We start from the raw sequence: 114,043 nt of genomic DNA on the forward strand, positions 1-114,043 counted from the left end.
TCGGTCCCAACCAGCATGCGCCAATCAATCAGTGATTTCTTCAGAACGAAAGTCGTCGTCGCCAGCAGCGCCGCCGCCCTCGTCAGTGAGCGGGGTTATAAATCCATGCCCACAAACAAGTCAACAGGCTTGATTTGGAATTTTCCAGAAAAATCATAACCTACTGATTTCTCTGGAAAGTTTCGGGAAAACGCCAAAAAACCCTGTCCCTTTGGAACTGCGACGCCGTTGCAAAGCCCGCGAGACGGCCGCCAGCGGGCGGGCGCCCCAAATTTGCCCCGACATGATCACAATCTCATGGTTACCAGAGAGTAGATGGGGATTCGCAGGCCGATTTCAAGCAATGCACGCCTTTGCAACCTGGCCGATTTGACTCTCCTGTTTGAAACGGGCACATGTTTGGCCCAAGGTTCCAAAGGCAGAATGTCTATTCTGCATGCGGTATTAACGAGTATCAGGGAACTGGCTTAAGACTGGCATGATCACGGCCCGCAGCATGCTCCGCTCACTCGGCAACGAACCGCCGATCCTCGCCGACGGCCGTCGTGCTCCGGATCGCCGGGAGATTTCGCTCCGTTGGCTGTCGGGCACCTTTCTGACCGGCATAACCTCTTCGATCCTGATGGGTGTCGCTTTGTTTGCCGCCCTCGACGGGCGCCGGCAGCTTGCCATCCCCGCGGAGGCTTCCGCCTCGATCCCGACCAATGACTCCGACAGCGCTTCCCGCGGCAAACGCCTTCTTGCCGGCAATATCGTCGCCATGCCGACCGACCGGAAGATCCTGGAGGTCTCCACCGTCGCCCATGAGGGAAGCAAGGAGGTTGTTCGCCGGCGGCCCTTCGCCCATGTGAAGATGACGCTTGCCGCCAATCACGTAGCGCAGGAGGATTATCCGGCTTTCGACCCGCTGACGATCTTCTCTTCCAGCGAGACTCCTCCGCCGGCGGCGGCTCGCGCCGGCACCATTTACGGCTCCAACGTCGAATCCGAAGTCAGCCTACAGACCGTCGCCTTTCCGGTAAAGGGCAGCGCCTATGCCTATGCCCCGACGATGACGCTGGAGGAGGTGGAGGAAAACGTCCGTTCCAACGGTTCCGTCCTCACCGACGGCAATACCCAGCTCTCTGCCCTCTATTACGTCGACCCCCAGCGTTTCTCCTCCAAGGACGACGATGGCGGCCTCGACATAACCGCGGGGCTTTCGGCGCGTATCGTCGAGGAGAACATATCGGTTTCGGCCCCCGAGCCGATCACCTCGCGTACACGCGAATATGCCGATGACATCATTCCCGTCCGCAAGCCCGAAACCGTGACGCAGGCCATGACGGAAGTCGGTTACCCGGAGGGCAAGGCCCGCGAAATATCCGGCTATCTGCAATCCCGGCTCGGTGAAGCCGATCTTGGCCCGGGCGACGTGCTGCGCATCGGCGTGATCCAGCAAGGCGACATGGTTCTGGTCGTCCGCGCCAGCCTTTATCGGAAGGGCAGGCATCAGGTGACCGTGGCGCTTGATGACCATGGTCGGTTTGTGGATGGCGAGGAGCCGCCGATGCTGGATGCGGTCGCCTCTGCCTTCAGCGAGCAGCCGCCGCAGATCGTCACCGGCCGGGAATTGCCGCGCGTCTATGACGGCATCTATCGCGCCGCCCTCTCCTATGGCATGAGCAAGGAGATGACCGGCCTGCTGGTGAAGCTGCTGGCGAGCAATGTCGACCTTCAGGCGCAGTTGAAGCCCACCGACCGGATCGAAGCCTTCTTCTCCGTTACCGACGAGAAAGGCCAGGCTGGCAAGAATTCCGAACTCCTCTTCGTGGACGCCCATTTCGGCGAAACGTCGACACGCTTTTATCGTTTCCAGAATGTCGATGACAATTCGATCGACTATTTCGACGAGAACGGAAAAAGCATACGGCAGTTCCTGCTGCGCAATCCACTCCCCAACGGCCGCATGACCTCCGGCTTCGGCATGCGCGGCCATCCGCTTCTTGGCGGTTATGCCCGTCTCCACACCGGCGTCGACTGGGCGGCCCCCCGAGGAACCCCGATCATCGCTGCCGGCAACGGCGTGGTGGAAAAAGCCGGCTGGGATTCCGGCGGTTACGGCAACCAGACGATTATCCGGCATGCCAACGGCTATGAATCCTCCTACAACCACCAGAGCGCGATCGCGTCCGGCATTCGCGAAGGTGCGAAGGTAACCCAGGGCCAGGTGATCGGTTATGTCGGCTCGACCGGCCAATCCACCGGTTCGCATCTGCACTACGAGCTGATCGTCAACGGCACCAAGGTCGATCCGATGAAGGTCCGTCTTCCCGGCGGCAGCTCGCTGAGCGGCAAGGCGCTCGTCCGTTTCGAAGAGGAACGCAAGCGTATCGACGCCCTCCTCAACACCCAGCCGCCGGACGAAGTCGCCAGCCGGTAATCCTCCCGATCTCGGACATGAAAATGGCGGCCGAAGCCGCCATTTGCTTTTTGTCTGTTCGCTTGGCCTTACGCCGCCTCGCTGACGTCCCGTTTGACGCGGAACAGAAGCCGGTCGGAACCCGAACTGACCGCTACGATCGAAGCATCCGGGATCTGGCCGCCGAGGATCTGCTCGGCAAGCGGGTCCTGCAGATATTTCTGGATCACCCGCTTCAGCGGCCGCGCGCCATAGACCGGATCGTAGCCTTTTTCCGCCAGCCATTCGCGGGCATCCTGGCCGAGATCGATGCCGATCTTGCGCTCGGCAAGCAGGTTCAGGAGCCGCTTCATCTGTATGTCGACAATCGCCCCCATCTCGCTGCGGCGCAGGCGATGGAAGAGGATGATTTCGTCGACGCGGTTGAGGAATTCCGGACGGAACGAAGCCTTGACCACGTCCATCACCTGATCGCGAACACTGTCGACGTCTTCACCCTCACGCAGGCTGGTAAGATATTCCGCGCCGAGGTTGGAGGTCATGATGATGATCGTGTTCTTGAAGTCGACCGTCCGGCCCTGCCCGTCCGTCAGGCGCCCGTCATCGAGCACCTGCAGGAGAACGTTGAAGACGTCGGGATGCGCTTTCTCGATCTCGTCGAACAGCACCACCTGGTAAGGCTTGCGGCGGACCGCTTCCGTCAGCGCGCCGCCTTCTTCGTAGCCGACATAACCGGGAGGCGCACCGATCAGGCGTGCCACGGAGTGCTTTTCCATGTACTCCGACATGTCGATGCGCACCATCGCGGCCTCGTCGTCGAACAGGAAGCGGGCGAGCGACTTCGTCAGCTCCGTCTTACCGACACCGGTCGGACCGAGGAAGATGAACGAGCCGATAGGCCGGTTCGGATCCTGCAGACCGGCACGCGAACGGCGGACTGCGCGCGAAACCGCCTGCACGGCATCCCCTTGGCCGACCACGGATTTCGCCAGTTCGTCTTCCATCCGAAGCAGCTTTTCGCGCTCGCCTTCCAGCATCTTGTCGACCGGAATCCCCGTCCACCGGGAAACGACATGGGCGATCGCATCAGGCGTCACGACTTCCTGCACCATGGCATTGGTCGAATTGTCCTTGGCTTCGGCATCCTCGAGGCGCTTTTCCAGATCGGGGATGACGCCATAGGTCAGTTCGCCGGCGCGCTGGTATTCACCCTTGCGCTGGGCGGTCGCCAGCTCGTTGCGGGCTTCGTCAAGCTGCCGCTTGAGGTCGGCGGCAAGGCCGAGCTTCTGCTTTTCCGCCTGCCAGCGGGCCGTCAGCGCATCCGCCTGTTCCTCAAGCGAAGTTACCTCGCCTTCCAGACGCTGCAGCCGGTCGGCCGAGGCGCAGTCGGTTTCCTTCTTTAGCGCTTCCCGCTCGATCTTGAGCTGCATGATGCGGCGGTCGAGCTCGTCAAGCTCTTCAGGCTTCGAATCCACCTGCATGCGCAGCCGCGAGGCGGCCTCGTCCATCAGGTCGATCGCCTTGTCCGGCAGGAATCGGTCGGTGATATAGCGGTTGGAAAGCGTCGCAGCCGCGACAAGCGCCGAATCCGAAATGCGGACCTTGTGGTGCTGTTCGTACTTTTCCTTCAAGCCGCGCAGGATCGAGATCGTGTCCTCGACGGTCGGCTCATCGACCATGACCGGCTGGAAACGCCGGGCAAGGGCTGCATCCTTTTCCACATGCTTGCGGTATTCGTCGAGCGTGGTCGCCCCGACGCAATGCAGCTCGCCACGGGCAAGCGCCGGCTTCAGGAGGTTGGACGCATCCATCGCGCCTTCGGACTTGCCGGCGCCGACCAGCGTGTGCATCTCGTCGATGAAGAGGATGATCTCGCCGTTTTCCGACTGCACCTCGTTCAGAACGCTCTTCAGCCGTTCCTCGAATTCGCCGCGATATTTCGCTCCGGCAATCAGCGCGCCCATATCGAGCGCCATCAGCTTCTTGTCTTTCAGGCTTTCCGGCACGTCGCCGTTGACGATGCGCAATGCCAGACCCTCGGCGATCGCCGTCTTGCCGACGCCGGGCTCGCCGATAAGGACCGGATTATTCTTGGTGCGGCGGGAAAGGACCTGGATCGTGCGGCGGATTTCGTCGTCGCGGCCGATGACCGGATCGAGCTTGCCGTCGCGGGCTTCCGCCGTCAGGTCGCGCGCATATTTCTTCAGCGCCTCGAAGCCCTGTTCGGCATTGGCGCTGTCAGCCGTGCGGCCCTTGCGGATATCGTTGATGACCTGATTGAGGCCCTGCGCGGTCACCCCGGCCTTTTTCAGCGTCGCGGCGGTGGAAGCCGAACTCTCGATGATAAGCGCGAGAAGCAGGCGTTCGACGGTGACGAAACTGTCGCCGGCCTTCTTGGCGGCGTCCTCGGCCGTCGAAAACACCTTGGCGAGCGGCTGGGAAAGGTAGATTTCACCGCTGCCGCCGGATACCTTCGGCAGTTTGGCAAGGGCTGCGTCGTTGGCGATGCGCGCTTCCTTGGCGCTGCCGCCGGCGCGCTCGATAAGCGAGGATGCCATGCCCTGATCGTCGTCGAGCAGGACTTTCAGCACGTGCTCGGGGGCAAACTGCTGGTGTCCCGAAGCCAGAGCCTGGGTCTGGGCCGACTGCAGGAAACCGCGGACGCGCTCGGAATATTTTTCGATGTTCATTCTCTGACCTCCAGTGATCGACCTGCCCTTTATAAGGCACAAGCCGATGATTGAGATTGAGCTCCCTCAAAGGCGAGCCCTGCCGATCGCTCGGCGTTGCTGGAGATATGGTAAGGGCTTTTGAGGATTTAAAGAACCGGCGGAGGAGGTTTTGATCCTCTTTTCGCGAAAGGCGATGGACAACTGAACTGGTTGAAAGACCGGCTTCGCGCCAAGCGGCCATAAGGCCAAGCGCGCGGATACTTCGATCCTGACCGAAGCTTTGCTTTATCCAAACTGGCAATAAGGGCCAATCACAATTGGAACCCGCGCCATGACATCTTCACCAGCATCTAAAAAGCCGCCCTTTTTCGGCTGGCGCGTCGTCACTGCTACTTTTATCCTCGCAATATTTGGCTGGGGTGTCGGTTTTTATGGCCCCCCGATCTACTTGCAGATGGTGGTTCAGCGGACAGGATGGTCGGTCACGCTCGTATCGACTGCCGTCACGCTGCACTTTCTCGTCGGCGCAGCAGTCGTTGCGAACCTTCCTCGACTTTATCGGCTTTTAAGCGTTCCCGTTGTAACCGTTACTGGAGCCGCTTTTCTCGCCGTCGGTGTTGGCGGCTGGTCTGTGGCCGATCAGCCCTGGCACCTGTTTGCAGCCGCTCTGTTAACCGGAACGGGTTGGGTGGCAATGGGCGCTGCCGCCGTCAACGCCATCATATCTCCCTGGTTTATCCGCAGCCGTCCGGCAGCATTGTCCATGGCTTACAATGGAGCGAGTGTGGGTGGTGTGATTTTCTCGCCCTTGTGGGTCATGCTCATCGCATCGAGCGGATTTTCTCAGGCAGCCTTCATCGTGGGAATTTCTATGGTCGCTACCGTGGCCGCGCTAGCTGTTCTGGTATTTTCCAAATCTCCCGAGACATTGGGTCAATCGCCGGACGGCCTCCAGCCAGGCCAGCTGGTTTCGCGGACGGCTCCTTCGCTCGCAGCGACCTTGCCACGCGGCTTGCTGTGGCGCGACCGCCGCTTCATAACGCTTGCAGTAGGTATGGCTGCCGGGTTGTTCGCGCAGATAGGACTGCTGGCTCATCTTTTTTCCATCATGGTTCCGGTCTTCGGCTCGCAAACAGCAGGCCTCCTGATGGGTGGTGCAACCCTGTCGGCAATCGCCGGGCGCACCAGTATCGGCTGGTTGATGCCGATTTCGGCAGACCGTCGTTTGATCGCTTCCGCAAGTTATGGCGTCCAGATCATCGGCTCCCTGACGCTTTTGGCGGCGGGTGGAGAGACCACCGCGGCTATGATTGTCGGGGTCCTGCTTTTCGGCCTCGGCATTGGGAACGCCACGTCGCTTCCGCCTCTCATCGCACAGGTGGAATTCAACAAAGCCGATGTCTCGCGCGTGGTGCCGCTGATCGTGGCTTTGAGTCAAGCAGCATATGCTCTTGCACCTGCGCTGTTTGGCATCGCCAGGACAATCGCTGACCCCGCCGTTTTTCTATTGGCAATAGCGATCCAGTGCTTTGCGGTAACGGCCTTCCTATATGGGCGGCCCAAACGACCCTTTGGCGGGCCGAAGCGGACAATAAACCAGGTTTCAGACGTGCCATGACGTTCAAGCCGGCACGAAAAATACGGCCGGCCCGACATATCCTGCGATCAGAACGACAGTGTCGCCGCTCCCTCCTTGATCTCGGCATGCATCGCGCTTGCGCCGACCACAACGACGCCGTCGAGAAGGTCGTCCTGCTCGTAGCCGCGAGACTTTACGCAGGGCGGGCAGGCCCAGATGGTGCCACCGCGGCTCTGGAAATCGGCGATCGATTGCGCAAGCGGATCGAGCGGCGGGACATGGGTCATCTTCTGCCCGCCCTTGCGAACCAGGTCGATTGCGGCGCTGGTCAGGAAGACCGAGACCTTGAGCCCCGCGGTGATGCCGCCGTTGGCGATCGTGAAGGCGACGGACGAAAGTTCGGAATCGATGCCCTTGGTGACCAGCACCACCAGTTTGTCAGTTGCTGTTTGCATAGTATCCTCCCACAGTTGAATTGAACCTCTTCACTGTAGGAAGGCGGGCCGCACCCGTCTTTGGCCGAAATGCGTGAAGCTTTGTCCGAAAATCCTGATCACACTCTGGGTGTTGCGCGGGACGACGTGCTCTCGGCACTGCTCTCGACGATCCGCCTTACCGGGTCGCTTCAATTCTGCTTCATGCCCTCCGGAAACTGGCAGACGGACGCAACGCCCTCCATGGCAGGCCTCTCCGGAAGGCCGAGCGCTACGATACCGTTTCACATCGTCGTCGCCGGAAATTGCTGGCTGAAGATGGAAGAGGAAGAGGCCCTGCTGGAAACGGGCGACGTGGTCGTTTTTCCTTTTGGCACCGGGCATCAGCTGGGCGCGGGGGCCGACGGCTCGTTGGTCAATCCAACCCGCGAATTGCCGCCGAAGCCATGGCGGCAAATTCCCGTCATCCGGCATGGCGGCGACGGCCAGGGCGTCAGGCTGCTCTGCGGTTACCTTCAATGCGATGCACTGGGTTTTGTACCGTTCAAGCGGGCGCTGCCGAAGCTGATCCATGTAAGGACGCGCGGCGCCAACGACGGCGACTGGCTGCGGGCCACAATCCGCCAGATGGTGGACGAAGTCGACAGCCCGCGCGCAGGTGGGATTTCCATGCTGCCAAGGCTGACTGAAATCATCTTCATCGAGATCCTCCGCCACCGGATCATGATGGCGGAACCGCGGGCCACCGGCTGGCTGGCGGCGCTTGCCGACCCGGCGCTCTGCCGCTGCCTGTCGCTCATCCACGACGATCCGAAACGCGACTGGTCCTTGGAGGATTTGTGGGCAGCATCGGGCATGTCGCGCAGCGTGCTGGCGGAACGCTTCCAGACGGTGCTCGGCACCTCGCCCATCCGGTATGTGCGCGACTGGCGGCTCTATCTGGCGAGCGTTACGCTGGCGACGACGGGACAGGCGATCACCGCCATCGCCTATGAAGCCGGATATGCGACGGAGGCGGCTTTCAATCGCGCCTTCTCGCGGGCTTTCGGCAGCCCGCCGGCAACCTGGCGTACCGTTGCGCAGGCATGAGCCGGAAGCCCAGGTGAAGGCGCCGCGTCATGACACCCCGGAAACAAAAACTCCGGCCCATCGGACCGGAGTTCTTGGATGTTCCGCCTGTTGACGGACGGCTTATTCGCCGGCTGCTTCCACCAGCGCCGGCGGCGCCTCTTCACTCGAAGCCTCGCCTTCCTCGGCGCCCTCACCGCGGCGCGGTCGGCGCGGACGGCTGCCGGCGTTGCGGCGGCGGCGCTCGCGCGGCGCGCCCTCAGCCTGGGCCTCTTCCTCGACAGCCACTTCCGCCGGAGTACCTTCGATCACCGGCTGTGGGCCGGATCCGTCGTCGACGACGGGAGCAGCTTCGGCAACCTGCGGAGCAGGACGCTCCTGGCGGCGGTCGCGGCGCTGTTCGCGGTCGCGGCGGTTTTCACGCGGCTGCTGTTCCCCGCCCTGCGCATTCTGGCTCTGAGCATTCTGCTCGCGGGGTTCGCGGCGTGGCTGTTGTTGCTGCGGCTGCGCGGTTTCGCCGGCCATCGCAGGCTGCTGCCCGAAACCGGCTTCTTCTGCGTCCATGGCTTCGAAATCATCCTGGTCGGCGGCATTGCCGTCGCGTTCCTGGAAGTCGCCGCGATCGTCACGCTGGAAGCGGTCCTGCATCTGCGCCTGGGCGGCTGCGATGATGCGGTTATAGTGCTCTGCGTGTTGCAGATAGTTCTCGGCCATCACGCGGTCGCCGGAGCTCTGCGCATCCCGGGCAAGGGCTGCGTATTTTTCGGCGATATGCTGGGCTGTGCCGCGGATCTTCACGTCGGGGCCGGAACTGTCATACGTCCGGCTGAGAGGATTACCGCCCTTGCGGTTGAAGTTGTTGCCGCCGCCGCCGTTGTTATTGTTGCTGCCGCGCCCTCGACCGCGTTTGTTCTGCTGTCCTGGCCTCATCTATCGTTCACCAACTCTCTGTCTTCGCTGATAAGGGGCCACGCGGTCCGCCGGTCAAAGGCCGGAGCAAGACTTCGCGTGCCGCGCACAGGACGAACAAAGCGTCCCGCCGCTTGTCTCATTTAATTAACTGAATCACGCACCGGGAATTGCTCAACCTTCGCAACTCTCCGAAAAGAGCAGGATCAAGGGTTGACCTTAAACCCGAACGAATCGCTGTTCATTCCCAGCCGCCCCAGTGCGTTCCTTGCAAGCTATCCCGCTTCCTGCGTGAATCCAAGCCTTTTCTTTTGCGTTCAAAATCAAAGGTCGCTCCGGGTAAATACAAGGACGCGATCGTTGTCACCGTAATCACGCCTGGCTTGCGCCAGGGTAAACCCGGTCGAGCGGAAAATCCCGGTTACCGCTTGCCTCTGATCGAAACCGATCTCGACGCCGATTACGCCATCCTTTTCCAGAAAATCTCCCGCACCTGCGGCAATCGCTCGATAAGCTTCAAGGCCGTCAGGCCCTCCGTCCAATGCCGCTGGGGGATCGAAATCCCGAACTTCCGGTTCCAGTGCGGGGATAACGTCGCTACGTATATAAGGTGGATTTGACACGATTATGTCGAAACGCACCTGAATTTTGTCGAACCAGTGGCTGGTAAGCGTGGCAAACCTCTCCGTCAGCCCCAAACGAGCTGCATTCTCTGCCGCCGTTTTTAATGCATCCTCGGAGATGTCGCTACCCGTTCCGTGGGCCTCCGGCACCTCCTTCAGCAGCGCCAGAGCGATTGCGCCGGTGCCCGTGCCAAGGTCTAGGATGCGTGCCGCGCCCTTTACTGCGACAATCTGCCTCACATAGGGAAGCAGGCAATCCACCAGGATTTCCGTGTCCGGACGAGGCTCCAGCGTCTCTTTCGAGATCTTGAGGTCCATCCCGTGAAATTCACGTGACCCTAATATGCGATGCACCGGTTCGCGTTTCAACCGCCGCTCGACCGCTTTTGCGATCCTCACCAGTTCTGCATCCGTCAGGACGCGTTCTCCACCGGTGAAAACTTCGGTGCTTGTTAGGGCGAGCAATCCGCCGACCAAAAGCCTCGATTCGATGGCCGCATCCGGCAGGCCGGCCTCGGAAAACCGGCTCTTCGCCTCCGCGACGGCTGCGGCGAGCGTCGTCATCCCTGTTGCTCGCCGAGCTGGGCGAGCTGACCGGCCTGGTAATCGGCGATCAGAGCATCGACCACCTCGTCGATTTCGCCCTCCATCATCCTGTCGAGCTTGTAGAGCGTCAGGTTGATGCGGTGGTCGGTGATGCGCCCCTGCGGAAAGTTGTAGGTGCGGATACGCTCGGAACGGTCGCCGGAACCGACCTGGCTTTTGCGGTCGGCCGAGCGCTCGCTGTCGGCCCTTTGCCGCTCCATGTCGAAGAGCCGCGACCGCAGCACCTGCATCGCCTTGGCGCGGTTCTGGTGCTGCGACTTTTCCGAGCTGGTGACGACGATGCCCGTCGGCAGATGCGTAATGCGCACGGCGGAATCTGTGGTGTTGACGTGCTGACCGCCGGCACCTGACGACCGCATGGTATCGATGCGGATATCTTCCGCGCGGATTTCGATGTCGATCTCTTCAGCTTCCGGCAGCACTGCGACGGTCGCCGCCGAGGTATGGATGCGCCCCTGCGTTTCCGTGTCCGGCACACGCTGGACGCGATGAACGCCGGATTCGAATTTCAATTTGGAGAAGACCCCTCGCCCGGTAACCGTCGCGATGATTTCACGATAGCCCCCCGCCTCGCCTTCGCTGGCCGAAAGCACCTCCACCTTCCAGCCATGCGCGCTGGCATAACGCTCGTACATGCGAAACAGGTCGCCGGCAAAAAGCGCTGCCTCGTTGCCGCCGGTGCCGGCCCGGATTTCCAGTATTGCGCTCTTCTCGTCCGCCGCATCCTTCGGCAGCAGCAGGATCTGCATGTCCTTTTCGAGCGCCTCGATCCGGGTCTCCGCCTCCGGCAGCTCCATTTCGGCGAGCTCCCGCATTTCCCGGTCGGTCGCCTTGTCGGCAAGCATGGCACGCAGATCGGCCGCTTCCGCGACGGTCTTTTCATACTCGCGGATCTTTTTCACCACCGGCTGCAGCTCGGAATATTCCGAGGCCAGCTTCACATAGACATCCGCGGCCGGGCCTTCCGACATGCGCGCCTCGATCTCGCCGAAACGGCGCTCCAGCTCGCGCATCTTTTCAACAGGAAGCTTCGCCAACCTGATCTACTCCGTATCTTTGTCTGTTCCGCTAGAGAGGGATGTCGTTCTTTTCGGCATGCCGGACAAGGAGGTCGCGGATCTTTTCCGACGATCGCGTATCGTCGAGCGCGGCGTTCAATTCCTCGGCCAGCTTGTCGGCATCGAGGCTGAGCAGCATCGCCTTGACCGGCCCGATCGAAGTTGCCGCCATCGAAACCGAACGGAAACCGACACCGATCAGCGCCATGGCCGAAAGCGGCTTGCTCGCCATTTCGCCACACAAGGTCACCGTGGTCTTGTTGCGTTCGCCTGCCCGCGCGATGTCCCTGAGAATGCGCAGGAAGGGTTTCCCGAGATTGTCGAACCGGTCGGAGACGCGCGCATTGCCGCGGTCGGCGGCCATGGTGAACTGGAAGAGGTCGTTCGACCCGACCGAGACGAAATCCACTTCCGCCATCAGCTCGTCGAGCTGCCACATCAGCGCCGGCACTTCCAGCATGGCTCCGAACTGCAGCTTGCGCGGCAGGCTATGGCCGAATTTCGAAAGATGTTGCACTTCCTTTTGCAGCAGGTCGCGCACCGCATGGATTTCCGAAACTTCGGTCACCATCGGCAGCATCATCTTGAGCTCGGCACCCGCCGAAGCCCTGAGCAGGGCCCGCAACTGCGTGCGCAACAGCCCGGGGCGATCGAGCGACAATCGGATCGCTCGCCAGCCGAGCGCCGGGTTTTCCTCTTCATGGGCGCGGAAATAGGACACCACCTTGTCGCCGCCGATGTCGAGCGTCCGGAAAGTGACGGGCCGACCCGCCGCCTGTTTCAACACATTGCGGTAGAAATTCTCCTGCTCCTCCAGTTTCGGCATGGTGGAAGCGATCATGAACTGCAGTTCGGTACGGAAGAGGCCGATCCCGTCCGCGCCCGACTCGGCGAGTTGCGGAAGATCCACCATCAGGCCGGCATTCATCTGCAGGCTGATGCGCTTGCCGTCCTTCGTAACCGGCTCGACTGAACGCAACGCCCGGAACTGCTCCTGCCGGCGGGCCCTCAGGCGCACCTTCTCCTCATAGGCCTTCTGCAGATCGAGCATCGGTCGCAGGTGGATCTGGCCGTCGTCGCCGTCGATGATGATCGGATCGCCGTTTTCGGCAAGCGCCACCACGCCGGCCGCCTGTCCCACCACCGGAATGCCCATGGCGCGCGCAACGATGACCACATGGCTCGTCACGGCTCCGTCTTCGAGCACCAGGCCGCGCAGGCGTTCGCGCGGATAATCCAGAAGCTCCGCCGCGCCCATGGCACGCGCCAGAATGATCGCATCGACCGGGAAACCTTCGTCGAAGGCACGGCCGGAAAAGCCGGTCAGCTGCCGCAGCAGCCGGTTTGCCAGGTCGTCGAAGTCGTGCATCCGCTCCCGCAGATACGGGTCGGTGAGGCGCATCATGCGCGCCTTCGTATCGCTCTGCACCTTTTCGACGGCAGCCTCTGCCGTCAGGCCGTTATGGATCGCCTCTTCCATGCGGCGCACCCAGCCCTGGTCGTGAGCGAACATGCGATAGGTTTCCAGAACCTCGCGGTGTTCGCCCTCCTGGGAAACCTCGCGGCGCGACAGCATGTCGTCGATCGAGATCCGCAGAGAACCCAGCGCCTCGGCGAGCCGTTCGATCTCCTTGTCGGCATCTTCGTTGAGCAGATTGGTAACGACGATGCGCGGTTCGTGCAGCACTACATGGCCGAGCCCGATGCCTTCGTTATAGCCGTCGGCATTGATCGTCACGGCGCGGGTCAGGTCGAGCTCGAGCCCCGGCCGGGTGATCTTCTTCAGCTCGCCGGTAGCGATCATCTCGGCGATCACCATCGCGGTGGTTTCGAGCGCCTCGACTTCGTCCTCGCGGTAGTTCCGGCTCGCCTTGTTCTGGACGACGAGAACGCCGAGCGTCCGGCCGGCACGCAGGATCGGAACGCCGAGGAAGGAGTGGTAGATTTCCTCGCCCGTCTCGGGGAGATAGCGGAAAGCCGGATGCGCCTGGGCATCGGACAGATTGAGCGGCTGGGCGGAAGCGGCGATCGTGCCGACCAGGCCCTGCCCCATCTTCAATTGTGAAAGGTGGACGGCTTCCTTCTTGAGGCCCTCGGTGGCGTAAAGCTCGAGCACACCGTCGGAGCGCAGCACATAAGCCGAGCAGACTTCTGCCACCATGTTGCTGGCAATCTGCCGGACGATCCGGTCCAGGCGCTCTTGTGGCTCGAGCGGCTCCGCCATCAATTCGCGCAGCCGCTTCAAAAGAACGCGCGGTCCTGCCGACAGGTCTCTCATCGGCATCAATGCTCCCGAACCCAGATCACCCTATCCGGGACGCCGCGCCGGACAACCGACGCGCCAAACCGGCTCATCCTCAACTCTTATCGAGACCGTAGGCGGAATGCAAAGTCCTAACCGCAAGTTCGGAATAAGCGCCATCGATAAGGATGGAAATCTTGATTTCCGAAGTGGTGATCGCCTTGATGTTGATGCCTTTTTCGGCAAGTGCCTTGAAAGCAAGCGCGGCAACGCCGGCATGGCTGCGCATGCCGATGCCGATGACCGACACCTTGGCGAGACCTGATTCGGTCTGGACCACGTCGAAACCGATCTTCGCCTTGTTGTCTTCCAGCACCTTCATGGCCTTCTGCACGTCGCCGGACGGCACGGTGAAGGTCATGTCGGTCTTCGAGCCATCTTCCGAGATGTTCTGGACGATCATGTCGACGTTTATATGAGCTTCGGCGAGCGGGCCGAAGATCGCTGCCGAAACGCCCGGCCGGTCGGAAAGCCGGCGGAGCGAAATCTGCGCTTCATCCTTGGCATAGGCGATGCCGGTGACGACTTCCTGTTCCACGATTTCTTCCTCGTCGCAAATCAAAGTGCCGGGCGGGTTCAGGAGGTCGCCCATGCCCGGCGCATCGGGATCCTCGAAACTGGAGCGCACGAATGTGCGGACCTTGTGGACCATGGCAAGCTCGACCGAGCGCACCTGCAGCACCTTCGAGCCGAGCGATGCCATTTCCAGCATTTCTTCGAAGGACACCTTTTTCATGCGGCGCGCCTTCGGCTCGATGCGCGGATCGGTCGTGTAGACCCCGTCCACATCGGTATAGATGTCGCAGCGGTCGGCCTTGACCGCAGCCGCGATCGCGACGGCGGACGTGTCGGAACCGCCGCGGCCAAGCGTTGCAATCCGGTTGTCGGGGCCAAGCCCCTGGAAACCGGCGACCACCGCGACCTGGCCTTCGCCCATGCGCTTGATGATGTCGGAGCCGTCGATCTCGAGAATGCGTGCAGCGCCATGGGCGTTGTCGGTGCGGATCGGGATCTGCCAGCCCTGCCAGGAGCGGGCATTGATGCCCATCGATTGCAGGGCGATGGCGAGAAGTCCCGACGTCACCTGTTCACCCGAGGCGACCACCGCGTCGTATTCGCGTGCGTCGTAAAACGGGGAATTGGCCCCCGTTACCTTCGGTGCGTCCTGCACCCAGCCGACAAGCTCGTTGGTCTTGCCGGACATGGCCGACACGACGACCGCCACCTCATGGCCGGCTTCGACTTCCCGTTTCACATGGCGCGCAACGTTGTGAATGCGTTCGAGATTGGCGACGGAAGTGCCGCCGAACTTCATGACGATGCGAGCCATACGACAAAAACCACTGTTCCGACCCAAGGCTTGGGAAAGCCCGGGCATCCGCTTTCGAACCACCTCAAAACCCGGCCGTCCGCGGCTGGATTGTCAAGTTGCGCGGTCTCTTATCGAAAAGGGGGAAAAGGCGCAATGGCAAGAATGGAGGCTGCAGTACGCTCGCAAGGAGACCGCGCCCCTCGAACACGGAAGCCGCCCGAAGGCGGCTTCCGTCTGTCTGGCTCAGCCCGGATTGGGAAGCGCCGGGCATCCCGGCCCAACGGGCTGGTTCGGGCCGCAGCGTCCTTCCGGCACGATTGCAGGCGCAAAACGTCGGTCATCGTCTCGCCTTTCGACCCGCGGAGGCGGAGGGCGCCGCGGTTCGTCCCTGTCGACGCGTGGCGGCGGGGGACGGACGTCGCGGTCCCGATCCCATCGCGGCGGATCGCGATCACGGTCGCGCTCCCAGCGCGGCGGATCCCGATCCCAGGTGTCACGGTCACGGTCGCGGTCCCAGCGCGGCGGCGGGGGTGGGGCCGGACGCTCGTACCGGTCCCAGGTGTAGCGCCGCCACCGGTCGCGCTCGCGGTAGAAGTCGCGATCACGGTAATAGCGGCCCCAATAGGTGTCGACGTCGAACGTGATCATCGGAATGCCGAGCGGCCGGTAATATTGCGGCCCGACGTAAACGCGGTTGGAGCGGTAGCTGGCCTGAACGTAATTGCCCGAAACCCAGCCGCGCCCGCCGTAGAAGGATACGTCGCACCAATTCACGCTGCTCAGGCAGCCGTTGATGACGACGGATTCCCCGGCGGGGATGACCGTTACGGCGGGATAACCGGTGCTCGGTCCGGATCGCATATTGACATTTGCGGTGGCAAATCCGCGCACTGCCGCTTCCGCCAGCGACGGCGCGGCAAACATGGCGCAGAGTGCTGCAACGGATATCAGAATTTTCTTCACGGGCTTCCTCCTGAGAAACCTATTGTCGCCGGACCGACCATCTGCCGGGCGGACTGTCTCACTACGTTAATGTGCAAGACATGGCTATTGTTCCCGCGCGCCGCTGAACGGCGCATGAATGATTTAGTTTGGTTTTGTTAAGCTTTTATCTTCGCCGGCGCCGTCGATTGCCGCTCGACGATATGGCAGGCGAGCTCCACCCGCCGCACCGGGCTTGCGAAGCCGGACAGCGCGTCGCGCAACAGGTCCAGCGCCACGCCGCCGAGCTCGCGCATGGGAATGTGCATGGTCGTCAGCGGGGGGTTCAGGAAAGCCGCCTGCGGCAGGTCGTCCATCCCCATGACGGAAACATCCTGCGGCACCGAATAGCCCATCTGCTGCACTCCCATCATCGCGCCGACCGCAAGACTGTCGCCGGCGGCAAGCACAGCCGTGAAGTCGAGGCCTCGGCTGCGTAAGCGCTCGCTGACAGCCTGCGCCGCCAGATCCGGCAGCCAGTCGTCGACCGGCATCACCAGGTCGTCGGACCACGGCAGGCCGTGCTGCAGGAATGCGTCATGCCAGCCTTCCCGGCGCCGTTCGATGGTGCGCCGTCCGGGGCGCATCAGGAAGAGGATGCGCCTGTGTCCCAGGCGGATCAGATAATCCGTCGCCACATGCGCCGCCGATCGGTTGCATGGGGTGACGCTCGAGAGCCACATGTAAGGGTCGTCGCCGTTGATCAGCACCACAGGTTTGCCGAAGCCGCGGGTGGCCGCCAGCATCCCCTCGTCGTCGACCGTCAGAAACAGCAGTCCGGCGACATCCGGATCGACGCGTGCCTCCTCCAGCACCACTTTCTCTTCCGCCTGATCGGCCACTGCGCGTGTGACGATCTCCAGGCCGAGCGCCTGGGCACGGTCCCTGAGGCCTTCCAGCACGTAGAGCGTGAACTGGTTGCGCACATAGTCGATCATCGCCGCGCTCGAGGCGGCAAGGATCACCTTTTTCCCCGCCACGGGCGTCGGCACCGTGTAGTTCGCGTCCTTGGCAGCCTCCAGGATGCGCTCTCGCACATCCGCCCGCACACCCTTTTCCCCGGCAAGCGCTCGCGAAACCGTGCTCAGCGAGACGCCGACTTTCTCGGCTATGTCCTCCAGCCGCACCCTGCGGCTCTTCTTGCCGCGCTTTCCCGCCGTAGGCTTCACCACCATGATTATTCTCCTCCACGAAATGCAAACTGCAAAAAATTTTCAGATTGCGCAATCAATTTTCAGATGTTTTCATGAGATTGCCGCTCGGGAGAAGCGGATTGAGACTGTGTGCGCCGTCGCAAGGTGCAGCAATGGGAGGAAGTGACTGATGGGCCTGTCAGCCCGCGACATCCGTGAAAAGCTTGATCGCCTGGTGGCCGGTTTTACCGGACTTCGTCATGAAGGCCGCTTTCACGAACCCAATCTCGACGGCACCGCCGGCGACTACATCTCCTTCGACAGCTGGGAATGGCCTCAAGGTGTCGGCCTCTACGGCCTCATCCGGCTCTGGCTGTTCACCGGCCGCGACGATTTGAAGGCGCTGATCGAAAACTGGTATTCCAAACAGATCGAGGCGGGCCTGCCGTCCCTCAACGTCAACACGACGGCGCCCATGCTCGGCCTGTCGGTTCTCTGGCGCGAAACGAAAGATCCCCGCTGGCAGCCTGTGCTGGACGCCTGGGCAAGCCGCGTCATGACGGAGATGGGCCGCACCGAGGAAGGCGCCTTCGAACATCACGTCTCCGACAAGGTCAATGACGACGAACTCTGGGACGACACCCTTTATATGGTCGCCCTCTTCCTCGCCTCCTATGGGCAAGCGAGCGGCCGGACCGAACTTGTCGATGAGGCTGCAAGGCAGTTCCTCGTCCACACCCGTTATCTTGCCGATCGCAAGACCGGCCTCTGGTTCCACGGCTGGACCTTCAAGGGCCATCACAATTTCGCTGAAGCGCGCTGGGCCCGCGGCAATGCCTGGATCACCGCCGGCATGCTGGATCTCTTCGATCTGGCGGAAATGCCGAAGCCGGTGAAAGATTACCTGCTCGGCGTGTTGGTGGCGCAGGTCAACGCGCTCCTGCCGCTGCAGACTGCCTCGGGCGCTTGGCGCACCCTCCTGGACGATCCCTCGTCCTACGAGGAGATCTCCGCGACCGCGGGCTTCGGCTACGGCCTCCTGAAAGGTTACCGACTCGGCCTCGGAACGCCCGAGTGGCGGGCCGCCGGCTTGAAAGCCGTCGACGCGGTCCTCGCAAATATCGACGCTACAGGTACCGTGCTCAACGTCTCCTACGGCACGCGCATGGGCCATGATCTGCAATTCTACCGGGACATCCCGATCCAGCCGACCGGCTACGGCCAGGCGCTGGCGATCCTCTGCCTCTCCGAGGCTCTTCGCCATGTGGAAGCGGGAGAACAGGCGGCATGACGATGAAAATTCTCTACGGCGCCGGCCCGAACGACATCAAGACCTACGATACGGCCCGGCTGCGCGCCGAATTCCTGATGGAAGACCTGTTCCAGGAAGGCAAGGTCTCCTTTACTTACACCCATGTCGACCGCCTGATCCTCGGCGGCGCTGTCCCCACGTCGAGCACCCTGGCATTCGGTTCAGGTGAGGATATCGGCACACCCTTCCTTCTCTCGGCCCGCGAGATGGGTATGGCCAATCTCGGCGGCACGGGCGTCGTCTCTGTCGACGGCAAGAGCTTTACGCTTGAAAACCGCGACGTTCTTTATATCGGCCGCGGTGCGCAGCAGATTTCGGTCGCTAGCGCCTCCGCAGACAAGCCCGCTCGCCTCTACATGAACTCGGTGCCGGCAGGCGCCGATATCCCGCACCGCCTGATCAAGCGGGCGGAATCGAAGATGCTGACTTTCGGCGATCCCAAGCGCGCCAATCTGCGGAATCTCCGGATGTACATCCATCCGGAAGTCGCACCCTCCTGCCTGCTTCTGCTGGGCATTACCGACCTTGCCGAGGGCAGCGTCTGGAACACCATGCCGCCCCACCTCCATGAACGGCGCATGGAAGCGTATTGCTATTTCGACCTCGCGCCTGAGGAGCGGGTCGTCCATCTGATGGGCCGCCCGGAAGAAACCCGCCACCTCCTCGTCAAGAACCTGGATGCGGTGCTTTCTCCGGCATGGTCGATCCATATGGGCGCCGGCACCGGCCCTTACGCCTTCGTCTGGGGCATGACCGGCGAAAACCAGGAATATAACGACGTGGCCCCCGTGGCCCTCAGCGAATTGAGATAAGACTGCCATGAATCCTGAAGCGAACTGGATGCGGAAAAACTTGAAGCCGGGCGAAGCGGTTCGCTACTGGCAGCTTGGCCGCACGGCGCAAGAGCGTTTCGACGTACCCGACGCTCCGATGAAGGGCGAGATGGACCCGTTCTTCTTCCTCACCAAGGTGAAGAACTTCATCCCTCACGAATATCCCTGCCGCACCATCTTTGCGGAAACCTATCGCGGCAAACGGCCCGAGGTTCGCGGAGAATTCGAAGCCGCCCGCTGGTGGCTGCCCTTCGGGTCGCCGCGGCTCGATCTTTCCGGTTTCTGGTTCCGTCCCACCCGCCTTGCCACCTGGACCCGCACCTATGTCGAAGCGGAAGCCGCCGGCACGGCGAAGATCCGGCTCGGTACCTGCGGCGGCGCGGTCCTTTGGCTGAACGACCAGGAAATCGGCTGGATGGCGCCCTACAGCCGCAATCTGGAAGCCAAGCAGGAATTCGAGCTGCCGCTGAAAGCTGGTCTCAACGAAATCACCCTCTTCTTTGACGATCTCGCCGAGCGCGACGCCCGCTATTTCTACCAGTTCGATTATCTGTCCGGTCCGGCCGCCAGCGTCGCGCTGCCCGTTCCCGTCGCAGGCCATGTTGCCGAAAGCCTCGAAGCGGCGCTCGATGGAATGCACCTCGACCGTCCGCACTATTTCGGCGGCGACATTACCCTCCTGTTCGCGGAAGCGCTGCCGGTCGAGGTCGAAGTCAATGTCGCGATCGAAGGCGATTTCATGTCGCGCGAGCGATTTGATTTCGACTTCGTGCTGCCGGCCGGCGCCAAGAGCCTCAATGTCGGCCCCTCCGAAAAGGCGCCCGCCGATTTCCGCCACCTGCGCGTCACGCTTGACGCCGGCGGCTTCGTTGCCTCTCGTTCGCTCGGTGTCGAGATCTGCCATGCCGAGCGGCAGGGTAGTGCTCCCGCTTCCCTTGCCGACCGCATTGCTGAAACGCTCAGCGAAGTATCGGAATATTCCGAGCGCGACACCGTCCGCGCCTTTGCGCGCCTGGCAAGCGGCCGCGCCGGCGAAGATACGGACGCAATGATCGAGGAAATCCTGCCCTCGATCGAGGACTGCCACGATTGCGCGGATTTCTCTCTTGTGCCGCTCATCTGGTCGCGGACCGCCTGGGGCGGCGACATCAATGAAAAGACCCGTGCCCGCATCGATGCGGCGATCCTGAACTATCGCTTCTGGATGGACGAGCCCGGCAATGACGTTCAGTGGTATTTCTCCGAAAACCACGCCCTGCTTTTCCATACCTCCGCCTATCTTGCCGGCCATCTTCTCCCAGAGGCCACCTTCGTCCGTTCCGGCCGTAAAGGCTCGGAGCAGGCGAAGGTCGGCGCGGAGCGTGTCCGCGCCTGGCTCGACCACTTCGAAAAATGGGAGATGGCGGAATTCAACTCCGCCCCTTATTTTCCGATCGATCTCAAGGGCCTGACGGCGCTTGCGGCGCTCTCGCCGGACAAGGATATCGCCGACCGCGCCAAGGCGGGTATCGTCCGGCTCTGCGAAGTCATCGCCCGTTCGGCCCACCATGGCATGGTCACTGCAGCTCAGGGACGTTCCTACGAACACACGCTCTGCGCCGGCCGCTCGCTTGAGCTCTCCGCCGTCGCCCGCCTGCTCTGGGGCAAGGGCTGGTATGGCCGCCGCGTGCACTGCCTGCCGCAGATGGCCGTCTGCCTCCGCGACCATGGCCTTGAAATTCCGGCATCCTTTGCTGCAATTGCCGACCATCGCGATGAAAAGCATCAGGAATGGCGTTTTGCCCAGGGCGAGAACTCCTTCGCCGCGCTTTATCACTATAAGGGCGAACACTTCGCCATGGGCTCGACCGTCCACTACCGGTGGGACGAATGGGGTTACCAGGAAACCGTCCTGCACCTGCGCATCGGCGAAAAGCCCGAAGCGGCAATCTGGATCAACCATCCCGGCGAAACCATCCAGTTCGGCTACGGCCGGCCCTCCTATTGGGGCGGCTGCGGCACCATCCCGCGCGTGCAGCAGTATCGCGGTCTCGCGGTTCTTGAATTCACTACCTATGAGGAACAGCCGGATTTCACCCACGCCTGGTTCCCGAAGGCGGAATTCGACGAAGTCGGCGTTTCCGGCACTCTGGCGCTCGCCCGCTCCGGCAATGGCGCTGTTTTGTTGCGCGCCGGCTCCGATCTGGTGCCGACGACCGAAGGCCCGTCGGCTGGAGCCGAACTGCGCCAATACGGCCAGAAGACCCGCTGGATCGTCCGCGTCTGCGAGGCCGGCGATCTGGCCTATGTCGAAAGCCGCTTCAGCGCGCTTGCCGCCAGCCGGGATTCCGAAGGCTCATTCATTGTCGAAGATCCGGAATATGGTAGCGTCCGCTTCAGGGCCGACGGCAGCGTGGAAGCCGAAGGCCGCGTCATCGCGCGGGCAGATTTTACGGTCAAGGGCGAGGCAAGTCTGCTGAACCCGAGTTGAGAAGAAACCGGACGGGAGGAGGCCCTGTCCATAAGGAGGAGGAAATGAATATGAAAATGAAATCGCTTCTGGCAGGCACAACGCTCGCCCTTCTGATGTCGACTGCGGCACACGCCGGCGACGTGCGCATCATGTGGTATTCGGACGGCGTCGAAGGCGAAGTCATGAAAGACCTCGTCGGTCGCTTCATGAAGGAAAATCCCGGCATCAACGTCATCCTCGACAACGTGTCCTACGGGGTGGTCAGGGAGCAGCTGCCGGTCCAGCTCGAAGCCGGCAACGGCCCTGATATCGCGCGCGTCGCCCAGATCAAGGACAATGCCAGACACTGGCTCGACCTGCGTCCGCTGGTGAAGGACCCAAAATACTGGGACGACAATTTCGGCGCACAGGCAGACTGGATGCGCCCGGACGGTTCCAACCAGATCTCCGGCTTCATGACGCAGATCACGCTGACCGGCGGCTTTGCCAACAAGACCCTGTTCGATCAGGCCGGCGTCGAAATTCCAGGCCCGAAGGCGACCTGGGAAGAATGGGCCGCCGCTGCCAAGAAGGTCAAGGAAAGCCAGCAGGTTTCGTTCGCCATGGCGATCGACCGTTCCGGCCACCGCATTACGGCCCCGCTGCTCTCCTACGGAGCGAATTATATCGGCAAGGACGGCAAGCCAGCCCCGCTCGACAAAGGCGCGAAGGATTTCCTGACCAAGTTCGTCGACTGGAACCAGGACGGCTCCTTCTCCAAGGACGTCTGGGTCTCGGCCGCCGGCAACACCTACCGAGCCGCTGCCGAGGACTTCATCAACGGCCAGCTGCCCTTCTACTATTCCGGCTCCTGGCAGGTCGCCAACCTCGCGACCAAGATCGGCACGAATTTCGACTGGGTCGCAACCGGCAGCCCCTGCGGCCCTGCCACCTGCACCGGCATGCCGGGCGGTGCAGCTCTGGTGGCGATCAAGTACACCAAGAACCCGAAGGAAGTCGCCCAGTTCATGGACTGGTTCGCACGGGAAGAGATCGTCAAGGAATTCTCCGAGCGTACTCTCTTCCTTCCCGGCCATAAGGCCGTCGTCGCCAAGGGTGGGCTTGACTTCAAGACCGACAATGCTCTCGCCAAGGCCGCTCTGACGAAGTTCGTGGACGCGTCCAAGACCACCTCCGAAACGGCGCTCAAACTGCCGGCCTGGCGCTGGTCCGACACGTTCTACGCCGCGATAGTCACCCGCGTCGGCCAGACGATTGCTGGCGAACTGAAGGTCGACGACGCCTTCGCCCGCATCGACGCCGATATCGCCCAGAAGGTCAAGGACGCCGGTCAGTGAGGAACTGGCGGCGCATTGGCAGGAAACCGGTGCGAAGGAAAGCAGCGGTGCGCCCAGCCGATCTCCCCCCTTGTGGGGGAGATGCCCGGCAGGGCAGAGGGGGGTATAGCTTGGGCATATCGTCAGCCTCCTGTTTTGTCGCACCGCCGCCGCCCCCCTCTGTCACCTTCGGCGACATCTCCCCCACAAGGGGGGAGATCATCGGGAATTTGCCGCGCCGCCTCTCATACTCGGATCCCATAGTCCCGACTGCATGCGCCGCTGGAAGCGCAACCGCGGGGAGGAGTTCAATACGATGAGCACAACGACAAACACCTCCCGCCTGGGCAGCCTCCTCATGGCGCCCGTACATCTTCTGATGCGCATCATCGACGTGCCTCTGCGCGCCGTCCAGAAGGCGACCGGCATCAGCGGCATGGCGGCCTTCTTCCTGGCGCCGAACATGCTCATCTTCGGCATCTTCGTGCTGCTGCCGCTCGTCATCAACTTCGTCTATTCGATGACCGGAGGCACGGCCTTCTTCCTCGCCGAGCGCAATTTCGTCGGCGCAGAGCAATATTCCCGTCTCTTTACCTGCGGCAGCTATCTCGATCCGATGTCCTGCCAGGAGGATGCCTTCTGGACGGCCGTCGGCAACACCTTCTGGTTCGTGATCCTGCAGGTGGCACTGATGATCGGTGTTTCGCTGATTACGGCATTGATCCTCAACCGCGATCTCGCCGCCCGCTCCTTCTGGCGCGCCGTCTTCTTCTTCCCGGTCCTCCTGTCGCCGGTCGTCGTCGGCCTGATCTGGAAATGGATCCTGCAGCGCCAGGGCCTCCTGAATTTCGGCCTCTACCAGTTCGGCATCGAGCCCTATACCTGGCTCACCGATCGCAACTGGACCTTCGCCGCCACGATCGGCGTCTCGATCTGGGCGCATATGGGCCTCTACACGCTGATCCTGCTCGCCGGCCTGCAGGCGATCCCGAAGGACCTCTATGAAGCCGCCGAAATGGACGGCACCAAGCCGGAGCGCGTCTTCCGGCGCATCACACTGCCGCTTCTCGCCCCGAACCTTCTGGTCGTCGTGGTCCTCGCCCTGATCAAGGCAGTGCAGATCTTCGACGAAGTCTACGTGCTGACCGGCGGCGGTCCGGGTACCAGCACGCTCTACCTGACCCAGTATATCTATGAGACCGGCTTTGCCTCGGCGCTCCGCAATCCGGGGCTGGCCGCCGCCGCCTCGATCCTGATGGGCCTCGTGCTCGTGGTGCTTACTCTGGTCCAGCTCGGAATCGGCCAGCGTGGCGAAAAGAAGGGGAAACGCTGATGGGTGTCGCCTCTCGCTTCATTCTGCGCCGCCGTGGCGGCAAGGGCTGGCATTGGACGGATATCGTAACCTGGCTCTGGCTCGTCGGCGGCCTGATCATCATGTTCGGTCCGGCCGTCTGGCTCGCCTTCTCGTCCTTCAAGACGCCGGCAGCGCTTGCCGAATTCCCGCCGTCCATCCTGCCCTACGTCACCCAGCAGGCGACGGTCCAAGGTTATGACAAGCCGCTGCAACTCTTCGAAGCGAAGCTTCCGGACGGCTCGACGCGGGTTCTCGCCGAAGTCCGCCGTATCGGCGTCATGAGCCAGATGGTCGATCCGAAAACGCCCGGGGAAATCATCAAGGTCAATATGAACGACCGCACGCCGGTGCGAACCCTCTCTTTCGCGACAGAGAATTATACCGAGCCCTTCGTGCATTTCGATTTCCTGCGCTACCTCTGGAATTCCGTCTTCGTCACGGTCACCGCGACGCTGATCACGCTGATCGTCAATTCCATGGCCGCCTTCGCGCTGTCGAAATACGAGTTCAGGGGCCGTTCCGTGGCCATGCTGATCATCCTCGCCACCCTGATGGTGCCGCTCTCGGTCATCATGGTGCCGCTCTATTCGATCATCTCGTCGCTCGGCCTGTTCAACAGCCTCTGGGGCGTCATCTTGCCCACGGTCGCCACCCCGACCGGCGTCTTCATCCTGCGCCAGTACATGCTGACCATCCCCGATGAACTGATCGACGCGGCGCGCATGGACAAGGCGTCGGAATGGCAGATCTACTGGCGCATCGTCCTGCCGCTGACGGCGCCGGCACTCGCCGTGCTCGCTATCTTCTCGGTCGTCTGGCGCTGGAACGACTTCCTCTGGCCTCTGATCGTGCTGTCGCGCCGCGAGCTCTATACCCTGCAGGTAGGGCTCAGCATCTATTCGGGCGAGCTGAACGTCCAGTGGCATTTCATCCTGGCGATGACCGTCGTGACCATGATCCCGGTCGTGCTGGTCTTCATCTTCCTGCAGCGTTTCATCACCACCGGCATTGCCGGCACCGGTCTGAAGTAAGGAATACCGATCGATGGGCGAAATCAAACTCACCGATGTCAACAAGTCCTTCGGCTCCGTCCATGTCCTGAAGGACATCGACCTCCACATCAAGGACGGCGAGTTCGTCGTCTTCGTCGGACCGTCGGGCTGCGGCAAGTCGACCCTTCTGCGCACCATCGCAGGCCTTGAAAAGGTCACCGGCGGCGAGATCCAGATCGACGGCAAGCGGGTGAACGAGGTCACCGCGGCCGACCGCGGGCTCGCCATGGTCTTCCAGTCCTATGCGCTTTATCCGCATATGAGCGTGCGCCAGAACCTCGCTTTCGGCCTTGAAAACTCCAACATGCCGAAGGCGGAGGTCGCCGAACGCATCGGGGAAGCTGCCCGCATGCTGGAGATCGAACCCTATCTCGAGCGCCGCCCCGGCCAGCTTTCCGGCGGTCAACGCCAGCGCGTCGCGATCGGCCGCGCCATCGTCCGCCGCCCGACCGCTTTCCTGCTCGATGAGCCGCTGTCCAACCTCGACGCGGAACTGCGCGTCTCGACCCGTGCCGAACTCGCCGCTCTCCACGCCCGCATCGGCTCGACGATGATCTATGTCACCCATGACCAGGTGGAGGCGATGACGCTCGCCCATCGCATCGTGGTCATGCGCGCCGGCAAGATCGAGCAGATCGGCACGCCGCTCGAACTCTACAACACACCTGCCAACCGTTTCGTCGCCGGCTTCATCGGCGCACCGCACATGAACTTCCTATCCGGCGAAGTCGTGGAAAAGGAAGTGGGCAACGCGACTCTCCTGATCGGCGGCAGCCATCGCCTGCTGGTGCCGATGTCCGATCGAAAACTCTCCGTCGGCGACAAGTTGACCATCGGCATCCGTCCGCAGCACATCACGCTCGCAAACGACCCCGGCAGCCTGAGGGTCAAGGTTCGGCTCGTCGAGGCACTGGGGTCCGAAACCGTCATTCATGCGGATCTTAACGGTGAAAAGCTGCTCGCCGTCGTCCCCGGCCAGCGACAGATTTCCCCCGGCGACGACGCGCATTTCTCCGTCGCCGGCGCTCCGCTGCACCTGTTTGACGGAAACGGGTCGAGGGTAAAGGGGTAGATCAGCTCCTTCCGAGCTAATTCCTCTATCGGACGGGCTAATGGCCGCTCCGATAGGGATAGGATAATTTGACGGCGTCCATATAAAAGGAGGCCTCAATGACCCGCTTGTTCATGATGCTGCTTTCGACGGCAATTCTTCTCGCGCCGCTTTCGCTGTCGCCTGCCTATGCCCAAAACAAGACCGTGACCACCAAGCCGACGGTAGACAGCATCCCGGCAGGTCGTTCGGTTCTCTACAATGACGGGAAATGCCCGACCGGCCAGATCGCGCGCTATACCAAGTCCCGGTACAAGGAGCAGATGGGGAGAAAGTGCGTCCATATCACCGGTTTCGGCAAATAGCAGCTCACACGTTTAAAGATACCCTTGGAAAAAACTCTGTACCGCCCGGCGCATCGCCGGTGTCTCCTGATGCCCGACACCCGCCTCCGGCAGAAAGACGAGCGCGCTGAGCGCTCCGGCCTTCAGATAGGCTGCCTCGGTCTCCGCGAAGGCGATGTCGACCGCCTCCGGCGGCGTCAGCGGATCGTCTACGCCCACGCAGATCAGCTGCGGTCGCGGCGCCACGAGGCCCGCAATCTCTCCGGTCGACGTCTCTTTTAATAGTCCGGGTACCGTCAGGTAATGCCCGTGGCGGTTATGCGCGCCGGTTCTGACAAGTGCTGCGAAATCCGCGTAACAGCAGAGATGCGCCGCCGCCTTAACCCGGGGGTCGACCGCGGCGAGGAAATAGGCAAGCGTCGCGCCCATGGAAATCCCCGTCGCGCCGATGCGGGCCGGATCGACCTCCGGCCGTGTCGCAAGCCAGGAAAGCGCCGCCGCCTGCTCCGAAACCATCCGGCCGAACAACGTCTTGCCGTGCCAGAGCGCCACCTTGGCTGCAGCGTCCTCCGTTACATCCGCCCGTTCGCCGAACGTCGGCATGTCGATGCAGAGCGTCACATAGCCTTCCCGCGCCAACATTGGCCCGGGGGCGTCAAGCAGCGCCTGCCTGCCGTCGATCAATTCGGACGCGCCGATATCGTAGCGGCCGCCATGCGCATGAGCGTAGACGATAGCAGGCCCGGGCCTGACGGAAGCTTTGCTCGGCCGCGTCAGGAAGCCACGCACAGGCGTCCCGTCCGACAGCTGGAACTGGAGGCGTTCGATAACATAACCGTCGAGAAATTCGGTCCGGTTCTCGACAACATTCAACGTCAGGTCTTCGAAAACCAGCAGCTTCTTTAAGCGCGCAACGGTTATTGTCCCCTTGCCCATTCCCTTCCCCCGGCATCGGCTGTCCGGGGATGATTTTCTCCCATCCCCGCCCGTTTTTCAAAGACATAGACGAAATTCCATCCCCTCGCATCCCCGTCCGCGCCGGCTCCGCCTAGAATTTGCCTGTCCCGCTTCGGCTACACCGGCCCGCATAACCGGCGAGGCGGGACCGGTGATCTGGCGAACCGCCCTTATGCAAGCGGATCGTCAGAGGCTGCGCAGAAAATGGTTCCCCTCTCGCCGGAAACGGCGGGGCGTGCGTGTGTCGCACACAAACCGGCCCTGATAAACATCAATCGACAAACGGGCCGCCGCAGAGGAACCGGAGTTGCGCGGAAAAACACACCGAACGGGACACGTCGCGTGTCACCTATAAATTTACTTACGAGGCACCCGACGTGTCCCGGCCGATAGCCCGTCCTCGGGCCTGACCCGAGGAAAACCGCGACAGCACCAAGGGACGAGTCTGCCCGCACAAAGGAGCCGCAAGGTGAATAAGCAGGATTTCAGTGAATACGAAAAACGCCGCGCCGAGCAACACGAGAAACTGTGCCGCGCTACCGCATTGCTCATGTGCCTGGACCATCGGATCTGCCACCTGCGCGCCTGTTATCGCAAACGCATGTGTAGTGGCCCAATGCGTCCGTCGCCTCATCAGGCGGGAGCGGTCCGTGCCCAGCGGGAAATCGGCCTCAGCGGCAAGGCCTGCGCCGAGCTTCCATTCTGCGTGGCGAACATGGCGGCACAGTTGTTCGGCCGCTACAGCAAGCTCAGAAGCGACCTTCAGCAGGTGGCAATCGACGTTCCAGAGCTGGATCTACTTCAGGCTTGCAGAGAGGTTGCAGCCAAGCCGCCCTTGAAGCGAAGGCCTCTTGACTTCTTCCCCCGCTCATCCGACTTCAAACGATGAAACCAAGGGGATGAAACCATGACCGAAGCCGTCCGCAGCACCATCGATCAGAGCGAAGTCGACCGGTTCTCCGCCATGGCCGCTGAATGGTGGGATCCGACGGGCAAGTTCAAGCCCCTCCACAAGTTCAACCCCGTGCGTCTCACCTATATCCGCGACCGCGTCTGCGAGAATTTCGGCCGCGATCCGAGAAGCCATTTGCCTCTCTCCGGCCTGCGCTTCCTCGATATCGGCTGCGGCGGCGGTCTCCTGTCGGAACCGGTCGCCCGCATGGGTGCGACTGTCGTCGGCGCCGATCCCTCGGAAAAGAACATCGGCATCGCCTCGACCCATGCCGCCGAGACCGGCACCACGGTCGACTACCGCGCCGTCACCGCCGAACAGCTGGCGGAAGCCGGCGAGACCTTCGACGTCGTTCTCAACATGGAGGTCGTGGAGCATGTCGCCGACGTGGATTTCTTCATCACCACCTGCGCGAAAATGGTCCGGCCCGGCGGGCTGATGTTCGTCGCCACCATCAACCGCACTTTCAAGGCCGGCGCGCTGGCGATTTTCGCAGCCGAAAACATCCTCCGCTGGCTGCCGCGCGGAACCCATCAATACGAAAAGCTTGTCCGTCCGGAAGAGTTGGAAAAGCCGCTATCCGCAAGCGGCATGCAAATCATCCACCGCACCGGCGTTTTCTTCAACCCGCTCCAGGACCGCTGGAACCTCTCCCCCGACATGGACGTCAACTATATGCTGCTGGCGAAGCGCGCGGAGTGAGGGCTTCTATGGCCTGGGTTTCATCATACGTTGAAGACATCCATTGACAGCGTTGGCAATCCCGCCCCGGACCGTGCCCATTCCCTGAACCTCTGCTACACCTCAAAAAAGCGAAGGGGCCGAAGCGGTGTTGAACCTCTCCAGCCCTATCGGGTTCTTTGAAATATTGCTTTGCTAAGTGCGATCAGTTCGCATCCTCCGGCAGCACCGGCAGCGGGGCCACCTCGATGCCTTCGTCGAGAAGATCCTTCACCTCGCCGAGGCTCGCCTGGCCGATGATGCCGCGGGCATCCGCCTCCCCGTAATGGATCTTGCGGGCTTCTTCCGGAAATTTCTCGCCCACGTCCTCGGCACTGGCCTTGATCGCAGCGACGGCTTCCTTGACCTTGGCAATCATCTCCTGGCGGGCCATGTCCATGACGATCTCGCGCTTCTCTTCCCTCTTGCGCGCGGTCGAAACCGACGGCGTCATCAGCGTCTTGGAAATCGACGCGGAGTTGCAGGCCGGACAGGTGAGAAATCCGCTTTGTCTCTGCCGCTCGAAATCGGCGCTTGTTGAAAACCAGCCTTCGAACGTGTGGGCATTTTCACAACTGAGAGAATACTTGATCAAGCGGCAACACCTCCCGCCGCATCGGACACGGTGTCCAGCGTGAATTCGCGGGCATTCTTGAGGTTCGGGATTTTTCCACGTGCGGCCTTCACCGCGGCGATGTCGATGTCGGCAAACACGACCGCCTCGCCTGTACCGCCGGCGGAGGCGAGTATCTTCCCCCAGGGGTCGACGATCATGGAATGGCCGAAGGTTTCCCGGCCGTCTTCATGCACCCCGCCTTGAGCGGCAGCTATCACGAACGCGCCGTTCTCGATGGCGCGCGCCCTGAGCAGCACTTCCCAATGTGCTTCGCCCGTTTGGCGGGTAAAGGCTGCTGGCACCGTCAGGATTTCCGCACCCGCCAGCGCTTCCGTTCTGAAGAGTTGGGGGAAGCGCACATCGTAGCAGATCGCAAAACCCAACCTGGCAAACGGCAGATCGGCAACGCGTGCCTCCGCGCCTGGCTCATAGGCGGAGCTTTCGCGCCAGCTTTCGCCGTTGTCGAGATCGACGTCGAACATGTGGATCTTGTCATAGCTCGCGATCTGCCGGCCGCCGGGAGCGAAGAGGAAGGAGCGATTGGCGATCTTGCCATCATTTCTCGCAATAGCGGTCGAACCGATATGCAGGTGGATGCCGAGTTCCTGAGCGAGGCTGCGGGCCGTCGAAACGATGATATCGCCGGTCTCGTCGCGCAGCGCGGCACGCATCGCCTGCCGGTCGCGCTGCAGCGCCCCGGTCATCTCCGGCGTCTGGATATAGATTGCCCCCTCCGCGGCGGCTTCACGTACCAGCCGCACCATGTCGAGAGCGTTCTTTTCCGGATCGACCCCCGAACACATCTGGATCGCTGCTGCCTTGAATGTCATCCCTTGCTCTCCTCAAGCCGCCAGCATCGGATCCAGCTTGCCCGCACGATCGAGCGCGTGAAGATCGTCGCATCCGCCGACATGCTCGCCGTTGATGAAGATCTGCGGAAACGTCGAGCGGCCGTTCGCCTTGCCGATCATCTCCTCGCGCAATTCCTTGGAATAGGTCGCATCGTGTTCCACGTATCGGACGCCCTTGGACTCCAGCAGAGCCTTTGCACGAGCGCAGTAGCCGCAATATTCACGGGTATAGATAGTCACGTCTGCCATCGTTTTCTCCGGCGCAGCCCCATTGGGCGAAAAGCCGGAGGACGGCCGCGCATGAACTGTCATCTATTGTCATATAGGGGTGGAAATGGCCATTGCAAAGGTCAAAACCGTGACCTCCGCGGCCCCGGCCTTCTTGAGGATGCGGGTAGCGGAGGAGACCGTCGCTCCGGTGGTGTAGACATCGTCGACGAGCACCAGCCGCTTGCCGAAGACATCCGCCTCACGGCCGGGCGCGATAGCGAAAGCCGCCCGAACATTATCCTGCCGGGCACGGGCCGAAAGCCCCACCTGTCGGCTCGTGCGTTTGATGCGCACCAGCGTCGACGGCAGAAACGGCTTGCCGCCTTTCTCGGCCAGATGCCGCCCCAGTTCTGCCGCCTGGTTGAACTTCCTGAAAACAAGGCGCGAGCGGTGGAGGGGAACCGGAAGAATGCCGTCACAGCGATCGACATGGCCTTCGGCCGCGCGCAGCATCCAGCCGGACATCATCGGGGCGAGATCGGTGCGGTCCCGATACTTCAGCGCGTGTACGAGGTCGCGTGCCGCTCCGTCGAAGATCGCAGCCGACCGGAGCCGGTCAAAAACCGGCGGATCGGCGATTGCCTGGGCCGAAAGCATGCCTGCCCCGGGATCGTGGGAAAACGGCAGGCCAAGGGCTTCGCAAAACGGCCGCTCGATGAAACGGATTTCGCGCCAGCAGGACGGGCAGAGGCCTCCATGCCGGCCGGTGAGAATGCCGCAGCCGGGACAGGCGGGGGATAGACGAGATCGCCGAGCCGCCGCGTCCACGTCAGGGCAAACGGTGGTACAAAACGAAGAATGCTGGTGCTTGGCTCTCCGGACATGTCTTGACAATAACGCAGGGAGCGCGCCTTTGCGAAGCAGGAATGTGAGTGTGCAAGACATGGAAATTCTCTTCGACGAACAGCTGGTGAAGGCCAGACGCGAGCGTGCCCTTGCAAAGGCGGACCGCAAGGCGGCTTTCCTCTTGGAGATCGCCGGGCGCGAGATGGCTGACCGCCTTGCCGTCGTCGAACGCCGGTTCGAAAGCGCCGTCGAATTGCACGGCGGCATCGGCGCAGCAGCCCATGAAGCCATGGCTACCGGGAAGATCGGCAATATGCGCCGTGTCGAGACGAGCCTGGCTTTCGCTGAGCCCGGAGAGACGATTGAGGCCGCGCCTTGGGAAGACGTGCCTCTCGAACCGGAATCCGTCAACCTGGTGCTTTCGCCGCTCACTTTGCATCTCGTCAACGACACGCCGGGCGCGCTGATCCGCATTCGCCGCGCCCTGAAGCCGGATGGCCTGTTCCTCGCCGCCATTCCCGGTGCCGGCACGCTCAGCGAACTGCGCGACGTTCTCTTGTCTGCCGAGGCGGAGTTGACGGGCGGCGCAAGCCCCCGTGTCGCACCCTTTGCGGATGTCCGCGATGTCGGGGCACTGCTGCAGCGCGCGGGTTTCGCACTGCCGGTCGTCGATATCGAAACCTATACAGTCCGCTACGATTCGCTTTTCGGGCTGATGCGTGACCTTCGCGCCATGGGCATGACGAACCCGCTTTCGGGCCGCAGCCGGGTGCCGGTGACGAAGGCGTTCTTCATGCGGGCTGCAGAACTTTACGCGGAACGTTATTCCGATCCGGACGGCCGCATCCGTGCGACCTTCTCGATCATCTATGCATCAGGCTGGGCACCGCATGAAAGCCAGCAGAAACCGCTGAAACCGGGCTCGGCGAAGATGCGGCTGGCCGATGCCCTGCGTAAGGAAACAGAGTAGACCCGTTAGTCCATGGCGCTGCTATAGGTGTCTGCGACCCCGCCGAAAAGGGCGTCCATCGCCTCGTAGTACTGACCCAAACCGGCAAAAAGCGCGACAGCTATGAGCGAGATCAGCAGGCCGTATTCCACCGCCGTCGCCCCGCCTTCGTCGCGCATGAAGAACCAGAGGAGACGCATGGGCAGCCCTTTTTGACGAGAAGTCTCTGATCTGCCCAACCCTAGGGTAGAATCGTTAATTAGCAGTCATCACCGGAACCGTAGCCTTCCACGATGCATATGGAGCCCGGCGTTTCCTGCAGCACGCTGCGGCGAATTGTATAGACCTTCGTGCCCTTTTCGGCAGGCCTGATCGAACCCGTCGTGATCCGGTCGAAATCTTCCTGGACATGCGCCATCCGCTCGTCGCTGCGGTCTGCTAGCATCGGCGTCACGATCAAAGCGAGTGCGATGGCAGCCGTACCGAACAGGAGCGCGATATTGAGCGCTCCGGTGCTGCCGGATCCGCGCGCCGCCCGCTGTCGAATCCGCGCAGTTTTCCAGAATTCCTCGTCCATGCCTTCGAAGTCTCGTAAAACGCGGTTACTTGGTGAGCCCAAAAGGTGCCACAATCGGCTAAACGAACCCTTAACGCAGAATGAATTCGATTCTGCTAATTTTAACGATCAAAGCAGGTCTTGAAGGATCGGGATCAACGGCTCGTCGGCCGGCGGCATGGGATAATCCCGCAATGCGTTCGGCCGCACCCATTTGATCGCCTGGCCTTCCCTGCCGACCGGAATGCCCTCGTAACGCCGGCAGATATAAAGCGGCATCAGAAGGTGGAAGGTCTCGTAGGTATGGCTGGCGAAGGTAAGCGGTGCCAGGCACGGGATCTTGGTAACGATGCCAAGCTCTTCTTCGAGCTCGCGCACCAATGTTTCTTCCGGCGTTTCGCCAGGCTCGACCTTGCCTCCCGGAAATTCCCAGAGGCCTGCCAGTGTTTTGCCTTCGGGACGCTGTGCGAGCAGGACCCGCCCATCGGTATCGACGAGGGCGCAGGCGGCAACCAGCAGGAGCTTGCGAGGGGTCTCGTTCATGCCGGCATGTCCTGCCGCCAGTAGCGGTATTCATAGGCCTTGCGGAAACCGAACTTGCGGTAGAGCGCCAGCGCCGGCGCATTGTCGGCAACGACCTGAAGCCAAGCCGAACGCGCGCCGCTGATACGTGCCCAGCGCAGGGCCGAGGAGAGAATTTCCGTGCCTATACCCTCTCGCCGATATGCTTCGACGACGGCAAACGAAATAATCCCGGCCAGATCGTTGTCCTGCACACAGAGCGCCATCGCGATCGGCCCGTCGACGGCACTCTCCTTGATGAAGAAGCCCGACGGCGGCTTGATCGCCGAGAGAATTTCCGCCATCGCCGGCTTCAGCGCGGCATCCTCGCCATTGACCGCAAGCGTCGCATCGGTGAACCGGCCGACATCGTGGCTCGGCAGGTGGTCGAGCGTGTCGGGCAATTCGAGTGCGGTAAGATCGACAGTCAGCACGTCGACCGTTTCGAAGACCCGCCATCCCTCCGCCTTAAGATGGTCGAGCAGAAGGGGCGGAGCAAGCGGCGTCTCGCGGACGAGCAGCGGCCGGCCGTAGCTTTCGAACCGCTTGCGCGCCTTCTGAAGCCGCGTCGCCATGTCCCGATGATCGGAAGGGTCAAGCGGCACGATGCAGTTCAGGCGCTTCGAGGGATGGCCACCGGTCAGCCGCACCTGCCAGCTTCCGTCATAGACGACGGACGCCGCCGGCCAGGCCCGGAAGCCGACGGCTTCGAGGCGTCGCACCAGCGGCAGGTCGCCTTGCGGAGATGATGACTGTATCAATCCCGTCAGCTCCGATAGTCGCCGTTGATGGCGACATATTCCTTGGTCAGGTCGCAGGTCCAGACGGTGGCGGTACCGCTGCCGAGACCGATTTCCACCTTCACCGGAATGTCTTCCTTTTTCATCACCGCCGTGGTGGCGGCTTCCGAATAGGCCGGATCACGCTCGCCGTCGACGGCTACCCGCACATCGCCGAACCAGATCGCCAGACGATCGCGGTCGGCCATCTCGCCGGACTTGCCGACGGCCATGACGATACGGCCCCAATTGGCATCCTCGCCGGCGATGGCCGTCTTGACCAGAGGGGAATTGGCGATGGAAAGCGCAATCTTCTTGGCAGCCGCATCGCTCTCGGCCCCGGTCACGGTGATTTCGACCATCTTGCGGGCGCCTTCGCCGTCGCGCACCACCTGCAGGGCAAGGTCCCTGAGCAGATCGTTGAGCGCGGCACGAAAACCTTCCAGGCGGACATCGTCGGCGCTCTCGACACGGGCCTGCCCGTCCTCAGCCGCGGCACCAGTCGCAAACAGCATCAGCGTGTCGGAGGTCGACGTGTCGCTGTCAACGGTAACCGAGTTGAACGTTGGGCCGACGCCGGCAGCCAAAAGCGCCTGAAGCACCGGCGAGGCGATATCCGCGTCGGTCGCCACGAAAGACAGCATGGTTGCCATGTCGGGCGCGATCATGCCCGCACCCTTGGCGATGCCGTTGATCGTCACCTTCACGCCGCCGATCTCGGCGGTACGGGTCGCAACCTTCGGATAGGTGTCGGTGGTCATGATCGCCTTGGCTGCCTCGATCCAGAAGTCGCCCGAAGCCTGGCCGTACATTTCGCCGAGCACGCCTGCAAATTTCGTCGCATCCAGCGGTTCGCCGATCACGCCGGTCGACGCGAGGTAGACTTGCGTTTCATCGCAACCCACGGCTTGCGCGGCCGACCTAGCAGTGAGCGCGGTCGCAGCCTTGCCTTTCACGCCGGTAAACGCATTGGCGTTGCCGGAATTGACCACCACGGCGCGGGCGGCGCCGTGCGGCAGATTGGCGCGGCAGAAATCGACTGGAGCCGAGGGGCATTTGGACCGGGTGAAGACCCCCGCAACTGAAGCCGGCTTATCGAAAACCATCAGAAGCACGTCGGTGCGGTTCTTGTACTTGATGCCGGCGGCGGCAGTCGCCATGCGGAGACCGCGCAGAGCTGGCATGTCTGGATAGGATTTCGGAGCGAGCGGAGAAACGGAAGCGGACATCGGAAACAACCTGGCTCAATAAGGAAAGGCCCGGAAAATCCGGGCCTCAGGGTGGCTCTTCGGACGATTACTGCTGTGCCGGAACGGCCGGCGCGTCGCCGCCATCGCGCATCTTGCTGACGTCGTCGTAGCCCTTCTTCAGGGCTTCATCCATGATCTCGACCTTCTGATCGGCCTTGGCCTTCTCGATCAGCGCCACATACTTGTCGCGCATTACGAGCTGACGGACCTGATCCTCAACCTGATCGAGAGCCGGGGGCGGAGCGTCGCGCTTGTCTTCCAGCTTGATGACATGGAAGCCGAACTGGGACTTGACCGGGGTCTTGGTATAGGCGCCCTTTTCGAGAGTGAAAGCCGCTTCCTCGAATTCCGGAACCATGCGGCCACGGCCGAACCAGCCAAGATCACCGCCTTCGTCCTTGTTGGAATCCTGCGACTTTTCCTTGGCGATCTCGGCGAAGTCCTTGCCCTTGTCGAGATCGGCGATGACAGCCTTTGCCTCTTCTTCGGTCTTCACGAGAATGTGGCGGGCATGTACCTCTTCCTGCTTCGGAATGCCCGCGATTTCCTTGTCGTAGCGGGCTTTCACTTCTTCCGCGGTGACCGCGTCGATGACGTGCTTGCGGAAATAGGCATTGTGGAGTTCGCGGTCGCCGATATAGGCCATGCGCTTCTTGAAATCTTCGGTATCCTTGATGCCTTCGGCAAGCGCGCCGGAGGCCAGAAGCTTGACGTCAATGGCGCCCGAAAGAGCCGCGACCTTCTTCTGCTCATCCGGAAGCTGAGCAAGCTGCGGGTCAAGATTCTGGATTGCGAGGTCGAGCTCCGACTGGCGGATTTCCAGGCTCCCCACCTTTGCGACAACGGCATCTTCCGCCGAAAATGCCGGAGCCTGGGAGAAGATCGCAGCGGCAAGCGCAGCCGTTACGAGGAATTTGTGGCGCAACATCGATTTACCTTTCAATAGGGCGCCGGCTTCAGAACGTCTGAATCCGGCCGGAAAACCTTCACAAACACCGGATTGTGGCCATTCTGTATCGGCCGCCACCGTTGACATAATTCGACCCCCCTCTTATCTGTCACGCAACTTCGCGTCCAGAAGAGTTTCCGGGCGTGGCGGGTCATTTTGCCGTCATCAAGCCGACACCGGCAGCCCGGCCCGCCGTCCCAAGAACTGAGATCAGAAAGGACCATTCGTATGGTCAGCCTTGGCGGCATCGCCCGCAAATTGTTCGGTTCGGCAAACGACCGTCGCCTCCGCGGCTACCAGCCGAAAATAGACGCCATCAATGCAATTGAGGAAAAGACCAAGGCTCTTTCCGACGAGCAGCTCGCAGCCCAGACTGCGGAATTCAAGAAACTGCTTGCCGAAGGCAAGACGCTCGACGACATCCTCATCCCGGCCTTTGCCGTCGTGCGGGAAGCGTCCCGCCGGGTCCTCGGCATGCGCCCCTTCGACGTGCAGCTGATGGGCGGCATGATCCTTCACGACGGTGCAATCGCGGAGATGAAGACCGGCGAAGGCAAGACGCTGGTGGCAACTCTGCCCGTTTACCTCAACGCGCTCTCCGGCAAGGGCGTTCACGTGGTCACGGTCAACGATTACCTCGCCCGCCGCGATGCGACGACAATGGGCAAGCTCTACGGCTTCCTCGGCCTGACCACGGGCGTCATCGTCCACGGCTTGAGCGACGAGGAGCGTCACGAGGCCTATGCCTGCGACATCACCTACGCCACCAACAACGAACTGGGCTTCGACTATCTGCGCGACAACATGAAATATGAGCGCAGCCAGATGGTCCAGCGCGGCCACAACTATGCGATCGTCGACGAAGTCGACTCGATCCTGGTCGACGAGGCCCGCACGCCGCTCATCATTTCCGGCCCGCTCGACGACCGTTCCGAACTTTACAACACGATCGACGCCTTCATTCCGCTGCTCTCGCCGGAAGACTACGAGATCGATGAGAAGCAGCGTTCGGCCAATTTCTCCGAAGCCGGCACCGAAAAGCTCGAAAACCTGCTGCGCCAGGCGGGTCTGCTGAAGGGCGAAAGCCTCTACGATGTCGAGAACGTGGCGATCGTCCACCACATCAACAACGCGCTGAAGGCTCACAAGCTTTTCACCCGCGACAAGGACTATATCGTCCGCAACGGCGAGATCGTCATCATCGACGAATTCACGGGCCGCATGATGCCCGGCCGCCGTTATTCGGAAGGCCAGCACCAGGCGCTCGAAGCCAAGGAGAAGGTGCAGATCCAGCCGGAGAACCAGACGCTCTCCTCGATCACCTTCCAGAACTATTTCCGCATGTACGCAAAGCTCGCCGGCATGACCGGTACGGCTTCGACGGAAGCGGAGGAATTCGGCAACATTTACAAGCTGGAAGTAGTCGAAGTGCCGACCAACATGCCGATCCAGCGTATCGACGAAGACGATGAGGTCTACCGGAGCTTCGACGAGAAGTTCAAGGCGATCATCGCCGAGATCAAGGATGCCCATGAGCGCGGTCAGCCGGTCCTCGTCGGCACCACCTCGATCGAGAAGTCGGAATTGCTGGCGACCATGCTACGCCAGTCCGGCTTCGACAACTTCCAGGTTCTGAACGCCCGCTACCACGAGCAGGAAGCCTATATCGTCAGCCAGGCCGGCGTTCCCGGCGCGGTGACCATCGCCACCAACATGGCCGGCCGCGGTACCGACATCCAGCTCGGCGGCAATATCGAGATGCGCCTTGAGCGCGAACTGGAGGGGATCGAGGATCCGGCAGAACGCTCTGCCAAGGAAACCGCCATCCGCGAAGAGGTCAGGCAGCTCAAGGAAAAGGCGCTTGCCGCCGGCGGCCTCTACGTCATCGCCACCGAGCGCCACGAAAGCCGCCGCATCGACAACCAGCTGCGCGGCCGTTCCGGCCGTCAGGGCGATCCGGGCCGCTCGAAATTCTACCTGTCGCTCCAGGACGACCTGATGCGCATCTTCGGCTCCGACCGCATGGACGGCATGCTGCAGAAGCTCGGCCTGAAGGAAGGCGAAGCGATCGTCCATCCCTGGATCAACAAGGCGCTGGAACGTGCCCAGAAGAAGGTGGAAGCCCGCAACTTCGACATCCGCAAGAACCTTCTGAAATACGATGACGTCACCAACGACCAGCGCAAGGTGATCTTCGAGCAGCGCCTCGAGATGATGGACTCCGAAGACGTTTCGGAAGTCGTCGAGGAAATGCGCACCGAGGTGATCGAAGTTCTCGTCGCAAAGCACATTCCCGAGCGCGCCTATGCCGAACAGTGGAACGCTCAAGGGCTTCGCGAAGACGTCGGCCGTCAGCTCAACCTGGATCTGCCGATCGAGGATTGGGTCAAGGAAGAAGGCATCGGCGAGGACGACATCCGCGAGCGCATCACCGAGGCGGCAAACAAGGCTGCCGCCGATCGCCGCGAACGCTTCGGGCCTGATATCATGAATTACGTGGAGCGCTCCGTGCTGCTCCAGACGCTCGACCACCTGTGGCGCGAACATATCGTCAATCTCGATCACCTGCGTTCGGTCATCGGCTTCCGCGGTTATGCGCAGCGCGATCCGCTGCAGGAATACAAGGCCGAGGCCTTCGAGCTCTTCCAGGCGCTGCTCGCAAACCTGCGCGAAGCAGTGACGGCCCAGATGATGCGCGTCGAACTCGTGCAGAACCCCGAGCCGCCGGAACCGCCGCCGGTCTTCGAAGGACATCATATCGATCCGACCACGGGCGAAGACCAGTTTACCGGCCAGGATGGCGAAAACTTCATCGCCGCGCCGCAGGACCGTCACCCGGAAGACCCGTCCACCTGGGGCAAGGTCGGCCGCAACGAAGCCTGCCCCTGCGGCTCGGGCAAGAAATACAAGCACTGCCACGGCGCGTTCGAACAGGTCTGAGACTTGAGATAAGCTGGCGTCAGGCTTCGGCGCGTTCTTCTCGCGCCGAAGCCGCACAGACATCCCGAACGCAGCTGCGCAACCATCGATGGGCGGGATCGGCATCCATCCGGGGGTGCCAGAGCAGCGATACCGTTATCTCCGGCATCGGAACTGGAAGCGGGAAGCTGAACAGCCCCTTGCGCAGATTGCCGGTATGACGCTCGGGAACCGTGGCGATGAGATCCGAGGCCCGCGCCAGAGCCAGAGCCGCGGAAAAACCCCCGACGATCGTGACGATCTCGCGCCTAGCTCCGAGCGCCTCGAGCGCCTCGTCGAGCAGGCCTTTGTCGAACCCCCGTCGCGATACAAGCACGTGCCTGCCTGCCGCGTAGCGGGAAAGGCTCATCTCGCCGAGGCTCAGCGGGTGGCCCATCCGCACCACTCCGACGAAACGGTCCCTGAACAACGCCTGGACGCGGACTTCCGGACCAGTTGCCGCCCCGATCACACCCGTTTCCAAATCGACCGTGCCATCACGCAAGGGGCCGCTGTCCTTGTCCGGCTTCGGTATGAAACGCAGCTGGACGCCGGGCGCCTGCTCTGCAACCAATGCGATGAGCTCCGGTCCAAAATTCTCCACGAAGCCGTCGCTGCTACGCAGCGTGAGTGTCCGGACGAGCTTTTTGAGGTCGAGGCTTTCGGCAGGCCGCAGAACCGCTTCGGCATCCTGCACGAGCTGACCGACCCGTTCGCGCAGTTCAAGCGCGCGGGGTGTCGGCACCAGGCCGCGACCAGCCCTGACCAGAAGCGGATCACCCGTCGTATCCCGCAGTCGCGCCAGTGCTCGGCTCATGGCGGACGGACTGAGACGCAGGCGCTTGGCCGCGCGGGCCACGCTGCCTTCGGCAAGCAACACATCGAGGGTGACGAGCAGGTTTAGATCGGGATGCGACATGCGCCGAAGATAGCACAAAAGCTCCAATTTGATATGGCGTCAAATGCACGAATTGAGTGCAAATGATGCGCCTTCCGCCATGCCCGGGAAGCAGGCTACGTTCCATTGGACTGAAGCCGAACGGAGTTTGTGACAATGCAGATCGACAGGAAACCAGACCTCACCGTGACCGCAAGCGGCGGAAGATCGCGTTCGACCCGCGGCGCGCTCGCCGCCGTTTCCCTTGCCATGCTTCTCTCCTCACTCGGAACCAGCATCGCCAATGTCGGCTTGCCGGTGATGGGGCCGGCGTTCGGGGCCTCCTTTCAGCAGGTACAATGGGTCGTGCTGGCCTACCTCCTTGCAATCACCGTCCTGATCGTCAGTGTCGGCCGGCTGGGCGATATAATCGGACGGCGGCGGTTGCTGCTCATCGGGCTCGGGTTCTTCATGCTCGCTTCCATCGCCTGCGGCGCCGCGCCCACGCTCGCCGTGCTCATTGCTGCGCGGGCGGCGCAGGGTCTTGCAGCGGCTATCATGATGGCGCTCTCCATGGCGATTATTGGAGAGATCGTCCCGAAGGAAAGAGCCGGCAGCGCCATGGGGCTGCTGGGAACCATGTCGGCAGTCGGCACGGCCCTTGGCCCGTCGCTCGGGGGTGCTTTGATCGCGGCAAGCGGATGGCGAGCGATCTTTCTGGCTGCCGTTCCTCTCGCGGTGTTCGCCTTCGTTCTTGCCTACCGCTATCTACCCTCCCATGCGCCGGCAACGGACCGTCAGGGCAAACCGCGATTGGACATCCGGGGGACGGCGCTGCTGGGGCTGGCGCTTTTGGCTTACGCACTCGCCACAACGCTCGGACGGGGCGGCTTCGGCCCGCTGAACGCCGCGCTGCTGGCGGCGGCGATCGTCGGATTTTGCCTGTTTATCTTCGCCGAGACCCGAACGGCATCCCCCCTGGTCCGGCCGGCAATGCTGCGCGATCCGTCGCTGGCTGCCAGCCTTGCGATGAGCACGCTCGTCTCGACGGTGATCATGGCGACGCTTGTTGTCGGTCCCTTCTATCTTTCCCGATCGCTCGGGCTCAACGCGGCTTTGGTGGGGTTTGCCATGTCGACCGGCCCCGTGGTCTCCGCCCTGGCCGGCTGGCCAGCCGGCCGCCTGGTAGACCGCTTCGGCTCTCCCCGCACAACGGTTGTTGGTCTCCTGGCAATGATGGCGGGCTCTCTCGCCCTCGCGATGCTGCCGAGAACGTTTGGAATATGGGCCTATGTCGCGCCGCTGGCCATCATGACCGCCGGTTATGCTTTATTCCAGGCCGCCAATAACACAGCCGTCATGGCGGGCATTCCGCCGGATCAGCGGGGCCTGACGGCGGGCTTGCTGAACCTGTCGCGCAATCTCGGCCTCACCACCGGGGCATCCGTCATGGGTGCCATATTCGCGGCGATGTCGGGAGCAAGCGACATAACGGCGGCATCCGCCGATGCGACCGCCGTCGGGATGCAAGCCGCTTTCGCAACCGCTGCCGGATTGGTCGTCGTCGCCCTTGCGGTCGCGGCAGCAAAGCATATAGCTGCGAGCCGCCCCGCCTCACCCGTCGAAACACCTTGAGTTATCCGGCGCCGCCGGGCTTTTTAGCCATCCGACGAACCCTTTCTTAACCCTGCTGTGGCAACACTTTCGCAATTGTTCCCCGTCGTCGCTACGAGTATTGCGTGCCCATCATGGCGGTCATCGAAACAGCGGAGAGATTGCTGCCGCCAGGCCTGCGCGCCCGGCTTCATCCGCTGACGCGCAAGCTCGAGACGATCCTGACCGATGAGGACGAGACGGCACGTGCCCAGCGCCGGGCGCTGATCGCCTTCGTTATCCGCATTTTCAGTGCTGCAATCGCGTTCGTTTCGCAGATTGTCCTCGCCCGCTTGATGGGTGAGTTTGAATACGGCATCTTCGCCTTCGTCTGGGTCATCGTCGTGCTCGCCGGCAACCTCTCCTGCCTCGGCTTCCACACCTCGGTGATCCGTTTCCTGCATCAGCACAAGGCTCGCGGCGAAGTGGAGACCGTGCGCGGTCTCAATCTGGCCGTCCGCCTGGTGGCTTTCGGCTCGGCGAGCTTCATCGGCGCTTCCGGCTTGGTCTTTCTGCAGATTTTCGGCGACAGGCTCGAGGCCTATTACCTGGTGCCGATCTCGCTTGCCTTCTTCACCATGCCGATGATCGCGCTTGGAGACGTGCTGGACGGGACGGCGCGTTCGAACGGCTGGACGGTGACGGCGTTGAGCCCCACCTACCTCATCCGGCCGACCCTGATCCTCGTCTTTATGCTAGCCGCCCTGTGGTTCGGCGCTCCACGCACCGCCGTGACGGCGATGGAGGCAGCACTTGCGGCAACCTATGTGACGACGCTCCTGCAGCTTCTGCGCCTGACGCTTCGCCTGCGCCGGCTCTACGGGATCGGCCCCAGGCGTTTCGAAATGGGCGCCTGGTTCCGCTATTCGCTGCCGCTCTTTCTGGTGGACGGCATCGGCTTCCTGCTGACCAATGCGGATGTCGTGGTCGTCGGCCTCTACCTGCCGCCCGACCAGGTGGGCATCTATTACGCCGCCGCCAAGACGATCGTGCTCGTCCAGTTCGTCTATTTCTCCATCAAGGCCGCCGCCGGCCCCCGGTTCTCCGCCATCCTGGCGGAAGGGGACATGGCGGCGCTCGCAGCCTTTGCCGGACAGATGGCTCGCTGGAGTTTCTGGCCGTCGCTTGCCGTCGGTCTTCTGGCACTTGCCGCAGGCGATCTGCTGCTCTCGCTCTTCGGCAGCGCCTTCACCGCCGGTTACTGGCTGATGGCGATCCTCTTTGCCGGCATCCTCGCCAAATCCATGGTCGGGCCTGGCGAGGTGCTGCTCAGCATGGCGGGACACCAGAACCTCTGTGTCCTGCTCTATGCCATCACCCTTGCGGCCAGCATCGGCCTCAACGTCGCGCTCATTCCCCATTTCGGCCTCACCGGGGCGGCGGTCGCAACAGCGTCGGCGATGATGATCGAGGCGGTGCTGCTGCATATCGCGGTGCGTCGCACGCTCGGCCTCGTGCTTTTCGCATTTGCCGACCCTATGCCCTCCGTTGCTTCAAAGGCTTCCTGACCATGGCTCAACCACCGATCAGCGGCGAATTCGAAGGCAATGGCGGCGGACATTTTCCGCCGATACAGAGATTTCGTGCCGAACGCCCCGACGCCGACACCCGGCTGCCGATAGGCCGGTCGGGCCGTGAACTCTGCCTCTATCCGGCTGCCTTCGGCTACGATCTCCAGGAGGAACTGGAGTTCCTGTCCAACCGGGCCATGGAGCCCAATATCTTCTTCTCGGCGAGATTGCTGGCGCCCGCCATGCCGCGCGTCGAGGACAAGCAGGTTCGTCTGGCGCTGATCCGCGATGAAAGCGGCGCGCGAAGCCGTCTCAGGCTGCTGATGCCGTTTACCATCGAAAAACCGGGCTTTTCGATGGGCGCTTCGATCATCCGCACCTGGGCCAATCCCTTTGGCCCGCTCGGAACCCCGCTCGTCGATGCCGAAGACGCCGCCGAAACGATCGACAATCTTTTCGAGGCCCTCATCCTCAGGGAAGCGCGGCTTCCGGGCGTGCTGGTATTACCTGACGTTCGCCTCAATGGCCATTTCGCCCAATTAGCCAAGGCTGTCGCCATCGGACGCAACCTGCCGGTAGCAGTCACCGATCCATTCCGGCGGCCGATGCTGGAAAGCCTGCTGGATGGCGAGGCCTATCTGAAACATGCGGTCTCTCCGCATCATTTCCGGGAGATGCGCCGCGTCTGGCGCAACCTGGCAGCCCGCGGCACCCTTGCCTATTCGGTGGCCCGCCAGCCGGAGGAGGTCCGGCTGCGCATGGAGGAATTCCTTTTGCTCGAGGCAAAAGGCTGGAAGGGGCGCAGACGCTCCGCGCTCATCAACGACCGCTTCCGCTCGGCCTTTGCCCGTGAGGCGATCACCAATCTGGCCGAAGTCGATGCCGTGCGCATCCACACGGTCGATTTCGACGGCCGCGCCATCGCCTCTCTTGTCGTCTTTCTCATGGCAGGTGAAGCCTATACCTGGAAAACGGCCTACGACGAGAACTTCTCTTCCTATTCCCCCGGCAAGCTTCTGATGATGAAGCTGACGGAATGGCATCTTGAAGACGCCAACATCACCCGCACTGACAGCTGCGCCGTCCCCGACCACCCGATCATGAGCCGCTTCTGGGAGGAACGCGAGGAGATGGGTACGCTGGTGATCGGGCTGAAACAGAACGGCGACCGCGACGTGCGCCAGGTGGCGGCGCAGCTTCACCTTTACCGCAACACCCGCAACATGGCCCGCATCCTCAGGGAAAAGATCCTGTCGATCGCCGGCCGCTCGGAATGATCACTCCGCGGCGGCTTTTTCACGAAGCAGCCGTCGGATGACCTTGCCGCTGGTCGTCAGCGGTATCTCGTCCACAAAGGCGACCTCGCGCGGATATTCGTGCATGGAAAGCCGCGTCTTCACCCATTCGCGGATCTCCGCCGCCAGTTCCGGGCTCGGATCATAGCCGGGTGCGACAACCACATAGGCCTTGACGATTTCCGTGCGGATCGGATCCGGCTTGCCGACGACCGCCGCCAGACGAACGGCGGGGTGCCCGCCCAGACAGTCCTCGATCTCGCTCGGGCCGATGCGGTAGCCGGACGAGGTGATGACGTCGTCGTCGCGGCCGATGAATTCCACATAACCGTCCTCGTCGCGGCGGCCGAGGTCGCCCGTCACGAGCCAATCTCCGATGAACTTAGATTCGGTCGCAGCCTCGTCGTTCCAGTAGCCGAGGAACATCACCGGGTCCGGCCGGCGGATGGCGATCTGCCCGATCTGTCCGACGGGACGCTCCATGCCCTTTTCATCGATGACGCCGACGATATGCCCGGGCACCGGACGGCCGATCGCGCCGCCTCGCGACACGCCGAGATGGGCGGCCGAGGAGAGCACGAAATTGCATTCCGTCTGGCCGTAGAACTCATTGACGGTGAGCCCGAGTGCCGATTTGGCCCAGTCGTAGGTCTCCCGGCCAAGCGCCTCACCGGCCGAGGCGATCGTGCGCAGCTTCAGATCGTATTTCTCCAGCGGTCTTTCGACCGCCTTCAGAAGACGCAGGGCCGTCGGAGGGATGAAGGCGTTGCGGACATCCATTTCCGCCATAATGCGGAAGGCCATGTCCGCGTCGAATTTCTGGGCCGGCGAGGAGACGACGGGAATGCCGAGCATCAACGCCGGCATCAGCACGTTGAGCAGACCACCTGCCCAGGCCCAATCGGACGGCGTCCAGATCCGGTCGCCCGCCTGCGGTGCAAATTCATGCGCCAGCTGAAAGCCTGGAATATGGCCGGCCAGCACCCGGTGCCCGTGCAACGCCGCCTTCGGCGGGCCTGTGGTACCGGAGGTGAAGATCATCAGTGCAGGATCGTCAGGCCCGGTCGGCGCAACGGCAAAATCCGACGGATGGGCTGATATCAACTCCGCAAGCGAAACAAGCTTCCCCTGCGGGGCCACATCCGTGACGATGACATGCTTCAGATCGGGCAGCCGCTCGCGCAGTTCGGTGAGGCGCGAGAGGCCGAAGGCATTGGTGACGATCGCCGCCGTGCTCGATGCCCTCAGGCGATATTCGAGCGCCTCGGCGCCGAAGAGTAGAGCGAGCGGCAGCGCGATTGCGCCCATCTTATAGATAGCGACGTGCGCGATCACCGTCTCGAAGCTCTGCGGCAGCAGAAGCGCGACCCGATCGCCGGCCTTCAGGCCGAGCGAAACAAAGGCATTCGCAAGCGAGGCGGAGCGCGCCGCAAGTTCGCCATAGGTGAGAGAAGAATGCGCGCCATCGGGGCTGAAGTGCTGCAGGCAGATGCGGTCCGGATGTTTCGCCGCCCAGTCATCGCTGACCACCTCGCCCATGTTGAACCTTGGCGGGATGTCCCAGGCGAAATTGCGATAGATCTCCTCATAGGAGGTGCCGGCAGGCAGTTTCATGTGCAGTGCTTCTCATTTTGCTGCACCAGCTAACATCTTCGAAGTTTGAAATACAAGAGGGACAAACCCACCACGCAATGAGCACTTCAATCTTGCAAGACGCTACGGCCTCGTGATAGAGCGCTTGCCACTACCGAAGTGCCCCGTTGGCGGAATTGGTAGACGCGCCTGACTCAAAATCAGGTTCCGAAAGGAGTGCTGGTTCGATTCCGGCACGGGGCACCACTTTTCGGCGGATGTCATCCGACCGCCCTCGTAAAACTGTCACCATAAATCCTCCGCAAACTCACGAAAAAGTGGCGGAGCGGAGACAATTTGTCTCCTGTGCGATCATTTACAGCGCGGCTGCATCTGCTCTAAGTGAGCCAACATCAGTGAGGAAAAGTTTATGGCGCTGACAGCTTCCGCCCCTCGATCCCACGCCGGAATGGGCTACGCCGTTGCCGTCACTGTGGGCATGGCAGCAACTGTCGGAGGCGCGCTCGCCTTTCAGTATATCGGCGGCTATATCCCCTGCGCGCTTTGCCTGCTGCAGCGCGATCCCTATTACTACGGCATTCCGGTCGGCATCCTCGGGATCATTGCGTCGGCTCTTAGCCTGCCGGGCTGGATCACGCGCGCAACCCTCCTTGTCATTGGCGTGATGATGCTGGTCGGCGCTGGCATGGGCGTCTATCACTCCGGCGTAGAATGGGCCTTCTGGGAGGGACCGGCGAGTTGCGGTGGCGGGGCCGGCGTCACAACCAATGCCGGCAGCCTGCTTTCGGACCTCAACACCGTCCACGGCCCCTCCTGCACGGAAGCAGCCCTTCGCGTGCTTGGCCTGTCATTTGCCGGCTGGAATGTCCTTGCCAGCGTCATTCTTGCCGGGATCGCCTTTCTGGGCGCCAAAAAGGCCGCCTGAGGCGGCCTCCGGCCGAGATCACGGCTGCAGTTCCGTATCCCAGTAGAGATAGTCCATCCAGCTTTCGTGCAGGTAGTTCGGCGGGAAAAGCCGGCCGTTGTTGTGCAGGTCCTGTACCGTCGGCTGATAAGGCTTCTGATGCGGGAACATGCCGGCCTGCTTCGGCAGCTTGCTGCCCTTCCTGAGATTGCAGGGCGAGCAGGCGGCCACGACATTTTCCCAGGTGGTTTCTCCGCCATGGGCGCGCGGGATGACGTGGTCGAAGGTCAGATCATCGTTTTCACCGCAATACTGGCACTCGAACTTGTCCCGCAGGAAGACGTTGAACCGGGTGAAGGCAGGGTTGCGGGTCGGCTGAATATAGGTCTTCAGGCTGACGACGCTCGGCAATTTCATGGAGAAGCTTGGAGAGCAGACCGAGTGTTCGTATTCGGCGATGATATTGACCCGGTCGAGGAAAACCGCCTTGATCGCGTCCTGCCAGGACCACAGCGACAAGGGATAATAACTCAGCGGCCGGTAGTCAGCGTTCAGAACGAGCGCCGGCAGGGCCTGCGGGGAGACTGCAATCGTCAAGTGACGCTCCTACCCGATTCGGCATCTGTACTTTCTATATTAGGTCCGTTGTTACAGGATTGTGAAGCCCAATAAATGCAGTGAGATACTTTGCCCCAGCTTCACGCAAGCGGCGTGGCGTCCCGGCGCATCTTCGCCGCGTAATAGGCCCAAAAGAGCCTCGCCGCGACGGACCGCCACGGCCGCCAGGCTTCCGCCATTGCCGCGAGATCTTTCGCTTGAGGCCGCGCCTCCAGCCCCAGCGCGTGCCCAACGGCCGCCTGCAGAGCCACGTCGCCGGACGGAAAGATATCGGGGTGCCCTCCGCAGAACATCAGATAGACCCCCGCCGTCCACGGCCCGATGCCCGGGAGCGCCGTCATCGTCCGGATGGCCTCGCCCGTTTCCAGTTCACAGATCGACTCCAGGTCGATGAGGCCTTGCGAAATTGCTGTGGAGAGATTGAGAAGCGTCGCAGCCTTCGCCCGTGAGAGGCCGAAGGTGGCGACAACGGCGGGATCAAGCGCTGCATAACCCGCAGCGGTGACCGGCCCGGCAGCGGTGATTCGCCCCCAGATCGCCTCCGCGCTTGCCCGCGAGACCATCTGCGACACGATGATCGAGGCAAGGCCGGCAAATCCAGGCTCGTTGAGCCTGAGCGGCACCGGCCCGGCGGCCCCGACGATCGACACGAGCCGCGGATCGAGCTCGACCAGAGCCTCGAGTCCCGCCTGGATATCCGAAGGGCCGCGGATGATCCGCACAACCTGCCTCCCATGGCTGTTTCGCAAAAAGCATGCCAGAAGAAGCCATGCCTGCGTCATCCTCTGATAAACCGGTCTATCGGTTCGCGCCAAGCCCGAACGGGCTGCTTCATCTCGGCCATGCGCTCTCCGCCCTCCTGAACCACGATATGGCCAGGGCGGGGGATGGGAGGTTTTTGCTGCGCATCGAAGATATCGACCTCGCCCGCTGCACGCCGGAATTCGAGCAGTTGATCTATCGCGACCTTGCCTGGCTTGGACTCGACTGGGAAAGGCCGGTGCGGCGGCAGTCAGAGCATTTTGCCACCTATCACGCCGCACTCGACCGGCTGACGGAGATGGGTCTCGCCTATCCCGCCTTCATGACCCGCGGCGACGTAAAGGCTAAAGTGGCAGCCTATGAAGCCGGCGGAAAGACCTGGCCCCGCGACCCGGACGGCTCACCACTCTATCCGGAAGACGACCGGCATCGAAGCGAGGCGGAACGGCGGCAGCTGATCACAAGGGGCCTGCGGCACGCCCACCGGTTGGACATGCGAAAGGCGCTGAGCCTCATCGGCCATCCCTTGACATGGATCGAAACTGGCGACGGCGAGCGCGGGCGGATTTCCGCCGATCCGGCCGTCTGGGGAGACGTCATCCTGTCCCGTTCCGACGCTCCGTCGAGCTATCATCTCTCGGTGACGGTGGACGATGCAGCGCAGGGCATCACGCATGTGGTGCGCGGGCTGGATCTCTTCGACGCGACCGCGGTGCACCGGCTGCTGCAGGAACTTCTGGAACTGCCCGAGCCGCTCTACCATCACCATCGGCTTATCCTGGGAGAGGACGGCAGGAAGCTTGCAAAAAGCGAGGGATCAACGGGACTTGCGGCCCTTCGCGACCAAGGCCTCCTGCCCAGCGACATCCGCCGGCTGGTCGGCCTTTGAGGCCTCTTCCTCCTCGCGCCGGCGCCGCTCTTTCTGGAGCCGCGACACCACCGAATAGACCCGGTACTTCATCAGCGCCGCGTTGAGCTCCGCACCCAGCATGAAGATCACCGCGACCATGTAGAGAAAGACCAGCACGATCATGATCGACGCCAGCCCCGCATAAGTCGCGGCATAATTGGCAAAGGTCGAGAGATAGGCTGCAAAACCCAGGCCGAAGGCGGTCCAAAGGACAATCGTCAGCGTCACGCCCGGCAGGACGTCGATGATGCGCCGGTCTCCGGCCGGCAGCCATTTGTGCGAGAGCAGAAGCCCGGCCATCAGCACCAGCGCAGTGCCGTAAAGACCCCAGTTGGCGGCCGTCGTCAGATCGGGGATCAGCCAGGGAAATCGCGTTTCGGCAAAGCGCATCGCGACCGGGACGGCCACGAGCACGATGCTGATCAGGGCAAAGATCACCACTGCGACGATTACATAACCAAGGCTCGCGAGCCTCGTCACGTACCACGCCCGCGTCTCGGACATCCGGTAGGCACGGTTGAGAGAAATACGCAGCGCCTCGACACCGTTGGAGGCGAAATAGGCGGCCGCCAATACGGAAACGGTCAGCAGCCCGCCCCGCGGCATGGTGAGCACACGCTGGATTTCCGAGGCGATCGGCGCGGCGATATCCGCCGGCCAGGTATCGAACAGAAGATGGATCGCCGTATCTGAAAATCCGCCGGCACCGAGAAAACCCGCAAGAGCGGTCCCGAAGATCAGGAAGGGAAAGAGCGCCAGCAGACCCGAGAGCGCCACATGGCTTGCCATCGCCCAGCCATCATCCTCGTTGAAGTGACAATAGGCGTCCCAAAATACCTTATAGGCGAGCCTGTACCACCGAAAGGGGCGGTTTTCTTCGGACAATGGCGACTCCGTTGTGACTTGGTGCGAAATATGGGAGGAACCCTTCCTGTTGTACAGGGACGAGATCAAATGAACGAGAAAAGAACGATCATCATCACCGGCTGTTCCTCCGGTATCGGCGCGCACTGCGCCCGCGCCCTGAAGGCTGACGGCTGGCGGGTTTTCGCCACGGTGCGCAAAGAGGCTGATCTCACCGCGCTGGAGGCCGATGGCATCGAAGCGCTGATGATGGACTATACGAAGCCAGAAACCATCGCCACCCTGGTTCAAACCGTTCGAGACCGCACCGGCGGCCGGATCGACGCATTGTTCAACAACGGCGCCTATGGACAGGCGGGAGCCGTGGAGGACCTTTCCACCGACGTGCTGCGCGAACAGTTTGAGACCAACGTCTTCGGCTGGCACGAACTGACGCGCCTTGTGATCCCGATCATGCGCGCACAAGGGCATGGCCGCATCGTCAACTGCTCCTCCATCCTCGGCCTGTTGCCCTATCGTTACCGCGGCGCCTACACGGCTTCCAAATATGCCATCGAAGGCTTGACCATCACCCTGCGGATGGAACTCCAGGGCAGCGGCATCGAAGTGAGCCTCATCGAGCCTGGGCCGATCACCTCACGCTTTACCGCCAATGCGCTTGTCAAATTCAACGAGCACATCGATCAGGAAGCGTCGGTCCATGCGGAGCAATACAAGCGCCAGCTCAGACGTCTCGACGGAAGGGGGCAGATCAGCCGTCACAAGCTTGGCCCTGAAGCCGTCTATCATGTCCTGGCGCATGCCTTGACCGCACCTCGTCCCCGACCACATTATTTGGTCACGAAGCCCGCCAAGCAGGGCGCCTTCCTGAAAAGAATATTGCCGGCCGCGCTTTTCTATAAGCTCATGCGCCGACTCGACTGAACGAAAGCAATCGGAAAATGTCCAGTTTCACCACTCTGCTTACCCTGATCGTCATGGGGCTTGTCGTGCTCGTCCTGATCCGCGGGCTGTTCAACATGCTGAAGGGAAGCGACGCGAACAAATCCAACAAGCTGATGCAGTTGCGCGTCCTCTTGCAGGCGGTCGCAATCCTTCTCATCATGCTTACGCTCTGGATCACCGGCGGCGGACGCCCGAGCTGATTCCGGCGACCGAGGGACCAATGGTAAAGCTCAACAAGATATACACGCGCACCGGCGACAAGGGCACCACCGCCCTGGTCTCGGGTCCACGACGGGAAAAGTACGACCTGAGGGTAGAAGCCTACGGCACGGTCGACGAAACGAATTCTGCCGTCGGAATGGCAAGGCTCCACACCTCCGGCCTGCCTGAGCTCGATGCGATGCTCTTCCGCATCCAGAACGACCTGTTCGACCTGGGCGCCGACCTCGCGACGCCCGATACGGGGGAACAGCTGGACTACGAGCCGCTGCGCATCATCGAAGCCCAGGCGACCCGGCTTGAGAGCGAGATCGACACGCTGAATACCGACATCGCCCCCCTCACCTCCTTCGTTTTGCCGGGTGGATCCCCTGCCGCCGCCCATCTGCACCTTGCGCGCACCGTGGCGCGTCGCGCTGAGCGGCTGATGGTCGAGCTTTCCCGGCAGGAAACGGTAGGAACCGCGGCCTTGAAATACATCAACCGGCTTTCCGATTTCCTGTTCGTAGCCGCCCGTTCGGCCAATGACGGCGGCAAGTCGGACGTGCTTTGGGTTCCGGGGAAAAACCGGTAGAACGTTAGCGGGGTAGGAGGGTCACCAATGTTCATCCCGCTGCACGACGCCGTCGAACTGAAATATATCCGCGTACAATATGTCACAATCAGCCTCATCGCCGTCAACGTGCTGGTCTGGCTGTTCACCACGCTCGCGAGCCCGGAAATCGTGGAACACGCCTCGCTTGGCCTCGGCTTCATTCCAGCTGTGATCTTCGACTACGCGGTGCTCGATCCGTCGCTCATCATCGTCCCCGACGACGCCACCTTCATAACCTATGCCTTCCTGCATCTCGACTTCTGGCACCTCGCCTCCAACATGCTGTTTCTCTGGGTGTTCGGTGACAATGTTGAGGATGCGCTGGGGCATGTGAGATTCCTGATCTTCTACCTGATCTGCGCCGCGGCCGGCGCCGCCCTCCATGGGTTTGTCGGGCCGTCCTCGGAAGGTCCTTTGATCGGCGCTTCCGGTGCAATTTCTGGCGTCGTGGCGGCCTACTTCCTGCTGCACCCGCGGGTGCGGGTCTGGGTGCTGGTGCTTTTCCGTATTCCGCTGCCGCTGCCGGCCTTCATTCCACTGGCGCTCTGGATCGTTCAGCAATTTGCCATGCTGGCACTCGACCTCGACGGCATTGTCTCCTGGGGTGCCCATGTCGGCGGTATCATCGCAGGTGCCATCCTGGTCATCCTCATGCGCCGCAAGGGCGTGCCGCTCTTCGACCGCACCATCGTCACGCCGAAGGCCGTGCGAGCCGAGCCTACTCCCAAGGTTCCAATTGCTGTGGCTGAACCCGGCAGCAGCCCGCATTGACGACAAGGCCTTGACATTGACGTGTACGTAAAAGTAATTTTTGCGACTGCAAAAGCGCTGCGGGCGGCGAGACGGCGTTGTATTCGAGAAAAAAATGCGTATCGATGTCGCCCACTGACAAATGAGGGAACGGCAAATGTCGCAATTTGCCGCTGAGACAAGTCGAGGAAGGACCCCATGAAGATCCTGGTGCCGGTTAAGCGAGTGGTGGATTACAACGTGAAGATCCGGGTCAAGCCGGATGGCACGGGTGTCGAGCTTGCCAATGTGAAGATGTCGATGAACCCGTTCGATGAGATTTCCGTCGAGGAGGCTCTGCGTCTGAAGGAGGCGGGCAAGGCGGAAGAGGTTGTGGTTGTATCGATCGGACCTGCCAAGGCGGAAGAGACGCTCAGGACGGCCCTTGCGATGGGCGCCGATCGTGCAATCCTGGTCGAGACGGACGACATCGTCGAGCCGCTGGCCGTTGCAAAGATCCTCAAGGGTGTCGCGGACGCCGAGCAGCCCGGACTGATCATCGTCGGCAAGCAGGCGATCGATGACGATAGCAATCAGACCGGCCAGATGCTGGCAGCGCTCCTCGGCACGGCCCAGGCAACCTTCGCCTCCAAGATCGAGATAGGTGCAGGTTCCGCTAAAGTCACCCGCGAAGTCGATGGCGGCCTGCAGACGATCGAAGTCAAGCTGCCGGCTGTCATCACCACCGACCTCCGTTTGAACGAGCCGCGTTATGCATCGCTGCCGAACATCATGAAGGCCAAGAAGAAGCCGCTCGACAAAAAGACGCCGGCCGAGCTCGGCGTCGACACCACACCGCGCCTGAAGGTCCTGAAGACCGAGGAGCCGGGTGGCCGCAAGGCAGGCATCAAGGTCAAGAGCGTCGAGGAACTCGTCGCCAACTTGAAGACCGCCGGCATTCTCTAAAGCGACGGATAAGGATTACGACAATGGCCATTCTTCTTCTGGCAGAACACGACAACGCAACCCTGTCCGACCAGACCGCCAAGGCGCTCTCCGCTGCCGCGCAGATCGGCGGCGATGTGCATGTGCTGGTGGCCGGCTCGGGCGCCAAAGCTGCGGCCGATGCTGCCGCCAAGCTTTCCGGCATATCCAAGGTGCTGCTCGCCGACGACGCAAGCCTAGCCAACAATCTCGCCGAACCGCTGGCGGCACTGATCGTCTCACTTGCCGGCTCCTATGACACGATTATCGCCGCTGCGACGGCTTCTGCGAAGAACGTCATGCCGCGGGTTGCGGCCCTGCTCGACGTTGCCCAGGTCTCGGAAATCGTCGAGGTGATTTCTGCGGATACCTTCAAGCGGCCGATTTACGCCGGCAACGCGATCCAGACGGTGCAGGCGACCGACGCCAAGAAGGTCATCACGGTTCGGACCGCCTCGTTCCAGGCGGCCGGTGCAGGCGGCTCTGCATCCGTGGAAACGGTGCCGGCGGCGGGCAATGCGGATGTTTCCACCTTCGTCTCGGATGCGCTGTCCTCGTCGGAACGTCCGGAACTGACCTCCGCCAAGATCATCATCTCGGGCGGCCGGGCGCTCGGCTCTGCGGAAAAGTTCAAAGAGGTCATTCTGCCCGTCGCTGACAAGCTTGGCGCTGCTGTCGGCGCTTCCCGCGCCGCCGTCGATGCCGGTTATGCCCCGAACGATTGGCAGGTCGGCCAGACCGGCAAGGTGGTGGCCCCTGACCTCTATATCGCGGCCGGCATTTCCGGCGCCATTCAGCATTTGGCCGGCATGAAGGACTCGAAAGTCATCGTCGCGATCAACAAGGACGAAGAGGCGCCGATCTTCCAGGTCGCCGATTACGGCCTCGTCGGCGACCTCTTCGAAATCCTGCCACAGCTCGAAAAGGCGCTTTAGACCTTTGTCCATTTCGCAAGCGCGAAAAATGCTGGCAAAATGCCAAGTGGCGGAATAACAATCTGCCGGGCTGTCTCCACACAGCCCGGCATTTTTTATAAGATAGGCGCAGCGCAGCGCCTCGGGAGCGAAACCCAGGGAAACCAATAATGAGTTCGGTCATGAAGAATATCGGCATCATCGGAGCAGGTCAGATGGGTTGCGGCATAGCCCATGTTTCGGCCTTGGCCGGTTACAAGGTGCAGATGTACGACCTTTCCCAGGATAGGATCGAGGCAGCGCTTGCCACGATCAACGGCAATCTTGCCCGCCAGGTGGGTCACGGCAAATTGACCGATGACGAGCGCAAGTCTGCGCTTTCCCTCATCTCGGGTTCCGCCGATCTCAACGACCTTGCCCCCATGGACATGGTGATCGAGGCCGCGACAGAAGATGAAAGCGTCAAGCGAAAGATCTATGCACAGGTCTGTCCGGTTCTGAAGCAGGAAGCCCTGCTGGCGACCAACACGTCTTCGCTTTCGATCACCCGGCTCGCTTCCGCCACCGACCGGCCGGAACGTTTCATGGGTATTCATTTCATGAACCCGGTGCCGGTGATGAAACTCGTCGAGTTGGTGCGCGGTATCGCGACCGATGAGCCGACCTTCCGGGCTGCCAAAGAATATGTTGCCACGCTCGACAAGACTGTAACGGTCGCCGAGGACTTTCCCGCGTTCATCGTCAATCGCATCCTGCTGCCGATGATCAACGAGGCAATCTACACGCTCTATGAAGGCGTCGGTTCGGTGGAAGCCATCGACACCGCCATGAAGCTCGGCGCCAACCATCCGATGGGGCCGCTGCAGCTGGCGGACTTTATCGGCCTCGACACCTGCCTGTCGATCATGCAGGTGCTGCACGACGGGCTGGCCGACAGCAAATATCGCCCCTGCCCGCTTCTCGTAAAATATGTCGAGGCCGGGTGGCTCGGACGCAAATCCGGCCGCGGCTTCTACGACTATCGCGGCGAAGTACCGGTTCCGACTCGGTGACTGCTTTGGGACCTAAGGCGCCTTCGCGGCCGTAATCAGCGCCTTGGCATCTGGGCTGTCCCAGACGGCGGGGCCGTTCATGGCCGAGATCAGGCAGCCCTTTGCATCCATCACCAAGGTCGCCGGCAGGCCGAAGGCAAGTCCTTCCTTCTTCAGGCTGTTGAAGACGCCCATCGAGCTGTCGCGGTAATAGCCAAGCGTGTCGATGCCGTACTCAGCGAGAAACGCCTTGGGTTTCTCGTCCGTGCCGGTGTCGATGTTGACGGCTACCACTTCGAAGTCAGGCCCGCCCATCTCCTTCTGAAGAGCATTCAGCGCCGGCATTTCTTCGCGACAGGGGCCGCACCAGGTGGCCCAAAGATTGAGAAGCACGGTCTTGCCGGCGAAATCGGCTGTCTTCAGGTCCTTTCCATCAGGTCCCTTGAAGGAAAGATCGAGCGGCCTCGGCGGCCGTGCGGCCACCATCGCGGCAACCTGGCCCTTGGAAAACTCCGAGACGGACTTCACCGTCTCTACCGCGCCCTCGCAAGCCCCGGAAGACTGAGCGAGGAGAACGTCCCCGCCATTGCCAGACCCCACATTCCTCACGTATACCGCCACGGCGCCGGCGATGATCCCCGCGACGGCAGCAATCACGATCAATCGGACGGAAGGAAGGCCGAAGGGTCTTTTGGTCGTCATCAACTACTCCAGGACTTTTGCATCATGGCCGACGGCACGAAGGACGCGACATCCTCCAACCAGATGTGGGGCGGGCGCTTCGCCTCCGGGCCGGACGCGATCATGGAGGAGATAAATGCCTCGATCGGTTTCGACAAGAAGCTCTATGCCCAGGATATCCGCGGCTCTATAGCGCATGCGACCATGCTGGCTGAGAAAGGCATCATTTCGGGCGAAGATAAAGACAAGATCTTGTCTGGACTGAACACGATCATGTCAGAGATCGAAAGCGGGCAGTTCCAATTCTCAAGACAGCTCGAAGACATCCACATGAATATCGAGGCGCGGCTGGCGACCCTGATCGGACCAGCCGCTGGACGCCTGCATACCGCCCGCTCCCGCAACGATCAGGTGGCGCTCGACTTCCGTCTCTGGGTCAAGGAAGAGCTCGCAAAGGCCGAGCGCATGCTGACCGACCTGATCGCCGCCTTCCTTGATCGTGCCGAAGAGCATGCCGACACGGTGATGCCGGGCTTCACGCATCTCCAGACCGCCCAGCCGGTCACCTTCGGTCATCATTGCATGGCCTATGTGGAAATGTTCGGCCGTGACCGCGCCCGCGTGCGGCACGCCATCGACCACCTCGACGAAAGCCCGATCGGCGCCGCGGCTCTGGCAGGAACCCCCTACCCGATCGACCGCCACATGACGGCAACGGCGCTCGGGTTCCGCGAGCCGACCCGCAACTCGATCGACACCGTCTCCGACCGCGATTTCGCGCTGGAATTCCTCTCCGTCGCGGCAATCTGTGCCGTTCACCTGTCGCGTCTCGCCGAAGAGATCGTCATCTGGTCGACGCCGCAATTCGGCTTCGTGCGCCTGTCGGACGCCTTTTCGACCGGCTCCTCAATCATGCCGCAGAAGAAGAACCCGGATGCGGCCGAACTGGTTCGCGCCAAGACCGGCCGCATCAATGGCTCGCTGGTGGCGCTCTTGACCGTCATGAAGGGCCTGCCGCTCGCCTATTCCAAGGACATGCAGGAAGACAAGGAACAGGTCTTCGACGCTGCCGAAAACCTGGAACTGGCGATTGCGGCCATGACCGGCATGGTCCGCGACATGACAGTCCGCGCCGACAAGATGCGGGCCGCGGCCGGTGCAGGCTATTCCACCGCGACCGACCTTGCCGACTGGCTGGTTCGCGAAGTCGGCCTGCCTTTCCGCGACGCTCATCACGTGACCGGCCGCGCGGTGGCATTGGCCGAAAGCAAGAGTTGCGATCTCTCCGAGCTTTCACTCGCTGAACTCCAGGAGATCAACGCCGCCATCACCGACAAGGTTTTCAACGTACTTTCGGTCGACGCCTCGGTCGCCAGCCGCACAAGTTTCGGCGGCACGGCACCTTCGGAAGTCAGGAAACAGATCGCCTGGTGGCGCGGCAGAAACTGAAGACGAATTGTTCCCGGAAATGACTGCACAAGGGTGCGGAACTTCGCTATGAAGGATCCGCAGCAGTGCCGGATATAGGTGTGAGAATGTCGAAATCCCTGGTAAACATCGCCCGCATCACTTTTGTGCTGAGCCTCGCCGGCATCGTTGCCGTCGGCTGCGGCCGCAAGGGCGATCTCGACCGTCCGGGCACGCCGGTGGAGCAGCAGAACATCCGAAAGCCGGGCAAACCGGGCGAACGAAAACCCGAGCCTGTCGCCGATAAGCCCTTCGTTCTGGACCCGCTTCTGTAATTCGAGCACCGACGTGAACCATTTTCATTACATCGACGGCGTGCTGCACGCCGAAAACGTGCCGATCCCGGAAATCGCCAAGGTCGTCGGGACGCCGTTCTACGTCTATTCGACGGCAACGCTCGAGCGCCATTACAAGGTCTTCTCCCAGGCTTTCGCCGATGTGGATGCGATGGTCTGTTATGCCATGAAGGCCAATTCCAACCAGGCGGTGCTCAAGACCCTCGGTCGGCTGGGCGCCGGCGTCGACGTGGTCTCCGGCGGCGAATTGCGCCGGGCGCTGGCCGCCGGCATCCCGGCAGGCCGCATCATGTTCTCCGGTGTCGGCAAGACCGCGCATGAAATGGACCTGGCACTTGAGGCCGGTATCTACTGCTTCAACGTCGAATCCGAGCCGGAACTGGAGGTGCTCAACCTCCGCGCCCGGAAGATGGGTAAGAAAGCGCACGTTTCCTTCCGCATCAATCCCGACGTCGACGCCGGCACCCACGCAAAGATTTCGACCGGCAAGAAGGAGAACAAGTTCGGCATCTCCTATGAACGCGCCCGCGATGTTTATGCCCATGCAGCCACGCTTGATGGTATCGAGGTGACCGGCATCGACATGCATATCGGCAGCCAGATCACCGAGCTGCAGCCCTTCGAGGATGCATTCAGGCTGCTGCGCGAGCTTGTCGATGCGCTTCGCTCCGACGGCCACCGCATCGACCACGTCGATATCGGCGGCGGGCTGGGTATTCCCTACAAAGACGACAACAACCCGCCGCCGCTGCCCGACGCCTATGCCGAAACGGTGAAGCGCCAGCTCCGCTCGCTCGAATGCAGGATCGTCACGGAGCCCGGCCGTCTAATCGTCGGCAATGCAGGCATCCTGGTAACGGAGGTCATCTACGTCAAGGAGAGCGGAGAGAAGAGCTTCGTCATCGTCGACGGCGCGATGAACGACCTCATCCGCCCGACGCTCTACGACGCCTATCACATGATCCGCCCGGTCGTTGTGCCCGCGACCGATGCACCGCGGATCAAGGCCGACGTGGTCGGCCCGGTCTGCGAGACGGGCGATTATCTGGCGCTCGAGCGCGAGATGGCGGCGCCGAAGCCGGGCGACCTTATCGCCGTCGCTTCGGCCGGTGCATACGGCGCCGTCCAGGCGGGCACCTACAATACCCGGCTGCTCGTGCCGGAGGTGTTGGTCAAGGGCAGCGATTTCCATATCGTGCGTCCGCGCGGCAGCTACGAGGATCTGATCGGTCTCGATTCCGTGCCAGCATGGCTTGCCTGAGCCCCTGACGCGCCGTTCACTTTTGCGGGAAAGCCCCGAAAATATGGGGGCGAAAAGCCCCTCGCCCTCGTCTTCGCCACAAAGACTGTTATCTTGAGGCTTGATTTGCGCCGCCACGACTGGAGACGGACCGCATGAGCCTTATCCGCAAAGGTGCCTTCGAGTCGCATCCCGAGCTTGCGCGTCGCGTCGCGCTGAAACGGTCGTTTGCGCGGATCGTCCTGTTTTTCGAGCGGATTTTGCCACTTCTGCTGGCCCCCTTGGGCATCGTGGCTCTATTTCTTTCGGCCGCGTGGTTCAGCATTTTCCGCATAGCGCCTGATTGGCTGCGGTGGGTGTTGGTCGGCGGCTTTGCCCTAACCTTTGTATATTCCCTTCTGCCCTTCGGCCGATTGCGCTGGCCGGCAGCCGAGGATGCCGATCGGCTGCTCGAAGACCGCAACAACCTTCCTCACCAGCCGGTCGCCGTGCAGGAAGACGAACCGGCCTTCGAAACGCCCTTCGCCCGTGCTCTGTGGAAGGAGCACCAGCTCCGCATGGCCAAACGCATCGCCGAACTCGATGCCGGCCTACCGCAGCCGGACATCGCCAGACATGATCGGCTGGCCCTGCGCGCAATCCCGGCGCTCGTCGTCGCAATCGCGCTTGGTTATTCGTTTTCGAACGGCGGTGGCTCGCCCGTTGATGCCTTCCGCCCGGCACCGCCTGCCCCCAGCATCAATCCGGACCTGCGCATCGACGCATGGCTGACGCCGCCGTCCTATACGGGCCGCGCTCCGGTTTTCCTGACCGGCCAACAGGCGATGGCCAAAGCAGTCACCGTATCCATACCCGAGAATTCTGCGCTCACGGTTCGCGTGACCGGTGGCGAAGGGGGCGAAGCCGTGGTCTTCGCACCGAAAACCGGTGAAGACCCGGTCACTTTGATTACCGAGGAAGCCAAGAAAGCCGCGGAAAAGGCGGCGCAGCAGCCTGCGCAGACCGCGGCACAGACAGCTGAGAGACCTCAGACTGCAGCACCGCAGCAGGCCGACCAGCCGCTGCCGCCCCGCACATATACGCTCAATGTCGCCGAAAGCGGCAGCCTTACGGTAAACGGCCAGACCTGGGCCTTCGATGTCGTTCCCGACCGGGCGCCGGAAATCGCCTTCGATGGCCAGCCGCGGCGCTCCGTTAACGGCGCGCTTGAAATCGGCTTCACCGGCAAGGATGACTACGGCATCCGCGAAGCGCATGCCTTGATCGAGCCCGTCGAGGATCGCGATCCAGGCGCCACTCCGCTTTATCCGCCGCCGGAATACCGGCTCGACATGCCGCGCCAGAACGGCCGGGAGGTTAAGGGCCTCACGAGCCGCAATCTCGTCGAACACCCGCTGGCCGGCAAGCGCGTAAAGATCACGCTGGTCGCCAAGGATGGCGCCGGTCAGACCGGGCACAGCCCCTCCCACGAGATGGTGCTGCCATCCCGCGGCTTCTCCGAACTGCTTGCGGCGGCTGTTGCGGAGGAGCGTCAGGTCTTTGCGCTCGACACCCGCCAGATGCCGCGCGCGATCACGCTCAACGAAGCCTTGGCGATCCGTCCCGACGAGACCATACCAAAGCTCGGCCACTTCCTGCTGATCCGCTCGGCGCTCGAGCGCATGAAGCTTTCGCGCACCAACGAGCAGCTTAAGGACACGGCCGACTATCTCTGGGAAATCGCACTCGGCATCGAGGACGGCGATCTTTCGCTTGCCGAGCGGCGTTTGCGGGATGCGCAGCGCAATCTGGCAGAAGCTCTGGAAAACAAGGCTTCCGACCAGGAGATTGCGCGGCTGATGCAGGAACTGCGCGAAGCCATGCAACAGTTCATGAACGAACTGGCGCAGCGGATGCAGAACGCCCCGCAGGCGCCCAACAACATGCAGGCCCAGAATGTCATTCGCCAACGTGACCTGCAGAACATGATGGACCAGATCGAAAATCTCGCCCGGTCCGGCAACCGCGACGCGGCACAGCAGATGCTCAACGAGCTGCAGCGCATGATGAACAACCTCCAGGCCGGGCGGATGCAGCGCGGCCAGCAGGGACAGCAGCAGAACAGCCAGATGCGCCAGCAGATCGACAAGCTTGGCGAGATCATGCAGGAACAGCAACGGCTGATGGATCAGACCTTCAAGCTGGACCAGGCGCTGCGGGACCGCATGCAGCGCGGCGATCCGAATGAACGGCCCTATGAACAGAACCAGCAGGGTCAGCGGCAGCAGGGCCAGCAGCAGCAAGGCCAGCAGCAGCAGGGTCAACAAGGACAACAGGGCCAGCAGAACACCGACCAGATGACCGCCGAACAGCTTCGCGAGGCATTGAAGAACCTACGCGCCCAGCAGGAAGGTCTCGGCAAGAAGCTCGAAGAGCTGCAGAAAGGCCTGAAGGAACTCGGCATGCAGCCTGGCCAGGGTTTTGGAGATGCGCAGCGCGAAATGGGCAATGCCGGCAAGGCGCTCGGCGAAGGCCAGGGCGAACAGGCCGTGGAAGGCCAGGGCAATGCGCTCAGCGCGCTGCGTCAGGGCGCGCAGAACATGATGCAGCAGATGATGCAGGCCATGCAGCAGCAGGGTCAAGGCCAGGGTCAGGGCCGCGAAGGCCCCGGCGAGGGAATGGCCAACCAGGGGGGGCAGAACGGCCGTGACCCGCTCGGCCGGCCCCGCGCCACATCAGGGCCTGACTTCGGTGAGCAGGTGAAGGTGCCCGATGAAATCGACGTGCAGCGGGCACGGGAAATCCTCGAAACCATCCGTGAAAAACTCGGCAATGCGCTGTCAGGCGAGGCCGAGCGGCAATATCTGGAGCGTCTCCTGGATATCCGCTGATCGATGATCGATCAGGCGGCGCGTGGGTTTTCCTCCGAGAGAGCCATGGCAACCGCCCTGCGGATGTCCGGAAGCGCGAATGGCTTCTGCACCACGTCGACAATCTTGGTTGCGAGGTCGTCGGCGCGTTCACGCTGCTCGGCATAACCTGTCATCAGCAGGATCTTGAGCCCCGGAAACTGTTCGGAAGCCTGGTGGGCCAGTTCGATGCCGTCCATGACCGGCATGCGGATATCGGAAAGAAGCAGATCGAACGGGCCCTGGGCGAGCTTTTCGAGGCCTTCTGCGCCGTCGCCGGCCTCGTGCGTCTCATGGCCGTCCAGGCGGAGCGCGCGTGCAACGAAGCTGCGAAGCGAATCCTCATCCTCGGTAATCAGGATTTTTGCCATAGCGATCATCGCTCCCTGTCTGTTTCATATCGGGAGCAAATCATCAGAGTTTTCTTGTCGAGGAGTAAACGCCGGCCCTCGTCAGGCCGACATGGTTAACACCTTGACACCGCCGGTCAGGCGTCTCCGGTCACGACGCCGACGAAGGGGAGTTCGCGAAACGCATAGGCCACGTCCATGCCGTAGCCGACGACGAAGTAATCCGGGCATTCGAACCCGACATAGTCTGCCTCGAGCTGCTCCTTGCGCTTAACGTGCTTGTCGAGCAGCACGGCGACCGAAACATGGCGGGCGCCGCGCTCGTAAAGGATTTCCTTCGCGAATTTCAGCGTGCGGCCGGATTCCAGGATATCGTCGATCAGGAGCACGTCACGGTCCTTCACGTCGCTGTCGATATCCTTAACGATGCGCACGCCCTGCGAAACGGTTCCGGTACCGTAGCTCGAAAGCGTGATGAACTCGACCTCCGGCGCAAGGCCGGTATCATGCAGTGCGCGCAACAAGTCGGCGGCAAAGATGAATGAGCCCTTGAGGATGGCGATGACGAGCAGATCCTTGGTCGGACCGGCGGCAATGTCCGCTGCCATCGCCCGGTTGCGTTCGGCTATCTGCTCTGCGGTAAAAAGCGGCTCAATGACCTTGCCGCGCACGACGGGCATGAGGTTCTCCTGCGTGTCCGTAAAAATGTGCGATAGCACAGTCGACAACAGAAGAGAAAGGCTTAGGCGCCTTTGCCCGGGAGGGAAAGCCGCAAGTCCGGCAGTTTTCCACCGGGATGGGGCACCCGTGCGGAGAACCCGCGGCTGCGGCCGCCGGCAATGGCAAAGGACGGCGGCGAAATCAGCGTACTCGCAATAACCTCCTGGCCGGACAACAGATCGGCGCGGATGGACGGCATGGCAACGCTGCCGCCACTACGGTTCTCGACGATACCGTTGATCAGCAGCACGCGCATGCCGTTGGCATCCTGAGGTGTCATCGTCACATGCGTTATGTCCAGCGAAGTTCCCGCTTCCGGCGCGGCCGAACCGCTGAAGAGAAACGAGAACCCGCCTGTAAAACTGAAGACCGCAACGAAGACGGCCGCAACCACCGCGGCGAAGAAATCGGCAGAAAGCCGCATCAGGGCACGCTCGCCGCTCGCGACGATCCGCTCGATGAATGCCGGCTCCTCCGAACGGGAGAAAGTACGCGCATGATGGTTGTCGTTGTGGGAGCGTGGCTTTGCCGCGCGTCGGGCAGCATTGCCGACGGTGACGAACTGGGCGTCGACCACCTCGCCGCGCGGATGAGCCACACGCCCATTCCGGCCGATCGGCTCCGGCGGCAGGATGTCCATTCGGATGACGGTTTTGCCCTGCTGGCTGCGAAACGTGCTCATTGGGGGCCTCTTCGGCCCGTTATCCCCGGTGTTGAGGACGGCGGGCATTGAAACGAATCCCGCTCAGTCGTAAATTCAAATGGTTAATGCTTCGCAAATGCGGCCCGAAATTAGCCCTTTTCCGCGCGCGATTTACCGTTCGTTTACTCGGATCGTTAAAGAGATAACGGCACCGGAAAGTCTTGAAGAGTAAGGACTGGTCATCCGTTGATCCATTTCGAAAATGTCGGCCTGCGCTACGGGATGGGCCCGGAGATCCTCCGCGATATGACCTTCGATATCCCGAAGCGATCGTTCCAGTTCCTGACGGGACCGTCGGGGGCCGGAAAGACGACGCTGTTGCGCCTGCTCTTCATGTCGCTGCACCCGACGCGCGGCATCATTCGCATGTTCGACCGTGACCTGTCTCAGATTCCCCGCAACGAGCTCCCGATGCTGCGCAGGCGCGTCGGCATCGTCTTCCAAGATTTCCGGCTGCTCGATCATCTCACGACTTACGAGAACGTCGCGCTGCCGCTGCGCGTGCGCGGCAAGGAGGAAAGCTCCTACCGCAACGATGTCATCGAACTCCTGAAATGGGTTGGGCTCGGCGAACGTATCAATGTGCTGCCGCCCGTGCTCTCCGGTGGCGAGAAACAGCGCGCCGCGATCGCCCGCGCTTTGATGGACCGCCCAGAAATCCTTCTCGCCGACGAACCAACCGGCAATGTCGACCCGCCGATGGCGCGGCGGCTCCTCAACCTGTTCCTGGAACTCAACCGGCTCGGCACCGCCGTGGTGATCGCCACCCACGATCTGGCCCTGATGGACCAGGTGGATGCGCGTCGGATGATCCTCACCGAAGGGCGGCTTGACCTTTATGAATGAGCTGAGCCGCCCGGAAGCGGCACGCGCCGCAAAAAGCAAAAAACGTGCGACCGAGCAGCAGGCGCCGCAGCCGTCCCAGCAGCCACCGCGGCGTGCCGAAATGCGCGTCAGGCCCACCGCACCAATCCTTCCGCCATCCAACATCCAGGGCAATGCGCTGATGGTGGTGATCGCCATCATGGCCTTCCTTGCCTGCCTGACGCTCGGCGCGGTGAGCATGGTAAGGGCCACGGCGGCCAGCTGGCAGAGCCAGATTTCCCGCGAAATCACCATCCAGATCAAGCCGGAAGAAGGGCTGGACATGGATGCGGCACTTAGGAAGGCCAGGGATCTGGCGCTTACCTTCGTCGGTACCCGCGAAGGCACGATCATGGACGACAGCGCCACCGCACGCCTTCTGGAACCATGGCTTGGAGCGGGCCTTAACCTCGACGACCTGCCCGTGCCGCGCCTCGTGATCATTACCATCGACGAGCAAAATCCGCCGGACTTCGCAGCCATGCGGGATCTTCTGAAGACGGAGATACCCCAGGCGTTTCTGGACGACCACAGGACCTGGGTGGATCGGCTGGTTTCCATGGCTCATACGACAGTGTTGATCGGGACCGGCGTTCTGGTGCTCGTCTTTACCGCCATGATCCTCACGGTGATCTTCGCCACACGCGGAGCGCTTTCCGGCAACCGCCATATCGTCGAGGTGCTGCATTTCGTCGGCGCGGAAAGCTCCTTCGTGGCGAGCGAATTCCAGAAGCATTTCCTGAAGATCAGCATCAAGGGTTCGGCCGCAGGCGGCGCGCTGGCGGCGGCCCTTTTCGCGCTCGCCAACATCTGGCAGGCGAACTCGCTGGCCACCCCGGAGAGCGACCAGGCGATGGCGCTCTTCGGCACTTTCACCATCGGCGTGACCGGTTATGTCGGCATCTTCGCAACGATGATCGTCATCGCGCTGCTGACGACGCTGACGGCTCGGTTTACGGTCATGCGCACGATCGACGAGATCGATCTGATCCGTTCCGACCCGGCTCGTTCCGACGGGTTGCCCGCTTCTTGAAGCCGCCATCGTCCCCCTATAGTGTGGCCCTGTTCTCGCCACGAATCTCCGGCTATGGACAGTGATGACACCGGCCCAAATGACACCCGACGATGGAGCAGGCCGCAAGCCGCGGCGTCTGACCCGCGGCCTGTTTTCACGCCAGGGCCGGCTGCGCTGGCTTGCCCGCCGCGTCATCATGTCTTGCGTGTTCTTGGTGGGCCTGCTTTTCGGGGGCTTCCTCTGGTTTGCCGATTCGGTGACCTCGCTCAGGACGCCAGACGGCGTCAAAGCCGACGCCATCGTTGTGCTCACCGGCGGCTATCTTCGCGTCGAACAGGCGCTCGGCCTGCTGCGCGACGGCGCCGGCCAGCGCCTGCTGATCTCGGGCGCGCATCCCTCCACGACGCCCAATCAGATACGCAAGGTCACGCAGGCATCGCCAGACCTTTTCTCCTGCTGCGTCGACATCGGCTATGATGCGATCGACACGATCGGCAACGCCAACGAGATCACCCGCTGGATCCATGATCACGGCTACAAATCGGTCCTGGTCGTCACCAACAACTATCACATGCTGCGCAGCCTTCATGAACTGCGCCGCGCCGACCCGGTGACGGAATTCATTGCTTATCCCGTGATCAACTCGGACCTCACCCGCAAAGCCTGGTTTACCGAGCCGGACGTGGTGCGCACCATGCTGTCCGAATATGGCAAGGTGGTCCTGTCAACGATGCGTGACTGGATCGGCATCGAGCGCGGAACAGGCCTTCGCACCGAAGACGCACCCAAAACCGCGGGCAGCCCGAAACCCTGAAAAGCCGCTGCACCCGGCCGTCGGCACAATGCGCTTTTTTCCAGAACCGATCTCGTGTAGGCAACGTGCGTCCAGAAGGAAGTCGTCTTTATGCTGCTTTTGCGTTCGGTTCTTTTCAACACCGCCTTTTACGTAAACATCATCGTAAGAATGATCGTGCTGAGCCCGATCTACTTCCTGTTGCCGCGCAAGGCCGCCTATCGTATTCCTAAAGCCTGGGCCCGGTCCAACAACTGGCTGATGGCGAAGATCGTCGGCGCGACCTTCGAAATCGAGGGCATGGAAAACATTCCCGAAGGGGGCTGCATCTTTGCCCCGAAGCACCAGTCGGCCTGGGACACGTTTGCGCTGCTGCCCTACCAGCGCGACCCGGTCTATATCCTCAAGCGGGAGCTGATGTGGATCCCGCTGTTTGGCTGGTACGTGGCGAAACAGAAGATGATCCCGGTCAATCGCGGCGCCCGCGGCAAGGTCATGGTAGATGTCATGGTCCGCACCAAGGAAGAGATGGAGGCCGGCCGCCAGCTGATTATCTATCCGGAAGGAACGCGGCGCGCACCGGGCGCGGAGCCGCAATACCGCTACGGCATTGCCCGCATCTATCGCGACATCCAGGTTCCGGTCGTACCGGTGATCGCCCATTGGGGCCTGTTCTGGGGCCGCCGCAAGCTCGTGAAATATCCGGGCCGTTTCAAGGTACGCATCCTGCCGCCAATCACGCCCGGCATGGATCCCGATGCCTTCTATGCAAAGCTTATCGAAACGATGGAGCGGGAAAGCGACAAGCTGCTGATCGAGACCGTCGAGGCCAACCCGCATCTGCCGCTGCCGCCGACAGCGGCGAAGCGGCTTGCCGAACTGAGGTCTCAAACGGCCGCTTGAAGCCCGGCCGCAATGGAGGCGCCGACACCTTCAAGCCAAAGGTCCCGGATGCCCATCTGCTTGAGATGGTCGAGCGTGTTGAAGACATAAGCATCGTTTGGACCCGACTGGCCGACGGAATGCCGGACGATTTTAGCAGCATGATCGATGCTGAGCGCGCCGGCATACTGGACATGCTCGCGATCCACGATATAGCCGACGGCTTTCACCTGCCGCTGGTCTGAAAGCGAAATCGGCAGGATCCTTTCCTTGTAGACATTGGTGACGAGCTCACGCCGGCGAAGATAATCCAGCACATCGGCGCGATCGTTGTCGTTGACCCGAAAAGCCACGCCCCGGCATGAACCGCCGCGATCAAGACCGAGCACGAGACCAGGTTTTTCGGGTGTGCCGCGATGCACATGGGACCAGACGCAAAGGGAACGACGAAAGCCGAAAGCGCGTGCATCGGCTCGCTCCTCGAACGCAAAACCCGGATTCCACATGAGAGAACCGTAGCCAAACACCCAAAATTCGTCCATATCCCGCGCCACACCAAATCAACCGAAGCGTTCTGCACCAAATTTCCAGCACCATTGGAGAACATCATGGCAGCGTCAAGCCGATCCGGCGTCAGCGGAAAATTGTGGCTACTCGCCTGCAGTGTGGTGGTGGCGATCGCCCTCTACACCGCCGGCTGGTTCTATGCCGCCTCGGTGCTCAAGGAGCAGACCCTGGCCCTCCTCGGCAGCCAGCGCAACAAGGGTATTGCCGCCGAATGCAGTGAAGCCGACTACCGGGGCTATCCTTTCCGAATCGGACTGTTCTGCTCCAAGGTTTCGGTCGACGATCAGGTGAACGGGATTTCGGCCAATTTCGGCGCGCTGCGCTCCGCCGCCCAGGTCTACAATCCCGGGCATATCGTCTGGGAGCTCGATTCGCCCGTCGAAATTCGCACCGGCCATGGCCTTTCGGTGTCAACAAACTGGGAAAACTTCCAATCGAGTCTCGTAACCAAACTTCGGGGCGTGGAACGCGCCTCGACGGTGATCGAGAACTCCAGGACCAGCGTCGTCTCTTCCGCGACCGGCCAGGCCGTCGATATCAGTGCGGCGCATACGGAGATCCATCTGCGCCAGAACGGCAGCGATCTCGATGCGGCGATCACCCTGGAAAACACCGACACGACGATCAAGGACATGCCGCAAATCCTGCCGAGCCTGTCTGCGAATGCCGATGTGACGCTGGTCGGCCGCGCCGGCATGATCGACGGCAGCGACGCGAACGGGCTCGTGCTCTACGAAACCGAAGGAGAATTGCGCAGCTTCTCCGCCGATCTCGGTCAAGGACGGGTGATCACGGTTTCCGGCCCGTTTTCATTCGATGGAGACGGATACCTGTCGGGCAAGCTGAAATTCCGGATCGAGCAGGTCGACGGATGGCGCAATAGCCTCACAGAGGCCTTCCCTGACATAGCACCGATGCTCGATACCGCCGCCAACATGCTCTCCGCGCTCGGCGGGGGTCGCAGCGCCTCGCTGGACCTGACCATCAAACGGGGCAAGGTCTTTGCCGGCGGCTTTATCCAGATCGGCGAAATTCCGCCGATCTGAACTGGCTATTTCTTCTGGTCGAGCGCGTGGCGACCGAAATCCGGCGCGTCCACATCCTGACCGGCCTGGACGATGGAACGGCGAATGGCGCGGGTGCGGGTGAAGAGCTCGAACAGCTTGTCACCCTCTCCCCAGCGAATGGCCCGCTGCAGATAGGCAAGGTCCTCCGAAAACCGCGCCAGCATTTCCAGGATCGCGTCCTTGTTGTGCAGGCAGACGTCGCGCCACATGGTGGGATCGGATGCCGCCAGACGCGTAAAATCGCGGAAGCCGGAGGCGGAATATTTGATCACTTCCGATTCGGTGACCGTCTCGAGATCGTCTGCCGTCCCGACGATGTTGTAGGCGATGATATGCGGCAGGTGCGAGACGATCGCCAGCACCTTGTCGTGATGCTGCGCATCCATCTCGTCGATCAGCGAGCCAAGCGCCATCCAAAACGACTTGAGCCGGTCGAGCGCCGCCTGGTCCGTTCCCGGCAATGGCGTAAAGATGCACCAGCGATCACGAAACAGACCGGTAAAACCCGCATCCGGGCCGGATTTTTCCGTTCCGGCGAGCGGATGGCCGGGGATGAAATGCACGTTCTCCGGTATGTGCGGCGCCATCTGTGCAATGACGGAGGCCTTGGTCGAACCCACATCCGTGACGATGGCGCCCGGTTTGAGATTGGCGGCAATCTGCTTTGCAACCTCTTCCGACGCGCCGACCGGCACGGAAACGATCACCAGGTCGGCATCCCGGACCGCTTCCGCCGCAGACGCCGTATAACGGTTGCCAAGCTTCAATTCCTCGGCCCGCCGCAACGTCTCGCCGCTTCGGCTTGATATGACCACCTCGCCTGCCAGGCCCAGTTCCCGGACATCACGTGCGATCGACGATCCAATGAGGCCGATGCCGATCAGGGCGATCCGGTCGAAATGCACAGTCATGCGCTCTTGCCTTGCCCTTGGCCCATGAATTCGCCAAGCGTTTCGATAACGCCGCGATTGGCTTCTTCCGAACCGACAGTCATGCGCAGCGCGTTCGGGAAACCATATCCTTTCACCGCGCGGAGAATGTAGCCGCGGCTCGTCAGGAAGGCGTCTGCGTCGGTTGCACGCTTGCCGTCGATATCGGGGAAATGGATCAGCACGAAATTGGCGACGGATGGCGTCACCCTCAGGCCAAGCGCCTCGAAGGCGTGCGTGAGCTTGTCGAGCCACAACTGATTGTGCTCGACGGCCCGCTCTACGAAGGCCTGGTCGCGGATCGCGGCCGCACCGGCGGCAATCGCCGGCGCATTCATGTTGAACGGGCCGCGAACGCGGTTCAGCGCGTCGAGAATGCCGGCAGGACCGTACATCCAGCCGATACGGAGCGCGGCAAGGCCATAGACCTTCGAAAAAGTGCGGGTCATCACGACGTTGCGGTTGGACGAAACCAGTTCCAGGCCCGCTTCGTAATCGTTTTTCCGCACATATTCGGCATAGGCTGAGTCGAGCACGAGGATGACGTGCTTTGGCAGACCGGCATGCAGGCGCCGGATATCGGCGACGGGAACATAGGTCCCGGTTGGATTGCCAGGATTGGCAATGAAGACCATCTTCGTCTTCGGCGTCACCGCCGCAAGGATGGCATCGACATCGACAGTGCCTTCCTTTTCCTTGACGGTCACAGGAGTGGCACCGGCGCCCATGATCTGGATCTTGTAGACCAGGAAACCGTGCTCGGTGATGATCGCCTCATCGCCCGCGGCGAGATAGACGTGGCAGAGCAGGCCGAGCAATTCGTCCGAACCATTGCCGCACATGATGTTGGCGACATTCAAGCCATGCACCGAGGCAATCGCCTCGCGCAGCGCCAGTGCCTGACCATCAGGATAAAGCTCGAGATGGCTTGCGGCCTGCTTGAACGCCTCGATCGCCTTCGGGCTCGGCCCGAGAGGAGTCTCGTTGGAGGACAGCTTGAAGACCCGCGCCACGCCCGGAGCATGTTCCTTGCCGGGCACATAGGCGGCGATATCCAGAATGCCTGGACGAGGAACGGGCTCATTGGTGACGATGTTCATCGGATCGACCTCTTCGGAATGCCTTACGCGGCGGGTGATCCAGTGGCATTAAAGCCGAAAACGGCCTTTGTCGAGAGAGGCCGGTTTCTGCCACCCATTCGATTTCTTGATGCCCGGTTGTCGGAAATGCCCGCCGGCCATACGTCTTCCACAAAGACCAAAACCTCAAGGAGCAAAAACATGAGCGTTGGAGATCATGACGATATCAGAGTGCTGTTGGACGATTGGGCCCAGGCCCTGCGTGACAAGGATGCCGATGCGATCATCGCCTGCGAGTCCCCCAACATCCGCGCATTCTCGCTTGCTGCGCCTCTGGAAACGATCGGGAACGACAGAGCCGGTTTGCAGGCATGGTTGGACACCTGGGAAGGTGGACTGGAGTTTGAGATCCGGAATACCGATCTGCGCGTGGGAGGCGACATTGCATGGTGCAGCGCGCTTGCGCGCCTCGCCGGCAGGAAGATCGGCACGGGAGAAAGCGGCCTCTGGTTTCGCCTGACCGTGGCCTTCGCGCGCGAGGACGGCCGCTGGAAGATTGCTCATACGCACGAGTCCGTACCCTTCGCGATGGAGGGGCAACCGCTTGCGCTTTTGGACCTTAAGCCGTGAAGCCCAAGGCACGCCTTAACACGTTCTGGTCGTCGGTACGCCCTGCGGCGCCAGCACCGGAACGAAAACACGGCGGGAGGCGCGCGCTGCGACCGGCAGTCCCTGATAGAGACGTTTCTGAGCCTCCAGCACGATGACCCCGGAGAAGACCGGCCAGAAGCGCCGGCCCAGGCGCTCAAACACGTGACGAAGCCTCAGCACGGTCGCGATCTTGGACGGCGGAAAGAACAGTGCCTCGGCGCTCGCTCCCGGCGTAAAATTCGCCTCGCGCAGCAGCGAGGTAAGCTGCCCCCTCGAATAGGGCCTGCCCGATCCGAACGGGGTGTGCTCCATGCGCGCCCAGACGCCGCGCCGGTTTGGGACAACGATGACGAGCCGCCCCCCCGGCGCCAACACCCGCCAGACTTCCTTCAGCGTCTCCCGCGGATTTTCCGCAAACTCCAGCGAATGCACCATAAGAACGCGGTCGATCGATGAATCGGGCAAAGGCAGTTCTTCGTCAAAGACCAGCGCCGTCGAGGACAGTTCTCCGACCGGCCAGTTCACCGCGCCCTGCCCCGCCGGCATGAAAGCGAAAGTCCGCTCCGTATCGGCGCGGAAGCGATCGAGATAGGGAACCGCGTAACCGAGGCCGACCAGCCGCTCCTCCGGGAGACGCGCCCAAAGCGAAGCGAGCGCCATCACGATCGACTGTTCGGCGAAGCGACCGAGGGGCGAGTGATAGAATTCACGGAGATCGACGATGTCGACGGACAAAATGCTGGCCTATGACGGTTGGACTTCGGTTGCGCAGTCTCTACATTGTTCCGCAAAGAGATTTGAGCAATAGGGGCAATGTATGAAACCACTGGAACTCGAAGTTTTTTCATGCCGAAGCGATAATTACGGCGTTCTGGTTCACGATCCGGAAAGCGGTCTCACGGCTTCGATCGACGCGCCCGAGGAAAAACCCATTCTCGACGCCGCCGCCCGCCGCGGCTGGAAAATCACCCACATCTTCACGACCCATCACCACACCGACCATGTGGAAGCGAATCTGGCGTTGAAAGAAAGATTTGGGCTTGAGATCATCGGCCCTTTCAACGAGGCGGTCGCAATCCCGGGCCTCGACAAGACGATGGCGGACGGCGACGAATTTCTCTTCGGCGAGCATCTGGTGCGTGTCTTTGAAACACCGGGACATACGGCCGGCCACATCTGCTATCATTTCCCCGACGACAAGATCCTCTTTGCAGCCGACACGCTCTTTGCGCTCGGTTGCGGCCGTCTGTTGGAGCGTCCTGCCGCCGACATGTGGCATTCGCTTCAGAAGCTTGCCGTCCTGCCCGACGAGACCGCCATCTACTTCGGACATGAATATACGCTCACCAACGCCAAGTTCGCCTTGACCATCGATCCCGACAACCCACGCCTGCGCACTCGGGCCAGGGAGATCGAAGAACAGAGGGCCGCCGGCAAATTCACGATCCCGACCATGATGGGCCTGGAGAAGGAAACCAATCCCTTCCTGCGGGCTGCCGATCCGGCCATCCGCAGAAACCTGCTGATGGAAGGAAAGAGCAACGAGGAGGTCTTTGCCGAAATCCGCAAGCGGAAGGATAATTTCTAGGTGGGTGCCGCGGAGATCATCGAAGCGCTCGGCATGCGGGAGCATCCGGAGGGCGGCTGGTATGTGGAGACCTTCCGCGATTCAGACGGCGGTGCTCGCGGCCATTCGACGGCGATCTACTATCTGCTGCAGGCGGGCGAACGGTCCCATTGGCACCGGGTGCGGGATGCCGCCGAGATCTGGCACTTTTATGCTGGAGATCCGCTGCTGCTGCGGATTTCAGATGGAACGAGCATACGGTCGGTAACGCTGGGCATCGATCTGGGCAAAGGCGAACGGCCGCAGGCAGTCGTGCCGGCGGATGCGTGGCAGGCGGCCGAGCCGCTCGGCAGCTTTACGCTCGTCGGCTGCACCGTCGCGCCCGGCTTCGAATTTTCGAGCTTCGAGATGGCCGAACCCGGCTGGGAGCCGGGCTGATATGAGGCCTTGGTTCAGAAAATGGGCAACCCGGTAAAGGCCAGAGTGTAAACCAATTGGGCTGTGTAATAGGTGGCCCAGATAAAGCCTTTCAGCCTCTTCGTGACCGGATCGTGCGGCTTCAGCAGGAACCTCTGAATTGCAAGCCCTGCGTCCGACAGGACGAAAAGCGCTGCTCCAACAGAGGGAAGGGTCGTCTTCAGCGATAGCGCGGAGAGCGCCATCGCGACAATCGCCGCGGCGTAGACCATGACAGGTACTGCGAGAGGCCCGGCAGGCCGCCAAAGCAGGAGAAGCATCATGGCCGCGAGAACAACGAAGAACCAGGCCGCTGCGTAACGCCAAGCGCTATCGGTGATCAGCGAAGGTTCGATCGAGGGCCAGAAGAGCACGACTAAGGCGAGATGCGAGACAAGGAAGGCAGCCAGGCCGGCAAGGAAAGGCGATCGCCCGTCATAGGCGAGGCAGGCGTCGCCGAGGGCCGCCAGAGCAAGTGCGGCCACGAGAAGCAGCGGCCCGCCGGCTGACAAGGCATAAACCGCCAGCAGTGCGACCGGAAACATCTTCAGTACAGCGCGAAACTGGCCAGCCGGCTTCTCCAGCCAACGGAAATAGAAAAGTGCGGACGCCACGGACGCGGCTAGCACGCCAGATAAAAAGATGAACATTTCTCCCCCCAACGCCCCCGGACTTCCGGGGACGCCTATTCAGCAATAGCTTCTCCAACCGGCTTCGGCCGCAGCATATCGCGCGCCGCCAGCACCGCTCCGCCTGTGATCAGCAGGCAGGCAACCACGATGCGCCAGTCGGGTTCCGCAAACCCGGACGCGACGAGGATCAGCGTCGACAGAAGCGGCGCCGCATAACTCGCCGCTCCGATGATCTGGATGTCGCCGTTCTTGACACCGTAATCCCAAGCATAGAAAGCCGCGCCAACCGGCAGAAGCCCAAGGCCGACGACCGCCGCCCACTCGCCGGTACTGGCGGGCCAGACCGTCGTCTCGATTGCCAGATGGCAGATCAGCGACAGCGCGGACGTCGCGAGGCAGAAGCCGGTCACCACATCCGTCGATACCCGATCGAACCGCCGCGTCAACAGCGAGTAACCGGACCAGGTAAAGGCGCAGAGGAACGCAGCGCCATAACCGAGGGTATAGGCCCCATCGAAGGAGAGGCCATTGCGGGAAACGATGGTGATCGTACCGAGAAGCCCGGAAATTGCGCCGACCAGATGATACCAGCGCAATTTCTCGCCCGGCAGCAAAGCCGAGCCGACGACGATGAAAAGCGGCCAGAGATAGGCGATCAGACCAGCCTCGACGGCGGGAGCATTCCTGAGTGCGGTAAAGTAGAGAAAGTGATAGCCGAAGAGGCCGCCGATCCCTGTAATCCAGACCTTCGGCGATTGCCTGAGCAGCCGGATACGCTGCGGGCGAAAGATGAAGAGGACGATGCCGGGCAGGCTGCCGATGGCGAAGGTGACGGCAGAAAGCTGGAAAGGCGGCATCTTGCCGGATGCAGCCGTCATCAGGGCAAGAAGCGACCACATCAGGATCGCCGCGAAGCCGATCAGTGTTCCCCGGATTTTCACTCCTGCCCCCTCGACGCCGCCGGGCGTCACCTCAGCCGCCGTATTTCACAGCGGTCACGTAGACTTGCCCCATCCTCGTCGGGATGCGGGCATAGACGGGAGCATATACATTTGCGGACTGTGCCTTGGCAAACCAGATTTCCATCGGCGTCTTCTTCAGATATTCGATATCGCTGCGGCCGCGCCGGAAACCGGATTTGGGCACATAACGGATCGAACAGACGATTGCCTCACCGTCGAACCCTTTGGTCGAAAATGGTTTGGTGCCCTTCGGCGTCAAAACGAGATCCATGCGCGACTCGCCGTCATAGATCGGCAGTCGGCTCGGGCAGACCGTGGCACTGGCCGGAAAGATGAGACCGCTCAGTGGATCGAGCACGGATCTAAGATCGTTATCCGTCACCGGGATCCAGTTTTTCGGGTTGCGTTTCGGCTCCGGCTTGACCGTAGTTTCGGTTACGTCGCCATTGCGATATTCCACGTCATAGACGCGGGTGCGCTTGCCGGCGCTGTAGACCAGATTGTAACGGTCCGCCTGCAGCTTGTCGTCCAGCATGCGTCCGTTCACGCTGGTCTCGGCGGAAATTCGGCTGATGATATCGACGATTCCCGCCGACTTGAAAGTGCCGGTGATCCGGTAGGCGCTCTCATCGAATTCGCTGGCAAAGGAAGCCCTGGCAATCGGCAGAATGCCGAGCTTGATGTCGTATTCGCTGACATGCCGGATCTCGGCCGAGCCGAGCGAGGCGGTTCCAAAGCCGAAAATGAGTATGGATGCACTGAAACGGCCTAGAAGGATCATGATTTGCCCTGAACGACGGGGACGCCGAAAGCGCCGTCCCGCGAACATATAGACTGGCCATAATGGCAAGAAAATAGCCGCCTTATGCGAGCGCCTATGGAATCTCTTGCGCACGGGGCAAGGTTTTGGCTTGACTGGACGGGGCTCACTGACTATAGAACCGCAACTTTCCAATCAGGACCAGTTGGATCGGCGCGCCGGGCATTGTCCGGAAGTACCATCCGATTGCAGAAGAACAAAGGTGTATCCATGTCTCGTGTGTGCGAACTGACCGGCAAGGGCGTTCAGACCGGCAACAACGTAAGCCACGCCAACAACAAGACCCGCCGCCGGTTCCTGCCGAACCTTTGCCAGGTCACGTTGATCTCCGACGCTCTCGGCCAGCGCTTCCGCCTGCGTGTTTCTGCGCATGCCCTGCGTTCGGTCGAACATCGCGGCGGCCTTGACGCCTTCCTGCTCAAGTCCGACGAAACCGAACTGTCGATGCGCGCTCGTCTGCTGCGCCGGCAGATCGCCAAGAAGACTGCCGAAGCCGCTTAATAGCTTCGCCATTTCATCATCCGGCTTGAGGAAGGCTTGAACGGCTAGCACCGTACAAGCCTTTTCTCTTGCCTTCATATCCCTCCAACTGGTGGCATCACCCAGGATAAAAAAAATGCTGAGCTCCCGCTACACCTTTATCTATGCCCTGCTTATGGCGGCCGTTGTCGTCGCCTCCAATTTCCTCGTCCAGTTCCCTGTCATGGGGACGCTGTGGGGCATCGCACTTGGCGATCTCCTCACCTGGGGCGCCTTCATCTATCCCGTCGCATTCCTTGTGACCGATCTGGCCAACCGGCAATTCGGTCCGGCCGTTGCCCGCCGTGTGGTTCTCGTGGGCTTCGTCGTCGGCGTGACGCTTTCCTTTGTCGCGGCCCCTTCGCGGATCGCCGTCGCATCGGGCACCGCCTTTCTGATTGGCCAACTTCTTGACATCTCGGTCTTCAACCAACTCCGCCGGCAGACCTGGTGGCGTGCGCCGCTGGCCGGCTCCCTCCTCGGCTCCGCACTCGATACCCTGCTTTTCTTCTCGCTGGCCTTCGCTCCGATCTTCGCCTTCATCGGCCCGAACGAGGATTTTGCAATCTCCTCGGCTCCGATCCTCGGCGTCTTCGCAGCCGAAGCTCCGCGGTGGATTTCCTGGGCGCTCGGCGATCTCGTCGTCAAGATCCTGGTCGGAGTGGTGCTGCTGCTCCCCTATGGCGCGTTGATGAACGTGCTGAAGCCGATGCCGCAGGTCGCAGCCGCTCGCTAAGCGCAGAGATTCCGGCTGATCTCACTGGTCCAGCCGGAATTCCAGCATCACGTTGCGCTGCAGGATGTTGCCGTTGTCGTCGGACACGAGGATAAGGTGCGGCTTGCCCTCCGCCCCCAGGATCACGTCGAGCCCTTCCATGTTGTCGATCGCATAGCCCATATCGGCCTCGATGAGCACCTCGCCGTCGACTACGGCGCCCGGACGAATGGTTTCTGCCTTGATCCGCCGGATGCGCATGCCGAGACCGCCGAGGTAACTGAAGCGGCGCTCGAGCAGCAGGAAATCGCCGTCGGGAAGGAAGGCGCCGTCGGTCGCGTCGTAGGGGTCGTGACGGACGACCTTGAAGACGCCCTTCAGCGGCCCTTCCAGGATTGCTGCGAAAAGGTTGCCCTCGTCATCGAGGCTGTGCTCCGTCACGACGATCAGCGAGCCCTTGAGAGCGCCGGCCTCCGGCGATGCCGCCACGGTTTCCATGCCGGCATTCATCCGGAATTCGCGGCGCGGGATGAGATTGTCGAGCGTCGTCCGCGGCCCGGATTGTTCGAAGCCGGGATCCGGGTAGACATCGATGCGATGCAGCTGTTCGAAACCGACGACCGCCTGCCCTTTCCGAAGGGCTAGCCCCTCGGCATCCGAATTGTATTTGGAGCCGGCACGATCGCCGCGGATGAGGATCGGGTTGATCGAAAGCTCCACCAGCCCGGAAAGTCGGCCTGCTGCATCGCGCTCGATCCGGCCGCTCAGCCATTCCCCCGTGTCGAGGACGGACACGAAGCTGCTTCCATCCGGGCGAAACCGGATGGCCGACAAGGATTGCAGCCGCCCATCCGACGACGAGAACTGAATGCCCCCGAGGAACTCCAAAGCACCGAACCGGGTCTCCTTCGACCCCGCCTTGAACTGGGTGATCGCCCGCGCGGTAATCGACACGGTTTGGGTTGCCGGCGCAACCGGCGACGCCAGAACGCCAAAAATGCCGAGGCAAAGGGTGAAGCGCGCAAGCTTCAAAGGATACCTCAGCTTGCCCGACGCATACGGCCAGCGGGCTTGCCACCCTTTTCCGCAAACAGTTCGGCAAGCTGCTCGGTCATCGCGCCGGCAAGTTCGTCGGCATCGACGATCGTCACAGCCTTTCGATAATACCGGGTAACGTCGTGGCCGATGCCGATCGCCAGCAGTTCAACAGGCGAACGGGTCTCGATCTGCTCAATGACGGCCCGCAAGTGCCGTTCGAGATAATTGCCCGGATTGACCGACAGCGTCGAATCGTCGACCGGCGCGCCGTCGGAGATCATCATCAGGATCTTGCGCTGCTCCGGACGATGGATCAGGCGTTGGTGCGCCCACATCAGTGCTTCGCCGTCGATATTCTCCTTGAGCAGCCCCTCGCGCATCATCAGGCCGAGATTACGGCGGGAGCGGCGCCAGGGGGCATCGGCCGACTTGTAGACGATGTGTCGGAGGTCATTCAAACGCCCGGGCGTGGCGGGTTTTCCGCCTGCCAACCATTTTTCGCGCGACTGACCGCCCTTCCAGGCTTTCGTGGTGAAGCCGAGGATCTCCACCTTGACGCCGCAGCGCTCCAGCGTGCGGGCAAGAATGTCCGCGCAGGTTGCTGCGACAGTGATCGGCCGGCCGCGCATCGATCCCGAATTGTCGATGACGAGCGAGACAACCGTATCGCGGAACTGGGTATCGCGCTCCTTCTTGAAGGAGAGCGGCTGCATCGGATCGATGATCAGGCGCACGAGGCGCGCCGGATCGAGGTAACCTTCTTCGAGGTCGAAATCCCAGGAGCGGTTCTGCTGCGCCATCAGACGGCGCTGCAGGCGGTTTGCCAGCCGGCCAACCGCGCCCTGCAGGTGAGCAAGCTGTTTGTCGAGAAAAGCGCGCAGGCGATCGAGTTCGGCCTCGTCACAAAGCTCCTCGGCCGTGACCTCTTCATCGAATTCCTGGGTGAAGATCCTGTAATCGACCTTCTCGTTGAAATCGTCGAAGGGGCTGTTGGGCCGACGTGTTTCGCCGGGAGTTTCCGAGTGTTCGTCGCTGTCTTCCGACATGTCCTCGTCGGACATTTCGGCGCCGTCCATCTCGCCATCGTCGAGTTCCTCGTCGGCGGCCTCACTCTGCTCGGCGGGAGCGGCATCGGAGCCGGCCTCCTCTTCGATCTCCTCGTTCTCGGTCTCGCCGCTGCGAGGCTGGTCTTCCTCGCTGGGATTCTCCATTTCCTCCGGCTCGGTGTCCTCGTCCGCGAACTCCTCCGCCATCTGCATGGAGGTGAGCATGTGACGCACGAGCTTGGCGAAGGCCTGCTGGTCTTCGATGACACCCCTGAGATTGTCGAGATCGCCGGCGGCCTTGTCCTCTATGAACGGCCGCCAAAGATCGAGCACCTTGCCGGCGCTGGCCGGAGGCTTCACGCCGGTCAGCTTTTCGCGTACCAACATGGCGATAGCCTCACCGACGGGCGCGTCTTCCTGACGCTCGATGCCGGAGAAATTCGCCTTTGCATATTTTTCCGTCTGCATGGCACTCAGATTGGCGGCGACACCCGCCATCCTGATGGCGCCGATCGATTCCACCCGCGCCTGCTCGACCGCATCGAACACCACGCGCGCATCGGCACCCTGAGGCGCCATGCTGGCATGGACATTCGTGTCGTGGCAGGCAAGCCGGAGCGCCATGGAGTCGCCAAGGCCGCGGGTCACCGCAAGCTCGTGCGCCGTAGGCCGCTTGGAGATTTCCGGCAGGCGAATGCGCTCGCCGGCAATGCCCGGCCGCTCGTTGGCGAACGAAACCTCGACCTCGCTGTCGCCGGCGATCGAGCGCACACAGCCGGTAATCGCCCGGCGCAGCGGCTCGGTATCAACCGGACCGCCGGGCTTGGCTTTCGAATTGTCTCCGCGACCTGCCATGACGTTTTTCCGCGCTTACGCTCCAAGAACGATGTTGGCGGCGCTTTCCTTCAATTCCACGCCGAAGGCCCGCTGGTACTGTTCGGCAACCAGCGTGCGTTCCAGTTCGTCGCACTTGTTGAGGAAGGTGATGCGGAAGGCAAAGGCGATATCACCGAAGATCTCGGCGTTTTCAGCCCAGGTGATGACGGTACGCGGGCTCATGACGGTCGAGAGATCGCCGTTTATGAAGGCCGAGCGGGTAAGATCGGCAACGCGCACCATCTTGGAGACGGTCTCGCGGCCTTCGGCGGTCGCCCCGAAGCTCTTCACCTTGGCGGCAACGATATCGACTTCCTTCTCGTGCGGCAGATAGTTCAGCGTGGTCACGATCGACCAGCGGTCCATCTGTGCCTGGTTGATCTGCTGCGTACCGTGATAGAGGCCGGTCGTATCGCCGAGGCCGACCGTGTTGGCGGTCGCGAAGATGCGGAATGCCGGGTGAGGCCGGATGACGCGGCTCTGGTCGAGCAGGGTCAGGCGGCCGGAGGATTCCAGCACGCGCTGGATGACGAACATCACGTCCGGACGGCCAGCGTCGTATTCGTCGAAGACAAGCGCGACATTGTGCTGGTAGGCCCAGGGCAGGATGCCGTCCTTGAATTCCGTCACCTGCTTGCCGTCCTTCAGGACAATCGCGTCCTTGCCGACGAGATCGATACGGCTGACATGGCTGTCGAGGTTGATGCGCACGCAGGGCCAGTTGAGGCGGGCGGCGACCTGCTCGATATGGGTCGACTTACCGGTACCGTGAAAGCCGGATACCATGACGCGTCGGTTATGCGCGAAGCCTGCGAGAATGGCGAGGGTGGTATCGCGGTCGAAAAGATAGTCGGGATCGAGGTCCGGAACGTACGGGTCGCCGTTGCTGTAGGCGGGAACCTTCAAATCGGTATCGATGCCGAAAGCTTCCCGAACCGAAACGGTGGTATCGGGAAGATTGGAAATGTCTAGATCAATCTTACTCATCATCTCTCCAAGGCGCGAGCCGCCGCCCGAGCCGTCGTCCTCACTGCCATAATTTTTACGGCTTAGCAGAAACCCGCCTGCTTCAACAACTGATATGCTTGAATAACGGCGCGAAAACGTTCTTCGGAACCGCGGTCTCCGCCGTTTGCATCCGGGTGATGCTTCTTGACCAGGTCCTTGTAGCGGCTCTTGATCTCGCTGCCCGTGGCATTGGCCGCCAGGCCCATTGTATCGAAAGCCTTCGCCTCGAGAGTCTTGAGCTTGCGCCCCTGCGTCTGGAAGCGCGATCCGCCCCCGGCGCGTGCCTGAGATACGAAGCCAAAGGGATCCTTGAACCGCTGTTGCGCGCCCGGAGCTCCCGAGCGCGCCGTAGTGTGCAGCGGCGCATCCTTGGCAGCCTTGTTGACGCCGACGGTCCAGGTGGGCCGATGGCCGGTGATCGCCTCCTTCTGATAACGGGCGATCTCCGTGTCCGAGAGGCCGGAGAAATAATTGTAGCCCTTGTTGTATTCCTTGACGTGCTCGAAGCAGAACAGGAAAAACTGCCCTTCGGCGTTGCGGCCGACGGGGGCGCGATGGGCACCGGGTTTGTCGCACCCGTCCCATTGGCAAGTCGGTGCCTGGGGAGGCGTGTCCTCCTCCCTTTTCCGGCGCGTCCGGATACGGTCGAAATATTTGGAGTCGAGTTTCATAAGGCCCTCATTATGGGGTGGCGAACAGGGCGCGGCAAGAATTGACAAAGCGCTTTCTTACTGGTTTGTGGGATGCCCCTCTCGCATCGCAACGGAGCCAACCATGTCCGCCCGAGACCGTATCGAAGCCACGCTTGCCGAACATCTCGAACCGGAACGGCTGTATGTCATCGATGAAAGCCAGCAGCACGCCGGTCATCAGCCACATTTCACGGGAGCGGAGGGAACTCACATGCGAGTCCGCATCGTCTCGGGAAAATTTTCAGGATTGAGCCGGATCGATCGGCATCGGATGGTGAATGCGCTTCTGAAGCCTGAACTTGACGCCGGGCTCCACGCCCTCGCGGTGGAGACAGCCGCACCGGGCGAACCGACCCGCTGGTGACGGGTCTTAGATAGGAGCAGGACAGCACGCCAGCAAGGGATGGCGTGCGGAAAGCCCCTACTCCGCCGGCAGAGTGACGTCTTCCGCCGGCCGTATCCTCAATCTCGTAATCCGGTTCTTCTCCCGCTTCATCACGATGAACCGTTTGCCGTAAAACGTGAACGCCTGCCGCTCTTCCGGGATCAGCTTCGATTCGTGGATGACGAGGCCCGCAATCGTCGTCGCTTCCGTGTCGGGGAGGTTCCAGTCGAGCGCGCGATTCAAGTCGCGGATTGGCACCGAACCATCGACCACGATCGAACCATCCGCCTCCTGGCGCACCCCCTGGATCTCGATGTCGTGCTCGTCGGCGATATCGCCGACAATCTCCTCCAGAATATCCTCCAGGGTGACGATCCCCTGCACCTCGCCATATTCATCGACAACCACCGCAAAATGCATCTTGCGACGCAGAAAAGCATTCAGCTGATCCTTAAGACTCGTGCTGTCAGGCACGAACCATGGCTTCTGCGCAATTTTGACGATTTCGATGCTTTCCGGATGCACATTCTGGTCTGCAAGAGCACGCAGCAGATCCTTGGCATGCACGACGCCAATGATGTTCTCCGTCGAGTTCCGCCAGACAGGCATGCGGGTATAAGGACTTTCGAGCACCGTGCGCACCACTACTTCCGGCGGATCGTCGGCATTGATCGCCCGCATCGCAGTGCGGTGCTTCATGACATCCGAGACCTCCAGTTCTTCGAGTTCGAAGAGGCCGCTCAAACGGTCGCGGTCCTGACGGTCGAAATTGCGGTCGCGGTGCATCGCGTCGAGTGCCGCATGCAGATCGTCATGCGTGGAGAGCGTGAGGGTTTCCTGTGAAAGAGAAACGCCGAACGAACGAAGCAGCCCGCGGATCACCGCGTTGACAGCGCGCGAAAGCAGGCCTCCCTTGGATGTCATTTCGGCCGCTTTTCCTCCAGAAATCCAAGCACCTCGGAAGACGGAACGTCATCCGCAACGAACGACTGGCCGATACCGTGCGTGAGGATGAAAGTAAGCTTGCCGCTCTTGACCTTTTTGTCCTGCGTGATCGCCTCCAGAAGCCTCTCGGTAGGCGGCAGCTCGCCGGGAATGTCGTTCATCGAGATCGGCAATCCGACGGCTTTCAGGTGTGCAGCGACGCGCTGGGCATCGTCCGGGCTCGCAAGATTGAGCCGTGCAGAAAACTGGTGCGCCAGAACCATGCCGATTGCCACGCCTTCGCCATGCACCAGTCGGCTACTGTCATAGTTGGTTGCCGCTTCCAACGCATGCCCGAAGGTGTGGCCAAGGTTGAGAAGGGCGCGCCGGCCGTTCTCGCGCTCGTCTTCCACGACCACGTCTGCTTTGGCCTGGCAGCTCGCGGCGATCGCTTCGATCCGCTCTGCGCCGCCGTCAAAAACATGCTTCCAGTTCTTCTCGAGCCAGACGAAGAAGTCGGGCTTGTCGATCAGCCCGTATTTGGCGACTTCCGCATAACCGGCGCGGAACTCCCGCACCGAAAGCGAATCGAGCGCGGCCGTATCGGCAAGGACAAGGTCGGGCTGGTGGAAGACGCCGAGCAGGTTCTTGCCATGCCGGGTATTGATGCCGGTCTTGCCCCCTACAGACGAATCCACCTGCGCCAGAAGCGTGGTCGGGATCTGCACGAAGCGCACGCCCCGCCGCACGATACCGGCGGCAAATCCGGCGAGATCGCCGATCACGCCGCCGCCGAGCGCGATCACCGCATCGTTTCGTTCGATCCGCGCTGCCAGTACCATGTCGGCGACTGTCGCAAGATGCTCAAGGCTCTTGGTCTTCTCCCCCGCCGGCAATGTCAGCGATACCGCCTCGATGCCGTCCGTCTGCAGGCTGTCCATCAGCGCTTCCAGATAAAGCGGCGCAACGTGTTCGTCTGTGATGATCGCAGCTTTGCGTCCCCTAAGCCGCGACGTGATCTCGCCGCCGGCGCGGCCAATCAAGCCTGGGCCGATCAGGATATCGTAGGCCCGCTCGCCAAGCGGTACGTGCACAACACGCTCCAGAGGACGGTCCGGAGATCGGGACGACATATTCATTGCAACTCACCTTCATTGGGACGCTTGCCGATGGCAACAATGGCGGCAAGCACCGCATTGGCCATCACATCCTTACGGACATTCTCCGACCGGACGGTCAGATCCGCCTCTGCATAGATCGGATATCGCTGGTTCATCAAATTCTCGAGCGTCTGCTTCGGGTTCTCGGTCTTGAGCAACGGTCGATGATCGCGTTTGTTCACCCGCTCCCACAAAACATCGAGATCGGCTTTCAGCCAGACCGAGATGCCGCCCGCCTTGATCTGTCGTCTGGTATTTTCGTTGATGAAGGCGCCGCCGCCGGTGGAGATGACGCGTGGCCCATTCCTCAGGAGGCGCTCGATGACCCGCGTTTCCAATGCGCGAAATTCCACCTCCCCGTAGGCTGCGAAGAGCTCGCTGATCGTCATCCGCGAAACCTTCTCGATCTCCGCATCGGTGTCGATGAACGGAATTGACAGGCTCTGCGCCACCAGCCGGCCGATCACCGATTTCCCGGCGCCCATAAGGCCGACGAAGATCAGATTGCGCGAACCGAGCACGGCACGCGCCTGTTCGCTGAGTGTCGGGCCGGCGGAGGTAGCAGCTTCAGTCATCATCGTAGTCCGTTTGAAAAACGGTATCGACAAATGCTTGGGCAGCGTCAAGCCATTGCCCCCAAAGACGATGGAGGATTGTTTGTTCTTGTGGTTCGGTAAACCTTTATCGATATATTGCGTCGCAACGTCACGGAGTTTTCGATGCCCACCCTTTTCCGCTTCCTGTTCGTGCTGGCTGTGATTGCGGGCATCGTCTATGGAAGCATGGTGGCGCTTGTGACCCTGGTGGATCCGCGCGAGCGTGATGTCACCGTGCGCATCCCTTCGGAGCGGCTGAATCCGGCTCCCCCGCAGAAATAGCGAAAGACAGCGATGGTCGATCTCTCCGCCGCCCACATCGAAGCCTTTCTCGAAATGATGAGCGCCGAGAGGGGGGCTGCCGGCAACACGCTGGCTTCGTATGAACGCGACCTCGAAGACCTCCATTCCTTCCTGGCGGTGATCGGGACTTCTCCGCTGACTGCGGCAAGCAATAACCTCGCAGCCTATCTCACCCACCTCAGCAAACAGGGTTTTGCTGCATCCTCCCAGGCAAGACGGCTCTCCGCCATGCGGCAATTCTACAAGTTCCTTTATGCGGAGGGCTTGCGGGGCGATGATCCGACGGCAATCCTCGACGCGCCCAAAAAAGGCCGGACGTTGCCGAAAACGATGGGCGAGGGCGAGGTAACACGGCTGCTCGAATTTGCGGCCAAGGAGGCAGCCGACCCTGCACCGGATCAGCTTTCCCGCGTCAGAATGCTGGCGCTGCTCGAACTTCTCTATGCCACCGGCATGCGCGTCAGTGAACTGGTATCGCTGCCGGCAAAAGTCCTGGATCAGGAAGGCCGGTTCCTCATCATCAAGGGAAAAGGCAACAAGGAGCGTCTGGTCCCGCTCTCCCGCGCCGCCATCGCCGCCCTCAAGACCTATAGCGGTTTCCGCCAGGCCTCCCTCGCAAAGACCGGCAGCAGCCCCTGGCTTTTCCCTTCCGCCGGCAAGGAAGGCTATCTTCCGCGACAGGTTTTCGCCCGCGATCTCAAGGCGCTCGCCGCGCGGGCGGGACTTAGAGCCGCCGCAATCTCCCCGCATGTGATGCGCCATGCCTTTGCCAGCCATCTTTTGCAGAACGGAGCGGACCTTCGCGTGGTACAGGAGTTGCTTGGACATTCAGACATTTCCACCACGCAAATCTATACGCATGTATTGGAAGAACGGCTGCGCGAACTGGTCGAAACGCATCACCCTCTTGCAAAACAGGCCAAAAACCGGGATTAGAGGCGCCAAACCGAAATTGGGGACCCTCTTGTTCCCGAGATAACAACCGGAAACCGGATCTCATGCAGACCTATCTCGATTTCGAAAAGCCAATCTCTGACCTCGAGGGAAAAATCCACGAGCTCAAAAAGCTTGCCGCGGAAGACGAGAGCATCGATACGTCCGAAGAGATCGGAAGGCTCGAAAGCCGGGTCAGGGAAGCGACCAGGGAAATCTACGCCAAGCTTGGCGCCTGGGAAAAAACACAGGTCGCACGCCATCCGCAGCGCCCTCACTTCGTCGATTACGCCGCAAAGCTGTTTACCGATTTCACGCCGCTTGCGGGCGATCGCAATTTCGGCGAGGACGCCGCCATCCAGTCCGGCCTTGCCCGATTCAACGGCATACCGGTCGCCGTCATCGGCCAGGAAAAAGGCCATGATACCAAGACGCGCCTCAAGCACAATTTCGGCAGCCCTCGCCCGGAAGGTTATCGCAAGGCGATCCGCGTCATGGAAATGGCCGACCGCTTCGGCCTGCCCGTGATCACGCTGGTGGATACTGCCGGCGCTTATCCGGGGGTCGGCGCCGAAGAACGCGGCCAGGCGGAAGCAATCGCCCGCTCCACCGAGATGTGCCTTGCCGTCAAGGTTCCGATGATTTCCATCGTTATCGGCGAGGGCGGCTCCGGCGGAGCGATCGCCATCGCCACCGGCAACCGCGTCTACATGCTCGAACATTCGATCTATTCGGTCATTTCTCCTGAAGGTGCCGCCTCTATTCTCTGGCGCGATTCGACCCGTGCCCGCGAGGCTGCGACGAACATGAAGATAACCGCCGAAGACTTGAAGGCTCTCGGCATCATCGACGAGATCATCCCGGAACCCGTCGGCGGCGCGCATCGCGAGCCCGACACGGTGATTGCAGCAACCGGCAAGGTAATCGCTTCGGCGCTTCAGGACATGAGCAGGCTTTCGGGCGAGGAATTGAGAGCCGCACGCCGGCAAAAGTTCCTCGATATCGGCCGCAACCTCTGATCTGTCGACGTTTCTCGCCGAAACAGCCAAATTTAGCCATATTGCTGATAACAGTGAAACTGGGACGGTTTCTCTAGACAGGCGGATCGAAGCGGTTAAGAAGATGTAAAGCTTACCGCTTTATTGATTGTAGCCAGTACCGAACCCGGTAAACGTTCCAAGTTCATGTGGTCCGTCTCGATGCGCCTGAAACACATCGCTCTCGCCTTTCTCGTCGCGACCGCCCTAACGGGCTGCAATGATACGCTCGATTCCGCAAGTATTGACCTCAAGAGCGTCAAGAACAAGGTCGAACAGCCTCTGCCTTCCCGCATCGTTGCGGAAATGCAGAAGAAGAACATGCCGCGCAATTCGCCGATCATGATCCGCATCTTCAAGGAAGAAGGGGTACTGGAGGTCTGGAAGGCGAAGGCCGACAATCGCTTCGACGTGATCGCCAGCTATCAGATATGCGCCTGGTCCGGGAAGCTGGGTCCGAAAGTCAAGGAAGGCGACCGTCAGGCGCCTGAAGGTTTCTACAACCTGACGCCGGCGCACCTGAACCCGAACTCGAAATATTATCTCGCCATCAATACCGGATTTCCCAACCGCTATGACCAGGCAAACGGCCGCAGCGGATCGAACCTGATGATCCATGGCGCCTGTTCGTCGTCCGGCTGCTATTCCATGACCGACGAGCAGGTTCTGGAAATCTACGCATTTGCCCGCGATGCGTTCAAGGGCGGCCAGACCACGGTGCAGCTTCAGGCCTTCCCCTTCCGGATGACGGCGGAAAACATGGCACGTCACCGCGACAATCCGAATTACGATTTCTGGAAGATGGTGAAGGCAGGCTACGACCATTTCGAAGTCACCAAACGCCCGCCGGAAGTGGCCGTCTGCGAGAAAAAATATGTGTTCAACCAGCAGCTTGACGGTGACGGCAAGTTCGGCCCGGCTGCCGCGGCCTGCCCGCCGATGTCCACACCGCCGGCGCTTGCAAGCGCTCTGACATCCTACGGCAAGACCTATGAGGTCGCCTACCAGAAAGCCATCGACAAGTTCGAGGGCAAGGTCTGGTATGAGCCGACGGAAGCCGAACGCAAGGCAGTGGTTGCCGCCAAGCGCAAGGGCCGCGAACTGGCTTACGCTCCAACCGGCACTTCGCTCGAAGCCGGCAAGCTGATGAGCGAAGCAGAATTCAAGGAAATGATGGAAAAGCGGATGGCAGCGGCCCAGCCGAAGCCTACCAATACCGTGCTTGCTTCCGCCGCTCCCTCGCCGCGTGCAGCCACTGCCGCCGAGCGCATGAAGCAGGATCGCGTGCCGGGCGACAACGCACCGGCCTCCACTGCGACCGTCGCTTCTGCTCAGGGCACCACAACCACGGTTCCGATTCCCGCACAGAACCCGCTTGCCTATGCGGCTCCCCCGATCACGGAAGAAAAGAAGAAGCCATTCTGGAAGTTCTGGAGCAAGGAGTGAGCGTGTCGACCGAAGGCCTCTACGATCTGAGAGGCCTGAAGTGTCCACTGCCCGTGCTGAAGACCCGGCGCCGGCTCAAGGAAATGCACAGCGGCGCCGAACTCCTGATCGAGACCACCGACCCGCTGGCCGGGATCGACATCCCGCATTTCTGCAGCCAGGAAGGCCACCAGATCGTCCGATCAGAAAAGACCGAAACCGGTCATCGCTTCCTGATCCGCAAGGGCTGACGCCCTACATGCGCAGGCCCGGCACGGCGAGCGGATTGTCTTCCAGCGCCTTGCGGTCAGGGCGATCAACGCGCGGCTGACCGGTGAAGGCGGCGAAGAGATCCGAAACGAACGTTTCCGGCAACCCTTGCGTAATCAGCACCATCCGGGTGCGCCGGTCGGATCCGTCCGGCCATTTCGCCAGACGCTGCGGCGGATGGAAAACGCTCTGCACTCCGTGCAGCACGAGCGGCCGGTCCGGATTGTCGGACAGCGCCACGACCGCTTTCATCCTGAGAAGCTTTTCGCCATGCGCCGAACGCAAAAGATCGGTGAACATCTCGATCGCCATCGGATCGATCGGCTTGTCGTGAATGATTGAGAACGAGCGGATGTCGTCGCCGTGACGGTTTACATCGTGATGATGGTGGTGACCGTGCCCATGATGATGATCGTGTTCATGGTGACCGTGATCATGGTGGTCATGGCCGTGATCGTCGTTCGCCAATTCGTCGCGCAGCCAGCGGTCCACGTCGGCGATCTTGGTGGCCGGATCATAGAGGCCGTTCTCGAGAATGGCCGCCACGCCGGCTCCCTCGCTGTTGCCATCCATCATCGGCGCGCGCGGATTGAGGGCCGCCAGCCGCGCCTTGAGAGCACCGATCTCAGCCGCATCGGCCATGGAAAGCTTTGAAATGACCAACCGGTCTGCCACGGCAGCCTGTTTCACCGCCTCCGGGTGACGGTCGAGCGTCGAAAGCCCATTCACCGCGTCGACTACCGTGATGACGCCGTCGAGCTCGAAGTTTTGCGCAATGACCGGGTTGCCCATAACCGACTGCATGACCGGCGCCGGATCGGCAAGACCGGTCGTCTCGATCACCACCCGGCGGATCGGCTTCAGGCGGCCCGTCTGGATGCCGTCCATCATATAGGCAAGCGTATCGACGAGTTCTCCGCGGACCGTGCAGCAGAGGCAGCCGTTGGAAAGTTCCACCAGCGCATCGCCCGATGCTTCGACGAGAAAGTTGTCTATGCCGACCTCGCCGAATTCATTGATGATGACGGCCGTGCCGCTGGTGCCCGGGTCCTTAAGGATACGGTTGAGAAGCGTCGACTTTCCGGCACCGAGAAAACCGGTGAGGATGGAAACCGGAATTCGGTTGCGGGCAGAAGACATGATCTATTCCAATGCTCAGAAAGTCGGGCGTGGCTGCGGGATCGGCACATTCGCGATCTCGTTTGCGCCCACGGTCGAGGCGACCTGCTCGCTTCCGGGAATAAGCCCCGCGAAGCTGTAGACCGGCGGCCGGGTCATCTCGTGGATATAAGGCGAATGCAGCACCGTTCGACCGGCGTCGTCGCGGTTCTCGCTCCGCACCTTGGCTGCTTTCGGGTTGCAGATCTCGGCGCTGACATCGGTGACTGCCGCCGTATTGCCGTAAGGTGCAAGCGACGACAGCGGCACGCCTTCGGCAGACGAGGCCATGAGCCCCTGCTGCAGGAGGTTGGCCGAATCGTCCGCACGTCCCGCAAGGCTGTCAGCCCCCAGAACGACGGAGATCACCGTACGCCCGTCGCGCGTCGCAGAGGAAACCTGGTTGAAGCCCGAGGCGCAGATGAAGCCGGTCTTCATGCCGTCGGCACCGTCGAACCGCCCGATCAGGGTATTGTAGTTCGGATAGTCCTTCTTGCCGGTGCTGATCCCCTCCAGGGAGAAGTAACCCTGATATTCGGGGAATTCGCGCTTGAGCTGCAACGCCAGCACCGCAAGATCGCGGGCGGTGGTGTATTGCCCTTTGCCCGGCAAGCCGTGAGGATTGATGAAGCGTGTCGAGTTCATGCCGAGGCGCGCCGCTTCGCTGTTCATCAGAGCGACGAACTGATCGACTGAACCGCCGACCGTTTCGGCAACAGCGACGGCGATATCATTTGCCGATTTCACGAGCAGGATCTTCAGCGCGCTATCCATGGTCAGCTTGGAGCCGGGCTTGAAATACATCTTGCTCGCCGGCTGATCCGTCGCCTTCTTGCTCATGATAACCGGCGTATCCAGCGCAAGCTTCCCGCTCTTCAGCGCCTTGAAGGTGACATAGGCCGTCATCAGCTTGGTCAGCGATGCCGGATACCATTTGCGGAAGGCGTCCTCGTGGGCGATCACACGGCCGGTCCTGACATCGACCACCATCTTCGGATTGGCCGCGGCACTTCCGGCGGACGCGAGAAGGCCGAAGGCCACCACAGTTGAGATCATCCGGGCGGAAGCCCCGGAGCGGATGCAAGAAATCGGCAAGATCATCCCTCGTTCGAACAGCTTAACGAGTGTGGCGCATATGCGGCCTATGTGGCCAAGCAATGGCAAAGAAGATTGATTGCGTCAATCACGATGGGCACTATCTTCGGGGGAGGACGATTCATATCCGCGTGAGTAACTAGAACAGGGAACATTATGCCAATTTTGAACCGGGCCGCCGAACTTCAGGGCGAAGTCAGCGAGTGGCGGCGATATCTTCACGAAAATCCTGAAATCCTTTACGACGTCGAAAATACGGCTTCCTTTGTCGCCGCGAAGCTGAAGCAATTCGGCGTTGACGAAATCGTCACGGGGATCGGCCGCACCGGCGTCGTCGGCATCATCCGCGGCAAAGGCCCCGGAGGTCGCACGATCGGGCTGCGCGCCGACATGGATGCGCTTCCCCTTACGGAATTGACCGACAGGCCGTGGGCTTCGAAGACTGCTGGCAGGATGCATGCCTGCGGCCACGACGGGCACACTTCCATGCTGCTCGGTGCGGCGAAATATCTCGCCGAAACTCGAAACTTCAACGGCACCGTCGCCTTGATCTTCCAGCCAGCCGAAGAAGGCGGTGCCGGCGCGCTGGCGATGATCGAGGACGGCATGATGGAGCGCTTCGGCATCGAAGAAGTCTATGGCATGCACAATATGCCCGGAATCCCGCTCGGCCAGTTCGCCATCCGCAAAGGCGGCATCATGGCGGCACCCGACCGCTTTACCATCACCATCAACGGCCGCGGCGGCCATGCCGCCCAGCCGCACCGGACCGTCGACCCGATCTTCATCGGTTCGCAACTCGTCGGCAGTCTTCAGGCGATTGCCGCACGCAATGCCGATCCGGTCCGTTCGGTCGTCATTTCGGTAACCCGTTTCGATGCCGGCACGACCCATAACATCATTCCCGACCAGGCGACGCTCTGGGGTACGGTGCGAACGCTCAGCGAAGAGACGCGCGATCTCGCCGAGACGAGGATCCGACAGATCGTCAACGGCATCGTCAGTGCCCATGGCGCGGAAGCGGCCATCGAATACGAACGCAGGTGCCCCGTGACCGTTAACCACGACCAGGAAACCGAACATGCGATCCGGGTTGCGACCGATGTGGTGGGTGCTTCCAACATAGACGCGAATGTCGACCCCAGCATGGCCGGCGAAGACTTTGCGTTCATGCTGAAGCGCCGGCCCGGCGCCTTTATCTTCATCGGCAACGGCGATACGGCTGCCCTTCATAACCCGCATTACGACTTCGACGACGAAGCGATCCCCTTCGGCATCTCCTACTGGGTTCGGCTGGTCGAACAGCGGCTTGCGGAATGAGTGAGACAAAAGGCTTGGCTTAACGCCTGACCTTTTGTATGGATTTCCCCAAGTGGTCCCATAGCTCAGCAGGATAGAGCGCAGGATTCCTAATCCTGAGGCCGATGGTTCGAATCCATCTGGGATCACCATTTCAACACGGTCCATGCGATCTCCCCGTTCCCGGCCTTCCGCTCATCGGTCCTCGCATCGAGCGCAAGGATTTATTAACCTTTTCCGCCCCTATAGATTTGTCTTGATCGAATGCGGTGTTTGAGGCAAATCTTTCACGCCGAAATGATTTGTGAACATACGATGGCGGGGACGCTCATGGCGGCGATTGAATACTCCCTTTTTCGAAGGGCGGTTTTCCTAATCGGAATCGTTTTTCTGGCAGGTTGTACCTCGTCCCAGACCACGTCCGCGATCAAGAGCGAGACCGTCAAGACTTCCGCTCCCATTGGCAATATCCCGAAGAAGAAGCTCTACAATTACACGGCATCGGACCGTGAATGCCTGAAACGCGCCATGTATTTCGAATCGAAACGGTCGAGCCGAGACGGGCTGATGGCGGTCGGTACCGTGGTGATGAACCGCCTGACGTCGGTAGCTTATCCGGACACCATCTGCGGCGTTGTCGGTCAGGAAAGGCAGTTTGCACCCGGCGTGATGACGCGCCCACTCAAGGAACAGGCGGCGGTCGAGCTGGATGAGGCCGCTGACGCCATCCTTCGCGGCGAGCGCAATCCTCAAGTGAAGGAAGCGATGTTCTTTCATCGCGAGGGACTGAGATTTCCCTATGACAACATGCACTACGTCACCGTCGCCGGCGGGAATGCCTTCTACGAGAAACGCGGCGACGACGGCGAGTTGCAAACCCCCGCACCCAAGCCGGCGGATGAATATATCCTGAGCTTCGCGCCTCATCTTTCCACATCGCCGGCACTGATGGCCGTCAATGATGTCCAGCAGGCAAGCCTCGTGGCAGAAGCAGACGATCTGACGCTGCCGCTGCAAGCTCCCGTTCCGCTTCAACGACCGCAGCTCGCTAGCGTTTCGAGCACCCAGATGGTTATGGCGCCACCCGAAGTGTGGTCCCTTCCCGCGACAAGGAAGTGATTCGCAGCTTTTCGCGTGGGCGGTCAGAATACCGCAGCGGGGCCTTGCGAAATCCGCTTCGGTCGCGCCAGCCGCACCGTACCGCGACCGATCATGCCGAATAGAATTGCAGCCAGCCAAACGCAGAACAATCCCCCGCCCGCCCAGATCAAGCCTGCCATATCTACCGGTACCGCCGGAACGAAGTCGCGCCAGGCGTTGGCGAAAGTGGTGGAATCCGGCCGTTGCAGCACCACGAACGGCCTCCTCAGCGGCGGCGCAAGCATAAGCTCGTGCTGCTGCTCTGCCAGCATCTCATAACGCGCAAAAGTGCGCCGCATCGCCTCGCCCTGACGCCGGAGAAATGTCTCCGGCGAAGCGGAATAGATATTGAGCGCGGCCTGCCGATCCAGACCGGCATGATTGGCCTGGGCATCGAACTCGGAAATCAGGATCTTCAGTTCGTCCAGCGCCCCTCCGATCCTTTGCCGGTATTGCTGCGCGAATTCAGGGGCCTGCGAAAAGAAGATGCCGCCGAGGAGCGCCATCGCCATCGTTAACATTCTTCCCAGCATGAACATGACGGACCTCAAACCTCGCTTTCGTCTCAACGAGGCACAGGTTGAAAGGTTGCTCTCCTGCCTGTGGACATCCTCCGTAGCTGGCCGGCGCCGGATTGCATGAAAGGTTAACCGACCATAAAAATCCTGCTGCCGCATGTGGGGTAGCGGCAGATTACTCAAGGGGGCTGTCAATCAATGAAACTGAGTTTTTCCCGCGCGGCTGCGCTGGGTGTGCTGGCCGTTGTCATCGCCGGTTGCACGACGACCGAAGAAGCCAATAAGGCGATCCAGTCAAAATGGATCGGCCAGCCGGTCGATTCCTTCTTTACCTATTACGGCCCGCCGGTCTCTTCCTTTCCTTTGAATGACGGTGGTACGATCTATACTTGGGTCGGCGGTCAGACGACGCGTTATGTCCCAGCTCAATACCAGACACCGCAACCGGCCAACCAGGACGCCAACCGGGTCACCCGCACGACGACCGAGACGCACAAGAAGGCTGACGGAAGCACCGTCACGACCACCAAAAGCTCGTCTTTCGGCATTTCGGGTCAGCCGGTAGCGCCGCAGTTGGTTTCCCCGGCCCGCACGGAAGAACTCTTCTGCGAACTTCAGATCACCACCGGGCCGGACAAATCGATCCGCATGCTGCGCGCGACGAATGATACGGATGGCGAAGGCTTCAGCCTCTCGCGCTGCGCCGAGGTCATGGGCGTCAAGAAGTAGGCCACATCAGCGCGGCCGGACGTGTTCCATCCGGAAGCCGAGCCCGATCAGACGGCCGGCGAGATGGGCAAGTGCAGGCCAACGCGCGATGCTGCGGATGAAGGCGGGCGGGCCTTGGCGTTTCTGCTCGTCCGCCTGATCGCTGCGCCGGCTGCTGCGCATCATCAGTTGCAGTTTTTGCGTCGCCCTGGTGGGGAAGCTGCGGCGCTTCTCGACCGCCGCCAGATCTCCATCGGATAGACGGCTGTTGCGAAGGGGCTCGGATAGGATATTGGCGGCAGCGACCGCGTCCTGAATGGCCAGGTTGACGCCGACGCCGCCGATCGGCGACATGGCGTGGGCTGCATCGCCGATGCAGAGAAGGCCGGGACGCCACCACTGCTTCAGCCGATCGATCCGCACCGTCAGCAGGCTTGTGTCGTCGAAACTGCCGATTTCCTGCATGCGATCGGCCGGCAGCGGCGACACGTCGATCACCATCTGGCGGAAGGCCTCGAGACCTCTCTCGCGGATTTCCGCAAAAGCTCCGCGGCGGATGACATATCCGCACTGCCAATAATCGCCACGGTCGATCAGCACAAAACCCTGGCGCGGGCCGGCATGCCCCATTACCTGGTTCGGATCACCCGGCTGCTTGGAGAGTTTCATCCAGACGACTTCGCTCGGTATACCGAAACTCTCGACGGCAAGCCCGGCCTTTTCCCGCACCACGGAATTGCGGCCGTCCGCGCCGACGACCAGATGCGAATGAATATTGAACTTTCCTTCCGGCGTCTCGACTTCCAGGCCGACGACTTTGCCCCGCTCTTCCAGAATACCCGCCACCTTCGCCTGCATGATCAGTCGGAAGTTCGGGAAGTGCTGCGCCTGGGCAGCCATGAAATTCAGGAAATCCCATTGCGGCATGAAGGCGATGAAGCGGTTCCTGACCGGCAGGCGGGAAAAATCGGCAATCGTGACCGTCCGGCCGCCCATTTCCGCGGAAAGTCTTGGCGCCCGCGTATGCGGCAGCTTCAGAAACTCTTCTATGATCCCGAGCTCGTGCATGACCTCCAGCGTAGAGGGATGAATGGTGTCGCCCCGGAAGTCGCGAAGGAAATCACCGTGCTTTTCGACGACCGTGACATCCACGCCCGCTCGTGCCAGCAAGAAACCCAGCATCATCCCCGCCGGCCCTGCCCCTGCAATGACGCATGTCGTCTGGATGTCTCGCATCTGATTCATCGCTCTGTTTCACCCGAAAGCATGGAAAGCATCAAGCTGCACGTGGTCGCGGCCGGGCCTGAAATCAAGCCCGCTCTTGTGAGCCGCGACTTTCGCTTGTAGACCAGCGGCAGCTTAGTAAAACAGGAAAGATCATGGCCGAAACCGGCAAACGTCGCATCAGCATCCTCGGCTCGACAGGTTCGATCGGCGTCAACACGCTCGATGTGGTAGATCAGCTCGGCGGGCTCGACGCTTTTGAGGTCGTGGCAATCACCGGCAACGCCAATATCCCGCTTCTGGCCGCGCAGGCAAAAAGCTGCGGCGCCAAGTTTGCCGTGACCGCCGACGAAACGCATTATGCCGCATTGAAAGATGCGCTCTCCGGCACCGGCATCGAGATTGCGGCCGGCCGTGAGGCGTTGATCGAGGCAGGCGCGCGTCAATCCGACTGGGTCATGGCCGCGATCGTCGGCACCGCCGGCCTTGCTCCGACGCTGGCAGCTGCAAAACGGGGAGCCGATATCGCTCTCGCCAACAAGGAATGCCTCGTCTCGGCCGGCGAACTCTTCGTCGGAGCGGTTGCCGAAGGTGGCGGCCGGCTGATCCCCGTCGACAGCGAGCACAGTGCCATTTTTCAATCGCTGGAGGATGACCAGCATCACGCTGTCGAGCGCATCGTGCTGACGGCGTCCGGCGGTCCGTTCCGCACCTGGACGCGCGAACAGATGGCCGGCGTGACGGCCGAGGTCGCCCGTGCGCATCCCAATTGGTCGATGGGCCTGAAAATTTCGATCGGCAGCGCGTCGATGTTCAACAAGGCGTTGGAAATGATCGAGGCGAAACACCTTTTCAACCTTCGCCCCGACCAGATCGAAGTGATCGTGCATCCGCAGTCGGTGATCCACTCGATGGTGGGTTACACGGACGGCTCGGTACTCGCCCAACTCGGCTGCCCGGACATGCGCACCGCTATCGGTTATGCCCTGACCTACCCCGACCGTCCAACGCTGGATGTTCAGCGGCTGGATTTCGCCAAACTGGCGCGACTGGATTTCGAGGCTCCGGACGAAGTGCGTTTCCCGGCTCTCCGACTTGCCCGGACGGCACTGCAGCGCGGCGGCGTACAGGGGGCGGTCATGAACGCGGCAGAGGAAATCGCCTTCCATGCCTTCTGCGCAGGACGTATCGGCTTCCTGAGCATGGCGGATGTGGCCGAACAGGTGATGGATGTAATGCAGGGCCATGGAGCGGCACGCAGCATGGACGAGGTCTTTGCAGCCGATGACGAGGCAAGGCGCCGCGCCAGCGAAATCATCGCCGGAATGGAAATGGCCGCATAAGCGGCCATTCGTTTATCCAGACTTCAGATCGGTCAGGCGACGTGACGGGCGAGCGCGCAACGCGACCAGAGCTGGTGCAGCGAACCCACCAGATGCTCGATATCGGCATCCGAATGCAGCGGCGTCGGAGTGATGCGCAGGCGCTCGGTCTTGCGCGGCACCGTCGGATAGTTGATCGGCTGGACATAGATGTCGCAGGTGTCGAGCAGGATATCCGAGATCCATTTGCACTTTGCAGCATCGCCGACCATGACCGGCACGATGTGGCTCGGATTGTGCATATGCGGAATACCGCGCTGGTCGAGCAGCGTGCGCAGCTTGCGGACCCGATCCTGGTGGCGAACCCGCTCGAACGGGCTTGCCTTGAGATGCCGGATGGAGGCCAGCGCCCCGGCTGCCAGCGTCGGCGGAAGGGCGGTGGTGAAGATGAAGCCGGAGGCAAAGGACCGAATGAAGTCGCAGAGCGCGGCCGATGCGGCGATGTAACCGCCCATCACGCCGAACGCCTTGCCGAGCGTGCCTTCGATGACCGTCAGGCGATCCATCAGACCTTCGCGCTCGGCGATGCCGCCGCCGCGCGGGCCGTACATGCCGACGGCATGAACCTCATCGAGATAGGTCATCGCGCCGTATTTGTCGGCGAGATCACAGATTTCCTTGATGGGAGCGATATCGCCGTCCATCGAGTAGACGGATTCGAAAGCGATCAGCTTCGGCGCATTGGGATCCGCGGCCGCCAGCTTGGCTTCCAGATCGTTGAGATCATTGTGCTTCCAGATGACGCGCTCGCACTTGGCGTGCCGAATCCCCTCGATCATCGATGCGTGGTTCAGCGCATCGGAGAAAATGATAAGCCCCGGGATCTTCTGGCCAAGCGTGCCGAGCGTCGCCCAGTTCGACATATAGCCGGAATTGAAGATCAGGCCGGCTTCCTTGCCGTGCAGGTCTGCAAGCTCCTGCTCGAGAAGAACATGATAGTGAGTCGTACCAGAGATATTCCGGGTGCCTCCCGCACCCGCGCCACAGTGATCGATCGCCTCTTTCATCGCTTCGATCACGGCTGGATGCTGGCCCATGCCGAGATAGTCGTTGGAACACCAGACCGTAACTTCTCTCGGTCCATCCGGAGTATGGCGCGTCGCACGCGGAAAATTACCGCGATGTCGTTCGAGATCGGCGAACACACGATACCGTCCTTCCGTATGAAGGGCGTCCAGTTCGCTCTTGAAAAATGCCTCGAAATCCATGTCTCACTCCAGAACCTGCCTCGGTTTTGATTTCAGCCGCGCTTTTCGTCAACCCCGCCAAGCGCGAATAAAACCGACCTGCGGCAAAAAGGCCCGTTTTTTTGAATTATTCCAAGGAGAACCTAAGCGATATCGAAAGCGTGATAATTGATCCACGTCAAGTAACGAGGAGAAGAGCGGCTTGGTCTCCTCTCCTCGCTGATTTTCCCGCCTTGATTCGCCTCAGCCGGCTGCAGCGATTGCCCTCTTTGCCATGACTTTCACGAGGTTTGCCCGGTATTCTGCATTCGCATGCAGATCCGACAACAGGTTGGACGAGTCGACGGAAACGTTTGCCAACGCATCGGCCGACCAGTTGGAGGCAAGAGCCTGCTCGAAGCCCGGATGACGAAATACCCCATCCGAGCCTGCGCCGGTGACCGCCACACGTACACCTGAAGCCGTCTTCGCGACAAAGACGCCGGTCATCGCAAACCGTGAAGCCGGATTGTTGAACTTGGCATAACCTGCCTTTTCCGGCGCGTCGAACGTGACGGCCGTCACCATCTCTCCTTCCTCCAATGCAGTCTCGAAGAGACCGACGAAGAAATCGTCGGCAGAGAGCGAGCGGCGGTCGGTGACGATGGTGGCGCCGAGTCCGAGCAGACCGGCCGGATAGTCAGCAGCCGGATCGTTATTGGCAATCGAGCCGCCGATGGTTCCCATATGGCGCACATGCGGATCGCCGATATGGCTGGCGAGATCGCAAATGGCCGGGCACAGGGCGCGAAGGTCCCGCGAGGCGGCGACATCCGCATGCGGCGTCGCGGCCCCGATCTTCACCCGGCGGCCTTCGATCGAAATTCCGCGAAGCGCCGGAATGTGGCGAAGGTCGATCAGATCGCTTGGCGCGGCAAGCCGCTGCTTCATGGTCGAGATCAGCGTCATACCGCCGGAAAGGTATTTACCTTCCTCATGGGCGGACCGAAGCTGGACGGCATCTTCCACGGAAGAAGCGCGATGATAGCTGGTTGCATACATATCTCTCTTCCTCCTCAGTGAGCCGCGTGCATTGCCTGCCACACCTTCATCGAAGTGGCGGGCATCGTGAGCCTGTTGGTGCCGATCGCATCCGTGATCGCGTTGATTAGGGCCGGAGGTGAGCCGATCGCACCGGCCTCGCCGCAACCCTTGATACCGAGCGGATTGCTGGGACATGGCGTATTCTGGTGCGACAGCTTGAACGACGGCAGGTCGTCGGCCCGCGGCATGGCGTAATCCATGAAGCTTGCGGTCAGAAGCTGGCCGTTCTCATCATAATGAACGCCTTCGAGCAGCGCCTGGCCGATCCCCTGCGCCAGTCCGCCATGCACCTGTCCCTCGACGATCAGCGGGTTGATGATATTGCCGAAGTCGTCGGCAGCCACGAACTGGATGATGTCCGTTTCGCCGGTTTCCGGATCCACTTCCACTTCCGCAATGTAGCAGCCGGCCGGGAAGGTGAAGTTGGACGGATCATAGAAGGCCGTTTCTTTCAGCCCCGGCTCCATGCCCGACGGCAGGTTATGGGCGGTATAGGCGGCCAGTGCCACCTGGAACCAGGGGAGCGTCTTGTCGGTGCCGGCGATCTTGAGTTCGCCGTTTTCGATGACGATGTCGCTCTCGTCCGCCTCCATTAGGTGGGCCGCGATCTTCTTCGCCTTGGCCTCGACCTTGTCGAGCGCCTTGACGATGGCCGACATGCCGACTGCGCCGGAGCGCGAGCCATAGGTGCCCATACCCATCTGCACCTTGTCCGTGTCGCCATGGACGATGTTGATGCTTTCGATCGGCACACCGAGACGGCTGGCTACAAGCTGCGCGAAGGTGGTCTCGTGACCCTGGCCATGGCTATGCGATCCCGTCAACACCTCGATCGTGCCGACCGCATTGACACGCACTTCGGCCGATTCCCAGAGGCCGACGCCGGCGCCTAATGAACCCACCGCAGCGGATGGAGCGATACCGCAGGCTTCGATATAGCAGCTCATGCCGATGCCGCGTTTTTTGCCGCGCGCTTGCGCCTCCGATCGCCGGGTAGCAAACCCGCTCCAGTCGGCCGCCTGCATGGCGGCATCGAGCGAAGCCTCATAGTTGCCGGCGTCGTAGTTCATGATGACTGGCGTCTGGTAGGGGAAGGACCGGATGAAATTCTTCCGCCGAAGTTCCGCCGGCGAGAGCCCAAGCTCACGGGCTGCCGTCTCCATGGTCCGTTCGAGCAGGTAGGTCGCCTCGGGTCGGCCCGCGCCACGATAGGCATCAACAGGCACCGTATTGGTGTAGACGGTGCGCACGTTGGCGTGGATTGCCGGGATCGCGTATTGCCCGGAGAGCAGCGTCGCATAGAGATAGGTCGGCACGGCCGAGGAGAAGAGCGACATATAGGCGCCGAGGTTGGCGATCGTGTCGACCTTCAGCGCAGTGATCCGGTGATCTGCATCGAAAGCCATCTTGACCTTGGAGATATGGTCGCGGCCATGGGCATCGGTCAGGAAGGCCTCGGTGCGGTCCGATGTCCATTTTACCGGCACGTTTGTCTTCTTGGACGCCCAGAGACAGACGATCTCTTCGGGGTAGATATAGATCTTGGAGCCGAAGCCGCCGCCGACATCCGGCGCGATGACCCGCAGCTTGTTTTCCGGAGCAACGTTATAAAAGGCGCTCATCACCAGGCGCGCCACATGTGGATTCTGGCTGGTGGTGTAGCAGGTATAGTGATCTTCGGCCGAATCGTAGATGCCAAGTGTCGCACGCGGCTCCATCGGGTTCGGCGAAAGACGGTTGTTGACGATGTCGATCTCGGTCACATGCGCAGCCGCGGCGATCGCCCTGTCTGCCGCATCGGGATCACCGATCTGCCAGTCGTAGATGAGATTGCCGGGAGCTTCGGGGTGGATTTGGGGAGCGCCTGCCTGCATGGCGGCGGCAACATCCGCCACCGCAGGCAGCACTTCGTAATCGATAACGACGGCTTCGGCCGCATCCCTTGCCTCCCCGGAAGAGTCCGCCACCACGATCGCTATGGCATCGCCGACATAACGTACCGTATCGACGGCCAGCGGACGCCACGCGCCCATCTTCATCGGCGACCCGTCCTTCGAATGGATCATCCAGCCGCAGATGAGGTTGCCTATGCCGTCGGCCTGAAGCTGCCTGCCATCCAGCACATCGATGACGCCGGGCATGGATTTCGCGGCACTGACGTCGATGTTCACGATCTTGGCATGCGCATGCGGGCTGCGGACGAAATAGGCATATTTCATGCCGGGAACGGTCATGTCATCCGTGTAGCGGCCCTTGCCGGTCAGGAAGCGCTTGTCCTCCTTGCGGGTTACGCGTGCTCCGATTCCTTCAACACCCATTTTCATCTCCTTCAGAAATGAATGAATAGCGAATTAGCAATTTATCGCGCGAGGAAGTGCGAGCGGCGGCACCCCTGAAGGAGCCGGAAGCCGCATCACTACTCCAATCCGACGTCGTTATTCCGCAGCTTGTCGACCCGACGCCATTTCAGCATCGGCGGCCAGGATGGCCTTGACGATATTGTGGTAGCCGGTGCACCGACAGATATTGCCGTCGAGCTCCGCCCGGACCTTCTCCTCAGTCAGGCTGCCGCCATGGCGGTTGATCATGTCGACCGCGGTCATCACCATGCCGGGCGTACAAAAGCCGCATTGCAGTCCGTGATGCTCTTTGAACGCCGCCTGGACGGGATGCAATTCGCTTTGACCGGCGAGACCCTCGATCGTCGTGATCGTGGAGCCTGAGGCCTGCACGGCCAAGATGGAACAGCTTTTGACCGAACGGCCGTCCATATGGATAACGCACGCGCCGCATTGGGTCGTGTCGCATCCCACATGCGTTCCAGTCAAACCAAGCTTTTCGCGGATGAAATGCACGAGCAGCGTGCGGTCTTCGCACTCGCCGCTCATCGTGCGGCCATTCACGGTCAGCGTCACTTTCGTCATCGATTTCCTCCTCGTATCCCTCCCGGACACGCAGAACATCATTTGCTCTTTTGCCGCGAGGATCAACTGCTACTTTCCACGGGATCGGCAATTATTTGATCCTCGATTCCGGTAAGGGAACCCGGGTAAGCACCCGCGAAGCAAGGAAAAAATCGGGAACCTCGACAAGCCCCGGTATGGACTCCTGCGCGCTCCGCTTTATTGTTCCCGCCGATGGCTGCCGGGCGACTGACCGAGGCAAATGCCCAATCGTGTCGACAGCCGGGTCACAAGAAAACAAGGAGGAAGTCATGAAGAAGGCCATGGTGCTTTTGATGGTGGGTGTATCCCTCGCGAGCTGCACTGCCACCGAACAGGGGGCCGGCATCGGCGCCGCATCCGGCGCCGTAATCGGTGGGCTTGCAACCGGCAACGTACGTGGCGCCGCTGTCGGGGCAGCGATCGGCGGCGTTTCGGGTGCACTGATCGGCTCAGTCGCCGAACAGCCGGGCCAATGCTACTACCGCGACCGTTACGGTCGGCGCTATGTTGACGATTGCCCGCGCCGCTATTGAACAAGCGTCCGTAGGAACCAAGGCTGTGGCCCCGGAGCAATTTCCGGGGCTTATTCTTTCATGAAATCATCACGAAAGGCAGACAAGGGGTACCCCGTCTCCTCTTTTGCGGTTAGATAGGTTTCTTTGTCGGGGGCTATGAGGGCCTTCCGCCGGGGAAGCGACAGTTAAATTTGCGTATGCGGAACAAAGGCACTGGGCGGATGAAAGACCCGAGGGTGAAGGCAGCAGGCACCGTTCTGCTGGCGGCGGCCCTCCTGTTCTGTCCGCCGCTTGCGGGGAGTGCATACGCATTCAAGATTTTCGGCATAACGCTCTTTGGCGACAACGAGGATACCGTCGAAGTCATCGATCCCGTCCGCTACGATGCGACCCTGCAGACCGGAGATGCGGACAAGGACCTCAAGGAGCGGCTTGAAAACGCTGCTTCGCTTGTCACCGATGAGAAACAGCCCGTTTCGGGCGATCTTGGCGTCGTGATCAAGGCGCGCGAGGATCGCAAGCGCCTCATCGCGGTGCTTTTCGAGGAGGCCCGCTACGGCGGCATCGTACAGATTTCTATTGCTGGCACCGACATCGACCGCTTGCCGCCCAATCCCGCCTTCGATCACTCCGCTCCGGTTCCCGTTGCCGTGCGTGTCGATCCCGGCCCGGTGTTCAAGCTCGGCTCGGCCCGTTTCGAAGGCGATGCGGTGGGGCGGGATCCGGAAAAGTATGACCTTGTGCCGGGCGGCGAAGCCGGCTCGCGCCTCATTCTCAAGGCCGGCGAGCAACTTCTTGTCGACCTAAAAAACGAGGGGCGTCCGCTCGCCAGGCTGACAGACCGGAAGGTAACCGCCGATCACAGGACAAAAACGATCGACGTGGTGATGGGCGCCGTCGGTGGACCTGTGGCTCCTTTTGGAGAAGTCGCGGTCAAGGGATCGCGGACCGTCGATGCCGCCTTCATCAGCCGCTATTCGCGGCTGGACAAACGCGAACGCTATTCGCCCGAACAGTTGAAGAAGGCTTCCGAGCGCCTGCGCGAGCTCGGCGTCTTTTCCAGCGTGACGATCCGCGAGGCCGACGCGCTGGCTCCCGACGGATCGCTGCCGCTGACGATCGAAATTTCCGAGGGCAAACACCGTTATTTTGGCTTCGGCGCGGAATATTCCTCGATCGACGGCGCAGGCCTGGAAGGCTACTGGGGGCATCGCAACCTGTTCGGTGAGGCGGAATCGCTGCGCATCGAGGGATCGGTCTCCGGAATCGGCGCGACGACCGACGTCAGCACCTTCAATTATTCGGCCGGTATCATCTTCACCAAGCCCGGAGCTTTCGTGCCGGAAGCTACCTTCGAATCCCGTCTGGAAGCGAAGAGCGAGACACCCGACGTCTATGAGGCGCAATCGGTCACCTATTCGGCCACCATCGCCTATGAGCTCAATGAGACGGACAAGCTGACCGGCGGTGGCGAGGTGGCGTGGATCAACACCGATGACGCCTTCGGCAAGAACCAGTATGTCACCCTCAGCGTGCCGCTGAGCTTCGAACGCGATGCCCGCGACAACAAGCTCGATCCGACCGAAGGCTATCATGCCACGCTTGCGGCGAAACCGAGCTACGAAGTTCTCGACGGAACCATCTTCTCCTCGTTCGAAGGCTCGATCTCCGGCTATCTCGGCTTCGGAGAGGAGGACGGCATCGTGCTTGCAGGCCGTCTGGCCGCAGGAACGCTTGTGGGCGGCGACGGTCTTGAAACTATTCCGGCGACGCGCAGATTCTTCGCCGGAGGCGGAGGATCGGTGCGCGGCTATGCTTATCGCGAAATCTCCCCCTACAACAGCGCCGGCGAAGCCACCGGCGGGCGATCTTATGCACTTGGATCTTTCGAAGTGAGGGTAAAAGTGTCAGAGAAGGTGGGCATTGTACCGTTTATCGACGTCGGCACTGTTTCGACCGGAATCGTGCCTGATTTTTCTGATATTCGTGCTGGTGCAGGGATCGGCGTAAGATATGCCACGCCTTTCGGGTCGCTTCGGCTGGACGTTGCAACTCCACTGCAACGGTATGACGGCGGCAGCCAATACGGTATTTATGCAGGCATCGGGCAGGCATTCTGAGAGGCTTTTGGAAAGGTGAAGTTGCAGGCATGACGCTGATGGTTCGCCTGTTGAAATGGATCTTGAAGGCTGCGCTTGGCGCGGTCGCGATCCTGTTCGTCATGGCCTTGGGCGTTGTCCTGTTCGTTGCGCTGACGCCGGTGGGCGGACGCGTTGCTGCCGATCGCATTTCCTCGATCGTCTCCACCCCCGATCGCGAGATTACGTTTTCGCGGCCGGAAGGTCTGCTGACGGGCAACTTGCGGCTCGATACGATCACGCTTTCCGATGATGCCGGCCCTTATGCTCAGATTGGCGGAATAAACGTCGACTGGTCGCCGACGGCGCTGGTCACCGGCGTTTTCCGCGCCGAGCGCATCTCCGCAGAGACCGTCAATCTGATTAGGCCGCCGAGACCGTCGAAAGCGACAACACAACCGAGTTCCGGTTCATCCGGCTCACCGCTTCCGGTGGGAGTCCGGGTTGCGCAGATCGACTTGCCCGACATCAATCTCTCGCAAGCGCTCTCGGGCAGGGATTTTTCCTTGTCTGTCAAAGGCTCGATCGACGCCACCGGGCCGGATATTTCCCTGGATCTGCAAGCGACGCGAAAGGATGAGCCGGATGCCAAGGCCTTTGCCGATGTGGTCTATGCACCGTCGGAAAACCGCCTGACGCTGAAAGCATCTGTCGCTGAACCGCAAGGCGGCTTGCTCGCTCGCCTCCTGCGGCTTCCGGGCGCTCCGGCCGTTCAACTGGCGTTGGACGGCGAAGGCCCGCTTTCCGATTGGGCCGGCAAGCTGCAGGGCAATGTCGCCGGAGTACCGGTGATCGCCGTCAACGGCACTCACAAACTGGTAGAGAACGGCAGGCATAGAGTGGAGATCACCGGTGGTGGTCAGCTTGCAACTCTCTTGCCTCCCGCATTTCGCCAGTTGTTCGGCGGAACAACAGACATCAACATCGCCGCCATCTACGCTCCATCGGGCCGCATCGATATCGAACGGGGCGACCTGACGTCCGGAACGGTCAGGATGACGGCCAAGGGCGCCTGGGATCCGACAGGCGACAACAGCCTGACCGCAGGCCTTGTCGGTGTGAACGGTCCTGCCGATTTCGTCTGGCCGATCAACGGCGAAGAAAGCCGTTTCTCTTTCGAAAGCATAAACTTCACCTTGACGGGCGCGGCCTCTTCCGCACGCTTTAATGCAACGGCAGCGCTGAGTGCCGCCGAATTGCCGCAGGGCCGTTTCGGGCAGATCCGCCTGCAGGCCGAAAGCGAGGATCTCAACCTTCTCGACCGATCGGGCAGCATCCGTAGCCGCCTGACGGTTGCCCGGACGGACTTTACGAGCGACGATCTGGATCGGATCGTTCGCGGCCCCCTCACGCTCGATGCCCCCCTGCGTCTCGCCCCGCCGGCGATCGGCCTTGATGCCGCGACCTTCGACAGCGCCAATGTCAACGGTACCCTTTCCGGCGCCTACGACACCTCAAAGCAGGCCGTAACCGGCAATTTCCGCATTTTCGCCAATCCGGCGGTGCTGCCGCCGTCTTTGGTATCCAAGTTCGAAGGCAAGCTGTCGGCCGAAGGTTATGTCAATGTCGTCAACGGCGGCCGCGTGAGCCTTGAAAACTTCGTGATGCGGTCGAACGCGGTCGAGGCGAACGGCAACATTCTGTTGGAAGACCGGAAGATCTCCGGCCGGCTTGCCGGTCGCGTGCCGGATCTGCGGCGCTGGTTGCCGGAGGCGGAAGGGGCCGCAGGCTTCGACATTGCCGCCAACGGCCCACTGAGCGCAATGGCGGTGAAGGCCGTCATCAATTCTGCAGAAGCGCGGCTTGTCGGTCGCAAGCTTCAGGATATGAGTCTTGTCTTCGATGGCACCGTCGACCCCAACGCGCCGAAGGGCAGGCTGGCGGCCACCGGCTCGCTCGACAGTCAGCCGATCCGGGTGAATGCCGATATCGCGTCGGCGGAAGGACGTACCAGCGCGCAGGCCATCAATGCCGAGGTGGGTCCGAACAAGCTCACCGGCGCCTTGAACTTCTCGCAAGGCTTCCTGCCGGAAGGTCAACTTACATTTGACTTCCCGGATGTCGCGTTGCTTGCGGCACTCGCCGCCCAGCAGGCTCAAGGCGATCTTCGCGGCACCATTGTCTTCAGCAACACGGATAACCGGGCCGGCGCCGTTATCCGGGCGTCCGGCAGCGGGCTTCGTCGCGGCTCGCTCCAGATTTCCCAACCGAATATCGATCTCGCCATCCCCGACATCAAGGCAATCGCCGCAGAGGGCACTGTTCGAGCCACCCGCCTTGGCGCCGGTTCGGTCGGCGTAGACGATATCAATCTCGATGTCCGCCATGGCGACAATAGGACGAGCTTCAACCTTGCCGCCCGGTATGACAATGCGCCGCTCAACGCTGTCGGAGACGTTCAAACCGGAAAAGACATTTCGGTCGGCATCGAGAGCTTCACGGCCTCGCCGCGCAATATCCCAATCCGGCTCGAGCAGCCAACCCGCATCGCCATCGCAAATGGCAGTGCGAACCTCTCCGGGCTGACGCTCGCGACCGGCAACGGCAGCGTTACTGTCAATGGTTCTGCAGGGACAGTGCTGGATCTGACGGCCAACATCAAGGCTCTGCCTGCCAGCCTGCTGAATACGTTCGTACCGACGATCAACGCTGCGGGAGTGATTACCGGCACCATCAACGCGACCGGGTCCACGTCGGCCCCGGCTATCCGTTATGATTTAGAATGGAGTGATGCACAGCTTCGCCAGATGCGCGATGCTGGCATCAGTCCTTTTCGTGTGGCAGCCAGTGGAAGCTTCGCTAACGGGACAGTCACGTTAGACGCCACCCGCCTGACCGGCTCCGGCGGCCTGGACCTCTCTGCAACCGGCCGCGTCCTTCTTCAAAACGGCGTTCCTGCCCTCGATATAAACGCCCGCGCCAATGCGGTGCCGGCGGAACTCGTCAACGCCTTTGCACCCGGCCTCGGCGCCCGCGGAACGATTTCCGGCACGGTTGCGACGACAGGTACGCCCGAGGCGCCGGCCGTTCGTTATGACCTTCGCTGGGCCAATGCCGGCGTGAGCCAGACCGCATCGGCCGGCATCTCTGCGCTCGACGTCACCGCCGCCGGCACGTTCGAAAAGGGCACGGTGACACTGGATACCCGACTTACCGGTGGAGGCGGCATCTCGCTCTCCGGCGGCGGCTCCGTTTCGCTGGCCGGGGAAAAACCTCTGAACCTGAAGTTCAACGGCAAGCTGCCTTTCTCCATCCTCTCCGGCCAACTTGCCGCCCAGGGTTTTGTGCTCGAAGGCACCGGCAATGTTGACCTGGCAATTGGCGGCACCGCGGCGGCGCCCAACGTCACTGGCACGGCGACCGCGTCAGGCGCGCGGTTCATCGACGTACGACGCAATCTTGCCATTTCCGACCTTGCCGCCAATGTTTCCTTTGATGGCGCCAGAGCCAATATCTCGCGTTTGTCCGGAAAGCTGTCGGGAGGAGGAACGATATCGGCAGAGGGTTCCGTCGGCATCACACCCGATTCCGGCTTTCCGGCCGATCTGAGAATTACCCTAGCCCAGGCGACCTATGCGGACGGCGCGTTGTTTGCCGCGACCGCCGATGGCGCCCTGACCGTTACCGGCCCCCTGACATCCGGCCCCGTTCTCGGAGGCAGGATCACCTTGACCAAGGCGGCGATTACCGTACCCGCCAGACTGCCCACATCGCTTGCCGAAGTCGACATTCGCCATCGCAACGCTCCGCCGGACGTTCTTCGACAAATGGAGAAACTGCGTCCGAAGGGTCCGAAAGGCAGTTCGAATCCGATCGAGCTGAACCTCCAGATCAGCGCGCCCAACGGCATCTTTGTGCGAGGCCGCGGGATCGACGCAGAGCTTGGCGGCGATATTAACATCACAGGCACTGCAATAGCGCCCATCGTTTCCGGCGGCTTCGAGATGCGCCGCGGCCGGATCGTCATCCTGGCCAAGCGGCTCGACTTCACCGATGGCGATATCACATTTGGCGGTGGTTTGATTCCGGTTCTCAACATGGAAGCAAGCACAACCTCCGCCCAGACGACGATCACGGTAAAGGTCACGGGCGTGGCGAACGACCCGAACATCGCCTTCTCGTCCGCCCCGGCCCTCCCGCAGGACGAGGTGCTGGCCCGCCTGATCTTCGGGCAGTCGATGTCGCGGCTTTCGCCGTTGCAGATTGCTCAGCTGGCCGACGCTGTCACCCAGCTTGCCGGCGGCGGCTCCACCTCTCTCCTCGAGACGCTGCGCAGCAACCTTGGCGTTGACGACCTGGACATTAATACCGACGAGACGGGCCAGACCACCGTCTCGGTCGGCCGCTACATCAACAACCGAACCTATGTGCAGATCGAACAGGGCGGATCGGGCGGAGCCCAGGCCACGATCAACCTCGATGTCGGTCGGGGCGTGAAGCTCAAGGCCGGCGCCGGCACCGAAGGCGGCAAGGCCGGCATCTTCTACGAGCACGAATACTGACTTCACCCACCGCTTCAAGCCTGCTTCAGGAGAAAAGCATGATCTCCAAAGATATCACTTTGATTGGCGTTCCGCTGGAAGAAGGCTCCGGCCGCGGCGGCTGCGCCATGGGTCCGGCTGCCTTCCGGCTGGCTGGCATCATAAAAGCCTTGGAAGGTCTCGGTTTTCGGGTCGAAGACAGCGGCGACTTGAGGCCGGAACCCGCGGCTGACCTTGGCGAACGACAGGACGCCAAAAACCTTCCCGTCGTCGGTGCCTTCACCCAGATGCTGGAGGGCCGCACCTATGACAAGGCCATGGCCGGCTTCATTCCCGTGATCATGGGTGGGGATCACAGCCTGTCGATGGGAAGCGTATCGGGCATGGCACGTTATGCCGATAAAGTTGGCCGGCCGCTTTACGTCCTCTGGCTCGATGCCCACGCGGATTTCAATACGCCGGAAACCTCTCCCTCTGGCAATATTCACGGCATGCCCGTTGCTTTCTTTACCGGGCAGGCGGAGTTCGCACCCATCCTGGATCGAAACCGGCCCCTGGTGGACCCGCGCAACGTTTTCCAGGTCGGCATCCGCTCCGTCGATGAAATAGAACGAAAGCTCATCGCCCGGCATGGCGTCAATGTTTTCGACATGCGAGCGATTGACGAGCATGGCATTGCAGCGATCATGCGGCAGGTCATCGATACCGTCAGTGCCGCCAATGGCCTTCTGCACGTCAGTCTCGATGTCGATTTTCTCGATCCGGATATTGCGCCAGGTGTTGGTACGACCGTGCCAGGCGGCGCCACCTTCCGGGAGGCGCACCTGATCATGGAAATGCTGCATGATACGGGGCTTGTCGCATCGGTGGACCTGGTCGAACTCAACCCGTTCCTGGATGACCGCGGCAAGAGTGCGCGCATCATGGTGGAACTTACGGCAAGCCTTTTCGGCCGGCGGGTCTTGGATCGTCCGACGCGCTCCGGTTAATTCCGGCAGACGACAATCCAAGAAGAAAATTGACAATAGCCATAAATACCCAATCTATAGCTGACTATCGGCAGTAAAAAATCCGGCTGCTAAAATAAAAGATTTCCTACGTATTATCCCGTACCTGAATATATGGAATTATTGACGATACATTAAGCATTCAAGGCTAAATTTAGCAGGAAGGCGAGGCACAAGCTTTCCTGCCCGATCACCATGGGGGGTGGGCGAAGCGGTTTCTGCCGAAGAATTTTACTCTTCATCCAGAGCAGGCGGAGAAGCTATGTCCATCTTTTCGCTCCCGAGCGCGGACGCAAAAGCAGTCCTTGCGGCGTTAAGCCGATCACAAGCCATCATCGAGTTCGACCTGACGGGGAAAATCCTGACGGCGAACGAAAACTTCTGCAACGCTCTCGGCTACAAGCTGTCCGAGATCGTCGGCAAACATCACAGCATGTTTTGCGATCCGGCTTATGTCGCGTCGCCGGCCTATAAGGATTTCTGGGCCAATCTCGGAAGCGGCAAATACGAGGCAGCTGCCTACAAGCGCATCGGCAAAGGCGGCCGCGAGATCTGGATCCAGGCTTCCTACAACCCGGTCCTGTCCGGCGGAAAACCCTATAAGGTCATCAAGATTGCCACCGACATTACTGCAGCGAAAATGAAGGCTGCGGAAGATGAAGGCAAGATCAGTGCAATTTCACGCACGCAAGCTGTCATCGAATTTACGCCGACTGGCGACATTATCACTGCGAACGAGAACTTCCTCTCCTGTCTCGGCTATCAACTCGCGGAAATCAGCGGCAGGCATCATAGCATGTTCTGCGAACCGGCCTTCCGCGACAGCCCCGATTACCGGGAATTCTGGCGAAAACTCGCGGGCGGCGAGGCTATCGCCCAGGAATTCAAGCGCATCGGCAGGGGTGGCAAGGTCGTCTGGATCCAGGCATCCTACAACCCGATCTTCGATGCTGACGGCCGGGTCTTCAAGGTCGTAAAGTTCGCAACTGACATTACCGAACGCGTACGCGCCGTGGACGAGTTGGCGGTCAGCCTTACCGCGCTTTCGAACGGAGACCTTACGACGCATATCGAGAAACCATTCATCCCGACACTTGAACAGATTCGCGTAGACTTCAATGACGCCGTGGCCAAACTTGCGGACGCGATGCGTACTGTCGGAGAGAACGCCGAGGGCATTGCCGGTGGTTCGTCCGAAATCCGCCAGGCTTCCGACAGCCTCGCCAAACGGACAGAGCAGCAGGCGGCTGCGGTCGAGGAAACTGCTGCGGCACTGGAAGAAATCAGCCGTGCGGTAACCGACAGCGCCAGGCGCGCTGAAGAGGCCGGCTCCCTGGTCGGCGATGCCAAGAAGAATGCCGAGCATTCAGGTGCAGTGGTCCGCAACGCCGTCAATGCGATGGACCAGATCGAAAACTCCTCTCACGAGATTTCGAATATCATCAGCGTCATCGACGACATCGCCTTCCAGACCAACCTGCTTGCCCTGAACGCAGGCGTGGAGGCGGCGCGAGCAGGCGAAGCCGGCAAGGGTTTTGCAGTTGTCGCCCAGGAAGTCCGCGAGCTTGCCCAACGCTCCGCTACGGCGGCAAAGGAGATCAAGGCGCTCATCTCCAAGTCGTCCGAACACGTGAAGCACGGGGTTACACTCGTCGGAGAAACCGGAAAGGCGTTGGAGCAGATCATATCGCAGGTCGAGGAGATCAACAGCAACGTCGTCGCGATCGTCGAGGCTTCCCGCGAGCAGTCGACCGGTCTCAAAGAGGTCAGTAACGCCGTCAATTCCATGGACCAGAATACGCAGCAGAACGCCGCCATGGTCGAAGAAACCTCCGCTGCCAGCCACAGCCTCGCCCGTGAAGCTGAAACTCTGCGCAATCTGCTCGCCCGATTTAGATTTGGGCAATATTCTTCGCATAAGATTGTTCAAGCGCGACCCGATGCACGGCCCATCGCATCGCCGGCACGCAAACTCATGGCTACGGTCGCACGCGCCACCTCCGGCGCAGCCGCTTCCGCCCAGGCAACGGACAGTTGGGAAGAATTCTGATGGCAACCACGATTAACTCCACGAGCTACGGCGGCGAGACGCTCGAAATCATCGCCTTCAGACTCCACGATCAGGAATTTTGCGTAAAGACCACCACCATCCGCGAAATCCGCGGATGGGCGCCCTCAACGCCAATCCCCCACGCGCCGGCAGACGTTATCGGCGTCATGAACCTGCGCGGTTCCGTGATCCCGATCATCGACCTCG

106 protein-coding genes, 2 tRNA genes and 2 pseudogenes (1 of these 110 cut by a window edge) are annotated in these 114,043 nt (G+C 61.3%); 59 read left to right on the top strand and 51 right to left on the bottom strand.

Annotated elements, in window-relative coordinates; all coding sequences use genetic code 11:
• The first annotated feature begins 478 nt into the window (after positions 1–478).
• The gene (locus C5L12_RS13780; protein ID WP_105372626.1) at positions 479–2,422 is read left to right on the top strand and encodes a M23 family metallopeptidase; all 1,944 of its coding nucleotides are present in this window, start codon (positions 479–481) and stop codon (positions 2,420–2,422) included.
• A gap of 68 nt (positions 2,423–2,490) precedes the next feature.
• On the opposite strand, the gene clpB is transcribed toward C5L12_RS13780, so the two are convergent.
• The gene (gene clpB, locus C5L12_RS13785; protein ID WP_105372627.1) at positions 2,491–5,091 is read right to left on the bottom strand and encodes an ATP-dependent chaperone ClpB; all 2,601 of its coding nucleotides are present in this window, start codon (positions 5,089–5,091) and stop codon (positions 2,491–2,493) included.
• A 313-nt stretch (positions 5,092–5,404) separates the two neighbouring features.
• Here clpB and C5L12_RS13790 point away from each other — a divergent pair, with 313 nt between their 5' ends.
• Positions 5,405–6,691 carry an MFS transporter gene (locus C5L12_RS13790; RefSeq protein ID WP_105372628.1) on the top strand — a complete coding sequence of 429 codons (1,287 nt, stop codon included), beginning with the start codon at positions 5,405–5,407 and terminating at the stop codon, positions 6,689–6,691.
• A 47-nt stretch (positions 6,692–6,738) separates the two neighbouring features.
• Here C5L12_RS13790 and C5L12_RS13795 read toward each other — a convergent pair whose 3' ends face one another.
• Positions 6,739–7,107, bottom strand: a complete 369-nt coding sequence (locus C5L12_RS13795; protein WP_105372629.1) for a DsrE family protein — start codon at positions 7,105–7,107, stop codon at positions 6,739–6,741.
• Between the two features lie 69 nt (positions 7,108–7,176).
• On the opposite strand from C5L12_RS13795, the gene C5L12_RS13800 reads away from it, so the two are divergent.
• Positions 7,177–8,175, top strand: coding sequence for an AraC family transcriptional regulator (locus C5L12_RS13800; protein ID WP_105372630.1), 999 nt, complete (start codon positions 7,177–7,179; stop codon positions 8,173–8,175).
• A 102-nt stretch (positions 8,176–8,277) separates the two neighbouring features.
• Here the strand turns inward: C5L12_RS13800 and C5L12_RS13805 are convergent, their stop codons facing one another.
• The 7 genes from C5L12_RS13805 to C5L12_RS13835 form a co-directional block, all read right to left on the bottom strand.
• Positions 8,278–9,084: a DUF4167 domain-containing protein gene (locus C5L12_RS13805; protein ID WP_105372631.1), complete on the bottom strand. Its 807-nt coding sequence runs from the start codon at positions 9,082–9,084 to the stop codon at positions 8,278–8,280.
• Positions 9,085–9,386: 302 nt separating this feature from the next.
• Positions 9,387–10,250, bottom strand: a complete 864-nt coding sequence (prmC, locus tag C5L12_RS13810) for a peptide chain release factor N(5)-glutamine methyltransferase (protein WP_105372632.1) — start codon at positions 10,248–10,250, stop codon at positions 9,387–9,389.
• On the bottom strand, positions 10,247–11,329 hold the full coding sequence (gene prfA, locus C5L12_RS13815; protein WP_105372633.1) for a peptide chain release factor 1: 1,083 nt from the start codon (positions 11,327–11,329) through the stop codon (positions 10,247–10,249). The genes prmC and prfA overlap by 4 nt, the downstream gene beginning before the upstream one ends.
• A 31-nt stretch (positions 11,330–11,360) precedes the next feature.
• Complete coding sequence (gene ptsP, locus C5L12_RS13820; RefSeq protein WP_105372770.1) at positions 11,361–13,628, bottom strand: phosphoenolpyruvate--protein phosphotransferase; 2,268 nt, start codon at positions 13,626–13,628, stop codon at positions 11,361–11,363.
• Between the two features lie 79 nt (positions 13,629–13,707).
• Positions 13,708–14,982 carry an aspartate kinase gene (locus C5L12_RS13825; RefSeq protein ID WP_105372634.1) on the bottom strand — a complete coding sequence of 425 codons (1,275 nt, stop codon included), beginning with the start codon at positions 14,980–14,982 and terminating at the stop codon, positions 13,708–13,710.
• Positions 14,983–15,207: 225 nt separating this feature from the next.
• Complete coding sequence (locus C5L12_RS13830) at positions 15,208–15,927, bottom strand: SH3 domain-containing protein (protein ID WP_105372635.1); 720 nt, start codon at positions 15,925–15,927, stop codon at positions 15,208–15,210.
• A gap of 137 nt (positions 15,928–16,064) precedes the next feature.
• On the bottom strand, positions 16,065–17,120 hold the full coding sequence (locus tag C5L12_RS13835) for a LacI family DNA-binding transcriptional regulator (RefSeq protein ID WP_105372636.1): 1,056 nt from the start codon (positions 17,118–17,120) through the stop codon (positions 16,065–16,067).
• Positions 17,121–17,268: 148 nt separating this feature from the next.
• On the opposite strand from C5L12_RS13835, the gene bglB reads away from it, so the two are divergent.
• From bglB to C5L12_RS13880, 8 genes are all read left to right on the top strand, one after another.
• Entirely contained in the window at positions 17,269–18,369 is a 1,101-nt protein-coding gene (gene bglB / locus C5L12_RS13840) for a beta-galactosidase BglB (RefSeq protein WP_105372637.1), read from the top strand.
• Complete coding sequence (kduI, locus tag C5L12_RS13845; protein WP_105372638.1) at positions 18,366–19,202, top strand: 5-dehydro-4-deoxy-D-glucuronate isomerase; 837 nt, start codon at positions 18,366–18,368, stop codon at positions 19,200–19,202. The genes bglB and kduI overlap by 4 nt, the downstream gene beginning before the upstream one ends.
• A 7-nt stretch (positions 19,203–19,209) precedes the next feature.
• Positions 19,210–21,693 (top strand): hypothetical protein, encoded by a 2,484-nt coding sequence (locus C5L12_RS13850; RefSeq protein WP_105372639.1) that lies wholly within the window; start codon positions 19,210–19,212, stop codon positions 21,691–21,693.
• A gap of 50 nt (positions 21,694–21,743) precedes the next feature.
• Positions 21,744–23,012, top strand: coding sequence for an ABC transporter substrate-binding protein (locus C5L12_RS13855; protein ID WP_105372771.1), 1,269 nt, complete (start codon positions 21,744–21,746; stop codon positions 23,010–23,012).
• A gap of 295 nt (positions 23,013–23,307) precedes the next feature.
• A complete protein-coding gene (locus C5L12_RS13865; RefSeq protein WP_105372640.1) occupies positions 23,308–24,324 on the top strand; it encodes a carbohydrate ABC transporter permease in 1,017 nt (338 codons plus the stop codon).
• Positions 24,324–25,376, top strand: a complete 1,053-nt coding sequence (locus tag C5L12_RS13870; RefSeq protein WP_105372641.1) for a carbohydrate ABC transporter permease — start codon at positions 24,324–24,326, stop codon at positions 25,374–25,376. The genes C5L12_RS13865 and C5L12_RS13870 overlap by 1 nt, the downstream gene beginning before the upstream one ends.
• Before the next feature lie 13 nt (positions 25,377–25,389).
• Positions 25,390–26,469: an ABC transporter ATP-binding protein gene (locus C5L12_RS13875; RefSeq protein ID WP_105372642.1), complete on the top strand. Its 1,080-nt coding sequence runs from the start codon at positions 25,390–25,392 to the stop codon at positions 26,467–26,469.
• Positions 26,470–26,567: 98 nt separating this feature from the next.
• Complete coding sequence (locus C5L12_RS13880) at positions 26,568–26,813, top strand: DUF6719 family protein (RefSeq protein WP_105372643.1); 246 nt, start codon at positions 26,568–26,570, stop codon at positions 26,811–26,813.
• A gap of 12 nt (positions 26,814–26,825) precedes the next feature.
• On the opposite strand, the gene C5L12_RS13885 is transcribed toward C5L12_RS13880, so the two are convergent.
• Positions 26,826–27,728, bottom strand: a complete 903-nt coding sequence (locus tag C5L12_RS13885; RefSeq protein ID WP_105372644.1) for an alpha/beta hydrolase family protein — start codon at positions 27,726–27,728, stop codon at positions 26,826–26,828.
• A 490-nt stretch (positions 27,729–28,218) separates the two neighbouring features.
• Between C5L12_RS13885 and C5L12_RS13895 the strand changes: the two genes are divergently transcribed.
• Both C5L12_RS13895 and ubiG read left to right on the top strand, forming a co-directional pair.
• On the top strand, positions 28,219–28,638 hold the full coding sequence (locus tag C5L12_RS13895) for a hypothetical protein (RefSeq protein ID WP_157949048.1): 420 nt from the start codon (positions 28,219–28,221) through the stop codon (positions 28,636–28,638).
• Between the two features lie 18 nt (positions 28,639–28,656).
• Positions 28,657–29,403, top strand: coding sequence for a bifunctional 2-polyprenyl-6-hydroxyphenol methylase/3-demethylubiquinol 3-O-methyltransferase UbiG (ubiG, locus tag C5L12_RS13900; protein ID WP_105372647.1), 747 nt, complete (start codon positions 28,657–28,659; stop codon positions 29,401–29,403).
• A 184-nt stretch (positions 29,404–29,587) separates the two neighbouring features.
• On the opposite strand, the gene C5L12_RS13905 is transcribed toward ubiG, so the two are convergent.
• The 4 genes from C5L12_RS13905 to C5L12_RS13920 form a co-directional block, all read right to left on the bottom strand.
• The gene (locus C5L12_RS13905; protein ID WP_105372648.1) at positions 29,588–30,016 is read right to left on the bottom strand and encodes a DUF1178 family protein; all 429 of its coding nucleotides are present in this window, start codon (positions 30,014–30,016) and stop codon (positions 29,588–29,590) included.
• Positions 30,013–30,867 (bottom strand): carbon-nitrogen hydrolase family protein, encoded by an 855-nt coding sequence (locus C5L12_RS13910; protein ID WP_105372649.1) that lies wholly within the window; start codon positions 30,865–30,867, stop codon positions 30,013–30,015. The genes C5L12_RS13905 and C5L12_RS13910 overlap by 4 nt, the downstream gene beginning before the upstream one ends.
• A 12-nt stretch (positions 30,868–30,879) precedes the next feature.
• Complete coding sequence (grxC, locus tag C5L12_RS13915) at positions 30,880–31,137, bottom strand: glutaredoxin 3 (protein WP_105372650.1); 258 nt, start codon at positions 31,135–31,137, stop codon at positions 30,880–30,882.
• Positions 31,138–31,206: 69 nt separating this feature from the next.
• Entirely contained in the window at positions 31,207–31,926 is a 720-nt protein-coding gene (locus C5L12_RS13920; protein WP_425350785.1) for a ComF family protein, read from the bottom strand.
• Positions 31,927–32,041: 115 nt separating this feature from the next.
• Between C5L12_RS13920 and C5L12_RS13925 the strand changes: the two genes are divergently transcribed.
• A complete protein-coding gene (locus C5L12_RS13925) occupies positions 32,042–32,914 on the top strand; it encodes a methyltransferase domain-containing protein (RefSeq protein WP_105372651.1) in 873 nt (290 codons plus the stop codon).
• 5 nt (positions 32,915–32,919) lie between these two features.
• Here the strand turns inward: C5L12_RS13925 and C5L12_RS13930 are convergent, their stop codons facing one another.
• From C5L12_RS13930 to C5L12_RS13955, 6 genes and pseudogenes are all read right to left on the bottom strand, one after another.
• On the bottom strand, positions 32,920–33,093 hold the full coding sequence (locus tag C5L12_RS13930; RefSeq protein WP_105372652.1) for a Flp family type IVb pilin: 174 nt from the start codon (positions 33,091–33,093) through the stop codon (positions 32,920–32,922).
• Between the two features lie 59 nt (positions 33,094–33,152).
• A complete protein-coding gene (locus tag C5L12_RS13935) occupies positions 33,153–33,470 on the bottom strand; it encodes a hypothetical protein (RefSeq protein ID WP_105372653.1) in 318 nt (105 codons plus the stop codon).
• A 108-nt stretch (positions 33,471–33,578) separates the two neighbouring features.
• The gene (mutT, locus tag C5L12_RS13940) at positions 33,579–33,992 is read right to left on the bottom strand and encodes an 8-oxo-dGTP diphosphatase MutT (protein WP_105372654.1); all 414 of its coding nucleotides are present in this window, start codon (positions 33,990–33,992) and stop codon (positions 33,579–33,581) included.
• A pseudogene (locus C5L12_RS13945) lies at positions 33,989–34,808 on the bottom strand (GNAT family N-acetyltransferase). Before C5L12_RS13945 ends, mutT begins: the two are co-directional and overlap by 4 nt.
• Positions 34,777–36,018 carry a bifunctional glutamate N-acetyltransferase/amino-acid acetyltransferase ArgJ gene (argJ, locus tag C5L12_RS13950; protein WP_105372656.1) on the bottom strand — a complete coding sequence of 414 codons (1,242 nt, stop codon included), beginning with the start codon at positions 36,016–36,018 and terminating at the stop codon, positions 34,777–34,779. The pseudogene C5L12_RS13945 and the gene argJ overlap by 32 nt, the downstream one beginning before the upstream one ends.
• Before the next feature lie 67 nt (positions 36,019–36,085).
• A complete protein-coding gene (locus C5L12_RS13955; RefSeq protein WP_105372657.1) occupies positions 36,086–36,967 on the bottom strand; it encodes a peptidylprolyl isomerase in 882 nt (293 codons plus the stop codon).
• 249 nt (positions 36,968–37,216) lie between these two features.
• Between C5L12_RS13955 and secA the strand changes: the two genes are divergently transcribed.
• Complete coding sequence (gene secA / locus C5L12_RS13960; RefSeq protein WP_105372658.1) at positions 37,217–39,928, top strand: preprotein translocase subunit SecA; 2,712 nt, start codon at positions 37,217–37,219, stop codon at positions 39,926–39,928.
• A gap of 19 nt (positions 39,929–39,947) precedes the next feature.
• Here the strand turns inward: secA and C5L12_RS13965 are convergent, their stop codons facing one another.
• Entirely contained in the window at positions 39,948–40,865 is a 918-nt protein-coding gene (locus C5L12_RS13965; protein ID WP_105372659.1) for a LysR family transcriptional regulator, read from the bottom strand.
• 135 nt (positions 40,866–41,000) lie between these two features.
• Between C5L12_RS13965 and C5L12_RS13970 the strand changes: the two genes are divergently transcribed.
• The 3 genes from C5L12_RS13970 to C5L12_RS13980 all read left to right on the top strand — a co-directional run bounded on the left by C5L12_RS13970 (position 41,001) and on the right by C5L12_RS13980 (position 45,264).
• Entirely contained in the window at positions 41,001–42,458 is a 1,458-nt protein-coding gene (locus C5L12_RS13970; protein ID WP_105372660.1) for an MFS transporter, read from the top strand.
• 113 nt (positions 42,459–42,571) lie between these two features.
• Complete coding sequence (locus C5L12_RS13975; RefSeq protein ID WP_105372661.1) at positions 42,572–43,984, top strand: lipopolysaccharide biosynthesis protein; 1,413 nt, start codon at positions 42,572–42,574, stop codon at positions 43,982–43,984.
• A 2-nt stretch (positions 43,985–43,986) separates the two neighbouring features.
• On the top strand, positions 43,987–45,264 hold the full coding sequence (locus C5L12_RS13980; RefSeq protein WP_105372662.1) for a GNAT family N-acetyltransferase: 1,278 nt from the start codon (positions 43,987–43,989) through the stop codon (positions 45,262–45,264).
• On the opposite strand, the gene C5L12_RS13985 is transcribed toward C5L12_RS13980, so the two are convergent.
• Entirely contained in the window at positions 45,265–46,896 is a 1,632-nt protein-coding gene (locus C5L12_RS13985) for an AMP-binding protein (protein ID WP_105372663.1), read from the bottom strand. It lies immediately after the preceding gene.
• Between the two features lie 140 nt (positions 46,897–47,036).
• On the opposite strand from C5L12_RS13985, the gene C5L12_RS13990 reads away from it, so the two are divergent.
• Together C5L12_RS13990 and C5L12_RS13995 are read left to right on the top strand one after the other, a co-directional pair.
• Positions 47,037–47,121, top strand: a tRNA-Leu gene (locus C5L12_RS13990).
• A 169-nt stretch (positions 47,122–47,290) separates the two neighbouring features.
• The gene (locus C5L12_RS13995) at positions 47,291–47,800 is read left to right on the top strand and encodes a disulfide bond formation protein B (protein WP_425350787.1); all 510 of its coding nucleotides are present in this window, start codon (positions 47,291–47,293) and stop codon (positions 47,798–47,800) included.
• A gap of 18 nt (positions 47,801–47,818) precedes the next feature.
• Here C5L12_RS13995 and C5L12_RS14000 read toward each other — a convergent pair whose 3' ends face one another.
• Both C5L12_RS14000 and C5L12_RS14005 read right to left on the bottom strand, forming a co-directional pair.
• Complete coding sequence (locus tag C5L12_RS14000; protein WP_105372665.1) at positions 47,819–48,376, bottom strand: HNH endonuclease; 558 nt, start codon at positions 48,374–48,376, stop codon at positions 47,819–47,821.
• A 101-nt stretch (positions 48,377–48,477) separates the two neighbouring features.
• Positions 48,478–49,119 (bottom strand): DNA-3-methyladenine glycosylase family protein, encoded by a 642-nt coding sequence (locus C5L12_RS14005; RefSeq protein WP_105372666.1) that lies wholly within the window; start codon positions 49,117–49,119, stop codon positions 48,478–48,480.
• Positions 49,120–49,151: 32 nt separating this feature from the next.
• Here C5L12_RS14005 and gluQRS point away from each other — a divergent pair, with 32 nt between their 5' ends.
• Positions 49,152–50,048, top strand: coding sequence for a tRNA glutamyl-Q(34) synthetase GluQRS (gluQRS, locus tag C5L12_RS14010; protein WP_105372667.1), 897 nt, complete (start codon positions 49,152–49,154; stop codon positions 50,046–50,048).
• Here gluQRS and C5L12_RS14015 read toward each other — a convergent pair.
• Positions 49,977–50,954, bottom strand: coding sequence for a YihY/virulence factor BrkB family protein (locus C5L12_RS14015; RefSeq protein ID WP_105372668.1), 978 nt, complete (start codon positions 50,952–50,954; stop codon positions 49,977–49,979). The genes gluQRS and C5L12_RS14015 overlap by 72 nt on opposite strands.
• 69 nt (positions 50,955–51,023) lie before the next feature.
• On the opposite strand from C5L12_RS14015, the gene C5L12_RS14020 reads away from it, so the two are divergent.
• The 7 genes from C5L12_RS14020 to C5L12_RS14050 all read left to right on the top strand — a co-directional run bounded on the left by C5L12_RS14020 (position 51,024) and on the right by C5L12_RS14050 (position 56,371).
• A complete protein-coding gene (locus C5L12_RS14020; RefSeq protein ID WP_105372669.1) occupies positions 51,024–51,857 on the top strand; it encodes an SDR family oxidoreductase in 834 nt (277 codons plus the stop codon).
• 17 nt (positions 51,858–51,874) lie between these two features.
• On the top strand, positions 51,875–52,078 hold the full coding sequence (locus tag C5L12_RS14025) for a twin transmembrane helix small protein (RefSeq protein ID WP_105372670.1): 204 nt from the start codon (positions 51,875–51,877) through the stop codon (positions 52,076–52,078).
• 20 nt (positions 52,079–52,098) lie between these two features.
• Positions 52,099–52,671 (top strand): cob(I)yrinic acid a,c-diamide adenosyltransferase, encoded by a 573-nt coding sequence (locus tag C5L12_RS14030; RefSeq protein ID WP_105372671.1) that lies wholly within the window; start codon positions 52,099–52,101, stop codon positions 52,669–52,671.
• A gap of 27 nt (positions 52,672–52,698) precedes the next feature.
• Entirely contained in the window at positions 52,699–53,463 is a 765-nt protein-coding gene (locus tag C5L12_RS14035) for a rhomboid family intramembrane serine protease (RefSeq protein WP_105372672.1), read from the top strand.
• A 177-nt stretch (positions 53,464–53,640) separates the two neighbouring features.
• The gene (locus C5L12_RS14040) at positions 53,641–54,387 is read left to right on the top strand and encodes an electron transfer flavoprotein subunit beta/FixA family protein (RefSeq protein WP_105372673.1); all 747 of its coding nucleotides are present in this window, start codon (positions 53,641–53,643) and stop codon (positions 54,385–54,387) included.
• A 23-nt stretch (positions 54,388–54,410) separates the two neighbouring features.
• The gene (locus C5L12_RS14045; protein ID WP_105372674.1) at positions 54,411–55,340 is read left to right on the top strand and encodes an electron transfer flavoprotein subunit alpha/FixB family protein; all 930 of its coding nucleotides are present in this window, start codon (positions 54,411–54,413) and stop codon (positions 55,338–55,340) included.
• Between the two features lie 149 nt (positions 55,341–55,489).
• Positions 55,490–56,371, top strand: coding sequence for a 3-hydroxybutyryl-CoA dehydrogenase (locus C5L12_RS14050; RefSeq protein WP_105372675.1), 882 nt, complete (start codon positions 55,490–55,492; stop codon positions 56,369–56,371).
• 12 nt (positions 56,372–56,383) lie between these two features.
• Here C5L12_RS14050 and tlpA read toward each other — a convergent pair whose 3' ends face one another.
• Positions 56,384–57,052 (bottom strand): thiol:disulfide interchange protein TlpA, encoded by a 669-nt coding sequence (tlpA, locus tag C5L12_RS14055; protein WP_105372676.1) that lies wholly within the window; start codon positions 57,050–57,052, stop codon positions 56,384–56,386.
• Positions 57,053–57,076: 24 nt separating this feature from the next.
• Here tlpA and argH point away from each other — a divergent pair, with 24 nt between their 5' ends.
• The 4 genes from argH to C5L12_RS14075 all read left to right on the top strand — a co-directional run bounded on the left by argH (position 57,077) and on the right by C5L12_RS14075 (position 62,904).
• Positions 57,077–58,480, top strand: coding sequence for an argininosuccinate lyase (argH, locus tag C5L12_RS14060; RefSeq protein ID WP_105372677.1), 1,404 nt, complete (start codon positions 57,077–57,079; stop codon positions 58,478–58,480).
• Between the two features lie 86 nt (positions 58,481–58,566).
• Positions 58,567–58,773, top strand: a complete 207-nt coding sequence (gene lptM, locus C5L12_RS14065; protein ID WP_105372678.1) for an LPS translocon maturation chaperone LptM — start codon at positions 58,567–58,569, stop codon at positions 58,771–58,773.
• A gap of 13 nt (positions 58,774–58,786) precedes the next feature.
• On the top strand, positions 58,787–60,055 hold the full coding sequence (lysA, locus tag C5L12_RS14070) for a diaminopimelate decarboxylase (protein WP_105372679.1): 1,269 nt from the start codon (positions 58,787–58,789) through the stop codon (positions 60,053–60,055).
• A 134-nt stretch (positions 60,056–60,189) separates the two neighbouring features.
• Positions 60,190–62,904 (top strand): TIGR02302 family protein, encoded by a 2,715-nt coding sequence (locus C5L12_RS14075; RefSeq protein WP_105372680.1) that lies wholly within the window; start codon positions 60,190–60,192, stop codon positions 62,902–62,904.
• A gap of 11 nt (positions 62,905–62,915) precedes the next feature.
• On the opposite strand, the gene C5L12_RS14080 is transcribed toward C5L12_RS14075, so the two are convergent.
• From C5L12_RS14080 to C5L12_RS14090, 3 genes are all read right to left on the bottom strand, one after another.
• Positions 62,916–63,293 (bottom strand): response regulator, encoded by a 378-nt coding sequence (locus C5L12_RS14080; protein WP_105372772.1) that lies wholly within the window; start codon positions 63,291–63,293, stop codon positions 62,916–62,918.
• 116 nt (positions 63,294–63,409) lie between these two features.
• A complete protein-coding gene (gene hpt, locus C5L12_RS14085) occupies positions 63,410–63,952 on the bottom strand; it encodes a hypoxanthine phosphoribosyltransferase (RefSeq protein WP_105372681.1) in 543 nt (180 codons plus the stop codon).
• 62 nt (positions 63,953–64,014) lie between these two features.
• Positions 64,015–64,674 carry a hypothetical protein gene (locus tag C5L12_RS14090; protein ID WP_205839341.1) on the bottom strand — a complete coding sequence of 220 codons (660 nt, stop codon included), beginning with the start codon at positions 64,672–64,674 and terminating at the stop codon, positions 64,015–64,017.
• Positions 64,675–64,881: 207 nt separating this feature from the next.
• Between C5L12_RS14090 and ftsE the strand changes: the two genes are divergently transcribed.
• From ftsE to C5L12_RS14110, 4 genes are all read left to right on the top strand, one after another.
• Complete coding sequence (ftsE, locus tag C5L12_RS14095; protein ID WP_105372682.1) at positions 64,882–65,541, top strand: cell division ATP-binding protein FtsE; 660 nt, start codon at positions 64,882–64,884, stop codon at positions 65,539–65,541.
• A 100-nt stretch (positions 65,542–65,641) separates the two neighbouring features.
• Positions 65,642–66,592, top strand: coding sequence for a cell division protein FtsX (locus tag C5L12_RS14100; RefSeq protein WP_162712178.1), 951 nt, complete (start codon positions 65,642–65,644; stop codon positions 66,590–66,592).
• 79 nt (positions 66,593–66,671) lie between these two features.
• A complete protein-coding gene (locus C5L12_RS14105) occupies positions 66,672–67,388 on the top strand; it encodes a YdcF family protein (protein WP_425350788.1) in 717 nt (238 codons plus the stop codon).
• A 90-nt stretch (positions 67,389–67,478) separates the two neighbouring features.
• On the top strand, positions 67,479–68,270 hold the full coding sequence (locus tag C5L12_RS14110) for a lysophospholipid acyltransferase family protein (RefSeq protein ID WP_105372685.1): 792 nt from the start codon (positions 67,479–67,481) through the stop codon (positions 68,268–68,270).
• Here C5L12_RS14110 and C5L12_RS14115 read toward each other — a convergent pair.
• Positions 68,255–68,803, bottom strand: coding sequence for a gamma-glutamylcyclotransferase (locus C5L12_RS14115; RefSeq protein ID WP_105372686.1), 549 nt, complete (start codon positions 68,801–68,803; stop codon positions 68,255–68,257). The genes C5L12_RS14110 and C5L12_RS14115 overlap by 16 nt on opposite strands.
• 54 nt (positions 68,804–68,857) lie before the next feature.
• Between C5L12_RS14115 and C5L12_RS14120 the strand changes: the two genes are divergently transcribed.
• Positions 68,858–69,862 (top strand): DUF2125 domain-containing protein, encoded by a 1,005-nt coding sequence (locus tag C5L12_RS14120; RefSeq protein ID WP_105372687.1) that lies wholly within the window; start codon positions 68,858–68,860, stop codon positions 69,860–69,862.
• Between the two features lie 5 nt (positions 69,863–69,867).
• Here C5L12_RS14120 and C5L12_RS14125 read toward each other — a convergent pair whose 3' ends face one another.
• Together C5L12_RS14125 and hisC are read right to left on the bottom strand one after the other, a co-directional pair.
• Positions 69,868–70,794: a prephenate/arogenate dehydrogenase family protein gene (locus C5L12_RS14125; RefSeq protein ID WP_105372688.1), complete on the bottom strand. Its 927-nt coding sequence runs from the start codon at positions 70,792–70,794 to the stop codon at positions 69,868–69,870.
• Positions 70,791–71,912 carry a histidinol-phosphate transaminase gene (hisC, locus tag C5L12_RS14130; protein WP_105372689.1) on the bottom strand — a complete coding sequence of 374 codons (1,122 nt, stop codon included), beginning with the start codon at positions 71,910–71,912 and terminating at the stop codon, positions 70,791–70,793. The genes C5L12_RS14125 and hisC overlap by 4 nt, the downstream gene beginning before the upstream one ends.
• 180 nt (positions 71,913–72,092) lie before the next feature.
• On the opposite strand from hisC, the gene C5L12_RS28145 reads away from it, so the two are divergent.
• Positions 72,093–72,521: a nuclear transport factor 2 family protein gene (locus C5L12_RS28145; RefSeq protein WP_157949049.1), complete on the top strand. Its 429-nt coding sequence runs from the start codon at positions 72,093–72,095 to the stop codon at positions 72,519–72,521.
• Between the two features lie 15 nt (positions 72,522–72,536).
• Here the strand turns inward: C5L12_RS28145 and C5L12_RS14140 are convergent, their stop codons facing one another.
• A complete protein-coding gene (locus C5L12_RS14140) occupies positions 72,537–73,277 on the bottom strand; it encodes a class I SAM-dependent methyltransferase (protein WP_105372690.1) in 741 nt (246 codons plus the stop codon).
• A gap of 82 nt (positions 73,278–73,359) precedes the next feature.
• Between C5L12_RS14140 and gloB the strand changes: the two genes are divergently transcribed.
• Both gloB and C5L12_RS14150 read left to right on the top strand, forming a co-directional pair.
• Positions 73,360–74,130 carry a hydroxyacylglutathione hydrolase gene (gene gloB, locus C5L12_RS14145; RefSeq protein WP_105372691.1) on the top strand — a complete coding sequence of 257 codons (771 nt, stop codon included), beginning with the start codon at positions 73,360–73,362 and terminating at the stop codon, positions 74,128–74,130.
• On the top strand, positions 74,131–74,547 hold the full coding sequence (locus C5L12_RS14150; protein ID WP_105372692.1) for a cupin domain-containing protein: 417 nt from the start codon (positions 74,131–74,133) through the stop codon (positions 74,545–74,547).
• A 14-nt stretch (positions 74,548–74,561) separates the two neighbouring features.
• On the opposite strand, the gene C5L12_RS14155 is transcribed toward C5L12_RS14150, so the two are convergent.
• Genes C5L12_RS14155 through C5L12_RS14165 form a run of 3 tightly spaced genes read right to left on the bottom strand, consistent with a single transcriptional unit; the run spans position 74,562 to position 76,940 of the window.
• On the bottom strand, positions 74,562–75,215 hold the full coding sequence (locus C5L12_RS14155) for a lysoplasmalogenase family protein (protein ID WP_105372693.1): 654 nt from the start codon (positions 75,213–75,215) through the stop codon (positions 74,562–74,564).
• Between the two features lie 35 nt (positions 75,216–75,250).
• On the bottom strand, positions 75,251–76,138 hold the full coding sequence (gene yddG, locus C5L12_RS14160; protein ID WP_105372775.1) for an aromatic amino acid exporter YddG: 888 nt from the start codon (positions 76,136–76,138) through the stop codon (positions 75,251–75,253).
• Positions 76,139–76,169: 31 nt separating this feature from the next.
• A complete protein-coding gene (locus tag C5L12_RS14165) occupies positions 76,170–76,940 on the bottom strand; it encodes a DUF3108 domain-containing protein (RefSeq protein WP_105372694.1) in 771 nt (256 codons plus the stop codon).
• A gap of 249 nt (positions 76,941–77,189) precedes the next feature.
• Here C5L12_RS14165 and rpmB point away from each other — a divergent pair, with 249 nt between their 5' ends.
• Both rpmB and C5L12_RS14175 read left to right on the top strand, forming a co-directional pair.
• Positions 77,190–77,480 (top strand): 50S ribosomal protein L28, encoded by a 291-nt coding sequence (rpmB, locus tag C5L12_RS14170; protein ID WP_105372695.1) that lies wholly within the window; start codon positions 77,190–77,192, stop codon positions 77,478–77,480.
• Between the two features lie 115 nt (positions 77,481–77,595).
• The gene (locus tag C5L12_RS14175) at positions 77,596–78,234 is read left to right on the top strand and encodes a VUT family protein (protein WP_105372696.1); all 639 of its coding nucleotides are present in this window, start codon (positions 77,596–77,598) and stop codon (positions 78,232–78,234) included.
• 21 nt (positions 78,235–78,255) lie between these two features.
• Here C5L12_RS14175 and C5L12_RS14180 read toward each other — a convergent pair whose 3' ends face one another.
• The 4 genes from C5L12_RS14180 to C5L12_RS14195 all read right to left on the bottom strand — a co-directional run bounded on the left by C5L12_RS14180 (position 78,256) and on the right by C5L12_RS14195 (position 82,852).
• The gene (locus C5L12_RS14180) at positions 78,256–79,245 is read right to left on the bottom strand and encodes an esterase-like activity of phytase family protein (protein WP_105372697.1); all 990 of its coding nucleotides are present in this window, start codon (positions 79,243–79,245) and stop codon (positions 78,256–78,258) included.
• 8 nt (positions 79,246–79,253) lie between these two features.
• Positions 79,254–81,152 (bottom strand): cobaltochelatase subunit CobT, encoded by a 1,899-nt coding sequence (gene cobT, locus C5L12_RS14185; protein ID WP_105372698.1) that lies wholly within the window; start codon positions 81,150–81,152, stop codon positions 79,254–79,256.
• Between the two features lie 15 nt (positions 81,153–81,167).
• Entirely contained in the window at positions 81,168–82,160 is a 993-nt protein-coding gene (gene cobS, locus C5L12_RS14190) for a cobaltochelatase subunit CobS (protein WP_105372699.1), read from the bottom strand.
• Positions 82,161–82,222: 62 nt separating this feature from the next.
• Positions 82,223–82,852: a J domain-containing protein gene (locus C5L12_RS14195; protein WP_105372700.1), complete on the bottom strand. Its 630-nt coding sequence runs from the start codon at positions 82,850–82,852 to the stop codon at positions 82,223–82,225.
• A gap of 103 nt (positions 82,853–82,955) precedes the next feature.
• Between C5L12_RS14195 and C5L12_RS14200 the strand changes: the two genes are divergently transcribed.
• Positions 82,956–83,237: a BolA family protein gene (locus C5L12_RS14200; RefSeq protein ID WP_105372701.1), complete on the top strand. Its 282-nt coding sequence runs from the start codon at positions 82,956–82,958 to the stop codon at positions 83,235–83,237.
• Between the two features lie 57 nt (positions 83,238–83,294).
• On the opposite strand, the pseudogene C5L12_RS14205 reads toward C5L12_RS14200, so the two are convergent.
• The 3 genes and pseudogenes from C5L12_RS14205 to C5L12_RS14215 form a co-directional block, all read right to left on the bottom strand.
• Positions 83,295–84,167 (bottom strand): annotated as a pseudogene (locus C5L12_RS14205) (HlyC/CorC family transporter); the annotation flags it as partial.
• Between the two features lie 11 nt (positions 84,168–84,178).
• Positions 84,179–85,321, bottom strand: coding sequence for a 3-dehydroquinate synthase (gene aroB / locus C5L12_RS14210; protein WP_205839342.1), 1,143 nt, complete (start codon positions 85,319–85,321; stop codon positions 84,179–84,181).
• Positions 85,318–85,917 (bottom strand): shikimate kinase, encoded by a 600-nt coding sequence (locus tag C5L12_RS14215; RefSeq protein WP_105372777.1) that lies wholly within the window; start codon positions 85,915–85,917, stop codon positions 85,318–85,320. Before C5L12_RS14215 ends, aroB begins: the two co-directional genes overlap by 4 nt.
• A gap of 144 nt (positions 85,918–86,061) precedes the next feature.
• Here C5L12_RS14215 and C5L12_RS14220 point away from each other — a divergent pair, with 144 nt between their 5' ends.
• The 5 genes from C5L12_RS14220 to C5L12_RS14240 all read left to right on the top strand — a co-directional run bounded on the left by C5L12_RS14220 (position 86,062) and on the right by C5L12_RS14240 (position 89,887).
• Positions 86,062–86,220: a hypothetical protein gene (locus C5L12_RS14220; protein WP_105372703.1), complete on the top strand. Its 159-nt coding sequence runs from the start codon at positions 86,062–86,064 to the stop codon at positions 86,218–86,220.
• 12 nt (positions 86,221–86,232) lie between these two features.
• Positions 86,233–87,177, top strand: a complete 945-nt coding sequence (xerD, locus tag C5L12_RS14225; protein ID WP_105372704.1) for a site-specific tyrosine recombinase XerD — start codon at positions 86,233–86,235, stop codon at positions 87,175–87,177.
• 62 nt (positions 87,178–87,239) lie between these two features.
• Entirely contained in the window at positions 87,240–88,193 is a 954-nt protein-coding gene (locus tag C5L12_RS14230; protein WP_105372705.1) for an acetyl-CoA carboxylase carboxyltransferase subunit alpha, read from the top strand.
• 180 nt (positions 88,194–88,373) lie between these two features.
• Positions 88,374–89,657 carry a L,D-transpeptidase family protein gene (locus C5L12_RS14235; protein ID WP_105372778.1) on the top strand — a complete coding sequence of 428 codons (1,284 nt, stop codon included), beginning with the start codon at positions 88,374–88,376 and terminating at the stop codon, positions 89,655–89,657.
• A 2-nt stretch (positions 89,658–89,659) separates the two neighbouring features.
• Positions 89,660–89,887: a sulfurtransferase TusA family protein gene (locus C5L12_RS14240; RefSeq protein ID WP_170109099.1), complete on the top strand. Its 228-nt coding sequence runs from the start codon at positions 89,660–89,662 to the stop codon at positions 89,885–89,887.
• Positions 89,888–89,891: 4 nt separating this feature from the next.
• On the opposite strand, the gene C5L12_RS14245 is transcribed toward C5L12_RS14240, so the two are convergent.
• Both C5L12_RS14245 and C5L12_RS14250 read right to left on the bottom strand, forming a co-directional pair.
• On the bottom strand, positions 89,892–91,046 hold the full coding sequence (locus tag C5L12_RS14245) for a CobW family GTP-binding protein (protein WP_105372707.1): 1,155 nt from the start codon (positions 91,044–91,046) through the stop codon (positions 89,892–89,894).
• 15 nt (positions 91,047–91,061) lie between these two features.
• Positions 91,062–92,120 (bottom strand): D-alanyl-D-alanine carboxypeptidase family protein, encoded by a 1,059-nt coding sequence (locus tag C5L12_RS14250; RefSeq protein ID WP_425350789.1) that lies wholly within the window; start codon positions 92,118–92,120, stop codon positions 91,062–91,064.
• A 195-nt stretch (positions 92,121–92,315) separates the two neighbouring features.
• Between C5L12_RS14250 and C5L12_RS14255 the strand changes: the two genes are divergently transcribed.
• From C5L12_RS14255 to C5L12_RS14265, 3 genes are all read left to right on the top strand, one after another.
• Positions 92,316–93,479: a M20 aminoacylase family protein gene (locus C5L12_RS14255; protein WP_105372708.1), complete on the top strand. Its 1,164-nt coding sequence runs from the start codon at positions 92,316–92,318 to the stop codon at positions 93,477–93,479.
• Between the two features lie 54 nt (positions 93,480–93,533).
• Positions 93,534–93,610: transfer RNA gene (locus C5L12_RS14260), tRNA-Arg, on the top strand.
• 178 nt (positions 93,611–93,788) lie between these two features.
• Positions 93,789–94,577 (top strand): cell wall hydrolase, encoded by a 789-nt coding sequence (locus C5L12_RS14265; protein ID WP_105372780.1) that lies wholly within the window; start codon positions 93,789–93,791, stop codon positions 94,575–94,577.
• Positions 94,578–94,600: 23 nt separating this feature from the next.
• On the opposite strand, the gene C5L12_RS14270 is transcribed toward C5L12_RS14265, so the two are convergent.
• Positions 94,601–95,137: a DUF2937 family protein gene (locus C5L12_RS14270; RefSeq protein WP_105372709.1), complete on the bottom strand. Its 537-nt coding sequence runs from the start codon at positions 95,135–95,137 to the stop codon at positions 94,601–94,603.
• Positions 95,138–95,314: 177 nt separating this feature from the next.
• Between C5L12_RS14270 and C5L12_RS14275 the strand changes: the two genes are divergently transcribed.
• A complete protein-coding gene (locus tag C5L12_RS14275; RefSeq protein WP_105372710.1) occupies positions 95,315–95,845 on the top strand; it encodes a hypothetical protein in 531 nt (176 codons plus the stop codon).
• Between the two features lie 6 nt (positions 95,846–95,851).
• Here the strand turns inward: C5L12_RS14275 and C5L12_RS14280 are convergent, their stop codons facing one another.
• Entirely contained in the window at positions 95,852–97,069 is a 1,218-nt protein-coding gene (locus C5L12_RS14280; protein ID WP_105372711.1) for an FAD-dependent oxidoreductase, read from the bottom strand.
• A 134-nt stretch (positions 97,070–97,203) separates the two neighbouring features.
• On the opposite strand from C5L12_RS14280, the gene dxr reads away from it, so the two are divergent.
• Positions 97,204–98,391: a 1-deoxy-D-xylulose-5-phosphate reductoisomerase gene (gene dxr / locus C5L12_RS14285; RefSeq protein ID WP_105372712.1), complete on the top strand. Its 1,188-nt coding sequence runs from the start codon at positions 97,204–97,206 to the stop codon at positions 98,389–98,391.
• A 32-nt stretch (positions 98,392–98,423) separates the two neighbouring features.
• Here dxr and hemA read toward each other — a convergent pair whose 3' ends face one another.
• From hemA to C5L12_RS14305, 4 genes are all read right to left on the bottom strand, one after another.
• Positions 98,424–99,638, bottom strand: a complete 1,215-nt coding sequence (gene hemA, locus C5L12_RS14290; RefSeq protein WP_105372713.1) for a 5-aminolevulinate synthase — start codon at positions 99,636–99,638, stop codon at positions 98,424–98,426.
• Between the two features lie 222 nt (positions 99,639–99,860).
• Positions 99,861–100,658: an FAD binding domain-containing protein gene (locus C5L12_RS14295; protein ID WP_105372714.1), complete on the bottom strand. Its 798-nt coding sequence runs from the start codon at positions 100,656–100,658 to the stop codon at positions 99,861–99,863.
• Between the two features lie 14 nt (positions 100,659–100,672).
• A complete protein-coding gene (locus tag C5L12_RS14300; protein ID WP_105372715.1) occupies positions 100,673–103,018 on the bottom strand; it encodes a xanthine dehydrogenase family protein molybdopterin-binding subunit in 2,346 nt (781 codons plus the stop codon).
• A 117-nt stretch (positions 103,019–103,135) separates the two neighbouring features.
• The gene (locus C5L12_RS14305) at positions 103,136–103,624 is read right to left on the bottom strand and encodes a (2Fe-2S)-binding protein (RefSeq protein WP_105372716.1); all 489 of its coding nucleotides are present in this window, start codon (positions 103,622–103,624) and stop codon (positions 103,136–103,138) included.
• Between the two features lie 290 nt (positions 103,625–103,914).
• Between C5L12_RS14305 and C5L12_RS14310 the strand changes: the two genes are divergently transcribed.
• From C5L12_RS14310 to C5L12_RS14335, 6 genes are all read left to right on the top strand, one after another.
• A complete protein-coding gene (locus tag C5L12_RS14310; protein WP_105372717.1) occupies positions 103,915–104,178 on the top strand; it encodes a glycine zipper domain-containing protein in 264 nt (87 codons plus the stop codon).
• Between the two features lie 179 nt (positions 104,179–104,357).
• The gene (locus tag C5L12_RS14315) at positions 104,358–106,280 is read left to right on the top strand and encodes an autotransporter assembly complex protein TamA (RefSeq protein WP_105372718.1); all 1,923 of its coding nucleotides are present in this window, start codon (positions 104,358–104,360) and stop codon (positions 106,278–106,280) included.
• 29 nt (positions 106,281–106,309) lie between these two features.
• Entirely contained in the window at positions 106,310–110,800 is a 4,491-nt protein-coding gene (locus C5L12_RS14320) for a translocation/assembly module TamB domain-containing protein (protein WP_105372719.1), read from the top strand.
• Positions 110,801–110,838: 38 nt separating this feature from the next.
• Positions 110,839–111,768, top strand: coding sequence for an arginase (gene rocF, locus C5L12_RS14325; protein WP_105372720.1), 930 nt, complete (start codon positions 110,839–110,841; stop codon positions 111,766–111,768).
• A gap of 286 nt (positions 111,769–112,054) precedes the next feature.
• Entirely contained in the window at positions 112,055–113,836 is a 1,782-nt protein-coding gene (locus C5L12_RS14330) for a methyl-accepting chemotaxis protein (RefSeq protein ID WP_105372781.1), read from the top strand.
• Positions 113,836–114,043 carry the start of a chemotaxis protein CheW gene (locus tag C5L12_RS14335; RefSeq protein WP_105372721.1) on the top strand. Its footprint extends 272 nt past the window's final position, so 208 of the gene's 480 nt are visible here — the first part of the coding sequence; it begins with the start codon at positions 113,836–113,838; its stop codon lies off the right edge, out of view. The genes C5L12_RS14330 and C5L12_RS14335 overlap by 1 nt, the downstream gene beginning before the upstream one ends.

The organism is Neorhizobium huautlense, assembly GCF_002968575.1.
In the GTDB taxonomy this organism is placed as follows: domain Bacteria; phylum Pseudomonadota; class Alphaproteobacteria; order Rhizobiales; family Rhizobiaceae; genus Neorhizobium; species Neorhizobium huautlense.

Excerpts from the sequence above, each read along its gene's own strand:
- C5L12_RS14295 (WP_105372714.1), bottom strand. The coding sequence starts at position 100,658 with ATGTATGCAACCAGCTATCATCGCGCTTCTTCCGTGGAAGATGCCGTC.
- C5L12_RS14195 (WP_105372700.1), bottom strand. The coding sequence starts at position 82,852 with ATGAAACTCGACTCCAAATATTTCGACCGTATCCGGACGCGCCGGAAA.
- C5L12_RS13865 (WP_105372640.1), top strand. The coding sequence starts at position 23,308 with ATGAGCACAACGACAAACACCTCCCGCCTGGGCAGCCTCCTCATGGCG.
- C5L12_RS14270 (WP_105372709.1), bottom strand. The coding sequence starts at position 95,137 with ATGTTCATGCTGGGAAGAATGTTAACGATGGCGATGGCGCTCCTCGGC.
- C5L12_RS13825 (WP_105372634.1), bottom strand. The coding sequence starts at position 14,982 with ATGGCTCGCATCGTCATGAAGTTCGGCGGCACTTCCGTCGCCAATCTC.
- C5L12_RS14320 (WP_105372719.1), top strand. The coding sequence starts at position 106,310 with ATGACGCTGATGGTTCGCCTGTTGAAATGGATCTTGAAGGCTGCGCTT.
- C5L12_RS13885 (WP_105372644.1), bottom strand. The coding sequence starts at position 27,728 with ATGGGCAAGGGGACAATAACCGTTGCGCGCTTAAAGAAGCTGCTGGTT.
- C5L12_RS13955 (WP_105372657.1), bottom strand. The coding sequence starts at position 36,967 with ATGTTGCGCCACAAATTCCTCGTAACGGCTGCGCTTGCCGCTGCGATC.
- C5L12_RS13935 (WP_105372653.1), bottom strand. The coding sequence starts at position 33,470 with ATGGACGAGGAATTCTGGAAAACTGCGCGGATTCGACAGCGGGCGGCG.
- C5L12_RS13970 (WP_105372660.1), top strand. The coding sequence starts at position 41,001 with ATGCAGATCGACAGGAAACCAGACCTCACCGTGACCGCAAGCGGCGGA.
- C5L12_RS14275 (WP_105372710.1), top strand. The coding sequence starts at position 95,315 with ATGAAACTGAGTTTTTCCCGCGCGGCTGCGCTGGGTGTGCTGGCCGTT.
- gloB (WP_105372691.1), top strand. The coding sequence starts at position 73,360 with ATGAAACCACTGGAACTCGAAGTTTTTTCATGCCGAAGCGATAATTAC.
- C5L12_RS13975 (WP_105372661.1), top strand. The coding sequence starts at position 42,572 with ATGGCGGTCATCGAAACAGCGGAGAGATTGCTGCCGCCAGGCCTGCGC.
- C5L12_RS14020 (WP_105372669.1), top strand. The coding sequence starts at position 51,024 with ATGAACGAGAAAAGAACGATCATCATCACCGGCTGTTCCTCCGGTATC.
- argJ (WP_105372656.1), bottom strand. The coding sequence starts at position 36,018 with ATGTCCGCTTCCGTTTCTCCGCTCGCTCCGAAATCCTATCCAGACATG.
- mutT (WP_105372654.1), bottom strand. The coding sequence starts at position 33,992 with ATGAACGAGACCCCTCGCAAGCTCCTGCTGGTTGCCGCCTGCGCCCTC.
- dxr (WP_105372712.1), top strand. The coding sequence starts at position 97,204 with ATGGCCGAAACCGGCAAACGTCGCATCAGCATCCTCGGCTCGACAGGT.
- C5L12_RS13870 (WP_105372641.1), top strand. The coding sequence starts at position 24,324 with ATGGGTGTCGCCTCTCGCTTCATTCTGCGCCGCCGTGGCGGCAAGGGC.
- C5L12_RS14030 (WP_105372671.1), top strand. The coding sequence starts at position 52,099 with ATGGTAAAGCTCAACAAGATATACACGCGCACCGGCGACAAGGGCACC.
- ptsP (WP_105372770.1), bottom strand. The coding sequence starts at position 13,628 with ATGAGAGACCTGTCGGCAGGACCGCGCGTTCTTTTGAAGCGGCTGCGC.
- C5L12_RS14280 (WP_105372711.1), bottom strand. The coding sequence starts at position 97,069 with ATGAATCAGATGCGAGACATCCAGACGACATGCGTCATTGCAGGGGCA.
- C5L12_RS14235 (WP_105372778.1), top strand. The coding sequence starts at position 88,374 with ATGCGCCTGAAACACATCGCTCTCGCCTTTCTCGTCGCGACCGCCCTA.
- C5L12_RS13965 (WP_105372659.1), bottom strand. The coding sequence starts at position 40,865 with ATGTCGCATCCCGATCTAAACCTGCTCGTCACCCTCGATGTGTTGCTT.
- hemA (WP_105372713.1), bottom strand. The coding sequence starts at position 99,638 with ATGGATTTCGAGGCATTTTTCAAGAGCGAACTGGACGCCCTTCATACG.
- ubiG (WP_105372647.1), top strand. The coding sequence starts at position 28,657 with ATGACCGAAGCCGTCCGCAGCACCATCGATCAGAGCGAAGTCGACCGG.
- C5L12_RS13930 (WP_105372652.1), bottom strand. The coding sequence starts at position 33,093 with ATGCGTCTCCTCTGGTTCTTCATGCGCGACGAAGGCGGGGCGACGGCG.
- C5L12_RS14175 (WP_105372696.1), top strand. The coding sequence starts at position 77,596 with ATGCTGAGCTCCCGCTACACCTTTATCTATGCCCTGCTTATGGCGGCC.
- lptM (WP_105372678.1), top strand. The coding sequence starts at position 58,567 with ATGTCGAAATCCCTGGTAAACATCGCCCGCATCACTTTTGTGCTGAGC.
- aroB (WP_205839342.1), bottom strand. The coding sequence starts at position 85,321 with ATGAATATGTCGTCCCGATCTCCGGACCGTCCTCTGGAGCGTGTTGTG.
- C5L12_RS13795 (WP_105372629.1), bottom strand. The coding sequence starts at position 7,107 with ATGCAAACAGCAACTGACAAACTGGTGGTGCTGGTCACCAAGGGCATC.
- kduI (WP_105372638.1), top strand. The coding sequence starts at position 18,366 with ATGACGATGAAAATTCTCTACGGCGCCGGCCCGAACGACATCAAGACC.
- C5L12_RS14265 (WP_105372780.1), top strand. The coding sequence starts at position 93,789 with ATGGCGGCGATTGAATACTCCCTTTTTCGAAGGGCGGTTTTCCTAATC.
- C5L12_RS13800 (WP_105372630.1), top strand. The coding sequence starts at position 7,177 with ATGCGTGAAGCTTTGTCCGAAAATCCTGATCACACTCTGGGTGTTGCG.
- gluQRS (WP_105372667.1), top strand. The coding sequence starts at position 49,152 with ATGCCAGAAGAAGCCATGCCTGCGTCATCCTCTGATAAACCGGTCTAT.
- grxC (WP_105372650.1), bottom strand. The coding sequence starts at position 31,137 with ATGGCAGACGTGACTATCTATACCCGTGAATATTGCGGCTACTGCGCT.
- C5L12_RS13985 (WP_105372663.1), bottom strand. The coding sequence starts at position 46,896 with ATGAAACTGCCTGCCGGCACCTCCTATGAGGAGATCTATCGCAATTTC.
- C5L12_RS13875 (WP_105372642.1), top strand. The coding sequence starts at position 25,390 with ATGGGCGAAATCAAACTCACCGATGTCAACAAGTCCTTCGGCTCCGTC.
- C5L12_RS14120 (WP_105372687.1), top strand. The coding sequence starts at position 68,858 with ATGGCAGCGTCAAGCCGATCCGGCGTCAGCGGAAAATTGTGGCTACTC.
- C5L12_RS14050 (WP_105372675.1), top strand. The coding sequence starts at position 55,490 with ATGAGTTCGGTCATGAAGAATATCGGCATCATCGGAGCAGGTCAGATG.
- C5L12_RS14025 (WP_105372670.1), top strand. The coding sequence starts at position 51,875 with ATGTCCAGTTTCACCACTCTGCTTACCCTGATCGTCATGGGGCTTGTC.
- clpB (WP_105372627.1), bottom strand. The coding sequence starts at position 5,091 with ATGAACATCGAAAAATATTCCGAGCGCGTCCGCGGTTTCCTGCAGTCG.
- bglB (WP_105372637.1), top strand. The coding sequence starts at position 17,269 with ATGGGCCTGTCAGCCCGCGACATCCGTGAAAAGCTTGATCGCCTGGTG.
- cobS (WP_105372699.1), bottom strand. The coding sequence starts at position 82,160 with ATGAGTAAGATTGATCTAGACATTTCCAATCTTCCCGATACCACCGTT.
- C5L12_RS14255 (WP_105372708.1), top strand. The coding sequence starts at position 92,316 with ATGCCAATTTTGAACCGGGCCGCCGAACTTCAGGGCGAAGTCAGCGAG.
- secA (WP_105372658.1), top strand. The coding sequence starts at position 37,217 with ATGGTCAGCCTTGGCGGCATCGCCCGCAAATTGTTCGGTTCGGCAAAC.
- C5L12_RS14300 (WP_105372715.1), bottom strand. The coding sequence starts at position 103,018 with ATGGGTGTTGAAGGAATCGGAGCACGCGTAACCCGCAAGGAGGACAAG.
- C5L12_RS14125 (WP_105372688.1), bottom strand. The coding sequence starts at position 70,794 with ATGACTGTGCATTTCGACCGGATCGCCCTGATCGGCATCGGCCTCATT.
- C5L12_RS14305 (WP_105372716.1), bottom strand. The coding sequence starts at position 103,624 with ATGACGAAAGTGACGCTGACCGTGAATGGCCGCACGATGAGCGGCGAG.
- C5L12_RS14080 (WP_105372772.1), bottom strand. The coding sequence starts at position 63,293 with ATGGCAAAAATCCTGATTACCGAGGATGAGGATTCGCTTCGCAGCTTC.
- C5L12_RS14090 (WP_205839341.1), bottom strand. The coding sequence starts at position 64,674 with ATGAGCACGTTTCGCAGCCAGCAGGGCAAAACCGTCATCCGAATGGAC.
- C5L12_RS14040 (WP_105372673.1), top strand. The coding sequence starts at position 53,641 with ATGAAGATCCTGGTGCCGGTTAAGCGAGTGGTGGATTACAACGTGAAG.
- tlpA (WP_105372676.1), bottom strand. The coding sequence starts at position 57,052 with ATGACGACCAAAAGACCCTTCGGCCTTCCTTCCGTCCGATTGATCGTG.
- hpt (WP_105372681.1), bottom strand. The coding sequence starts at position 63,952 with ATGCCCGTCGTGCGCGGCAAGGTCATTGAGCCGCTTTTTACCGCAGAG.
- C5L12_RS13835 (WP_105372636.1), bottom strand. The coding sequence starts at position 17,120 with ATGGTGGTGAAGCCTACGGCGGGAAAGCGCGGCAAGAAGAGCCGCAGG.
- C5L12_RS14250 (WP_425350789.1), bottom strand. The coding sequence starts at position 92,120 with ATGATCTCAACTGTGGTGGCCTTCGGCCTTCTCGCGTCCGCCGGAAGT.
- C5L12_RS14165 (WP_105372694.1), bottom strand. The coding sequence starts at position 76,940 with ATGATCCTTCTAGGCCGTTTCAGTGCATCCATACTCATTTTCGGCTTT.
- C5L12_RS14035 (WP_105372672.1), top strand. The coding sequence starts at position 52,699 with ATGTTCATCCCGCTGCACGACGCCGTCGAACTGAAATATATCCGCGTA.
- xerD (WP_105372704.1), top strand. The coding sequence starts at position 86,233 with ATGGTCGATCTCTCCGCCGCCCACATCGAAGCCTTTCTCGAAATGATG.
- C5L12_RS13980 (WP_105372662.1), top strand. The coding sequence starts at position 43,987 with ATGGCTCAACCACCGATCAGCGGCGAATTCGAAGGCAATGGCGGCGGA.
- prmC (WP_105372632.1), bottom strand. The coding sequence starts at position 10,250 with ATGACGACGCTCGCCGCAGCCGTCGCGGAGGCGAAGAGCCGGTTTTCC.
- C5L12_RS14045 (WP_105372674.1), top strand. The coding sequence starts at position 54,411 with ATGGCCATTCTTCTTCTGGCAGAACACGACAACGCAACCCTGTCCGAC.
- argH (WP_105372677.1), top strand. The coding sequence starts at position 57,077 with ATGGCCGACGGCACGAAGGACGCGACATCCTCCAACCAGATGTGGGGC.
- C5L12_RS13805 (WP_105372631.1), bottom strand. The coding sequence starts at position 9,084 with ATGAGGCCAGGACAGCAGAACAAACGCGGTCGAGGGCGCGGCAGCAAC.
- C5L12_RS14155 (WP_105372693.1), bottom strand. The coding sequence starts at position 75,215 with ATGTTCATCTTTTTATCTGGCGTGCTAGCCGCGTCCGTGGCGTCCGCA.
- C5L12_RS14100 (WP_162712178.1), top strand. The coding sequence starts at position 65,642 with ATGCGCGTCAGGCCCACCGCACCAATCCTTCCGCCATCCAACATCCAG.
- C5L12_RS14315 (WP_105372718.1), top strand. The coding sequence starts at position 104,358 with ATGCGGAACAAAGGCACTGGGCGGATGAAAGACCCGAGGGTGAAGGCA.
- C5L12_RS14200 (WP_105372701.1), top strand. The coding sequence starts at position 82,956 with ATGTCCGCCCGAGACCGTATCGAAGCCACGCTTGCCGAACATCTCGAA.
- C5L12_RS14310 (WP_105372717.1), top strand. The coding sequence starts at position 103,915 with ATGAAGAAGGCCATGGTGCTTTTGATGGTGGGTGTATCCCTCGCGAGC.
- cobT (WP_105372698.1), bottom strand. The coding sequence starts at position 81,152 with ATGGCAGGTCGCGGAGACAATTCGAAAGCCAAGCCCGGCGGTCCGGTT.
- C5L12_RS14220 (WP_105372703.1), top strand. The coding sequence starts at position 86,062 with ATGCCCACCCTTTTCCGCTTCCTGTTCGTGCTGGCTGTGATTGCGGGC.
- C5L12_RS13790 (WP_105372628.1), top strand. The coding sequence starts at position 5,405 with ATGACATCTTCACCAGCATCTAAAAAGCCGCCCTTTTTCGGCTGGCGC.
- C5L12_RS13780 (WP_105372626.1), top strand. The coding sequence starts at position 479 with ATGATCACGGCCCGCAGCATGCTCCGCTCACTCGGCAACGAACCGCCG.
- hisC (WP_105372689.1), bottom strand. The coding sequence starts at position 71,912 with ATGAACATCGTCACCAATGAGCCCGTTCCTCGTCCAGGCATTCTGGAT.
- C5L12_RS13850 (WP_105372639.1), top strand. The coding sequence starts at position 19,210 with ATGAATCCTGAAGCGAACTGGATGCGGAAAAACTTGAAGCCGGGCGAA.
- C5L12_RS13925 (WP_105372651.1), top strand. The coding sequence starts at position 32,042 with ATGGAAATTCTCTTCGACGAACAGCTGGTGAAGGCCAGACGCGAGCGT.
- rocF (WP_105372720.1), top strand. The coding sequence starts at position 110,839 with ATGATCTCCAAAGATATCACTTTGATTGGCGTTCCGCTGGAAGAAGGC.
- C5L12_RS14215 (WP_105372777.1), bottom strand. The coding sequence starts at position 85,917 with ATGACTGAAGCTGCTACCTCCGCCGGCCCGACACTCAGCGAACAGGCG.
- C5L12_RS14075 (WP_105372680.1), top strand. The coding sequence starts at position 60,190 with ATGAGCCTTATCCGCAAAGGTGCCTTCGAGTCGCATCCCGAGCTTGCG.
- C5L12_RS14245 (WP_105372707.1), bottom strand. The coding sequence starts at position 91,046 with ATGTCTTCTGCCCGCAACCGAATTCCGGTTTCCATCCTCACCGGTTTT.
- C5L12_RS13855 (WP_105372771.1), top strand. The coding sequence starts at position 21,744 with ATGAAAATGAAATCGCTTCTGGCAGGCACAACGCTCGCCCTTCTGATG.
- rpmB (WP_105372695.1), top strand. The coding sequence starts at position 77,190 with ATGTCTCGTGTGTGCGAACTGACCGGCAAGGGCGTTCAGACCGGCAAC.
- C5L12_RS13910 (WP_105372649.1), bottom strand. The coding sequence starts at position 30,867 with ATGACATTCAAGGCAGCAGCGATCCAGATGTGTTCGGGGGTCGATCCG.
- C5L12_RS14110 (WP_105372685.1), top strand. The coding sequence starts at position 67,479 with ATGCTGCTTTTGCGTTCGGTTCTTTTCAACACCGCCTTTTACGTAAAC.
- C5L12_RS14230 (WP_105372705.1), top strand. The coding sequence starts at position 87,240 with ATGCAGACCTATCTCGATTTCGAAAAGCCAATCTCTGACCTCGAGGGA.
- C5L12_RS14105 (WP_425350788.1), top strand. The coding sequence starts at position 66,672 with ATGACACCCGACGATGGAGCAGGCCGCAAGCCGCGGCGTCTGACCCGC.
- C5L12_RS28145 (WP_157949049.1), top strand. The coding sequence starts at position 72,093 with ATGAGCGTTGGAGATCATGACGATATCAGAGTGCTGTTGGACGATTGG.
- C5L12_RS13880 (WP_105372643.1), top strand. The coding sequence starts at position 26,568 with ATGACCCGCTTGTTCATGATGCTGCTTTCGACGGCAATTCTTCTCGCG.